At 61.1% G+C, this 106,239-nt stretch carries 94 protein-coding genes and 4 pseudogenes (1 of these 98 running past the window's edge); 35 read left to right on the plus strand and 63 right to left on the minus strand.

Annotated features, from left to right (window positions below; genetic code table 11):
• On the minus strand, positions 1–338 hold the beginning of the coding sequence (locus tag U5A58_RS07055) for a helix-turn-helix transcriptional regulator (protein ID WP_321960864.1). Its footprint begins 478 nt before the window's first position; only the first 338 of its 816 coding nucleotides appear in the window; its start codon is at positions 336–338; its stop codon lies off the left edge, out of view.
• A gap of 255 nt (positions 339–593) precedes the next feature.
• Here U5A58_RS07055 and U5A58_RS07060 point away from each other — a divergent pair, with 255 nt between their 5' ends.
• From U5A58_RS07060 to U5A58_RS07080, 5 genes are read left to right on the plus strand one after another with little or no spacing between them, the layout of a single operon-like run.
• Positions 594–2,786 carry a TonB-dependent siderophore receptor gene (locus tag U5A58_RS07060; protein WP_321960865.1) on the plus strand — a complete coding sequence of 731 codons (2,193 nt, stop codon included), beginning with the start codon at positions 594–596 and terminating at the stop codon, positions 2,784–2,786.
• A gap of 8 nt (positions 2,787–2,794) precedes the next feature.
• Positions 2,795–3,640, plus strand: coding sequence for an ABC transporter ATP-binding protein (locus U5A58_RS07065; RefSeq protein WP_321960866.1), 846 nt, complete (start codon positions 2,795–2,797; stop codon positions 3,638–3,640).
• A 2-nt stretch (positions 3,641–3,642) separates the two neighbouring features.
• The gene (locus tag U5A58_RS07070; RefSeq protein WP_321960867.1) at positions 3,643–4,572 is read left to right on the plus strand and encodes an ABC transporter substrate-binding protein; all 930 of its coding nucleotides are present in this window, start codon (positions 3,643–3,645) and stop codon (positions 4,570–4,572) included.
• The gene (gene fhuB / locus U5A58_RS07075) at positions 4,569–6,638 is read left to right on the plus strand and encodes a Fe(3+)-hydroxamate ABC transporter permease FhuB (RefSeq protein WP_321960868.1); all 2,070 of its coding nucleotides are present in this window, start codon (positions 4,569–4,571) and stop codon (positions 6,636–6,638) included. The genes U5A58_RS07070 and fhuB overlap by 4 nt, the downstream gene beginning before the upstream one ends.
• A gap of 41 nt (positions 6,639–6,679) precedes the next feature.
• On the plus strand, positions 6,680–8,380 hold the full coding sequence (locus U5A58_RS07080; RefSeq protein WP_321960869.1) for a cyclic peptide export ABC transporter: 1,701 nt from the start codon (positions 6,680–6,682) through the stop codon (positions 8,378–8,380).
• A gap of 100 nt (positions 8,381–8,480) precedes the next feature.
• On the opposite strand, the gene katG is transcribed toward U5A58_RS07080, so the two are convergent.
• Positions 8,481–10,655: a catalase/peroxidase HPI gene (gene katG, locus U5A58_RS07085; RefSeq protein WP_321910380.1), complete on the minus strand. Its 2,175-nt coding sequence runs from the start codon at positions 10,653–10,655 to the stop codon at positions 8,481–8,483.
• Between the two features lie 715 nt (positions 10,656–11,370).
• Between katG and U5A58_RS07090 the strand changes: the two genes are divergently transcribed.
• From U5A58_RS07090 to U5A58_RS07115, 6 genes are all read left to right on the plus strand, one after another.
• Positions 11,371–12,987, plus strand: a complete 1,617-nt coding sequence (locus U5A58_RS07090) for a peptide ABC transporter substrate-binding protein (RefSeq protein ID WP_415774184.1) — start codon at positions 11,371–11,373, stop codon at positions 12,985–12,987.
• 15 nt (positions 12,988–13,002) lie between these two features.
• A complete protein-coding gene (locus tag U5A58_RS07095; RefSeq protein WP_321960870.1) occupies positions 13,003–13,941 on the plus strand; it encodes an ABC transporter permease subunit in 939 nt (312 codons plus the stop codon).
• A 27-nt stretch (positions 13,942–13,968) separates the two neighbouring features.
• A complete protein-coding gene (locus tag U5A58_RS07100; protein ID WP_321960871.1) occupies positions 13,969–14,853 on the plus strand; it encodes an ABC transporter permease in 885 nt (294 codons plus the stop codon).
• Between the two features lies 1 nt (position 14,854).
• Complete coding sequence (locus U5A58_RS07105) at positions 14,855–15,856, plus strand: ABC transporter ATP-binding protein (RefSeq protein ID WP_321960872.1); 1,002 nt, start codon at positions 14,855–14,857, stop codon at positions 15,854–15,856.
• Positions 15,853–16,887: an oligopeptide/dipeptide ABC transporter ATP-binding protein gene (locus U5A58_RS07110; protein WP_321960873.1), complete on the plus strand. Its 1,035-nt coding sequence runs from the start codon at positions 15,853–15,855 to the stop codon at positions 16,885–16,887. Before U5A58_RS07105 ends, U5A58_RS07110 begins: the two co-directional genes overlap by 4 nt.
• 92 nt (positions 16,888–16,979) lie before the next feature.
• Positions 16,980–18,620: an OprD family outer membrane porin gene (locus tag U5A58_RS07115; protein WP_415774187.1), complete on the plus strand. Its 1,641-nt coding sequence runs from the start codon at positions 16,980–16,982 to the stop codon at positions 18,618–18,620.
• A 54-nt stretch (positions 18,621–18,674) separates the two neighbouring features.
• Here the strand turns inward: U5A58_RS07115 and U5A58_RS07120 are convergent, their stop codons facing one another.
• The 5 genes and pseudogenes from U5A58_RS07120 to mdeB all read right to left on the minus strand — a co-directional run bounded on the left by U5A58_RS07120 (position 18,675) and on the right by mdeB (position 24,534).
• A complete protein-coding gene (locus U5A58_RS07120) occupies positions 18,675–19,016 on the minus strand; it encodes a carboxymuconolactone decarboxylase family protein (protein ID WP_233888066.1) in 342 nt (113 codons plus the stop codon).
• On the minus strand, positions 19,000–19,443 hold the full coding sequence (locus tag U5A58_RS07125) for a MerR family transcriptional regulator (protein WP_321918070.1): 444 nt from the start codon (positions 19,441–19,443) through the stop codon (positions 19,000–19,002). The genes U5A58_RS07120 and U5A58_RS07125 overlap by 17 nt, the downstream gene beginning before the upstream one ends.
• Before the next feature lie 129 nt (positions 19,444–19,572).
• Positions 19,573–21,072, minus strand: a complete 1,500-nt coding sequence (locus U5A58_RS07130; RefSeq protein WP_321960874.1) for a SulP family inorganic anion transporter — start codon at positions 21,070–21,072, stop codon at positions 19,573–19,575.
• Positions 21,073–21,382: 310 nt separating this feature from the next.
• Positions 21,383–21,577, minus strand: a pseudogene (locus U5A58_RS07135) (helix-turn-helix domain-containing protein); the annotation flags it as partial.
• A 221-nt stretch (positions 21,578–21,798) separates the two neighbouring features.
• Positions 21,799–24,534 (minus strand): alpha-ketoglutarate dehydrogenase, encoded by a 2,736-nt coding sequence (mdeB, locus tag U5A58_RS07140; RefSeq protein WP_321960875.1) that lies wholly within the window; start codon positions 24,532–24,534, stop codon positions 21,799–21,801.
• 153 nt (positions 24,535–24,687) lie between these two features.
• Here mdeB and U5A58_RS07145 point away from each other — a divergent pair, with 153 nt between their 5' ends.
• Positions 24,688–25,215 carry an Lrp/AsnC family transcriptional regulator gene (locus U5A58_RS07145; RefSeq protein ID WP_321960876.1) on the plus strand — a complete coding sequence of 176 codons (528 nt, stop codon included), beginning with the start codon at positions 24,688–24,690 and terminating at the stop codon, positions 25,213–25,215.
• Between the two features lie 56 nt (positions 25,216–25,271).
• On the opposite strand, the gene U5A58_RS07150 is transcribed toward U5A58_RS07145, so the two are convergent.
• Entirely contained in the window at positions 25,272–25,781 is a 510-nt protein-coding gene (locus U5A58_RS07150) for an Lrp/AsnC family transcriptional regulator (protein ID WP_321960877.1), read from the minus strand.
• Positions 25,782–25,992: 211 nt separating this feature from the next.
• Between U5A58_RS07150 and U5A58_RS07155 the strand changes: the two genes are divergently transcribed.
• Both U5A58_RS07155 and U5A58_RS07160 read left to right on the plus strand, forming a co-directional pair.
• Positions 25,993–27,009, plus strand: coding sequence for a 1-aminocyclopropane-1-carboxylate deaminase (locus U5A58_RS07155; protein WP_321960878.1), 1,017 nt, complete (start codon positions 25,993–25,995; stop codon positions 27,007–27,009).
• A 54-nt stretch (positions 27,010–27,063) separates the two neighbouring features.
• Positions 27,064–27,525: a 1-aminocyclopropane-1-carboxylate deaminase gene (locus U5A58_RS07160; protein ID WP_321960879.1), complete on the plus strand. Its 462-nt coding sequence runs from the start codon at positions 27,064–27,066 to the stop codon at positions 27,523–27,525.
• Between the two features lie 51 nt (positions 27,526–27,576).
• Here the strand turns inward: U5A58_RS07160 and U5A58_RS07165 are convergent, their stop codons facing one another.
• Entirely contained in the window at positions 27,577–28,473 is an 897-nt protein-coding gene (locus U5A58_RS07165) for a LysR family transcriptional regulator (protein WP_321960880.1), read from the minus strand.
• Between the two features lie 233 nt (positions 28,474–28,706).
• Here U5A58_RS07165 and U5A58_RS07170 point away from each other — a divergent pair.
• Both U5A58_RS07170 and U5A58_RS07175 read left to right on the plus strand, forming a co-directional pair.
• Positions 28,707–28,901, plus strand: a pseudogene (locus tag U5A58_RS07170) (M20 peptidase family dipeptidase); the annotation flags it as partial.
• A gap of 45 nt (positions 28,902–28,946) precedes the next feature.
• Positions 28,947–30,236 (plus strand): MFS transporter, encoded by a 1,290-nt coding sequence (locus U5A58_RS07175; RefSeq protein WP_321960881.1) that lies wholly within the window; start codon positions 28,947–28,949, stop codon positions 30,234–30,236.
• 625 nt (positions 30,237–30,861) lie between these two features.
• Here U5A58_RS07175 and U5A58_RS07180 read toward each other — a convergent pair.
• The 27 genes from U5A58_RS07180 to U5A58_RS07310 all read right to left on the minus strand — a co-directional run bounded on the left by U5A58_RS07180 (position 30,862) and on the right by U5A58_RS07310 (position 59,311).
• A complete protein-coding gene (locus tag U5A58_RS07180; RefSeq protein WP_321960882.1) occupies positions 30,862–31,026 on the minus strand; it encodes a hypothetical protein in 165 nt (54 codons plus the stop codon).
• Between the two features lie 121 nt (positions 31,027–31,147).
• A complete protein-coding gene (locus U5A58_RS07185; protein WP_321960883.1) occupies positions 31,148–32,014 on the minus strand; it encodes an alpha/beta fold hydrolase in 867 nt (288 codons plus the stop codon).
• An 8-nt stretch (positions 32,015–32,022) separates the two neighbouring features.
• Entirely contained in the window at positions 32,023–33,558 is a 1,536-nt protein-coding gene (locus U5A58_RS07190; RefSeq protein WP_321960884.1) for a methyl-accepting chemotaxis protein, read from the minus strand.
• A 77-nt stretch (positions 33,559–33,635) separates the two neighbouring features.
• Positions 33,636–34,379, minus strand: a complete 744-nt coding sequence (locus U5A58_RS07195) for an SDR family NAD(P)-dependent oxidoreductase (RefSeq protein WP_321960885.1) — start codon at positions 34,377–34,379, stop codon at positions 33,636–33,638.
• A gap of 28 nt (positions 34,380–34,407) precedes the next feature.
• Positions 34,408–34,953, minus strand: a complete 546-nt coding sequence (locus tag U5A58_RS07200; RefSeq protein ID WP_321960886.1) for a hemerythrin domain-containing protein — start codon at positions 34,951–34,953, stop codon at positions 34,408–34,410.
• 26 nt (positions 34,954–34,979) lie between these two features.
• The gene (locus tag U5A58_RS07205; RefSeq protein ID WP_321960887.1) at positions 34,980–35,513 is read right to left on the minus strand and encodes a cupin domain-containing protein; all 534 of its coding nucleotides are present in this window, start codon (positions 35,511–35,513) and stop codon (positions 34,980–34,982) included.
• A 12-nt stretch (positions 35,514–35,525) separates the two neighbouring features.
• On the minus strand, positions 35,526–36,659 hold the full coding sequence (locus tag U5A58_RS07210) for an alcohol dehydrogenase catalytic domain-containing protein (protein WP_321960888.1): 1,134 nt from the start codon (positions 36,657–36,659) through the stop codon (positions 35,526–35,528).
• 69 nt (positions 36,660–36,728) lie between these two features.
• Positions 36,729–37,802, minus strand: a complete 1,074-nt coding sequence (locus U5A58_RS07215) for a porin (RefSeq protein ID WP_321960889.1) — start codon at positions 37,800–37,802, stop codon at positions 36,729–36,731.
• Positions 37,803–37,938: 136 nt separating this feature from the next.
• On the minus strand, positions 37,939–38,964 hold the full coding sequence (gene dmpG, locus U5A58_RS07220; RefSeq protein ID WP_321960890.1) for a 4-hydroxy-2-oxovalerate aldolase: 1,026 nt from the start codon (positions 38,962–38,964) through the stop codon (positions 37,939–37,941).
• A gap of 11 nt (positions 38,965–38,975) precedes the next feature.
• Entirely contained in the window at positions 38,976–39,905 is a 930-nt protein-coding gene (locus U5A58_RS07225; protein WP_321960891.1) for an acetaldehyde dehydrogenase (acetylating), read from the minus strand.
• Between the two features lie 5 nt (positions 39,906–39,910).
• Complete coding sequence (locus tag U5A58_RS07230) at positions 39,911–40,714, minus strand: 2-keto-4-pentenoate hydratase (protein WP_321960892.1); 804 nt, start codon at positions 40,712–40,714, stop codon at positions 39,911–39,913.
• A complete protein-coding gene (locus U5A58_RS07235; RefSeq protein ID WP_321960893.1) occupies positions 40,711–41,670 on the minus strand; it encodes a 3-carboxyethylcatechol 2,3-dioxygenase in 960 nt (319 codons plus the stop codon). The genes U5A58_RS07230 and U5A58_RS07235 overlap by 4 nt, the downstream gene beginning before the upstream one ends.
• Positions 41,671–41,679: 9 nt before the next feature.
• Positions 41,680–42,105 carry a lipocalin-like domain-containing protein gene (locus tag U5A58_RS07240; RefSeq protein WP_321960894.1) on the minus strand — a complete coding sequence of 142 codons (426 nt, stop codon included), beginning with the start codon at positions 42,103–42,105 and terminating at the stop codon, positions 41,680–41,682.
• Between the two features lie 14 nt (positions 42,106–42,119).
• Positions 42,120–42,950 (minus strand): alpha/beta fold hydrolase, encoded by an 831-nt coding sequence (locus U5A58_RS07245; protein WP_321960895.1) that lies wholly within the window; start codon positions 42,948–42,950, stop codon positions 42,120–42,122.
• Positions 42,950–43,903: a VOC family protein gene (locus U5A58_RS07250; protein ID WP_321960896.1), complete on the minus strand. Its 954-nt coding sequence runs from the start codon at positions 43,901–43,903 to the stop codon at positions 42,950–42,952. The genes U5A58_RS07245 and U5A58_RS07250 overlap by 1 nt, the downstream gene beginning before the upstream one ends.
• Positions 43,900–45,390 (minus strand): indoleacetamide hydrolase, encoded by a 1,491-nt coding sequence (gene iaaH / locus U5A58_RS07255; RefSeq protein WP_321960897.1) that lies wholly within the window; start codon positions 45,388–45,390, stop codon positions 43,900–43,902. Before iaaH ends, U5A58_RS07250 begins: the two co-directional genes overlap by 4 nt.
• A gap of 34 nt (positions 45,391–45,424) precedes the next feature.
• The gene (locus U5A58_RS07260; RefSeq protein WP_321960898.1) at positions 45,425–46,165 is read right to left on the minus strand and encodes an aspartate/glutamate racemase family protein; all 741 of its coding nucleotides are present in this window, start codon (positions 46,163–46,165) and stop codon (positions 45,425–45,427) included.
• Positions 46,166–46,214: 49 nt separating this feature from the next.
• On the minus strand, positions 46,215–47,543 hold the full coding sequence (locus tag U5A58_RS07265; RefSeq protein WP_321960899.1) for a peptidase dimerization domain-containing protein: 1,329 nt from the start codon (positions 47,541–47,543) through the stop codon (positions 46,215–46,217).
• Positions 47,544–47,552: 9 nt separating this feature from the next.
• Positions 47,553–48,578 carry an FAD-binding oxidoreductase gene (locus U5A58_RS07270; RefSeq protein ID WP_321960900.1) on the minus strand — a complete coding sequence of 342 codons (1,026 nt, stop codon included), beginning with the start codon at positions 48,576–48,578 and terminating at the stop codon, positions 47,553–47,555.
• 36 nt (positions 48,579–48,614) lie between these two features.
• The gene (locus U5A58_RS07275) at positions 48,615–50,021 is read right to left on the minus strand and encodes an amidase (protein WP_321960901.1); all 1,407 of its coding nucleotides are present in this window, start codon (positions 50,019–50,021) and stop codon (positions 48,615–48,617) included.
• A 147-nt stretch (positions 50,022–50,168) separates the two neighbouring features.
• The gene (locus tag U5A58_RS07280) at positions 50,169–51,533 is read right to left on the minus strand and encodes a Rieske 2Fe-2S domain-containing protein (RefSeq protein WP_321960902.1); all 1,365 of its coding nucleotides are present in this window, start codon (positions 51,531–51,533) and stop codon (positions 50,169–50,171) included.
• A gap of 479 nt (positions 51,534–52,012) precedes the next feature.
• Positions 52,013–53,077 carry an AraC family transcriptional regulator gene (locus tag U5A58_RS07285; RefSeq protein ID WP_321960903.1) on the minus strand — a complete coding sequence of 355 codons (1,065 nt, stop codon included), beginning with the start codon at positions 53,075–53,077 and terminating at the stop codon, positions 52,013–52,015.
• A 1,713-nt stretch (positions 53,078–54,790) separates the two neighbouring features.
• Positions 54,791–55,282: a MaoC/PaaZ C-terminal domain-containing protein gene (locus U5A58_RS07290; RefSeq protein ID WP_321960904.1), complete on the minus strand. Its 492-nt coding sequence runs from the start codon at positions 55,280–55,282 to the stop codon at positions 54,791–54,793.
• A gap of 17 nt (positions 55,283–55,299) precedes the next feature.
• Positions 55,300–56,151, minus strand: coding sequence for a fumarylacetoacetate hydrolase family protein (locus U5A58_RS07295; protein WP_321960966.1), 852 nt, complete (start codon positions 56,149–56,151; stop codon positions 55,300–55,302).
• Positions 56,152–56,185: 34 nt separating this feature from the next.
• Complete coding sequence (locus tag U5A58_RS07300) at positions 56,186–56,866, minus strand: DUF4286 family protein (RefSeq protein WP_321960905.1); 681 nt, start codon at positions 56,864–56,866, stop codon at positions 56,186–56,188.
• 22 nt (positions 56,867–56,888) lie between these two features.
• Entirely contained in the window at positions 56,889–57,707 is an 819-nt protein-coding gene (locus U5A58_RS07305) for a shikimate dehydrogenase (RefSeq protein ID WP_321960906.1), read from the minus strand.
• Positions 57,704–59,311: an acyl CoA:acetate/3-ketoacid CoA transferase gene (locus tag U5A58_RS07310; RefSeq protein ID WP_321960907.1), complete on the minus strand. Its 1,608-nt coding sequence runs from the start codon at positions 59,309–59,311 to the stop codon at positions 57,704–57,706. Before U5A58_RS07310 ends, U5A58_RS07305 begins: the two co-directional genes overlap by 4 nt.
• 326 nt (positions 59,312–59,637) lie before the next feature.
• Between U5A58_RS07310 and U5A58_RS07315 the strand changes: the two genes are divergently transcribed.
• The 3 genes from U5A58_RS07315 to U5A58_RS07325 all read left to right on the plus strand — a co-directional run bounded on the left by U5A58_RS07315 (position 59,638) and on the right by U5A58_RS07325 (position 63,634).
• Positions 59,638–60,714, plus strand: a complete 1,077-nt coding sequence (locus tag U5A58_RS07315; RefSeq protein WP_321960908.1) for a LacI family DNA-binding transcriptional regulator — start codon at positions 59,638–59,640, stop codon at positions 60,712–60,714.
• A gap of 344 nt (positions 60,715–61,058) precedes the next feature.
• Positions 61,059–62,342: an MFS transporter gene (locus U5A58_RS07320; protein ID WP_321960909.1), complete on the plus strand. Its 1,284-nt coding sequence runs from the start codon at positions 61,059–61,061 to the stop codon at positions 62,340–62,342.
• Between the two features lie 92 nt (positions 62,343–62,434).
• Positions 62,435–63,634, plus strand: coding sequence for a porin (locus U5A58_RS07325; protein WP_321960910.1), 1,200 nt, complete (start codon positions 62,435–62,437; stop codon positions 63,632–63,634).
• A 1,116-nt stretch (positions 63,635–64,750) separates the two neighbouring features.
• On the opposite strand, the gene U5A58_RS07330 is transcribed toward U5A58_RS07325, so the two are convergent.
• From U5A58_RS07330 to U5A58_RS07360, 7 genes are all read right to left on the minus strand, one after another.
• Positions 64,751–65,185 (minus strand): hypothetical protein, encoded by a 435-nt coding sequence (locus U5A58_RS07330; RefSeq protein WP_321960911.1) that lies wholly within the window; start codon positions 65,183–65,185, stop codon positions 64,751–64,753.
• Positions 65,186–65,212: 27 nt separating this feature from the next.
• Entirely contained in the window at positions 65,213–65,908 is a 696-nt protein-coding gene (locus tag U5A58_RS07335) for an RNA polymerase sigma factor (RefSeq protein WP_321960912.1), read from the minus strand.
• A 17-nt stretch (positions 65,909–65,925) separates the two neighbouring features.
• Entirely contained in the window at positions 65,926–66,258 is a 333-nt protein-coding gene (locus U5A58_RS07340) for a cupredoxin family copper-binding protein (RefSeq protein ID WP_321960913.1), read from the minus strand.
• Positions 66,255–66,785, minus strand: coding sequence for a DUF4142 domain-containing protein (locus U5A58_RS07345; protein ID WP_321960967.1), 531 nt, complete (start codon positions 66,783–66,785; stop codon positions 66,255–66,257). The genes U5A58_RS07340 and U5A58_RS07345 overlap by 4 nt, the downstream gene beginning before the upstream one ends.
• A gap of 286 nt (positions 66,786–67,071) precedes the next feature.
• Positions 67,072–67,800 carry an amino acid ABC transporter ATP-binding protein gene (locus U5A58_RS07350; protein WP_321916620.1) on the minus strand — a complete coding sequence of 243 codons (729 nt, stop codon included), beginning with the start codon at positions 67,798–67,800 and terminating at the stop codon, positions 67,072–67,074.
• Positions 67,801–67,837: 37 nt separating this feature from the next.
• Positions 67,838–68,497, minus strand: a complete 660-nt coding sequence (locus tag U5A58_RS07355) for an amino acid ABC transporter permease (protein WP_321960914.1) — start codon at positions 68,495–68,497, stop codon at positions 67,838–67,840.
• Between the two features lie 69 nt (positions 68,498–68,566).
• Positions 68,567–69,379: a transporter substrate-binding domain-containing protein gene (locus U5A58_RS07360; protein WP_321960915.1), complete on the minus strand. Its 813-nt coding sequence runs from the start codon at positions 69,377–69,379 to the stop codon at positions 68,567–68,569.
• 752 nt (positions 69,380–70,131) lie between these two features.
• Between U5A58_RS07360 and U5A58_RS07365 the strand changes: the two genes are divergently transcribed.
• The 3 genes from U5A58_RS07365 (at position 70,132) to lysA (ending at position 72,853) form a co-directional block, all read left to right on the plus strand.
• On the plus strand, positions 70,132–70,362 hold the full coding sequence (locus U5A58_RS07365; protein WP_321960916.1) for a DUF6356 family protein: 231 nt from the start codon (positions 70,132–70,134) through the stop codon (positions 70,360–70,362).
• A gap of 153 nt (positions 70,363–70,515) precedes the next feature.
• Positions 70,516–71,700, plus strand: coding sequence for a cystathionine beta-lyase (gene metC, locus U5A58_RS07370; RefSeq protein ID WP_321960917.1), 1,185 nt, complete (start codon positions 70,516–70,518; stop codon positions 71,698–71,700).
• Entirely contained in the window at positions 71,666–72,853 is a 1,188-nt protein-coding gene (gene lysA / locus U5A58_RS07375) for a diaminopimelate decarboxylase (RefSeq protein WP_321960918.1), read from the plus strand. Before metC ends, lysA begins: the two co-directional genes overlap by 35 nt.
• Positions 72,854–72,887: 34 nt before the next feature.
• On the opposite strand, the gene U5A58_RS07380 is transcribed toward lysA, so the two are convergent.
• The 4 genes from U5A58_RS07380 to U5A58_RS07395 all read right to left on the minus strand — a co-directional run bounded on the left by U5A58_RS07380 (position 72,888) and on the right by U5A58_RS07395 (position 77,803).
• Positions 72,888–73,241: a hypothetical protein gene (locus tag U5A58_RS07380; protein ID WP_321960919.1), complete on the minus strand. Its 354-nt coding sequence runs from the start codon at positions 73,239–73,241 to the stop codon at positions 72,888–72,890.
• Positions 73,242–73,951: 710 nt separating this feature from the next.
• Positions 73,952–74,500: a hypothetical protein gene (locus U5A58_RS07385; protein WP_321960920.1), complete on the minus strand. Its 549-nt coding sequence runs from the start codon at positions 74,498–74,500 to the stop codon at positions 73,952–73,954.
• Between the two features lie 605 nt (positions 74,501–75,105).
• Positions 75,106–76,251, minus strand: coding sequence for a helix-turn-helix transcriptional regulator (locus U5A58_RS07390; protein ID WP_321960921.1), 1,146 nt, complete (start codon positions 76,249–76,251; stop codon positions 75,106–75,108).
• Positions 76,252–76,717: 466 nt separating this feature from the next.
• Positions 76,718–77,803: an alcohol dehydrogenase catalytic domain-containing protein gene (locus tag U5A58_RS07395; protein WP_321960922.1), complete on the minus strand. Its 1,086-nt coding sequence runs from the start codon at positions 77,801–77,803 to the stop codon at positions 76,718–76,720.
• Between the two features lie 122 nt (positions 77,804–77,925).
• Between U5A58_RS07395 and U5A58_RS07400 the strand changes: the two genes are divergently transcribed.
• Positions 77,926–78,714: a helix-turn-helix transcriptional regulator gene (locus U5A58_RS07400; RefSeq protein WP_321960923.1), complete on the plus strand. Its 789-nt coding sequence runs from the start codon at positions 77,926–77,928 to the stop codon at positions 78,712–78,714.
• Between the two features lie 171 nt (positions 78,715–78,885).
• Here the strand turns inward: U5A58_RS07400 and U5A58_RS07405 are convergent, their stop codons facing one another.
• The 5 genes from U5A58_RS07405 to U5A58_RS07425 form a co-directional block, all read right to left on the minus strand.
• Positions 78,886–79,782, minus strand: coding sequence for an MBL fold metallo-hydrolase (locus U5A58_RS07405; RefSeq protein ID WP_321960924.1), 897 nt, complete (start codon positions 79,780–79,782; stop codon positions 78,886–78,888).
• Between the two features lie 22 nt (positions 79,783–79,804).
• The gene (locus U5A58_RS07410) at positions 79,805–81,181 is read right to left on the minus strand and encodes an MFS transporter (protein WP_321917516.1); all 1,377 of its coding nucleotides are present in this window, start codon (positions 81,179–81,181) and stop codon (positions 79,805–79,807) included.
• Positions 81,182–81,243: 62 nt separating this feature from the next.
• Positions 81,244–82,260: a succinylglutamate desuccinylase/aspartoacylase family protein gene (locus U5A58_RS07415; RefSeq protein ID WP_321960925.1), complete on the minus strand. Its 1,017-nt coding sequence runs from the start codon at positions 82,258–82,260 to the stop codon at positions 81,244–81,246.
• Positions 82,261–82,413: 153 nt separating this feature from the next.
• Entirely contained in the window at positions 82,414–83,289 is an 876-nt protein-coding gene (locus U5A58_RS07420; RefSeq protein ID WP_321960926.1) for a LysR family transcriptional regulator, read from the minus strand.
• Positions 83,290–83,391: 102 nt separating this feature from the next.
• Positions 83,392–84,381 carry an NADPH:quinone reductase gene (locus U5A58_RS07425; protein WP_321960927.1) on the minus strand — a complete coding sequence of 330 codons (990 nt, stop codon included), beginning with the start codon at positions 84,379–84,381 and terminating at the stop codon, positions 83,392–83,394.
• A gap of 143 nt (positions 84,382–84,524) precedes the next feature.
• Here U5A58_RS07425 and U5A58_RS07430 point away from each other — a divergent pair, with 143 nt between their 5' ends.
• Positions 84,525–84,866, plus strand: a complete 342-nt coding sequence (locus tag U5A58_RS07430; RefSeq protein WP_321917522.1) for a helix-turn-helix domain-containing protein — start codon at positions 84,525–84,527, stop codon at positions 84,864–84,866.
• A gap of 232 nt (positions 84,867–85,098) precedes the next feature.
• Here U5A58_RS07430 and U5A58_RS07435 read toward each other — a convergent pair whose 3' ends face one another.
• Positions 85,099–86,064 (minus strand): NmrA/HSCARG family protein, encoded by a 966-nt coding sequence (locus U5A58_RS07435; protein WP_321960928.1) that lies wholly within the window; start codon positions 86,062–86,064, stop codon positions 85,099–85,101.
• A 100-nt stretch (positions 86,065–86,164) separates the two neighbouring features.
• Between U5A58_RS07435 and U5A58_RS07440 the strand changes: the two genes are divergently transcribed.
• Positions 86,165–86,563 (plus strand): helix-turn-helix domain-containing protein, encoded by a 399-nt coding sequence (locus tag U5A58_RS07440; RefSeq protein WP_321960929.1) that lies wholly within the window; start codon positions 86,165–86,167, stop codon positions 86,561–86,563.
• 259 nt (positions 86,564–86,822) lie between these two features.
• Here U5A58_RS07440 and U5A58_RS07445 read toward each other — a convergent pair whose 3' ends face one another.
• From U5A58_RS07445 to U5A58_RS07455, 3 genes and pseudogenes are all read right to left on the minus strand, one after another.
• Positions 86,823–87,470: an amidase family protein gene (locus U5A58_RS07445; RefSeq protein WP_321960930.1), complete on the minus strand. Its 648-nt coding sequence runs from the start codon at positions 87,468–87,470 to the stop codon at positions 86,823–86,825.
• Positions 87,471–87,539: 69 nt separating this feature from the next.
• Positions 87,540–88,571, minus strand: a pseudogene (nirK, locus tag U5A58_RS07450) (copper-containing nitrite reductase); the annotation flags it as partial.
• Positions 88,572–89,097: 526 nt separating this feature from the next.
• On the minus strand, positions 89,098–89,805 hold the full coding sequence (locus tag U5A58_RS07455) for a Crp/Fnr family transcriptional regulator (protein WP_321960931.1): 708 nt from the start codon (positions 89,803–89,805) through the stop codon (positions 89,098–89,100).
• A gap of 281 nt (positions 89,806–90,086) precedes the next feature.
• Here U5A58_RS07455 and U5A58_RS07460 point away from each other — a divergent pair, with 281 nt between their 5' ends.
• The 5 genes and pseudogenes from U5A58_RS07460 to U5A58_RS07480 all read left to right on the plus strand — a co-directional run bounded on the left by U5A58_RS07460 (position 90,087) and on the right by U5A58_RS07480 (position 95,802).
• Positions 90,087–92,381, plus strand: a complete 2,295-nt coding sequence (locus tag U5A58_RS07460) for a nitric-oxide reductase large subunit (RefSeq protein ID WP_321960932.1) — start codon at positions 90,087–90,089, stop codon at positions 92,379–92,381.
• A gap of 89 nt (positions 92,382–92,470) precedes the next feature.
• A pseudogene (locus U5A58_RS07465) lies at positions 92,471–92,710 on the plus strand (DUF2249 domain-containing protein); the annotation flags it as partial.
• A gap of 430 nt (positions 92,711–93,140) precedes the next feature.
• Entirely contained in the window at positions 93,141–94,865 is a 1,725-nt protein-coding gene (locus tag U5A58_RS07470; protein ID WP_321960933.1) for a ribonucleoside triphosphate reductase, read from the plus strand.
• Between the two features lie 3 nt (positions 94,866–94,868).
• The gene (gene nrdD / locus U5A58_RS07475) at positions 94,869–95,066 is read left to right on the plus strand and encodes an anaerobic ribonucleoside-triphosphate reductase (protein ID WP_321960934.1); all 198 of its coding nucleotides are present in this window, start codon (positions 94,869–94,871) and stop codon (positions 95,064–95,066) included.
• A 1-nt stretch (position 95,067) separates the two neighbouring features.
• Positions 95,068–95,802: an anaerobic ribonucleoside-triphosphate reductase activating protein gene (locus tag U5A58_RS07480; RefSeq protein WP_321960969.1), complete on the plus strand. Its 735-nt coding sequence runs from the start codon at positions 95,068–95,070 to the stop codon at positions 95,800–95,802.
• Between the two features lie 62 nt (positions 95,803–95,864).
• Here the strand turns inward: U5A58_RS07480 and U5A58_RS07485 are convergent, their stop codons facing one another.
• From U5A58_RS07485 to ubiU, 4 genes are read right to left on the minus strand one after another with little or no spacing between them, the layout of a single operon-like run.
• On the minus strand, positions 95,865–96,257 hold the full coding sequence (locus tag U5A58_RS07485) for a putative zinc-binding protein (protein WP_321960935.1): 393 nt from the start codon (positions 96,255–96,257) through the stop codon (positions 95,865–95,867).
• A 23-nt stretch (positions 96,258–96,280) separates the two neighbouring features.
• Positions 96,281–96,772, minus strand: coding sequence for a ubiquinone anaerobic biosynthesis accessory factor UbiT (gene ubiT / locus U5A58_RS07490; protein ID WP_321960970.1), 492 nt, complete (start codon positions 96,770–96,772; stop codon positions 96,281–96,283).
• Between the two features lie 31 nt (positions 96,773–96,803).
• Positions 96,804–97,691 (minus strand): ubiquinone anaerobic biosynthesis protein UbiV, encoded by an 888-nt coding sequence (gene ubiV, locus U5A58_RS07495; protein ID WP_321960936.1) that lies wholly within the window; start codon positions 97,689–97,691, stop codon positions 96,804–96,806.
• A gap of 40 nt (positions 97,692–97,731) precedes the next feature.
• On the minus strand, positions 97,732–98,766 hold the full coding sequence (ubiU, locus tag U5A58_RS07500) for a ubiquinone anaerobic biosynthesis protein UbiU (protein ID WP_415774185.1): 1,035 nt from the start codon (positions 98,764–98,766) through the stop codon (positions 97,732–97,734).
• A gap of 466 nt (positions 98,767–99,232) precedes the next feature.
• Here ubiU and U5A58_RS07505 point away from each other — a divergent pair, with 466 nt between their 5' ends.
• The gene (locus U5A58_RS07505; protein ID WP_321960937.1) at positions 99,233–99,466 is read left to right on the plus strand and encodes a DUF2249 domain-containing protein; all 234 of its coding nucleotides are present in this window, start codon (positions 99,233–99,235) and stop codon (positions 99,464–99,466) included.
• Positions 99,466–100,764 (plus strand): hypothetical protein, encoded by a 1,299-nt coding sequence (locus U5A58_RS07510; RefSeq protein WP_321960938.1) that lies wholly within the window; start codon positions 99,466–99,468, stop codon positions 100,762–100,764. The genes U5A58_RS07505 and U5A58_RS07510 overlap by 1 nt, the downstream gene beginning before the upstream one ends.
• Before the next feature lie 35 nt (positions 100,765–100,799).
• Here U5A58_RS07510 and U5A58_RS07515 read toward each other — a convergent pair whose 3' ends face one another.
• Entirely contained in the window at positions 100,800–101,996 is a 1,197-nt protein-coding gene (locus U5A58_RS07515) for an NnrS family protein (RefSeq protein WP_321960939.1), read from the minus strand.
• Positions 101,997–102,332: 336 nt separating this feature from the next.
• On the opposite strand from U5A58_RS07515, the gene U5A58_RS07520 reads away from it, so the two are divergent.
• Together U5A58_RS07520 and U5A58_RS07525 are read left to right on the plus strand one after the other, a co-directional pair.
• Positions 102,333–103,163 carry a formylglycine-generating enzyme family protein gene (locus tag U5A58_RS07520; RefSeq protein WP_321960940.1) on the plus strand — a complete coding sequence of 277 codons (831 nt, stop codon included), beginning with the start codon at positions 102,333–102,335 and terminating at the stop codon, positions 103,161–103,163.
• A complete protein-coding gene (locus tag U5A58_RS07525; protein WP_321960941.1) occupies positions 103,160–103,738 on the plus strand; it encodes an SCO family protein in 579 nt (192 codons plus the stop codon). The genes U5A58_RS07520 and U5A58_RS07525 overlap by 4 nt, the downstream gene beginning before the upstream one ends.
• Before the next feature lie 35 nt (positions 103,739–103,773).
• Here the strand turns inward: U5A58_RS07525 and U5A58_RS07530 are convergent, their stop codons facing one another.
• Positions 103,774–104,412 (minus strand): Crp/Fnr family transcriptional regulator, encoded by a 639-nt coding sequence (locus U5A58_RS07530; protein WP_233271698.1) that lies wholly within the window; start codon positions 104,410–104,412, stop codon positions 103,774–103,776.
• Between the two features lie 470 nt (positions 104,413–104,882).
• Here U5A58_RS07530 and U5A58_RS07535 point away from each other — a divergent pair, with 470 nt between their 5' ends.
• On the plus strand, positions 104,883–105,353 hold the full coding sequence (locus U5A58_RS07535) for an Rrf2 family transcriptional regulator (RefSeq protein WP_321960942.1): 471 nt from the start codon (positions 104,883–104,885) through the stop codon (positions 105,351–105,353).
• 69 nt (positions 105,354–105,422) lie between these two features.
• On the opposite strand, the gene U5A58_RS07540 is transcribed toward U5A58_RS07535, so the two are convergent.
• On the minus strand, positions 105,423–106,199 hold the full coding sequence (locus tag U5A58_RS07540) for a cytochrome c1 (RefSeq protein ID WP_415774188.1): 777 nt from the start codon (positions 106,197–106,199) through the stop codon (positions 105,423–105,425).
• Between the last annotated feature and the right edge of the window lie 40 nt (positions 106,200–106,239).

The following is a 106,239-nucleotide window of genomic DNA, read 5'->3' on the forward strand; positions in this document are numbered from 1 at the left end:
GACGCGCGCAGCAGGGCATCGACCGTTAGCATCCGGCATTCAGCACCGCCTGCCGGCAGCGCGTCGGGGTCGATATAGAGCGTGCGCATCGACACCTTGCCAACCATGTACAGCTCGTGCTCGACCTGCGAGCCGATCAGCAACGCGTGGCCGGGCGTGAGCATCCAGAGGCCGCCCGGCGTCACCACGCGCACGATGCCGGTCGTCGCGTAGACGAGTTGCGAACGATGGTGAATGTGAGCGATCTCGTGGGTGTCGTCAGCGTAGTCGATGGATTGTGCGATCACTTTTTGTGCCGCAGGCAGCGCGCCGAAGGTCTGTAGCTTTGGCTGGATCATGACTGCATTGATTACTTTTTAGGTGAATTACCTTCCAACCTGCCATCTTTGGCCATTTCGATGCCAAAGTTGTCCGGACTATGCCGGAACACCGCAGTTATAGTAGCGCCTGAGCGGCCCAGCCGTCTTCTGTTTGATCGTCCCCATCCCGTTGTTCATGCATCAGGGACCAAAAAGAGTCCCCTGCACGGCATTTTATTAGTTAACGCGAATCATTTCGACTTGCATTATTATTCACGCGATGGAGAAGTCCACATGAAGACCGGGGTAGGCAGCACGACTGCCATTGCATTGCTGCTTTATCTCCTTGGAGGGGGCGGCGCAGTGCACGCACAATCGACCGACGGCAGCGCACAGGACGCCACCGGCGGCGCGACAACCCAGCTTCCGGCCGTCAAGGTAAGCGGCCGGCGCGAGCAGACGGCCACCGGCGTGGCTGACGGCTATGTCCCGGTTACGGCGGTCACGGCCACCAAAACGGACACACCTCTGATCGAAACACCGCAGTCGGTTTCCGTCGTTACGCGCGACCAGATGACCGATCAGAACGCCCAGAGCGTGACCGAGGCGCTGCGCTACACCGCGAGCGTCACGTCGGAAATCCGTGGCGCTTCGGCTGCCGGCGCGCCGTATCTGATGAGCCGTGGTTTCTACCTCGAGCAGTTTCTCGACGGCTCCCGCCTGCCGAGCGATTCGAATTTCGGTTACGCGATTCCCGCTTTCGATCCCTATGGGCTCGAGCGCATCGACGTGCTCCATGGACCGGCCTCGGTGCTCTACGGTCAGGCGAACCCAGGCGGCATCGCGAATCTGGTCAGCAAGCAGCCGACCACCACGCCGGTGCACGAGGTGTTCTTCACCACGGGCAGCCACAACCGCGTGGAAGGCGGCTTCGACCTTGGCGGCGCGATTACGCCCGACGGCACCCTCTCCTATCGCCTCACCGGCACCGCCAACCAGAACGACGCGCAGGTCGATGGCGTGAAGCAGAAACACGTCTACATCGCGCCCGCCATCACCTGGAAACCGGACGCGAATACGACATTGACGCTGCTCGCGAAGTACCAGCGCGACCCCGACGTCGGCTACTACAACTTCGTGCCGGCCATCGGCAGCGTCTTCGACACGCCGAACGGCAGGATTTCGACGCACACGAATCTCGGCGACCCGAACTTCGATTCGCACTCGAGAACCCAGGCTTCGGTCGGCTACCAGTTCGAGCACCGCTTCAACGATGTCTGGACCTTCCGGCAAAACCTGCACTACACCTACGTGCGCGACGAGTTCTCGAACGTGTTCACGAACGGCTTCGCGGACAACTCCGATACGACGCTGAACCGCTACGCGTTCTTCAACGACGAAAGCGCGAAGTTCTTCACCGTCGACAACCAGGCGCAGGCGAAATTCTCCACGGGACCGGTCAGCCATACGGCACTCTTCGGATTCGATTTTCAGCGCGTGCTCTATCGCGAACGCGTGGGTCTCGGCGCCGCGCCGCAGCTCGATCCGTTTGCACCGGTTTATCAGAGCGTGGCGATGCCGGACGCTTTCTCGGACGACAACATTCGCATGAAGCAGTTCGGCCTGTACGCCCAGGACCAGCTTGCCTGGATCAAGTGGCGCTTCCTGATCGGCGTGCGCCAGGACTGGGCCTCCGCGGACGACAACAACCCGCTCACGGCGTCGTACACGTCGCAGTCTGAGCGCGCGTTCACATGGCGCACCGGTCTCGTCTATCTGTTCGACAACGGCTTCGCGCCGTATGCGAGCTTCGCGAAGTCGTTCGATCCGCAGGCGGGTGTGCTCGCGGACGGCTCGGCCGCGAAGCCGACCACCGCTGAGCAGTACGAAGTAGGCGTGAAGTACCAACCGCCCGGGTACAACAGTTTCATCACAGCTTCTGTCTTCGATCTGCGCGAGCGCAACGTGCTCACCGCCGATCTCGACAATCCCGGCTTCAGCACGCAGGCGGGGCAAGTGCGGGCGCGCGGCTTCGAACTCCAAGGCCAGGCAAGCCTTTCCGACAGCCTCAATGTCACCGCGTCCTACACCTACCTGAGCAGCGTGACCACCGAATCGAACGACTCGGCGACGACCCTCGACGGCGGCTCGACCCCGCTCCAGGGCAAGCAAACCTGGGGCATTCCGCGCAACGTCGCGGCCGCGTGGCTCGACTACACGCTGCACGGCGGCTCGCTGCGCGGCCTCGGCTTCAGCGGCGGCGTGCGCTATCTGGGCTCGAGCTACGACGAGTCGAACACGATCCGCGTGCCGTCCGTCACGCTCGTCGACGCGGCAGTGCACTACGACACGGGCCGTCACTGGCTGCTCTCCCTGAATGGCACCAACCTGTTCAATCGACAGTACGTGGCGTCATGCTTCAGCGCGACCACCTGCACCTACGGCGACGGCGTCGAAGTGCTCGCGACCGCGCGCTATCGCTGGTAAGGCGGCGGATGAGTTCGATACAGGCAACGCACTCGCCCGATGTCAACGATCCGGGGCCGCTGCGCGAACGCGCAAGCGGCGGGGTACTCTACGAGATCGAAGGCGCGTCGTTCGAGGCGGGTGGCCGCGTGCTGCTGCAGCCGCTCACGCTCGCGCTCACGGCGGGCCGCATGATCGCGCTGATCGGCCACAACGGGTCGGGCAAGAGCACGCTGCTCAAGCTGCTGGCGCGCCAGCAAACGCCCTCGCGCGGCACGCTGCGCTTCTCGGGCCGCGAGATTGGCGCGTGGTCCGCGCGGGAATTCGCGAGGCGTGTGGCCTACCTGCCGCAGCATCCGCCGCTCGCTACGGGCATGACCGTGCGGGAACTCGTCGCGCTGGGCCGTTATCCGTGGCATGGCGCGCTGGGCCGCCTGCGCAGCGAAGACGCCGCGATTATCGACGAGGCACTGCGCGTGACGGACACGGCGCGCTTCGCCTCGCAGCTCGCCGACCACCTGTCGGGCGGCGAGCGTCAGCGCGCCTGGCTCGCCATGCTCGTTGCGCAAGGCGCTTCGTGCCTGCTGCTCGACGAGCCAACTTCGGCGCTCGATATCGCGCACCAGTTGGACGTGCTGCGCTTACTGCGCAGCCTCGCCGACGATCACGCGATGACCATCGTCATCGTGCTGCACGACATCAACCTCGCCGCGCGCTTTTGCGACGAACTCGTCGCGCTGCACAGCGGCCGGTTGCTGACCTCAGGTACGCCGGCCGACCTGATGCAGGGCCAGGTGCTCGAAGCGATATACGGCGTTCCGATGGATGTCGTGCCGCACCCGCACGGCGGTGGCGCAATTGCGGTGGCGCGCTGACCATGCACAGGCGAACCTTTTTAGTTTCGTTGGCCACCCGCGCGGCCGCTTTTTCCGGCATCGCGCCGCTCGCCGTCGCGGCGCGCGCTTCGACGCGAAGCGCCCCGCCGCGTGTGGTCGTGCTCGACTGGGGGCTCGCCGAAACGCTGCTCGCGCTCGGGGTCGTCCCCGCTGGCGTCGCGGAGATCAGCGACTACAACGCGAACGTGGTCGCGCCTCCCGTCCCGCCCGGCGTGCCGGACGTCGGGCTGCGGCTCGCACCGAGCCTCGAATGGCTCGCCCAGCTCGCCCCCGATCTCATCCTCATCAACTCGAGCCAGGAGTCGCAGCGCGACATCCTGGAGCGGATTGCACCGGTTCGCGCATTCGCGATCTACACCGACGCGGGCGCGCCCTACCGCCGCGCCGAAGCGGTCACGCGCGAGCTGGGCGCGCTATGCCGATGCGAAAGCGCTGCCGAAGCGCTCATCGCGCGAACCGCACAGGCACTTGCTGCAAGCCGCGCGCGTCTCATGGCCGCGCCCGCGCGATCACGGCCGCTCTACCTGGTCCGGTTCTTCGACGCCCGGCATATCGGCGTATATGGCGCGCGCAGCCTGTTCCAGGACGTGCTCGACACGCTCGGCCTCGTCAACGCATGGCGTGGCCCAACCGACTACTGGGGAATTGGCGTCGCGCCGCTCGAAGCGCTCGCCGCCGCGCCCGATGCCAAGGTGCTCTACTTCGACCCGCTGCCCCAAGGCGTTGCAAGCACGCTCGCGTCGAACCGCCTCTGGCACGCGTTGCCACCCGTCGCCCGTGGCCGCGTGGCCGCGCTGCCCCCCTTCTGGGGCTTCGGCATGCTGCCCTCGGCGCAGCGCTTCGGCGAGGCACTCGCGCAAACGTTGCTCGCAAACCCAACGCTCAGTGTTAGCGGAGTTGCCCATCCATGAGCGGACTCGATCGCCTCCCTCCATCCACTGCGTGTACCCGCCTCGTATGGCGGCGCGTCTCGCTCGGGCGCTTGCCTCGCGTGCTCGTCGCCGTGGCGCTTGTGCTCGCGTTTGTCGCTGCGCTCGGCCTGTCGGCGGCCAATCTTGCTGCGATCGCACCGCGTGCGCTGTGGTGGCAGGCCGTGCTCTCGCCCGATACGCACGACGTCCGGCAGATCATCGCGCACGACAGCTGGCTGCCGCGCATCGTCACCGCGTGGCTTGCGGGTGCGACGCTCGGCCTGGCCGGCACGATCTTCCAGCAGGTGCTGCGCAATCCGCTCGCCGAACCGATGACGCTTGGCATTTCCGCCGGCGCCCAGCTTGCGCTCACGCTCGCCGCGCTCTGGGCGCCCGCGCTGGCCGCGCACGGTTTCGCGCGCGAGCCCATCGCGCTCGCGGGCGCGCTGGCCGCCGCAGCGGCCGTGTTCGGCCTGGCGTGGCGAAGCGGCCTCGCGCCGGTGACCGTCGCCATTGCGGGCCTCGTCGTGACGCTCTGGTGCGGCTCGGTCAGCGTTGCGCTGCAGCTCTTTCATACGCCCTATATGCGCGGCCTGTTCATCTGGGGCGGCGGCTCGCTCGTCCAGCAGGACTGGAGCGAAGTCGCGGCGCTCGCCCCGCGGCTCGCCGCGGGCGGCATACTCGCGTGGCTGCTGTTGCGCCCGCTGCAACTCTTCAGTCTCGATGACGCCAATGCCCGCAGCCTCGGCCTCGCGCTGCGCCGGCTGCGGCTTGCCGCGCTCGCGCTCGCCGTCATGCTGAGCGCCGCCGTGGTGAGCACGGTTGGGGTAATCGGCTTCGTCGGGCTGGCTGCGCCTGCCATCGCGCAACTCGCGGGCGCGCGCCGACTTGGGCAGCGTCTCCTGCTCGCGCCGTTGTGCGGCGCGCTGTTGCTATGGCTGACGGACCAGGCTGTGCAGCCGCTCGCAAATGCGCTCGGCGAACTGGTGCCCGCCGGGGCCGCCTGCGCGCTCTTCGGCGCGCCGCTCATGCTGCTCATCCTTGCGCGCATGCGCCGCACGCAGCGCCTCGACACCACCGCCGCACCAGCGCACACGGTCCCCGATGGCATCTCGATCAAGCGCCGCTTCACGCTGATCCTGTTCGCGACTGTCATCATGCTAGTCATCGGGCTCGACTTCGGCCGCGGCGTGCACGGCTGGCAGTTCAGCAGTCTCGCCGAACTTGCGCGTGTCGCGATCTGGCGCGCACCGCGTGAGATCGCCGCGTTTGCAGCCGGCATCATGCTCGCGTTGGCGGGGACACTGTTGCAGCGTCTGTCCGGCAATCCGCTCGCGAGCCCGGAGGTACTCGGCGTGTCCGCGGGCGCCTCGCTTGGCCTCATCGCGCTCGTGTTCGGCGCGGCCGATGCGGGACACGTCGCGCGGTTTGCGGCAACGGCCGGCGGCGCGTTCGCGACCTTGCTCGCGCTATTGTGGTTCGCGCGCCGCTCCGGCTTCGCGCCGCAACGCGTGCTGCTCGCCGGCGTCGCAATCGGCGCGCTATTCCAGGCCGTGGTCGCCGTCGTGATCGCCGGGGGCGGCGAACGCGCAGCCACCCTGCTCGCCTGGCTCGCGGGCTCGACCTACACGGTCACGCCCGGCGACGCGGCGCTCGCGCTCACGCTGTGCGTGCTGCTCAGCGCGTTCATGCCACTGACCGGACGATGGCTGGCGATCCTGCCACTCGGAGACGCAAGCGCACGTGCGCTCGGCATGCGCACACCGCTTGCGCGCGGCGCGCTGCTTGGACTCACCGCCTTGCTGACTGCCGCTGCGACCTTGATCGTCGGGCCGCTGTCGTTCATCGGGCTCACTGCGCCGCATTTCGCCCGGCTCGCGGGCGCGCGGCGTCCGCTCGACCAGATGCTGCTCGCCGCGCCGATCGGCGGATTCACGATTGTTCTGGCCGACTGGCTCGGACGCACGCTGCTGTTACCGCGCGAACTGCCAGCCGGCCTTGTCGCGACGATTTTCGGCGCGCCGTGGCTCATGTGGCTGCTCGCGCGCCGTGCGGCCGCCTCATGATCGCGCCCGCTGCACATCCCACAATAACGAAGGAGAAAACGATGCTTGCCGACCTGTTCCGCCTGCTGCGCCGCTTGTGGCCCATCTCGGCGCTCGCGACGCTCATGGGCGCGGCGAGCGGCATTGCCACGGCGGCGCTGCTCGCCCTCACGAATCGCGCGTTGCACGGCGCCGCCGCTTCGCTGCCCACGTTCGTCGCGAGTTTCGCCGCCCTCTGCGCGCTCGCGCTCGCGGGCGAGGTGATCTCGGACATCGGCAACAACATCGTCGGACAGCGCGTGATTGCGGCCTTGCGCAAGAACCTGACTGCGAAAATCATTGCGGCGCCGATCAGCGAAATCGAACAGTTTCGCAGCCACCGGCTGATCGCCGCGCTCAATCAGGACATCGATACGATCAGCGCGTTCTCGTTCCTGTTCTCGAGCCTCGCCATCGCAACCGCCACCATCGTCGGCTGTCTTGGCTATCTGTTCGTGCTCTCGCCGACACTGCTGCTGATCGCGCTCGCAGCCATTGCGCTCGGCTCGGTCGCGCAGTCGCTCGCGAGGCGCGTCGGGATCCGCCGCTTCGGCGCGGCGCGCGAAGCCGAAGATCGACTGCAGAAGCACTATCGTGCGCTCGTGGATGGCGCAAAGGAGCTGCGCATCAACCGCGAGCGCCGCGTATTCGTCTACGGCCATGAGCTGTCCGGCACGATCGACGCGATTTTCCGGCTGCGCGTGCGCGCCGCGAATGTGTTCGTGAGCGCGAATGCGTTCGGCTCGCTGCTGTTCTTCGTCGTGGTCGGTCTCATGCTCGTGCTGCAGAGTGGCTCCGCAAATGCGGATCGCAGCGTGCTAACCGGCTTCGTGCTGGTTCTGCTTTACATGAAGGGACCGATTCAGGAGATCGTCAGCGCGCTGCCGTCCATCGGGCGTGCGCAAGTTGCGTTCAGACGTATCGCCGAACTATCCGCACGCTTCTCCAGCAGCGAGCCGGCTTTGCTCGACGCGCGCGCATTCACTCGCAGCCACGACCGACCTTTCTCGACGCTCACGCTGCGCGACGTCACTTACCGCTTTCCCGCACCGCTCGACGACGGCCTCGCGGGCGAGCAACCCGATGCCGCCGGGTTCGCGCTCGGGCCGCTGTCGCTCACCGTTCACCGCGGCGAAACGCTTTTCATCGTCGGCGAGAACGGCTGCGGCAAGACCACGCTAATCAAGCTGTTGCTCGGCCTCTATACACCTGATAGCGGCGCGATGCTTGTCGACGGCGAACCACTGCGTGCGGACGAGATCGATGCCTACCGTCAGCTATTCTCGGCGGTGTTCTCCGACTACTATCTTTTCGACACCTTGCTGCCGGGCGAGGACAAGCCTGCAACGCAAGCGCAGCGCTATCTGGAGCGGCTTGCACTGACTCACAAGGTATCGGTTCGGGAAGACGGCACGTTCAGTACAACGGATCTCTCCACCGGACAGCGCAAGCGGCTGGCGCTCGTGCACGCTTATCTGGAAGGCAGACCCGTGATGGTGCTCGACGAGTGGGCAGCCGATCAGGACCCGACGTTCCGCCGCATTTTCTATACCGAGATTTTGCCGGACCTGAAACGCCAGGGCACGACGCTGATCGTGATTTCGCATGACGACCGTTACTTCAGCGCCGCCGACCGGTATATCCGGCTCGAAGACGGACGCATTGTCGAAGAGGTGCGGACGGCACACGGCACACCTGCCGCAAGTGTGACGCGCGCATCCTGAACGGCGCGCCGGGGGGGGTGGCGCGCAGACGCGGAGGGAGCCCCGGCGAGCAGCATAAGCCGCTTGCCGGGGCAGGTTTCAGACCATCATCAGGACGCCGTCAGGCCAGGTCGAAGCGATCCAGGTTCATGACCTTCGTCCACGCCGCGACGAAGTCCTTGACGAACCGCTGCTGGGCATCGCTGCTCGCATACACTTCGGCCAGCGCGCGCAGCACGGCGTTGGAGCCGAACAGCAGATCGACGCGCGTGCCGGTGTACTTCACTTCGCCGCTCTTGCGCTCGCGCCCTTCGAACAACTCAGCCGTCGCGTCGGTGGGCTTCCATTCGGTGCGCATATCCAGCAGGTTGACGAAGAAGTCGTTGCTGAGCACGCCCACGCGGTCGGTCAGCACACCGTGGCCGCTGCCGTCGAAATTGGCGCCCAATACGCGCAGGCCGCCGATCAGCACGGTCAGTTCCGGCGGCGTCAGCGTGAGTTGCTGGGCCTTGTCGATCAACCGGGCCTCGGTCGTGGCGCCGCCTTGCTCGCCGCGATAGTTGCGGAATCCGTCGGCGAGCGGCTCGAGAAGTCCGACCACTTCGATATCGGTCTGGTCCTGGCGGGCATCGACGCGGCCCGCCGCAAACGGCACGTCGACCTTGACGCCGGCCGCCGCAGCAGCCTGCTCGATGCCGACCACACCGGCCAGCACGATCACGTCGGCGAGCGACGCCTTGCCGGAGGCCTGCTGGATGGCCTGCAGCTTCGGCAGCGCCCCGGCGGCGATCTTGTTGACTTCCCAGTCCTTCTGCGGCGCCAGCGCGAGGCGCGCCCCGTTGGCTCCGCCGCGCTTGTCGCCGCCGCGGAACGTCGAGGCCGACGCCCACGCCGCCGAAACCAGTTCGCTGACCGACAACCCAGACCCGGCGATCTTCGCTTTCAGATCGGCAATGTCAGCGGCGCCCGGATTGTGAGTGGGTGCCGGCAGCGGATCTTGCCAGAGCAAATCTTCCTTCGGCACTTCCGGGCCGAGGTAGCGCGCTTTCGGTCCCATGTCGCGGTGCGTCAACTTGAACCACGCACGCGCGAACGCTTCATTGAAGGCCTGCGGATCCGCGTGGAAGCGGCGTGAGATCTTCTCGAAAGCGGGGTCGAAGCGCAGCGTGAGGTCGGTGACCAGCATCGTCGGCTTGCGCTTTTTCGACGGGTCGAAGGGGTCGGGGATGATGTCCGGCGCATCCTTCGCTTCGAACTGAATGGCGCCGGCCGGGCTGCGTGTCTGCACCCATTCATATTTGAAGAGATTCTCGAAGAAGTAGTTGCTCCACTGCGTCGGCGTTTGCGTCCAGATCACTTCGATGCCGGACGTGATCGCATCCTCGCCCGCGCCCGAGCCGTAGCTGCTGGACCAGCCAAGACCTTGCGCTTCGAGCGGCGCGGCTTCCGGGTCGACGCCCACATTCGTGGCCGGGCCCGCGCCATGGGTCTTGCCGAGCGTGTGGCCACCGGCAATCAGCGCGACGATCTCCTCGTCGTCCATCGCCATGTTTCCAAACGTCGCGCGTATGGCCGGGGCGGCCGATACCGGGTCGCCGCTGGCGTTCGGCCCTTCCGGGTTCACGTAGATCAGGCCCATCTCGGTGGCGGAAAGCGGGTTCTTCGCCAGCGTCTCCGGATTGCGGTGCGTGAGCCACTTCTTCTCATCGCCCCAGTCCACGTCGAGATCCGGTTCCCACACGTCTTCGCGGCCGGCGGCGAAACCGAAAGTGCGAAAGCCCGCGTTCTCGAGAGCCACGTTGCCGGCCAGCACGATCAGGTCGGCCCACGAGATCTTCTGGCCGTACTTCTGCTTGACGGGCCACAGCAGCCGGCGCGCCTTGTCGAGGCTGACGTTGTCCGGCCATGAATTGATCGGCGCGAAGCGCTGCTGGCCGCGACCGGCACCGCCACGGCCATCCACCATGCGGTACGTACCCGCGCTATGCCAGGCCATGCGGATGAAGAGGCCCGCGTAGCTGCCCCAGTCGGCCGGCCACCATTCCTGAGAGTCGGTCAGTACGGCTTTGAGGTCAGCCTTCAGCGCGCTGTAGTCTAGCTTCTTGAACTCTTCGCGATAGTCAAAGCTTTCGCCCAGCGGATTGGAGCGGTTGGAATGCTGGTTCAGCAGGTCGACGCGTAGCTGGTTAGGCCACCAGTCGAGGTTTCCCGTGCCAGTACCGGCTACGGGCTTGGGTTCGGCGTGAACAGGACATTTTGCAGAATCGGGGGTGGGCGTGTCGATTGGCGAGCTCATGTTTCCTCCATTCGCGTGCGGGGGGCCTTTAATATATACGTAACTCATGACGCGCCCCAATTGAGTGCCCCTATGCGGCCGATAGCCGGCTTCTGGCTGACGAAGCAAGACACCGGTCGAGCCCGGCTATGCGCCTGGCTCGTGCACCCGATGACAGCGGCAGGCAAGCAGCGGCGGTGACAAAGCACAAACGCTTCCGTCGCGCATAACGGCCAGGCACGGTCCAGACTTCTGCCGCAGCCACGCCGAGACTGACGAAACGGTCATCGTGCTCGAAGGGCCGCATCGTCGTGCTCTGAATCTGCGTGGCGCATTCTTCGCGATGCATTCGCTAAAGGCAGCGTGCAGTCCATATAGTTGATTGACCGCAAAGCTCTTGCACGGAAGCCCAGGCGCCGCGCCGCGTATCTCATGCGCGTACGTTGTTCGTCCGAACACGCTTTCTCTTCCGCGCCAAAAATATTAATTGCAATTTCAACGGCTTATTTTTGCGCTGGAAAAGCGCCTCGCGCGCAAGGCTCTTCGCCATAGGAGAAATCCGAATCTCCGCGCGCATCCTCACCGATTGACAAGCCCTGCGCCACTTCCAATAATCGCCCCCGACTCGCCCATCAGGCTAGTAATCGCCACGCCAGGCTCAGGCCGAATCGTCACGGCGTAGCTGCCTGTGCCGCGCGATTCGGCGTCGCAAAACGATCATTAATCAGGAGACCCAATGACACGATCATCTCTCTTCACAGCGACGCTCATGGCGTTCGCGCTCGTTCAATCCGCCCAGGTTCGAGCCGTCACGATTGCGCCCGGCACCGCGCTCGCGGCGAAGCAGGAGATGACGCGGCAAAATCAGGCCGAAGTCGAATCGCTCGATCCCGCCTACATCGAATCGTATTCGGCCAATCTCATCGGCCTTGATCTCTACGAAGGTCTGACACGTCTGGACGCGGCGGGCAATGTCGTGCCAGGCGTGGCAGAGTCCTGGACGCGCCCAGCCCCCGATACGTGGGTATTCAAGCTACGTCGAGACGCCAGATGGAGCGACGGCCATCCCGTGACGGCCGCCGATTTCGTCTATGCCTGGCAGCGCATGGCGGACCCGAAGACCGCATCGCCTTATACCATCGCCGTCGAGTTTCTGAAGAACGCAAAGGTTGTGATCGCAGGCAAGCAGCCGGCCTCCGCACTGGGCGTGCGCGCCGTCGATGCCTACACGCTAGAGGTGAAAACAGAAGGGCCCACGCCATTTCTCACCGAACTCTTCGCCAATTCATCAATGGCGCCTGTCGACCGTGCGACGGTCGCGAAGTTCGGCGCCTCGTGGACGCGTCCCGGCAACCTCGTAGGCAACGGCCCTTACGTCCTCGCCGACTGGCAACCGAACAACCGCATCGTCCTCACGAAGAACCCGCGCTACTGGAACGCGGCCCATGTTGCCATCACCAAGGTTACGTGGCTGCCGATCGAAAGCGACGAGACCGCCATGCGAATGTACCAGGCGGGCCAGATCGACATGACGTTCACGATTCCTTCCGGACAATACGCGCAGATCTCCAGGACCATGAGTGCCGATATCAAGGCCGGCTTGCGTATCGCGACTTACTATTACTCACTGAACAACGCCGATCCAGCACTGCGCGACCCACGTGTACGTCAAGCGCTCTCGATGGTGATCGATCGCGACCTTCTTACCTCGAAGATCACGCAAAGCGGGGAGTCGCCCGCCTACGGACTCATCGTCAAGGGCACCAAAGGCGCAGATCAATACACGCCAGACTGGGCTTCGTGGCCAATGGCCAAGCGTATAGACACCGCGCGCACGCTGCTCAAGGCGTCGGGTGTTTCCGATGCGAAGCCGCTCACGATCACGCTCACCTACAACACCAACGATCTCCACAAGAAGGTCGCACTCTTCGCTGCGAGCGAATGGCGCACCAAGCTGGGGGTCGACACGAAGCTCGACAACCTGGAATTCAAGGTGCTGCTCAAGCAGCGCCACGATGGCACGTACCAGGTCGCACGCAACGGCTGGTTCGCAGACTATAACGACGCGATGACGTATTACAGCCTCGTGCAGTGCAACAGCCCGCAAAACGATCAGCGCAACTGCAACACGAAAGCGGACGCCACCGCCGTCGAAGCCAACCTCCAGAGCGACGAGACCCGGCGCCAGGCAATGCTCACGCAGGCGTTCGCGCTTGCGATGAACGACTACCCGCTGCTGCCCATGTTCCAGTACTCGGCCGCCAGGCTCGTCAAACCATTCGTTGGTGGCTATTCGCTCACGAACTACATCGACGCGCGCGCCACCCAGGACATGTACATCCTGAAGCACTAACGCAGGCCCCCACCCATGTTCGCCTACACCCTGCGCCGCGTGCTGTGGTCGGTGCCGACCGTACTCGCGGTCATCACCGCCTGCTTTTTGCTGCTGCATCTCACGCCCGGTGGTCCGTTCGACACCGACAAGCGCCTCTCCGCCGCGGTCATGGCCAACCTCAACGCGCGCTATCACCTCGACGAGCCGCTATGGCAACAGTATCTGCGCTATCTAGGCGCGCTGCTGCATGGCGACCTCGGCAGTTCGTTCCGCTACGCCGACTGGTCGGTCAACGAGCTCGTGAGGAAGGCCGCGCCGGTGAGCCTCGGCATCGGTGGCATCTCCATACCGCTCGCGGTACTGCTGGGCGTGGCGCTTGGCACGCTCGCCGCCGTGCGCCGCAACAGCGTGGTGGACCACGCCGTGATGTTGCTCGGCAATCTCGGCAACGTCGTACCGCCATTCGTGCTAGGTCCGGCGCTCGTACTTTGTTTCGCTATCCTGCTCAAATCGGCCGACGGCAATGGCCTCTTGCCCGCAGGCGGCTGGGGCGACGGCGACTGGCGTCACCGGGTGCTGCCCGTCGCGTTGCTCGTCATCATCAACATGGCCGCGATCGCGCGCGTCATGCGCGGCAGCCTGATCGAGGTGCTCTCCGGCAACTTCATCCGCACGGCGCGCGCCAAGGGCTTGCCGGGGCACACCATCGTGTTGCGCCACGCCCTGCGCCCCGCGCTCATGCCCGTTGTCTCGTTGCTCGGCCCCGTCTGCATTTCGTCGATCACGGCGGCCGTCGTCACCGAATCGGTCTTTGCGCTTCCGGGGCTCGGTCAACTGGTGGTGAACGGTGCGGTCAACCGCGACTACACGCTCGTGCTCGGCCTGGTCGTCCTCACCACGGTCTGCGCCGTGCTCTTCAATCTGCTTGTCGACCTCGCCTATGCGTGGCTCGACCCGCGCATCCGCTACTAGTCCGTTATTAACGGAGGTTCCGCCACCATGAACGCACCTGGTCTCATTGCGCCAGCCGCCACCGCACGGAAGCGGCGCACGCCGCCCGCGTTGGCGCGCTTCGTTCGACACCGTGCGGCGCTCGCAAGCGTCGTCATGCTCGCCCTCATCGCGCTCGCCTGCTTCGCCGGCCCCCTCTTCCTGGCGCATTCGCCTATCGACAACGACTGGAGCGCGATTAGCCTCGCCCCCACGCTCAACGGCGGTCACTGGTTCGGCACCGACGAACTGGGCCGCGACTTGCTGGCGCGCACGCTGGTTGGCGGGCGCGTTTCTCTCGAGGTGGGGTTGCTCGGCACCTTCGTTTCCGCGCTGGCCGGCGTGATCTACGGCGCAACGGCCGGCTATCTGGGCGGCCGCGTGGACGCCGTGATGATGCGCATCGTCGACATGATGTACGCGATCCCCTACATGTTGATCGCCATTCTCATGGTCACACTGTTCGGGCGCGCGTTCTCGCTCGTCGTGCTCACCATCAGCGCGTTTTCGTGGCTCGACATGGCGCGTGTGGTTCGCGGGCAAACGCTCTCGCTGCGCTCGCGCGAATTCGTCGACGCCGCGCGCGCCATCGGCGTGCGGCCCGCGGCAATCATCGCGCGCCATATCGTGCCGAATCTCGCGGGCATCGTCGCCGTCTACGCCACGGTCACGGTACCGGCAATCATTCTTACGGAATCCGTATTATCGTTTCTCGGCCTTGGCGTCCAGGAACCCATGACGAGCTGGGGCGTGCTGATCCAGGACGGCGCGCAGAAGCTCGATGCCATGCCGTGGCTGCTCCTCTGCCCCGCTGTGCTGCTCTGTGCCACGCTCTACTGCGTGAACTTCGTCGGCGACGGTCTGCGCGACGCACTCGACCCACGGGAGCGCTGACATGGCCCTGCTCGAAGTCCAGGACCTGAGCGTGCGCTTCGAGCGCCGCGACGGGCCGCCCGTGAAGGTCGTGCACGACATGTCGTTTTCGCTCGATGCCGGCGGCACGCTCGGTATCGTCGGCGAATCGGGGTCCGGCAAAAGTCAAACCGTCATGGGGCTGCTGGGGCTGCTCGCCTCGAATGGCCGCGCCACCGGCCACGCACGCCTGCGCGGCGAGAACCTGCTCGCCATGACGCCCCGCGCGCTCAACCGCATTCGCGGCGACCGCGTCGCCATGGTCTTCCAGGACCCGATGACCTCGCTGAACCCGTTTCTCACGGTCGAACGGCAAATGACCGAAGCGTTGCAGTTGCATCGCAAGGTCACACGGCGCGCGGCCCGCCAGCGCGCAATCGAAGCGCTCGAACGCGTGCGCATTCCCGACGCGCCGCGGCGTATCGGCATGTATCCGCACGAGTTCTCGGGCGGCATGCGCCAGCGCGTGTTGATCGCGGCGGCGCTGATGATGGAGCCCGATGTGCTGATCGCCGACGAGCCGACCACGGCGCTCGACGTGACCGTTCAGGCGCAGATCATGGCACTGCTGCGCGAGATGAATCGCGAGCGCGGCACGGCCATTCTCCTCATCACGCACGACATGGGCGTGGTGGCAGAGCTTTGCGACGACGTCATGGTGATGTACGCGGGCCGCACAGTGGAGAAGGCAAGCGCGCGCGATCTGTTCGCGCATCCGCTGCATCCGTACACCGCAGGCCTGCTGGGCGCGCGGCCGCGCCTCGATGCGGCAGGCGGCGCGCCGTTGAGCACGATCCCGGGTAATCCGCCCATGCCGGGCAGCGGCGGCGCCGGCTGCGCGTTCGCGCCTCGCTGCGCGGCGGCGCTGGAGCGATGCCACACGCAGACGCCGCCGCTCGAATCCATCGGTGCGCCGCCCAATTCGCGTTCCCGGGCGTGCCATCTACCTATTGGCGATAGCGCCGAACTGGGAGCACGCGCATGACACATGACGCAAAGGCGCATGACGTGCCTGACGACGCGCTACTGCGCGTACGCGACCTTGCCGTGAATTTTCGCGTCGCACGCGGTCCGTGGCCGTGGCAGAAAGCGCAGTTGCGCGCCGTGAACGGCATCTCGTTCGATCTGCGCCGCGGCGAAACGCTCGGGCTCGTGGGCGAGTCGGGCTGCGGCAAGTCCACGCTCGCGCGCGCCGTGATCGGCCTCTCGCCGGTCGCTTCGGGCAGCGTGACCTGGCGAGGCGAAGAAACTGTTTTCGGGGCACAACGGCGCCTCGGGGCGCTGCGCCGCGGTGTACAGATGATCTTCCAGGACCCGCTCGCTTCGCTCGATCCGCGCATGTCGATCGGCGAGATCGTGGCCGAACCCTTGCGCACGCACGCGCCGCACGTGGGCCGCAAGGAGATCGCGCGCCGGGTGCTCACGATGCTAGAACGCGTGGGCCTGAACGCGCATCACCTCGAACGCCGTGCGCACGAATTCTCGGGCGGTCAGTGCCAGCGCGTGGGCATCGCACGCGCGTTGATCGGCGAGCCTGCGCTCGTGATCTGCGATGAACCGGTCTCCGCGCTAGACGTCTCCATTCAGGCGCAGATCGTCAACCTGCTGCGCGACCTGCAACGCGACCTCTCGCTCTCGCTGCTTTTCGTCGGCCACGATCTCGCCGTGGTCAAGGCGCTCAGCCATCGCGTCATGGTCATGTACCTCGGCCGCGTCATGGAACTCGGCACGCGCAAGGCGGTGTACGACGAGCCCGCGCACCCCTACACACACGCACTGCTCGACGCCGTACCGGTGGCCGACCCGGCGCGTGCCCGCGAGCGTCACGCGCCGCTGCTACGCGGCGAGATCCCCTCGCCACTCAATCCGCCTTCGGGCTGCGCATTCCGCACGCGTTGCCCGAAGGCCTCGGCCCAGTGCGCTGCTGCGGCGCCTGAACCGGCCGCCACCGGCCCCGGCGGCTCGATCGTCGCCTGCTGGCACCCGCGCACAGCCGGCCACTCCACCGCCGACTGAAATACCCGCTTCACGCATGCCGGCGGGCGTCACAAGCGATTCGCATTCCTTATCGATTGCGAATCAACGACAACCACACGAAGGGAGACATGATGAAAAGAGAACACAGAGACAAGAGCCGCGGCGCGCGACTTGCGCTACTCGCGCTCGGCCTGCCGCTCAGCCTTGCAGCGGTTGCACAAACCACAAGCGTTCAGCAGAGCACACCGGGCGGGCAGCCCGCTGCGCAAGTGCAAGCTCAGCAAGCCGTGCCAGTCAAACCGAAAAAGCCCCGCCACAAAGCGCGCCGCAAATCGGCCAACAGCGCCGCGCCAGCGAACGCGCAAGCTGCGACCCAGGCGGAACCCTCCTCAGCCGCGGTACAAATGCACGCGCCGCGCGTCGACCCGCTCGTGGAGCCCAACGCGGTCGATCGCCTCGCATCCGGCGCGCCGGATCAGCACGCCGACCAGGCAGTGCGAGCCGACAACCCGAAGCAGCCGCAATCGAGCCAGTCGCAAAGCAAGGGCTTCATCGCGGATAGCAGCCTCACCCTCAACCTGCGCAACTACCTGGACCACTTCGACAACGAAGGCGGCCCGCATCGCCATGCGTGGGTGCAGGGCGCGATGCTCGACTACACCTCGGGCTATACGCAGGGCCTCGTTGGTCTCGGTCTCGACGCGTCGCTCTACGGCGCGCTGAAGCTCGACGGCGGCCAGGGCGCGGGGAACATGGTGCACGTGGGCAAGGATGGCGGCGGCTCGAACCAGCTGGCGTGGGCCTACCCCGGCATCTGGGACGTCAAGGCCCGCATTTCCGATACGGTCGCGAAGTACGGTCTGCAAATGGTCTCGGACAACCCGTTCTTCGAGCCGCACGACAACCGCGCGCTGCCGCCCACCTTCCTCGGCGCCTCGCTCGTAAGCAAGGACGTGTCCAACGCGGTGCTTCAGGCAGGCAGCTTCACAAAGGTCAATCCGCGCGGCCACACCAATCTCGTCGATCTCTCGACCTCGTACGGCGGCGTGAAATTCAAACGCTTCAGCTACCTGGGCGGCAGCTGGGACTACAGCAAGGACGGGAGCCTTTCGCTTTTCGCCAATCAGGCCGACGACGTCTGGCGCCAGTACTACGCCTCCTTGCAGCAGAGCTACGGCGACCCTTCGACGATCAAGTGGACCGGCTTCTTCAACATCTACTCGACACACGATCAGGGCAGTGCGATGCAGGGTCCCATCGACAGCAACGCGTACAGTCTTTCGCTCGCCGCACAGCACGGTCCGCATTCGCTCCTGCTCGGCTACCAGCAGATTCTCGGCGACCAGTTCTACGACTACGTGAACGAAACGGCGGGCGACTATCTCGTCAACTCGATGGACGTGGACTACAACGCGCCGCACGAGCAGTCGTTCCAGGTGCGCTATGGTTTCGATGGCGCCTATGCGGGCCTGCCGGGCGCGAAGGCGATGCTCTGGTACGCACTCGGCTGGGGCGCCAACGCGTCGGCGGGTGCAGCCGCCAATCCCACGCCCGCGAGCCCGTTCTACAACCTGTACTGGCGGAACGGGCAGCCCGTGCACGGGTCGCACCACGAATTCGGCTTCATTCCGAGCTATACGCTGCAAAGCGGGCGCTTCAAGAACACGAAAATCACCTTCATCGCCATGTGGCATCACGCGTCGAAGTACTACTCCGACCCGAGCAACCAGGAATTCCGCCTCGTCATCAACATGCCGTTGAAGCTGTTCTGAAGCGCCGCGGTCGTCACGCGGCGATGCGGGCCGCCGCCGCGTGCGTCGTGCGCTTCAAGCCTCGCGTGCAAACACCTCGCGCGCGGCGAAGAGGCCGTTGAGCGCCGCGGGAAAGCCCGCGTACACGGCCATCTGCATGATCGTCTCGACGATCTCCTCGCGCGTGAGGCCCACGTTCAGGCCCGCGGCGATATGGACCTTGAGTTGCGGCTGCGCGTGGCCAATGGCCGTGAGCGCCGCGATGGTGGCGATCTCGCGCGAGCGAAGGTCCAGACCCGGCCGCGCGTAGATGTCGCCAAATGGAAATTCCAGCAGATACTGCGCGAAATCCGGCGCGATATCGGCGAGCGAGTCGATCACGTGCTCGCCGCCGCTGCCGTCAATCGCCGAGAGCATGCGCTTGCCTCTTGCGAGGCGGCTTTCCTGCCGGGCGGCGCTGGTCTGATTTGTCGTTTCGTGCATTCTCGTTCCTTTGCATGGCGTGGGAATAACCTTCGATCTTGTTGTCGAGGACGAGAAGACACGCCTGGAGTTCGGCCACCTGCGCACGCACCGCTTCGCGATGCGCCGCCAGCAATTCGCCGCGCTCGCGCTCGGTTGCCTTGCCGGCCGCGCGCAGCTGCGCGTAGCGCAACATGCCCTGGATCGGCATGCCCGTGGTCTTCAGACGGCCCAGAAAACCGATCCATTCAAGCACCGAGCGGTCGTAAGCGCGCTGGCCCGTTTCGTCGCGCACCGCATAGGGAATCAGCCCGATGCGCTCGTAGTAGCGGATCGTATGAGCCGAAAGGCCCGTGAGCGCGGCCAGTTCGCCAATCTTCATGCGCTTCTCCTCATCGACGTTCTGAATGGTGGGACTTCGAGTGCACTCCAGGTCAAGCATTTTTTTGGCGCGGTTATCGCATCGCGCAAGCATAAACAAAAAAGGCGGGGTATCCCCGCCTCCGGCACATCAAACGGAAACCCGCACCTCCACCTCCGCGCGCGCCAGCAAGCCGCTGCAACGCGGCGAAAGATGCGCGAATACGACCCGCTTGCCCGCACGCTCGTAGCGCCCCTGCACCGCTTCGAGCGCAGCGATGGCCGAATGGTCCGCCACTTGCAGATGCGCGCAGTCGATCGTGACGTGCGCGGGATCGCTCTGCGGATCGAACAGCATCTGGAAGTGCGTGGCCGAGGCGAAGAACAGCGTACCGCGCGGCACGTACACGCGCTCGCCCGCAGCGATGTCGCGTGTCTCGCAGCGGAACTCGCGCGCATGCTGCCACGCAAAATTGAGCGAGGCGATCACGATGCCGCAAAGCACCGCCGTCGCGAGATCCGTACACACGGTGATGATTGTGACCGCAACGATCACCACGGCGTCGTTGCGCGGCACCTTGTGCAGCACCCGCAGCGAGCCCCAAGCGAAGGTTTGCGCAGCCACCACGAACATCACGCCTACGAGCGCCGCGAGCGGAATGCGCTCGATCAGCGGCGAAAGGAAAAGAATGTAGAGCAGGATCATCACGCCGCTCGTCACGCCCGAGATGCGTGCGCGACCGCCCGAGCCGAGATTGATGACGGTCTGGCCGATCATCGCGCAGCCACCCATCGCGCCGAACAAGCCCGAAGCGACGTTGGCCGCGCCGAGCGCCACACACTCGCGGTTGGGGCGGCCGCGCGTGGCCGTCACGTCGTCGGTGAGGTTGAGCGTGAGGAGCGTCTCCAGCAGCCCCACCATCGCCATCAGTACCGCGTAGGGCAGCACGATCTTGAGCGTGGCGAGGTCGAACGGCACGGCGGGCAGCGCAAACGTCGGCAGGCCGCCTGCAATGTGCGCCATGTCACCGAGCGTGCGCACCGGCAGGTGCAGCCACTGCGCGGCAAGCCCCACACCGACGATCGCCACGAGCGCGGGCGGCGCGGCCTTCGTCACGCGCGGCAGCACGTACACGATCGCCATGGTGAGCGCAACGAGCCCCGCCATCAGCCCGAGCGCCGGGCCGTGCATCCACTGCGGCCCCTGCGGGCCGGGCACCTTGAAGTGCTCGAACTGTGCGCGCGCAATGATGATCGCGAGGCCATTGACGAAGCCGAGCATCACCGGATGCGGCACCATGCGAATCAGCTTGCCCAGGCGCAACGCCCCGAACAGCATCATGACCATGCCGCTCAGCACGACCGTGGCAAACAGATACTGCGGGCCATGCTGAACCACGAGCGCGACGATCACCACGGCCATCGACCCCGCCGCGCCCGAAATCATCCCGGGCCGGCCGCCGAACAGCGCCGTGATCGTACAGATGAAAAATGCGCCGTACAGGCCCGCGAGCGGATTGACGCGCGCGACGAGCGCGAAGGCGATGCACTCGGGCACGAGCGCAAACGACGACGTGATGCCCGCGAGCAGTTCGCTACGCAGCGACGAAAAGCGGGAAGAGCGGCGCGAGCCGGAACGGTCGGATTCCATGAAGCGTTAGGGATTTGCGGCAGATTGGCTGGATGTCGTTACCACGCCCCACGCGGCGCGTGGGCTCGAAAGGGGCGGGGAAAGCACGGCGCGCGAAGCGGCGGTGTGGCGCCGCTTTCAGGAGGCCCGCGCAGGCGCACGCGCGCCATGGCACGGTCCAGACGGACGAAAGGGCGCATCCTAGCATGATTGCCGTACGGTCGCCGGCGAGCGTGCGGGTTGCGGGTAGCAAACACGGGCCGTCATGAAGCGCCGCTCGCAGACGAAATCGACGAATACGCGCAAGCGCGACGGTCACGCCCGCAATGCCTCACGCAGTCCCGTTAGCTGTGCGCGCACCAAATTTCGCCCGGTACGCGCTCGGACTCGTCAGCGCGATGCGCCTGAAGTGCCGCCGCATCGATTCTTCGGAACCGAATCCCGCAAGCTCGGCAATACGTGCGATGGCGAGGCGTGGCCGGGACTCGAGCAGATCGCGCGCAACCGCCACGCGCTCACGCAAGACCACAAAAAGCCCGCGACTCAGGCGGGCTTCGGGGTTCGACGCTGAAATCCGTCTCAGTGGATCTTTTCCACGATAAACCGTTGTGGCCCGCGTGGTCACAGGCCCGTCAACTGGAGGCGGCTGTCTCGTCGTTCCGGCTTGTCCAGCAACAATGATCTGGGTGCGCCGGCGGGCGAGATAGCGGGTTCGTGACGCGGCATGGTTGACGCCGCTCACAGCGCCTACCGCTCCCAAGGCGCCGCCGCCGGCGCGCCCTTGCCATAACGCCGCCGCGCCTCGCCGACCGCATCGGTCTGGATCTCCCCCTCATCAGCGAGTGCCTTCAGCGCGGCGAGCACGATCGACGCGCGGTCGACCTCGAAGAATTCGCGCAGCGCCGCACGCGTATCGCTGCGCCCGAAGCCATCGGTTCCGAGCGTCACATAGCGGCGCGGCACATACGCGCGGATCAGCTCCGGAATCGCACGCACATAGTCGGTCGCCGCGATCACGGGTCCATGTGACGCCGCAAGCGCGGACGTGACATACGGCACATGCGCGACCTCGCCCAGTCGCTCGAGCCGCTCGGCCTCCATACCGTCGCGCTGCAACTCGGTAAAGCTGGTCACGCTCCACACGGCAGCAGCGATGCCCCACTCGTCCCTCAGCATCTGCCGTGCAGCGAGCACCTCGCCGAGAATCGCACCGGAGCCGAGAAGCTGCACACGCGCTGTTTTGCCCGGTTCGGCTTCGCACGACCCATCAGGCAGGGGATAAATCCCCTTCAGGATGCCCTCGCGCACTGCCTGTACACCGCCTTCAGGGACCGACGGCTGCGCGTAGTTCTCGTTCATCACCGTTACGTAATAGAACACGTCACGCTGCTGCTCGACCATCTCGCGCATACCGGCATCGATGACCACTGCTACCTCATAAGCGAATGCCGGATCGTAAGCGCGGCAGTTCGGGATCGTCGAGGCGGCCAGATGGCTGGTGCCGTCCTGATGCTGCAGCCCTTCTCCGCCCAACGTGGTCTTGCCGGAGGTGGCCCCGATCAGGAAGCCGCGTGCGCGTTGATCGGCAGCGGCCCAGACGATGTCGCCGATGCGCTGGAACCCGAACATCGAGTAATAGATGTAGAACGGCAGCATCGGCAGATCGTGCACGCTATACGAGGTCGCCGCCGCAATCCACGACGACACCGCGCCCGCCTCCGAAATGCCCTCTTCGAGAATCTGCCCGCTGGCGTCCTCGCGGTAATAGAGCATCGAGCCGAGGTCTTCAGGTTCGTACAGCTGCCCCAGCGGCGAATAGATGCCGACCTGGCGGAACATGTTGGCCATGCCGAACGTGCGTGCCTCGTCGGCGACGATCGGCACTACCCGCGGGCCGATCTCTGCCTCCTTGAGCAGCGCGGTCAGCATGCGCACCAGCACCATCGTCGTGGACATTTCACGGCCATTCGCCTCCAGCGCGAATTGCCCCCAGGTTTGCAGCGAAGGCACGATCAGCCCCTTCGTTGCGACTCTCCGCCTTCTGGGCAGATAGCCCCCGAGTGCTGCCCGGCGTGCATGCAGGTACTGCATTTCCGGGCTGTCTGCTGCTGGCTTGTAAAACTTCACCTGTTCGACATCCTCATCTGAGAGCGGCAAGCGGAAGCGGTCACGGAATGCTTTCAGGTCGTCAAAATCGAGCTTTTTCTGCTGGTGCGTCGTCATTCGACCCTGGCCGGAGGCGCCCATGCCGAAGCCCTTCATGGTCTTCGCGAGGATCACCGTGGGTTGACCGCGATGCGCAAGCGCGCGGGCGTAGGCCGCGTGCAGCTTGCGCACATCGTGCCCACCGCGGCGCAGACGGTCGATCTCGTCATCGCTCAGTTGCGCGGCAAGCGCGGCGAGTTCCGGATTCTGGCCGAAGAAACGGGCCCGGTTATACGCGCCGTCATTCGCCGAGAAGGTCTGGAACTGGCCGTCGACCGTATGGGCGAAGGCACGCATCAGGGTCCCCGTGCGATCGCGCGCAAACAGCGCGTCCCAGTCCGAGCCCCACACCACCTTGATCACGTTCCAGCCCGCACCGCTGAAGTGCGCTTCCAGTTCGTCGATGATGCGTCCATTGCTGCGCACCGGACCATCGAGCCGCTGCAGGTTGCAGTTGATCACGAACACCAGGTTGTCCAGCCCTTCGCGCGCCGCGAGCGAAAGCGCACCGATCGACTCCGGCTCGTCCATTTCACCGTCGCCGAAGAAGCCCCATACCTTGCGGCCTTCAGTGTGTGCGAGCCCCCGGTTCTGGAGATAGCGCATGAAGCGCGCCTGGTAGATCGAATTGATCGGGCCGATGCCCATCGAGCCGGTCGGGAACTGCCAGAAGTCCGGCATCAGCCATGGGTGCGGATACGAACACAAGCCCGGCCCGGAGATTTCCCGCCGGTAATGCTGAAGGTGTTCCTCGTCGAGGAAGCCTTCGAGGTAGGCACGCGCATAGACGCCCGGCGACGAGTGCGGCTGAAAATACACGAGATCGCCGCCTGAGCCCTCGCCTGCTGCGGAACCGCTCGCGCGAAAGAAATGGTTGAAGCCGACTTCGAACAGATCCGCCGCTGACGCGTAGCTCGCAATGTGCCCGCCAAGTTCGCCATACGCCTTGTTGGCACGTACCACCATTGCCAGGGCATTCCAGCGCAGCGCCGCAGCGAGCCGCTCTTCGAGTTCGATATTGCCTGGATAACGTGGCTGCTGGTCGAACGCAATCGTGTTGACGTAGGGCGTGACACGCGTGCGGGACGACTCGACACCCAGCGACAGCGCATAGGCGGCGAGCCGGTCGAACAGATACTGTGCGCGCTCACGCCCGGCGTGCGCGACGACGCCTTCGAGCGCCTCCAGCCACTCCGCCGTTTCCGTGGGATCGCTGTCTTTCTGAACCTGCTCCTCAGAAGGCTGCAACTGCACCGCACCGCTCGACAAATCCGTCATGACATCACTCCCGCATGGAGGCATTCGGTTCACAGATAGATGTGATAGATGTTAACCACCAAGCCGCAAAATATGCCTCTCATTTACTTGCCCTGCGGGCTCGCCGTAGTGTATTTATTCTGCGTATGACCTCATTTCCGGAATATGTCATCTATGACGACGCCACCCAAACGGCTCGACCGCATCGACATCGGGATACTCAGCCAGTTGCAGCAAAATGCCCGCATCACCAATTCCGAGTTGGCGCGTGCGGTCAACCTGTCGCCGACGCCCTGCTTCAACCGGGTGCGGGCGCTCGAGAAACTCGGGCTGTTCAAGCAGCAGGTGACGCTGCTCAATCCGGAGCCGCTGGGACTGCGGATCAACGTGTTTATTCAGGTGAGTCTGGAAAAACAGGTTGAGGAGGCGTTGCAGCGCTTCGAGCGGGCCATTTCGGAGCGCCCTGAGGTCATGGAGTGTTATCTGATGACCGGCGACGCCGACTACCTCCTGCGCGTGGTGATGCCCGACATGCAGACCCTCGAGCGCTTTATCCTCGAACATCTGACGAAAATACCCGGGGTGTCGAACATCCGTTCCAGCTTCGCGCTCAAGCAGGTTCGCTACAAGACGGCATTGCCCCTGCCCGCGTCGGGACTCACGCTGGTCGATCCCGATGACGTGGCGACCGAGTGGCGCTAACCGTGATTGCGCGTGACGCGTCGCGTATTGGAGAGATCACGCGGCGCGCCTGATGCCTAGAGAGGAATGCTCGTGGTCGAAAGAATCTCCTTGAGCACCACGAAGGTCCTGATCTGCCGTACCCCCGGCAAGTAAAGCAACTGCTCCGCGTGGAGCCGGCTGAAGCTGTCGCTATCCTTGGTGCGCACCAGCATGAAGTAGTCGAACTCGCCGGTCACGACATGACACTCCAAACAGCCCGACACTTTCTGCGCGGCTTTTTCGAAGTCGGCGAACGACTCCGGCGTCGAGCGATCGAGCACCACGCCGATCATCACCAGCATGCCGGCGTCGAGCGCCTTCGCGTCGAGTAGCGCCACCACGCCGCGAATCAGACCCATTTCCTTGAGCCGCTCGACGCGTCGCAGACACGCCGGCGCGCTCAGATTCACCTTGGCCGCGAGCGCCACGTTCGAGATCGATGCGTCGCGTTGCAGTTGACGCAGGATGGCGCGATCGACCCGATCGATCTCAAGGCTTGACTGGCGGGCCTCGGCCGCAGGCCCACGAAATTTTCTTGCTGGCATGGCGGTTCCGGAGAAGTAAAAGTAGGTCAAAAATATCACTAACCTACTTCAAACCACAATTCGCCAATATCTTCGCAACCAAGTTTCTTCCAAACTTTTCTACCATAGACTTCATCGCAGCATTGGCTGCCACGGCATCGGCAGAAGGCCGCGGGCTTCGAGCGCTCGGAGCGAGTCGGTGCCGAGACTCTTTTTCTCAACGGAGCCTCGCATGAACCTGAAGAAATTCCCTCGCCATTCGCTCACCTTCGGCCCGACGCCGATTCAGCCCTTGACGCGCCTGAGCCAACACCTGGGTGGCAAAGTCGAGCTGTACGCGAAACGCGAGGATTGCAACAGCGGTCTCGCGTTTGGCGGCAACAAGACCCGCAAGCTCGAATACCTGATTCCAGAAGCGCTCGCGCAGGGCTGCGACACGCTGGTTTCGATCGGCGGCATCCAGTCGAACCAGACCCGTCAGGTCGCCGCAGTCGCCGCGCATCTGGGCATGAAATGCGTGCTCGTCCAGGAAAACTGGGTCAATTACTCCGATGCCGTATATGACCGCGTCGGCAACATTCAGATGTCGCGCATCATGGGCGCGGACGTGCGTCTCGTCTCGGACGGTTTCGATATCGGCTTTCGCAGGAGCTGGGAAGACGCACTGGAAAGCGTGCGTCGGGCAGGCGGCAAACCTTACGCGATTCCGGCCGGCTGCTCGGATCATCCGTTGGGCGGGCTGGGGTTTGTGGGCTTCGCAGAGGAAGTACGGCAGCAGGAGACCGAACTGGGCTTCAAGTTCGACTATATCGTCGTGTGCTCGGTGACGGGCAGCACGCAGGCGGGCATGGTGGTCGGCTTTGCGGCCGACGGCCGCTCCGAGCGCGTGATCGGTATCGACGCCTCGGCCAAACCCGAGAAGACGCGCGACCAGATCTTCCGGATCGCCAGGCAAACTGCCGAGAAGGTCGAACTGGGCCGCGACATCGTCGCCAGGGATATCGTGCTCGACGAACGCTACGGCGGCCCTGAATACGGGTTGCCGAATGAAGGGACCATGGAAGCGATTCGCTTGTGTGCGAGACTCGAAGGGATGCTGACCGATCCGGTATACGAAGGCAAGTCGATGCAAGGCATGATCGACAAGGTGCGGCTCGGCGAATTCCCCCCCGGTTCGAAGGTGCTTTACGCTCACCTGGGCGGCGTGCCGGCGTTGAACGGTTACAGCTTCCTGTTCCGCAACGGTTGATACGGCCGCAGGTAAAACGCGTACGGGTGTCTGAAACGGGAAACGGAGAACGTCATGCAATCACGTGGTGAAACACACGCCTGGCGTTGGAGTCGCGAGCCTTCAAGCCTTACGCAAGTCTGCATCGTCATGGATGGCAGCGTCGCGGACAGCTTCGCGCAGGCCCTGCTGGCGCGTACTGGTGACTCGCCACAAGTAGCTTTGCTGCGCCTGACCGATCCCGCAGCGGCACATGCCGAGTGGCTTGCCTCGCGCGAGTCCAGTCAAGGCAGAGCACGCAGAGCGGAAAATGCGCTCGAACAGACCATCGATCGTCTCCCCCGCGACAGCCGCCTGTTGCTGTGTTGCCAGGATGTAGCTGCACTGGAGTGGTTGGGCGGCGTAATCGGGCAGCGGGTTTTCTTCGCCCAGTATCGTCCCGGTGTAGACGAGGAACTGCATCTCACCGCCATGACCCGCAGTGTTGAAGATGCGTTACGCGCATCATTGACGGAAAAGTGGGGCGACAGCTATTGACTGTAGCGTGCATCGCGTGAGGCCGCTGAAGCGCCTCGCGTGTTGCACGGCTCACGACTCGTCCTGCAGTTGTTCGATCAACTGCAGGACGAACTCTTTCAACGGGGCCGACAGCATGCGACCAGACAAGGTCTGAATCTGCACGCTGCGCAGCGCCATGCCTGGATGATCGATCGGGATCGCTACGAGGCCATCCGCCTCTAGCCGCGCCTGCACTGTGAACCGGCTTGTGAGGGACACGGCGCCTGAAAGCTGCGTAAAAACACACAGCGTACTCGAGTTATTGCAGGTAAAAACCGGATCGAACAACAGACCTTCAAGACTCGATACCACATCGAACATTTGCCGGATCGTTGTGCCCCGATCGAGCAGCGCAATCGGAAAGCGTTGCAGGTCGGCGAGCGACACGCCGGTGCGCGTGGCCAGTTCATGGGTACGTCGCATCAGCGCATAGATTGGCACGCCACGCGCGTATTCGACCCGGATCTCAGGGTCTCGCGCAACACTGAAGGTCAAGCCGATATCCGCCTCGCCGTTGCGCACGCGCAGCGTCACGTCCTGAGGCGCGGTCACCGTCAGCTCGAAGCGCGTGCCCGGCGACTTCTCCAGAAAGCGTGCGATCGCACGAGGCAACATGTCCCGCGCAAAAGCCTCCGTGGAGGCGACACGAATCGTGCTTCGGTCGAAGGAAGCAAGGGCCTTGATTTCCTCGAGCACCTGCTCACCTTCGAGCAGGGCTCTTCGCACATGCGCGGCCAGCAGCTCGCCAGCCTTGGAAAGCGCCATGCCGCGCGGTTGCCGCTCGAATAGCGGATACCCTACTTCGTCTTCCAGTTTCGCAATCTGCCGGCTGATTGCCGAGATCGTCACGTGCAATTGCTCGGATGCTTCGCCCAGCGAGCCCGTATTGGCAACGGCCAGAAAGTAACGAAGAGAGGCGCTGTGCATGCGGGAGGCGCTGATTTGCGCTTTTGGAAAAGGGAGGCCGCGAATAAGTCAATTGTGGTGCGGCTTTTGGCCTCGTACGCTTGGTTCATCGAAGCAATCCCAGGCAACGCACCAGCCTGCCGGCGAGGATCATGATGACACGCGCTAAAGCGATAGACAACGCCATTTCATATTTCGATTCGGGCGAATTTCTGCGCGATCTGGAGCGCAGGGTCGGCGTGGCGACCGAGAACATCCTGGACATGCCGACGATCGGGATTCCCCATTCGTATGCCGCCTGCTCCCAGCATGCGCCGAATGAACATCTGCTCGCAAACGTGGCACGCGAAGCGCTGCAGATCGTGGCCGGTCTCTTCTGGGATCTTGGTGCATCGGGCTTCATGGTCCGGAAGCGCCGCCAGCAGGACATCCTCAGTGAACCGACGTAATCCCTTTACCCTAGCGAATACTCCCCCTATCTAAAGGAGAGTCAAATGCATACCGCCGCAACTTTGACCGATACCGCGTCGATCGAGACCAGGCGTTCCAGCTTCTGCTGGATCATCATGGCCGCCTCGATCGGCAACGCACTCGAATGGTTCGATATCCTGATCTATGGATTTTTCGCCACGACCATCGCCAAGACGTTCTTTCCTGCTTCGAATGCGACAGTTTCGCTCCTCGTGACGCTCGGCACATTTGGCATTTCCTATCTCGCCAGACCGGTCGGCGCACTTGTGCTAGGGGCCTACGCAGACCGGCGCGGCCGCAAGACATCGATGCTGGTGTCGATCGTCATGATGATGTTCGGCACTGCCATGATCGCCCTCATGCCGGGCTACTCAACGATAGGCGTCGCGGCACCGATAGCGGTCGTGTGTGCACGTCTGATCCAGGGGTTTTCGGCGGGAGGCGAGTTCGGCAGCACGACGGCCTTCATGGTCGAGCAGGCTCCCGAGCGCAAAGGCTTCATCGCCAGCTTCCAGTTCGCGAGCCAGGGCTTGAGCTACCTGCTTGCAGCCGGGCTCGGGGCAATCCTGACGAATACCCTCGATGCGGCGTCACTGCAATCCTGGGGTTGGCGATTGCCCTTTCTCTTCGGCATCCTGATCGGCCCCGTGGGTCTTTATCTACGCAAGCACGTTCACGAAGGACACAGCTTCCAGGAAGCGAAAACACAAGAGTCGCCGATCAGCACCGTGTTCGCGCACCAGAAGGGCCGGATGCTGCTCGCGATCGGGGCACTGGTCCTGTCGACCGGAACCAGCTACGTCATTCTTTACATTCCGACCTACGCGGTCCACGAGCTTCACTTGCCCGAGAGCTTCGGTTTCACCGCAACGGTGCTTACGGGCGCAATTCTCACGTTCGTCACGCCGTTCATCGGCCACCTCTCCGACCGGATCGGACGAATTCGGGTGATGAGCTGGGCTGGCATCGTCTTCACGCTGACCATATACCCAGTTTTCCGGAGTCTCGGCGACCATGCCAGCCTTGCGGGCCTCATGGCGATGATGGCATGGGTGGGCCTGCTCAAAGCGGTTTATTTCGGGGCGTTGCCCGCATTGATGGCGGAGACGTTCCCGGTCGATACGCGGGCAACTGGCATGGCGATCAGCTACAACATCGGTGTGACCATTTTCGGCGGCTTTGCGCCGCTCATCGTGGCCTCGCTGATTCAGGCCACCGGCAACAAACTGGCGCCGGCCTTTTACCTGACACTGCTCGGCGTCATCAGCCTGTTTGCGCTATGGCGGTGCCGCAAGACGCTGAATCTGCGCTGAGAGAGGCTAACGCAGCCGGGACATCAGCCATGAGCCCTTTATCCATGGTGACCGAAGGACAGCGAATACATGCGATGTAGACACTGGGGCTGATCGAGTCCGCCCGCTGCGGGCTTGACCTGTCGCCCTGCTCCTCCACATTTGAGCCCACCGCCTCGGCCACACCGTCGATCACGGTGCAGTTGCAGCGTCTGGTCGACGCGGGCAATACGGTTAGCAGCGCAACGTCGCGGACCGTGTTTTGCCCCGTAACCGCCGCGACCTTAAGCGCATGTCGAATCTCGTGTGGTTCGATGACCGGCGGTTTTGCCATCCCGTAATGCCCTCGATATTGAACGCATTACGAGGAAGTATGGTCCCGCCTGCTTGCAAACACAACCAGCAGGCGCGGCAAATCGGACCTCCTCGGAAAAATCCGCCCGCCGCCTCCGCCAGCCCGCCCCCTCGCCTGGCGCAAGCCGCGCGACACTGGCCCGTCGCCTGCACACCATGACGTTTGCGCCGGGAACCGGCGGACGCGGGACAGGGCTTGCCCGGATGGTTAGTTGCACACGAAACTGGTACGGCCCGCCGTTCTGGACGACGCACGAAGCACTCGCCACATTGCCCCGCGCGACAACTCCCGTCACGCTTCCTGGGTCATCGGCCCGTGCTGGACCAGATACGGCTGGCGAGACAATTTACCCCGTCCAAACCTCACAACCAGGCGGATCTCCTTCGGGCGCCGCATCAGGCAGTAGTCGGCCAGGAAGAGCCTTTGATCCGTACCCTCGCCGAGACGTTCGGACATCGGCTCCGCCCGGCAAACGGTCATTGGACTCAGGCAAAGGCACACACCCTCAACGACCGCAGGAACGAGACTCCGACTAGCCCATTCGCAGGGGGCAGATCACAAGTCATGCCAAGTAATCTTAATTGGACAGGAAGTCCAACACCATGCGATTGAAATTGTCCGCGTGTTCCCACTGCACCCAATGACCACAGCGATTGAACATGTGAAATTCGGCATTAGGGAGGCCCGCCACAAGACGGAGGCCGATGTCGTAGGGAAGAAAGCGATCCTCCCTCCCCCATACGACCAGTGCAGGTGCCTTGATCTCGTGGAGTTGCGTTTGATAGTCCGAGAATTGCTTCGGATTGACGGCCATGCTCTTTACCCAGTTGTCGAGGTGGTGCTTGCTGGCCAGCATATTGGCCACTCTCTGTTGCAGCAGATCGTCGGTCAGGGTCGAGGCATCGTAGACAAACACATTCATCATGCGCTTGACGTTCTCAAGCGTCGGCTCCCTGTACACAAAGTTCAGGAGCTTGATCCCTTCGGCCGGCTGCGGAACGAACATCGAGGGTCCGGCGGTGCCGCCGCCCATATAAACCAAGCGGTTGACCCGCTCGGGGTTCTTCAAAGCAAACGCCGTAGCCGAGTGGGCACCCATCGAATTGCCCACCACGCTTACTTTATCGACCTGGATTTGGTCCAAAACAGCGCGAACGACCTGACCATTGAATTCGGAACGGGAGCCTCGGTCGATGACGACCGGATCGCTCTTTCCGAAGCCAGGCATATTGATCAGCAGAAGGCGGTATCCAGCACCAGCAAACGCGTCAATGTTCCGATAGTAGTTGGCCCAGCCAGTGGCACCGGGGCCCGAGCCGTGGAGCATGACCACTACGGGATCCTTGCTGTCCCCAATGTCGTTGTAGTGCACCTTGTACCTGGTGCCCTCGACCTCGACTGCCACCTCACGGCTCGCCTGCACTGCATTAAACCGCAAACTCATATTTGCTCTCAAACGTTGAAAATGGCGACTGTCCGCGACAGTTGGGCCGATTCGGCGCGCAGTTGTTGCGCCGCGGCCGATGCCTGTTCAACCATTGCTGCGTTGCTCTGCACCTGCTGATCCATCTGGGTAACGGCCTGGCTGATCTGCTCGATGCCCTGAGCCTGCTCCTGACTCGCAGAACTGATTTCCCCCATGATGTCCGCTACCCGGGTGATGCTTTGCACCATCTCCTTCATGGTTGTCCCCGCTTCATCAACCAGACGTGTCCCGGCACCGACTTTGGTAACCGAATCATCGATCAGGTCTTTGATCTCCTTTGCCGCACCAGCCGAACGTTGAGCCAGCGAACGAACCTCACCGGCAACCACAGCAAAACCACGACCCTCTTCCCCAGCCCGTGCAGCCTCAACCGCGGCGTTCAGCGCGAGGATATTGGTCTGGAAGGCGATACCTTCAATCGTACCGATGATGTCCGAGATCGAATTCGCGCTGCGATTGATGTCCTGCATGGTTTCGACAACACGGGTCACGGCCTGGCCGCCACGGGCCGCCACTTCAGAAGCGCTACGAGCCAGCGTATCCGCCTGGATCGCGTTTTCAGCATTGAGACGCACAGTCGAACTCAGTTGCTCAACCGATGCAGCCGTTTCTTCCAGCGATGCTGCCTGCGACTCCGTGCGGGAACTCAACTCCTGATTGCCCTGCGCAATTTGCGCCGATGCGTTCTTGATGGACTCCGAAGAGTTACGCACGTCGCTCACGATACGACTCAGACTCTGGCTCATGTCGGCCAAAGCGCCCAGAACTCGTCCCGTCTCATCCGTAGAATGCGTGTCGATTCGTTGGGTCAGATTCCCATTCTTCACGTTCTGCGCAACCTGCACCGCCGTATTGAGCGGAGTGGCAATCGCACGAATCAACCAGGCGGAAAATCCGAATGCCATCAGCCCACCGGTAAACACGCCGACAACACAAAGCACTCGAACGATTTGATAGTTTTCCTGCGAGCGCTCGTACTCGCGTTTAGCCAGCTCGCCCTCCAGCTTCACCATCCGGTCCAGTCCGTCTTGTACTGGGATATAAAGCGTTTCGAGCGGCCCTCGTGAGATACCGTCAATGGCTGAGATATCGTGGGCTGACATCGCCCGCATAGCCGGCTGCACCACGCCGGCAACGAACTTTCCGAATACCGGCACGAAGGCATCGGTCTCTGCCTTTTCTTCAGGAGTCAGGTTCTTCGTGTAATCCACCCACGCTTGATCCCCGATTTGCATATCGCTCTTAAAACTCTGAAGCTTCGCATCGATAGACTCTTGCTTAGTATCCAGCGCCGAGGATGCAATGGTGAATCGCAGACGATTCAGCGCGGTGTTCATTAAATCGATACGCTGAATGGAAACCAGTCTCGCCTCGTAGACTTCGTGTAGTGAATCGTTGACTCGACTTAGGCTCCAGAGCCCCATCAGGCCGCCGGCTAACAGCAGCACACTCAATGCAGTCATGACGGCGATCAGGCGCGCCTTGATGGTGAGGCTTTTCAAAGTTCAATTCCCCGATTAATACAATAGACACAGGCGCATTTCGCCGCCCCACGTCCGCGCAACGCGGTCCTGCAAGGTCAGATCGTCATGCCGCCGTCAACGCTTAGGGTCGTTCCCGTCACGTACTGCGATTGATCCGACAGTAGCCATAGCACAGCATTCGCAACCTCGGCGGGCTGGCCGATTCGACGCATCGGGATCATTCCATCCAACAGATGGACATCGCCGCCCGTGCTGCGCATGTAATTCGGCGTCTCGGTGGCACCCGGACACACGGCATTCACGCGAATGTTCTGAACCGCGTACTCCTTGGCGACTGCGCGGGTCAGCCCCACCACCGCGTGTTTGGCCGCCACGTAATGGGCAATGCCGTTCATACCACGCAATCCGAAGATCGAGGCGTTATTGACGATGGCGCCCGCGCCAGTACGCAGCATCGCTTCGACCTGATACTTGACACCGTAATACACGCCCTTGAAGTTCAAGTCGATCACCCATTCCGCTTCTTCGACTGGCGTTTCGTGAATGGGTTTGAAATCGCCGTGCCCGCCAGCGTTGTTGAATGCGAAATCGAATCGACCGAACGTTTTCTCCACGAATTCAACCAGCGCTTGATTGTCTTCTCGCTTCGAAACGTCGGCCTGGAAAATTGTCGCCTCACCACCCAAGGCTTCGATTTCTTTCTGGACTGAAACCAGCTTGTCTTCGTCACGACCAGCCAGAGCAACCGCAGCGCCTTCCCTGGCGAGTTGCAGCGCAGCCGCCCTACCCATTCCAGAGCCGCCACCCGTCACCAGTCCAACCTTCCCTTTCATCAACATCTTCGTATCCTTTTCTTGTCGCAGCGAGTTACGCGGCCTCTGCCTGTGATTCGGCAGGCACCCGATTCTCGTGTACCAGATTGCGCCGCAATACCACAGCCTGACCACCATGAGTTTTACCGTTGATCCACGCGGACAAGGACGAGTCCATATAGTCCGCGTGGCCCGGAAACCAATCCATCAGCGATTGCGCGAGTCTATGCACAGCGCCCAGACCAATCTGACCGATAGCCGCAAGTTGATGCACCTGAAAGACCGAACCAAGAACTTCATCGTGCTGATCTCGATGGCACCTGGAATAGACTTCCGGAAAGCCCGTTTTGTCCATCCACGCGTGTTCAAGATCGAAGTGGGAGATCAAATGTTTTTCCACTGCATCGAGGGCGGCCAATGCGGTGTGTGCCGTACTGTTGCGCAATGCGGTGACAACCTGAACGAACTCACGATGTTCTTCGTCCATCGGACCGTGCCCGAGTAGCAGAGCATCACCCCATTCGAGCTTTTCGACGTGCCCGGTCGTTCGCTGTGCATGGTGTGCGTGATGGTCACTATGATTAATCAGTTGAGCGTTCATTTTCGATTCCCCACTTCGGTTGCTGGTCAGGCCTTCCGTTGGACTCCAATCAGAATTGAAGCCATCACGGCAGGTGCATTGCTCTTGTTACGCCATGCGTGACGCGTACCGTTCTGAACCACGATATCGCCGGTTTTCAGAACACGCGTTTGCCCGTCATCGAGTTCCAGACAGAGTTCGCCGCCCAGGACAATGTCGTAGTCAACGGAGTCGGTGGTATGAAAGCCCGAGCCATCAGGTTCAAAGCATTCGGCCAGCCCCGGCAGGATGGTCGCATACTCGGCGCCAGCAGCTGCGCCGTCGAATGCAGGATCAGCCATCACGGCATCCGGTGGGAACTGCACGATCATCAGACTCGTGCCATTCAGCGACGGCATCACCGTGGCTGCGGCGGCAACCGGGTCCCCTGCCGAATGCGGGAGCACGGTCTCGGGACTCGTTGCCCAAAGCTGCGTGGTCTTGAAACCGGGAACAGCTGCGAAAGCATGGCCCGCTTCTTCTGAATCGCTCAGGATAACGGACTTTCCATTGATTTGGCCAGTTACGACGCGACGTACCATTTCGTATACCTCCTATTCCTGAACAACCACGACGTTGACGAATCCCGTGACGCGCTTTGCTGCGTCTTCGAGCGCTTCGTTTGCTTGATCGAGCGTGTAGGTGTGGTTCCTGAACGACGACACATCGAGCGTACCTGCTTCGATCATCGCGACCAGATCCTGGCCTTCGCCAACCGTGAACCAGAGCGAGCCGATCACCGAAAGCGCCGAGCACATCATTTCGTGCATATTGACCGGCACTTCGTTGATCTGGGCACCGATTTCCACGAGCTTGCCGCCGCGACGCAGTGCACCGAATGCGTCTTTGGTAACTTGCATGTTCGGGCCCGGAGCGATAGCGTCCACCACCGAATCGACGCCCACGCCGTCCGTTTGCTCTTTGGCCCATGCGGCCATGCCCGCAGAACCGTTGGCGACCGAGTACGTCACGATACGAGCCGGGTCGATTGCCTTGACCTGGGCCAGCGTTTCCTCGTTGCGAGCCACCACCAGGATCTTCGTCGCGCCCATTGCACGTGCGATCAGCGTGGCGCACAGACCTAGCGTTCCCGTGCCGCCGATGATCATCACCGATTTACCGGCCGCAACTTGTGCCTTGCGCAAACCCGAATAGGCCGTGCCGAGATAGCCCATACGCGCGCCGACTTCGAACGAAACCTTGTCGCCGAGCTTGACCAGGCCGTCTGCGGGTGCCGTAGCGTATTCGCTGAGGCCCCCGTACGGGTATTCTTCATACAGGAACTGCGACTTCGGTCCGAAGCCGAAATAGCCCTGGAATGCGTAGGCTTCGCAGTTGATGGACTCGCCCACACGGCAGGCGTGGCACGAACCGCACGAACGGCCCGGATTGATGTACACGCGGTCGCCGACCTTGAGGCCCGTCACTGCGGGACCGACTTCAGCCACGACGCCTGCTGCGTCCAGACCGTAGATGGCGGGCAGTGCCGCATGCGCCAGATACGGCTTTTCCGAGCGGTAGTTGGTGATCACATTGCCCAGATTCGGAACGATGCCAGAAGCTTTGAGTTTGATCACGACGTCAGTCGGGCGCTTGAGCGTCGGATACGCAATCGTATCGATGCTGAACTTGCCCGAGGTGTTGTCGTGGAGGCGCGCAGCGCGCATGTATCGGCCTTCGTTGCTCATTCGTACGTCTCCTTTAAATGTTCCTGGCGCAAAGCGCGTCAGGAACTGTCACTACGTGCGCGCTCCAGATCAGAAGGAATGAATCAGACCGAGGCTGAAAGCAGTTTGACGCCCACCCGAAGCCGGACCCGCAGCCATCAGGATCCATGCCGGGCCACCCGACGATTGCTGGAACGCCACCGTGGAATACAGGCTCGTGCGCTTCGACAGCAGATAGATCAGCGAAAGCGTTTCCTGATTCACGTGCTGCTCGTTCAGCACATCGTTGCCCTTTTGGTACTGATACGAGAGGTGAGCGTGCAACGGAACGGACAGTTCATACGTCACGTCTGCCTCGTAGACATCGACGCGTGCACTGTTTTCCGTGTTCGCCGTATTCGTATACAGCGCGGCGAATTCAGCAGCGCCCAATATGTACGAAGCGCCAACGCCGAAATTGCGAATGCCGTCGTTACCGTTGTTCAGCGACGGATACTTGATATACGTGTACGCGCCATTCAGCGAGAAGCCACCATTGCGGTAGTTCGCGCCAAAGCTCTGCGCCGAGTTCGACCCGAAGTTGCCTGCAACGCCGCCGAAGCTGTACAGACCACCGAAGGAGAAGCCGTTGTACGTCGGGCTCGTGTACTTGACGGCGTTAGGGATTGCCGAACCCAGGAGACGGTCGAAGTCGAACGAGCCGTTGCCGGGCCCCCCGCGCGGGCTATTGAGGCCCTGGAACGAGCTTTGGCGCAAGTTCATTGCGTTGACAATGGGGAATGCGGGGCCCCAGCGCTCCGCAACCAGAGAATCGAACATAAAGTCGATTTGATTACCCGCCGTCAGCGTACCCCACTTTTCGTCCTTGAGACCAACGTATGCCGTATGGCCGAACAGGCCGTTGATCATGGCGCCGTTGTTCATGTTGAACTGGCCTTCCAGCTTGAAGATCGCCTTCGTGCCGCCCCCAAGATCTTCGCTGCCTACCAGGCCGAACAGATCAGGCGCCTGACTATCCGGGTCGATGGACACCAGTTTCTTGCCACCGACGTTCGACGTGTACATGACACCCGAGTCTATAAGGCCATAGATCTGAACGGATTGTGCGCTGGCGTTGACTGTCACCAGCGACCCGATTAGTAGTGCAAATTGTCTGACATTCACTACCGACTTCTCCTCACCTGTCAGCGCCCACCTGCTTTGTGGGTGCTGTGTTTTGCGCTACGTCCTTGGGGACCGCGTTATATGACTCCCTCTGCAATGGAGGGAGTCGCCTCCGTGCGCGACGGCTAGCCGCCACTCATTTTATTTTTTTGGATTCGAGAAGATCCAAAGCCACGTCGACGATCATGTCTTCCTGGCCACCGACCATACGGCGTTTGCCCAGTTCGACCAGAATGTCCACGGTGTTCAGGCCGTACTTCCTGGCCGCGATTTCCGAGTGGCGCAGGAACGACGAATACACGCCTGCGTAGCCGAGTGCCAGCGTTTCGCGGTCCACGCGAACCGGACGATCCTGGAGCGGGCGCACGATGTCATCAGCCGCATCCATTAACGTCATCAGATCCGTGCCGTGATTCCAGCCCATGCGTTCTGCCGCGGCGATGAATACTTCCAACGGTGCATTGCCGGCCCCGGCGCCCATACCGGCGAGCGACGCGTCGACACGGTCGCAGCCTTCCTCCACTGCAACGATCGAGTTTGCGACGCCCAGCGACAGGTTGTGGTGGGCATGCATGCCCGTCTGCGTTGCGGGATCGAGGACCGCCTTCACGGCACGGAAGCGATCACGGACGTCTTGCATCGACAGCGCGCCGCCAGAGTCCACCACGTAGATCGTGGTGGCGCCGTAACTCTCCATGAGCTTCGCCTGCCCGGCCAGTGCTGCCGGCGTCGTCATATGGCTCATCATCAGGAAGCCCACGGTATCCATGCCGAGTTCACGGGCGTATTCGATGTGCTGCTTCGAAACGTCGGCTTCCGTGCAGTGGGTGGCAACGCGAACCACACTCGCCCCCGCTTTGTAGGCGGCCTTCAGATCGTGAATGGTGCCGATGCCGGGCAGCAGCAGGGTCGCGATCTTCGAATGCGTCACCACATCAGCAACGGCCTCGATCCACTCCAGGTCCGAGTGCGCACCAAAGCCGTAGTTGAAGCTCGAACCTTGCAGGCCGTCGCCGTGTGCGACTTCGATGGAATCGACTTTCGCCTTATCCAGTGCGCGTGCGATGTCCTGTACGTTCTGGATCGAATACTGATGGCGGATCGCGTGCGAACCGTCGCGCAGCGTAACGTCCGAGATATAGAGTTTCTTGTCCTGAGTCATTTGCGGTCCCCTTATGCGCCGATCATGGATTGAGCCATGCGCTCTGCGGTACGCATACCGGCGCTGGTCATGATGTCGAGGTTGCCAGCATAGGCGGGCAGGTAGTGTGCGGCGCCTTCCACTTCGAGGAAGATCGAGGTCTTCAGACCGCTCAGCTTGCCGAGTCCGGGGATGTTCAGGTTCTGAACTTCATCGAACTGCACCTTCTGCTTCAGACGATAGCCCGGAACGTAGGCGTTCACGGCCTTCGCCATCTCTACGATCGAGGCCTCGACTGCATCGCGATCGGCGAGTTCCGAGAGGGTGTACACCGTGTCACGCATGATGACCGGAGGCTTAGCGGGATTCAGAACAATGATTGCCTTGCCCTTCGACGCACCGCCCACCGCTTCGATGGCCTTTGAGGTGGTTTCCGTGAACTCGTCAATATTGGCTCGGGTACCCGGACCTGCCGACTTGCTGGAGATCGAGGCGATGATTTCGCCGTAGTGGACCTTGGCCACGCGCGAGACCGCCGCAACCATCGGAATGGTAGCCTGACCACCGCACGTCACCATGTTGACGTTTAACGCATCAACGTTCGCCTCACCGTTCACGACAGGAATGCTGTACGGTCCGATTGCGGCGGGTGTCAGATCGATCATGCGAATGCCGGGCTTCAGCGTGCGAAGGAATGCGTCGTTCTTCACGTGAGCGCCAGCCGAGGTGGCATCGAATACGAAATCGATGTCCTTGAACACTGGCAAACGGGTCAGGCCTTCAACGCCTTCATGGGTGACCGCAACACCCAGGCGATCCGCGCGAGCCAGTCCATCCGATTTCGGATCGATGCCGACCATTGCGCCCATTTCCAGCACCCGGCTGTTCCGCATGATCTTGATCATCAGATCGGTACCGATGTTGCCCGACCCGATAATTGCTACCTTGAGTTTCTTTGCCATATTCGTTACTCGATGAAAGTTGCGCGGACCGAGCCCAGTCCTTCGATTACCGCCGTGTAGGTGCCGGGCCTCGTCACCGCAACCATCGGCCCCAGCGCACCGGTGAGAACCACATCGCCTCCACGCAGCGGCGTACCCAGCGCAGCCATACGATCTGCGAGCCATACCGCCGCATTCAGCGGATTACCCAGGCACGCAGCGCCGTTGCCTGTGGAAAGCGCTTGCCCATCTGATTCGAGCCGCATCGCGCACCCGGCGAGATCGATTTGCGAGAGTGGGACCGGACGCGAACCCAAAATGAACGCGGCACTCGACGCGTTGTCGGCGACCGTATCCACGAACTTGATGTCCCAATTTCGGATTCGGCTGTCCACGACTTCGATGGCGGCCACCGCGTAGTCCGTCGCACCGATCAGATCGGCAAACGTATGACGCTCGTGCGTCAGATCGCGATTGAGCACCAATGCGATTTCGGCCTCCACCTTCGGCTGGATCAGTTTCGAAAGCGATATCGGTTGGCTATCGCCATACGCCATGGACGCGAACAGCGCACCGAAGTCCGGTTGATCGACGCCTAACTGTTTCTGTACCGCCAGCGAGGTCAGACCAATCTTCCGGCCGACAATGCGCTCGCCGCGAGCGACACGCGCCTCGACATTGATCTGCTGCACCGCATACGCGGTTGCGATATCGTCAAGCGCGATTTCCGGATGGATCGCCGGGACCGTCACTCCCGCGCGAACCGGGGCGATCGTTTGGCAGGTCGTTTCCGCAATCCGCAGACGTTCCGCGATAGCTTGCTTGCTCATGTGTTTTCTCCTTGCGCCCTGGGTGCCGCATGCATGCAGGCGAAGCCGGCGATCCATTCAGGAATGGCCTGATAGAAGTCGATTTCAGCCGTGTACTCGCCAAACGCGGAAAGTGCGCCAAACGCTGCGACCCATGTCCGGATCTCGTGCGCGCTCTTGCCTGCGTCACGCGAAACATCCTCATTGCTCAGACGATCCACGGCAGGCAAATCGCTTTGCATCATCTTCAGGAATGCCATATCCCATTCAGGATTCAGCGCACGCATGCCCGGCGCCTCACCTGCAGTGAACGCCCTCGCCGCATTGATCACGCGCTCCTGACGCGCACTCCGGTCTACCGGGCCGAGATTGCGACCCGTGTGGATCAGACGCTCCGAGATCTCGTAGGTCGCATTCTTCAGTTCAGGAATCGGCGGCTCATGGGAGATCCCGCCTGATCCGAGAATCAACACACGCTTGCCCGTCGATTTCAGGTATTCGCCAATCACCTGGCCCATCATGCGCGAGCGACGAAGCGGCGACATCGGAGGCGCAACCGAATTGATGAAAACAGGAATGACCGGGTAATTGCCGAGGCCGCCCGTCACTTCTTCGAGCGCTTGTGCCGCACCGTGGTCCACGGACATGCGATACGAAATCGCCATGTCGATATCACGATTGAGCACATATTCGACCAACGCCCTCGCATCGTCAGCCGGAACCGGCAGATCCCCGGCCAGGCTCTTATAGTCGCCAATGGCATGGGCTTTGGCCCCGACGCAGAAGCTGGGCATCAATTCATAGAAGAAGCCGTTGTAATGATCGGGAGCGAACACGACCACAAGTTCAGGATTGAACTGGCGAACGCGTTCCCTTGCGGCGGCACTCATTTTGGCCACTTCGGCAACGACTTCGGGCTTCGGATCGAAATACCCATGCAGCGGGGTATGGGAGAGGCATTCAAGAATAACCGGCATGCACAGACCTTAACCGCGTTTGAAGGTGAGACGAGCGACCCGGGCTTCGGCCGTACCCGCTTCCAGCTTATGCGTGGTCAGCGACAACAGATCGCCCTTCAGTTCCACATAGCGCTTCTGTTCGCCGCCTACCCAGTTCGGGAACAGGCAGTGCTTGACCGCGTGCGTTACCACGTTGCCTTCGATGCTCCAGTCGCCGGCGTAGGTCAGGTACGTGTTGTACGCCTGGGCCTTCTCTGCATCCGTTGCATTCCACTGACCACCCGTCGTGAACGGTGCGCGATCCTTTTTGGTGATGGCGCAGAACATGCCATGCGGCCCGTATTCCATGAACCCTTCGGGTTCCGTACCCATCGGGTAGGTGACTCGACCATCATCGAAAACTTGTTCCCAGGCCTGAATTTTCCATCGGCCTTTAATATCGAGGTTTTCCATCTTTGTCCCGTGATTTAGTTGAGCAGGAACTCCGAGACCGCGAGCGTGAACAGCGCAGCCTTTTCGATCTGCACCCAGTGTCCGCACTGATCGAACTCCTGCAGCGTCGCGTTCGGGAGCAGGGTCTTCATCCGTCGCGACCACTCAACCGGAATCACCTGATCGTTCAGGCCATGGATAAGCAGCGTCTCGTGCGTGATCGCCGCCAGATCCGATTCGGCGAGGGCCAGCATTTCCACGCCCTGCTGACGCGGCGCCGGGAACAGGCGGGCAAATCGTTCTTGCACGTCTGCGCGGATCGATGCCTCGTAACGCATACGAACCAGATCGTCGGTGATGATCGAGTGATCGTAGGCGAACACTTCCATGAGTCCCTTCATGGCCGCGAGGCCAGGGGTGTATCCCCATACCTTTTCGAGCCCCTCGCTGATCGGGGCGTTGATGCCTGCCGCACCCATTAGCACCAAACGATTCACACGCTCCGGATGCGCCCTGGCCAGTGCCAGTGCGATAGCACCGCCAAAGGAGTTGCCGACTACCGACACCTTCCCGATCTTCAGCGCATCGAGCAACACGATCAACGATTCCACCCAGACGGCGGGAGTCAGCTTGAAGTGATCGGGGCACTGGGTATATCCAAATCCCAGCATATCCGGTGCGATGACTCGCGCCTGCCGGCTCAGTACCGGGATAATGCCGCGCCAGTTAGCCCATGCCGTCACACCGGGGCCTGAGCCATGAATCAGCAGTATCGGATCGCCGGCGCCCTCGCCAACATCGTGATAGTTCAGCGTGAGCTCACCCAGCTTGATTGAATTTGCGATTTCGGGACTTGCGTTGCTCATCACTTTGCCTTCTGTGTGCCGGGGATAACAACCGGTGCGCGCATGCCTTCGGCCGCCAGTTGCTTAAGAATTTGTCGCGCTTCCTCGCGCTTGTGGTCCGGGAGCCATGTGCGGTCATGACCCCAGAGACTCATACCTTTCAGCTCCTCGACTTCCCAGTCAGGTCCGACCGTGCGTGTCGCCCAACCCAGCTCGAACATCCATCCGTCCGGGTTCTTCAGGTAGAACGACGTGGCGTGGTCGTTGATGTGACGACCCAGGGTCACGCCAATCGAATCGGGATTCAACAGCGCGGTATCGTACGCACGACCAACGTCATCGAAATCGTTGTACTCGAGCATCAGGTGATAGATACCGGCCTTGCCGCCGGTATGCGCGATGCCAATCGTGTGGTGACGTGGATTGCAGTGCAGGAATTCGACCTTGAACGGCTTATAGGTGTAGTCCGTGAGGTGCATGCCCAGCACGTTGCGATACAGGTTCGAGAGCTTTTCGAAGTGCCCGGTAATCAGCGCCACGTGGCCCAGGCCCATGTTGCCGGTACGGAAACCGCCAATCGGACGGCCAGGCACGAATTCCGAATCCGCATCGGCCAGACCAAAAGCGATTTCCAGACGCACGCCATCATCGTCATGGAAATGCACCATGCCCTCAACGCCCCGGAATTCGATTTCCTCGGCCGTACCAGGCGTCGTTTTATAACCAGCGGCCTCCAATGCCGCTGTGCATGCCGCCAGGGTCGGGGCGTCGGCAACTTCGAAGCCCATACCCATCGTGGACTCGCCACCGGTAGCGGTGACGACAAACCGCTGAATCTTTTCATCTGCGCGAATGCGCATGGTCTTTCCGGCTTCGATCACTTCGACCTGCATACCGACGTGGTTCGTCACCTGATCGATCCATTCCTGCATACGTGGGGTTTCGACCACGATGTAGCTCAGCGCATTAATCATCTCTGTTCAATCCTTGCAGAAGCAACGTATAGGCCCTTCCCGGGCGCTGCAATGCAGCCCAAAACGCTTTCCAGCGAAATGCCGATGGCGAGCAGCCGTCGATCCGAACCTCGCGGACCGTCCAACTCCATGCCGACCGGGAGCCCCGTTTGTGAACCAAGTCCTGCCGGAAGATTCAGGCCCGGGAGCCCGGCACTCGCCATCGGCTCAGTGTTCTGGATCAGGCGCCGGAAGTTCTCTTCCTCATAAATGCTGTCACCCGCATCGGGCGCCACGCATGCAGTAGTAGGGAACATCAGCGCATCCAGCTGATGCCCGGAAAACAGTTCGGCATACCTGGCCCGCAACCGGTCACGTCCGCCACCGGCCTTTTGTGCCTGTTCGTACATGGGTGCCACATCCACGAGCTCACCTGCGGCATTCGGGAACTTGTTGGGCAGCACCCAGTTTTCATAAATCCATTTCACATCGGGACTGTCGATCTTCCTGGCCAGTTTCTCGACCGTCATCCGATGATCGTTGTCCTTCAGGTACTGCTCCATACTGGATCGGGACTCGCCAACCACCGCCTGGAAGCCAACCGCATCATTCAGTTCCATCAAGCCGGTTTTGCCCAGATCAATGAAAGTCACGCCCAACTGGGTGAGACGCGTAACGACAGCGTTCGCGACTTCGCGTGTGTCGAGATCGAGGTTCGCCCAAAACTCAGTGGGAACGCCTAGACGTAGCTTTTTGAGTTCCACGTGGGGCAACGCGTACTCGTCCGAAATGACACCGTCAAGAAGCGCCACATCGTGCATGTTCAATGCCATGGGGCCCACGGTATCGCGACTCCTGGCGATGGGGATCACACCCAAACCCGAGTAGCGCCCCCACGTCGGACGCAGCGAAGCCACGCCATTGAGTGCCGGGGGAATGCGCATCGAGCCGCCTGTATCGGTTCCCAATGCCCCGAGTGCCATACGCGCCCCTAAAGCCGCGGCCGAGCCCGACGACGAACCGCCCGCAATCCTGGTTTGGTCGTAGGCGTTACGAACGCCACGGCCTGCACCGGTATTGAATGCACCGTTGTAGCCCGTCGCCCCATAGGCCAGTTCGTGCATGTTGGTCTTGCCAAGCACGATGGCTCCCGCATCCCGGAGTTTGCGCAAAGTCGGTGCATCCGCGACGGGCACGAAGTCTGCGAATGCGGGACTCCCTGCGGTGCAGCGGATGCCTGCGCTATGGATGTTGTCCTTGACCACGATGGGGATGCCTGCCAAAGGCCCCAACGGAAACCCTGTCTGCCGTGCCTTATCAATCGCCGCTGCGGCCTTCAAAGCGCCCTCTGCATCAACGGTAACGAACGCATTCAGGGCTTTGCCTGCGTTGATACGTTCCAGACAGGCCAATACCAACTGGGTACTCGTCGCCGATCCATCGCGAAAAGCTTGAGCGGCATCGGCCATCGTGAAGTCGATGAACGGTTGGTCTTTATCGTGGGTCATATCCAATCCTTAACGGCGAGCATCCTTGACAGCCTCAGAGGCCGAACGCTGTGTCCTTACTCGTTTCCGGGCTCGGGAATGCGGTTTTGCTGTGGCACAGACCGAGATCGAGCAGCATTTCGCAATATTTGTATGCGATCACACCAGGATTCAGAACCGGTACGTTCAGCTGCCTGGCCAGGTAGTCGTGCGACTGATGCATCGTGGTAGAACCCAGTACCAGCACGTCCGCACCATCTTCTTCAATCGCCTTCTTGCCTGCCTCGACCAAGGCCGCGAATACGATGTCTTCCTTGCCCTGAAGCAGTTCCTGGGTATCGGGGCGAACGCCGATATCACGGATCGACGCCAGGCGATGCTCCAAGCCGTATTCCTTCGTCGTCTTCCTGTACAGCGCGTGCCACTGTGGCCACATCGTCAGGACACTGAACTTGTGACCAAGCGAACACGCGAGATGGAACGACGTGATAGCCGGGGCCATCACCGGAATCGACAGACGTGAGCGGAGCGCGTAGAGGCCCGAATCCGAGACTGTGTTGATACACACAGCATCGAAGCCGTTCTCTTCGGCCTTGATGCCCGCCTCAATAACCGCCATTTCCATGACCGCCATGTCGAGGTACGAATCTGCGAGTGTCATCACCTGACCGGCGCCCACGAATTCGACTTCGATGTCCGGGCGCTGCAACGAAAGCGGCAGTTGCGATTCCACCAGAGGACGCGTTGCTTCGCTCATCGGAACCGGGAAAATCATCTTGATGCGCTTCTTGCTCATGTCTGTCCCCTTCTTTGACTTCTGGTTATGGAACTGCCGCTTCAGAAACTTACAGGCCCAACTCGCTCCGGTCACGGGTAAGCGTGTCGATCACCGCATACAGGATTTTTTCAGCGCAGGGCATCAGGTCGGGGACGTAGGTGGCCCCCATGCCGCCCAGACCCTCCGCAACAGGTACCGGGGCGCCCTGAGCCGGCCACGGCCAACCGATACGAGCGGTCGGCACGCCGTAACGACGGAGGGCGGCTCCGTCTGTTTGACCGGCCAGCATGTCGGGAATGCCATGCGGACGTCCCTCGATGTGCTCCCAACCACGCCTGGCGGACTGAATAATCCAGTTTTCTGGATCAGTGGTACCGCCCGGGACTGAGCCGTACATCTCCCAGTCCATCGCGATTTCCGGATGACGCGTCTTCACGTCCTGGATGAAGTTCGCGAACTGTGCCTTGACATCGGCGGGGCTCGTCCGAGGATTCACGCGAATGTCGAAGAAGATCTCTGTCACTGCGGACGGGAATGCAGGTCTTTCGATCTGACCGCCACGAACGCCGGCAATCCAGCCATGAGGCTCGATCACGCCCGACGTATTGCGTTTCGTGTATTCAGGAAGCCATGCTTGCAGCGCTTGAATCACCGTGGCAGCGGGAACCACCGACGAACGGAAACCCGGAACGTCGTGCGGAATACCCGCATAGCCCATCGTGCCCTTGACCGTGATCTTGAACCAGGCCATACCCGGCTCTTCGTGATAAACCCAGTTCCACGGCTTCATGATGATTGCGAAATCGGGGTACATGCCGCGATTCAGCAGATTGATCACGCCGTTCGACATGCCCGAATGACGCTCCTTGATGTCAACGGGCATACCACCGTCGGCCATACCGACAAGCAGGTTGCCCTGCAGCGGAATACCCGTTTCCAGCACTGCCGTTGACACTTCAACGTGCGTGGCGATCATGCCCTTCGGATTCGAAGCGCCAAGGCCGAATACCCAGTCGTCAATCTGCCTGGCGCGCGGCTGCAAATCCGCTTCCTGACCGGGACCCGAAAGAATCTCCTCTTCCTTGGTGCGATCCAGGTGAGTGTCAATAGGAGCATAGAGCAGCAGCGACGCGCCGCCACCGGTGCCCCGGTATTCACCCATCACCGAACGACTGATGGCCGAGTTGTCATGCGTTTTCGTTCGCAGCCCGATCATCTCCATGTGACGCTGCATATAGTCTGCAGCTTCACGCGTCGAACCCGTGGGGCTGTGGATGTCCGTCAGTTCGAACAGCAGTTTTTGGAGACGCTTCGAACTCAGGTTGGCCTTGGCCTTTTCGTACCATTCGGTTTGCTGAGCCGAAAACGGTATTTGTTTCGTAGATTTGAATTCCATGCCCATTCCTTAGTTCGATGCAACGAACTGCTCTGCGAAAATCAATTCCGACTTCATGCCCAACTCGATCAGACGCTTTGTTGCCGCATCGATCATTGGCTGCGGGCCGCACAGATAAGCCACCGTGTTCGGATCCGTCACATCAGTGTCCCTGAGGGCCGAGACCGGCGAACCTTCGTGCAGGCTTTCCGTAGCATTGCGATCCACGCAGACCCGGGTCTTCAGGGTCGGCAACCAGTGCTGACGCAGCTCGATGTCATCCAGAGCAAATAGCGCTTCAGGCACCGCGCAACCGAACGAGAGTAGCATCGGCGGCTTCTTGCCCGAGGCCTGCCTGAGGCTATCAATCATCGACAGGATCGGAGCCAGGCCGGTCCCGCCGGCAACGAAGATGTGCGGCGCACGACGATGCTCTTCACGCAGGAAGAACGCACCATAGGGGCCCTTCATCGTCAGAACCTGGTCCACTTGCGCCTCACTTTCGAGGAAAGTGGACATCGCGCCATCGGGCAGCAGCCGGACCAGGAATTCCATCTTGGGCAGGGTCAGCGACGTAGACGACGGGCTGTAGCTACGGAGAACACCCAAACCCGGTACCGTGATCTGCATGAACTGCCCGGGCCTGAATTCGAGCCAGTTGCCTTCGGCCAATTCGACCGTCAGACGCATCACGTTGGGCGCGATGCGCTCCACAGAGTCGATGAAGACCTTCACCTCCTGGGCAACCGACGAGCCGACTTCCGAACCGTATGCGACGTTGAACGCACAATCCGATTCAGCCTTCGTAATGCAGAGCAGCCGATTTCCTTCTGCGTATTCCGAAGCCAGGAGCGTCGAACTGGCACCAGGAATAGACACCGCCTCACCTTGCGCGAGCTTGCACGTGCAGGAAGCGCAGGCCCCGGCCTTGCACTGGTACAGAACTGGCACTTCGGCCTTAATTGCGGCTTCGAGAATGTTTTCGCCCGACTCGGCGGCAAATGTATGACTCACGCCGTCCGCGAAGTGAATGGTTACCTGATGAGCTTGGGTCATGACTTAATCCACAAAACAAAACATTTTCAATATCAATCAAGCCAACCCAGGCGGGACCTGACGATGCCAATCACTGTGGCTCTGCAATACCATGCCGACCATACACAGCAGGTCGTCTTGATACTTGCGACCAATGAGTTGCCCACCGATGGGCAATCCCTGCTCTGTAAATCCGATGGGTACTGACAATGCGGGGTGCCCCGAGGCGTTGAACGGCGACGTGAACTGAATCAGGCGCCGGTTAGCCTCAGGATCCGAAGCCAAGCCTGCCAGCTGTTCGTACGTCGGAGCGGCATAAGGCTGCACCGGAGCCAATACAACATCGACCTCCGTGAACACCGCGTCCATCTCGCGCGTGAACTGCTTAGCATCACGAATGATTCGCTCGTAGTCCACCGCCTTGAGTTCCCGCCCCTGATCAATCAGACGGGCCAGCGCAGGACCGTATTCGGCAGCCTTGCCGGGATACGTCGCTTCGTGAGCGACAGCCGTTTGAACGCCGCAGTGATGCTCCCAATTGGAACTGGTGGCCCGCGTATCCGGAACCTTGATGCGCTTGATTTCGCCGCCGGCTTCGGCAAGGATGACTTTGACCTGTTGAATCGCGCGCTGAATCACCGGATCGACGCCATCGGAGATCCACGATTCGTCCATGCCGATTCGCAATCCCTTGAAGCCATTCAGGAGGTTCTCGATTCGTTGCTCGTCAATGGTGGCGAGCAGTCGTTGCGTATCGTGACCGCCAACAATTGCGAGAAGGAGCAGCACATCCCGGGCTGAACGCGCCATGGGGCCAACGTGGTCCAACGAGGCAGCCAGTTCCATCGTGCCCTTACGGCTGATCGTGCCGTAAGTGGTTTTCAATCCAGTCAGATTGTTGGCTGCACTGGGGAAACGCACCGAGCCCCCCGTATCCGAGCCGAGTGTGCCATAGCACAGACGAGCCGCAGTTGCGACACCGCAACCCGAGGAACTAGCACCACACCAGTGGGCGGCACCCCATGGATTAACAGGATCAGCGATCGTCGGATGGTGAATGGCAAATGCTCCCTCCGTCATTTGAAGCTTGCCTAGTATCACCGACCCTGCATCTTGCAGGCGTTGCACGACCGTCGCGTTTTCCGTCGGTACGCGCTGCGCATGAATTGGCATACCACCAGCAGTCACGATGCCCTTCGTGTCGAACAAATCTTTCACTGCGAGCGGAATACCGTGCACGGGACTCCTTACGTCCCCGGCTTGAATCTCTTTTTCTGCTTGCTCTGCCTGCTTCAATGCCAGTTCAGAGGTCACACGAGCATAGCTATGCAAATTCGCGTCCAGTGCTTCCACGCGAGCCAGCATCGCCTCGGTGACTTCTACCGGACTGATCATGCCACTGCGAATCTGCAAGGAGAGGTCGTAGATTTCGAGATTTTGCAGGTCGCGCGGAAGGCTGCTCATAACGGATACGGGTAATCAATTTAGTGAGGTCCAGGCCTGATGCACACAGAAACGGGGCGTGGCGATCCCTCCTCATCACTGGGCATCAGGGTTACTACGAGGCGCTACCGTTTATTATTAGGATTACCTAATAGTGTCGGACAAGCTTCAGAACCAGACTTGGTCCACAAAGTACGCCGGGCGCTTGCCATCGGCGAGTTCCTTGAGACGCGTGCTATGGGTCTTCACTGCACCGTAGACGCCCTTGCCCGGCTTCGCGACACCACGGTTGTGGCGCGAAGCGAGCTTACGCCACGTGACCGGGGAAATGTCGGTCGAGACCAGTTGCTCGTCATCCCAGCCCGTGCCGTCCGCATAGAAGTGCTGCATACCTTCGCGAGCGTACAGGTCGCAGTCGTTGAAGCCGTGCAGGCACAGTTCCTTGTAGACGCGGTCAAAGCGGTACTTGAACTTCTTGCGATCTTCTTCGGTCGGGCAGACGCGGACCAGGACTTCCCAGTACTCGTGCAGATCGTCCGTGATCGGTACATACCATTCGTACTGAACGACGTGCTCTTCCGGCCAGTTTTCGACCATGAGGACGCCCGGGAGGACCACCGACGTGCGATAGAAGCGGCCGTTCAGGTTGTCGATCTTGAGGCCCAGCTCCTTGTTTTCCATCACCGGCTGCCACTTGTCCGTGAACAGCCATTGCATCATGCCCTTCGGACCATTTTCGTCCTCAACGACCTGAATGCAGTCGTCCGAAACCGGCAGAATGCCCAGTGGGAGCACCCAGTCGTTCACATGAACAATGGAGTTGTCCTTGTGGACCAGGATGTGTGCGTTGTCGAAGCCGTTCTCGCACGCGATACGCCAGTTGCCGAAGCCCGTGCGGTGCATGCCATGAGCGACTGCGTTTTCGTCCAGGATCGATGGCGTATCCGGCCACAGCGGGTGCGGAAAGCGCTCGTTGTTTTCAGGGAAACGGAACGGAAGGTCATCCGACAGCGGGGGAACATCCTCGAGCGGGAAGTCATCTTCACGAACGAACACGAAGATCATGCCCGCGACTTCTTCAACCGGGTACGTCGTGATACCGGTCGTGCCGATCAACTTGTCGTCCGGATTGGCGACGATGGTTGCGAGCTTGCCGTTGTCCAGATTGAACGTGAAGCCGTGGTACCAGCACGTGATCGTTTCCTTGTTGAAGCACATCGGCTTCTCGGAGAGACGAATGCCACGGTGAACGCACTGGTCCTTGACTGCATAGACTTTCCCGTCGACGCGACGCAGCACGATGGGTACGCCGGCGATCATGATGCCCTTAATGCCCGTCTGAAGTTCCTCTTCGTTCTCGGTCGTGGTCTCCACCAGTTCCTTGCTGAACATCGCCGGATACCAGTGGTTGATGAAGCCCCAGGCTGCGTCCTTATAAGGCTGGTATTGCGATTGCGACTTTGCGTCGTTGTAACGCGCGTCGCTGATCGAATGCTGCGCTGCGCGACGACGAACAACAGTTTGGTCCGACATTGATGCGTCTCCTCAGAGGGGGTTAGCCCTTGTAAAGGGGTAATTTTTTGCACACGAAGTAAGGCAGTGACCGCAAGACAAATCGTATTACCCGACCACGTTGTCAACACTCCAATGACTACGAGACCTATCCCAACTGTGCATTCAATATGCGTTTTGAGGGTTTATCCCTAGCAACGAAAACGGGGCTCCTGGGAGCCCCGTCTGGGTTAGCACTTCGCCAAATCAGCTATTACTTTCGGAGTGCTTCGTGTTTCTCGCGTAGCGTAATTCCCACGGTGAAAGACCAGCGGAGGGACGCTATGGAGGTGGCTGCGCAAATTCGGACAGGCGGAAGTGAAGCGCTCGGGGGCTGCGCCAGCGAGAATGCTGTCAAGAATGAAGCAGCATCAAGTACGAGGAGATCCACCTGAAAGTGCACGAGCCGGTGAGCGCCCGAACGAGCAGAGCCGCCTCCGCCCCCACCAATGTTAACCGGCTTAATGGGCTAGTGTTTCGCTAGGAGTCTCGCCAAACCAACGTTTGTAGTCGGTGGTAAAGTGCCCTAGATGGGCAAACCCCCACTGATACGCCACTGCCGTCACCGTTGTATTTTTTGGATCTGACTTCAATAGCTGCTCACGCACCCGATTAAGTCTGATGCCCTTCAGCAGGTGCATGGGTGACGTATTCCGGTACTTTCTGAATCCCGTGTATAACGAGCTTGTGCTGACCCCTACGTGCTCCGCAATGGTCCCGACCGTTATAGGCTCGTGCGCCCGTTCCTCGATGAAAAGCTCTGCTTTTCTGATAAATGCCGGAGTCACGGAACGAGAGCGATCTTCATTGAGTGCCTGGCTACGATTGCTCGCTTGACTGATAAGCAGCAGCGAGCCAATCATGTGCTCGACTTGCGCTGCTAACAGTGGCGATGATGAATGCGTACCGTCAAGGTAATCGAACAGCCATTGCATGGTGGAAGCCCACCGTCTGCCGGCTGCGGAATCGAGCGGCATCGCGGTTTCGAATTCCACTCGGGTTTGCGCACCGTTGCCGAGATGCTGCCCGCACAGACGCTCGACCAAGGCGCGATCAATACGAAGAATCAGCTTTTCCGTGCCCGTCGTATGAACGATTTCATGTTGTTGGCCGGCATTAAGAATCGAACCCACCGCAGGCGATGAACTGATGGACTGGTTTCCATTGGTGATGTACTCACCGCCACTGAGTGGCACTTGTACCAGATAGAAGTCGTCAAATGTAGTCGGTCGGATCCTGACTTCGCCGCCGTAACTCATTCGCCCAATGCCCATTGAGCCATACCCTCGATACATCAGGCGCGCATCGAGTTCACCACGCACATCAATATTTCGAAGTTCGTTTTCGCAGAATGTACGCGTCCCCCAATCTCGGGCCTGCTCTATATCGCGGGTCCGAAATAGCTCGTCATCAGTATAGGGACCGGAGTCGTCACTACCCTCATGATGCAACTCCTCTATATGTTTCATTGATCTATAAGCTAGAAGTTTTGAGCTATTAAGGGTCGAGACTGGATTGTCGGTCAAATTATACATTCGTCAAAAAAGACCACCATACGTACCTCCCCTATCGACTACGCGGACTAGCCCTGATCAACTGCGGAGGTCGGATTCAGCTGATTACGCATCGCGAGTTATTGTATTTTGCCGGTCGAGGTCGTGGACAGTTCACGGAAGTGCACCTCCCTTTGGAACCTTGAACGAGGGACAGTATGCAACGATTTCCTCGGGCGTCCATTCCATGCAGGGGCGGAGCCAGATTGGCGCCACGATAGAAGTAGACCACGCCTTTGTGGTTGCCGGTCGTGCCCGCGAAGTTCAATGCAATTGCATCCCACTCTTCGTTGGGGAACGGATACCGGAAGTTCGGAGGTGCGCTTCGCCTGACCGGACAGAACCGCAGTCTGATCTCCATAGACTTCGGATGTGGGACCGACGAAGTCCACCGGAGTCGGCGGGGTGTGGTTGGCATTGGGGCGCTGCAAACCATCTTCATCCATGCGCATTCGCACCGCCTCCGTCTATTTTGACTGCTCTCGTGAGTGCCTTGATCGCGCTCAAGATTGTTGCACGCAGACTATTCCAACCCCACCTGGTGAACTATCCAAATCGTGCACGGAATATCCCGATACTGCAAGAACCATAGCCCCCGTCGTCCGCAGGCATGGGCCACGAGTCGATCTGCAAACGGATTCACAGCCGGTCTGCTGTTCGTTCAGAGGGAAGAATCAGGGTCACTGTCATCGAGTTCCAACGATGAAAGCCTCCCGAGCGGCAGAGTGCTGCGGCCTGGATATTTGTCGTTTCCGGCGTCAGTTTCATGCCGCTTGTCAAGACCGGTGGTTTTCAGATCCCAGGCGGGTGATCTCGCCCCCAAAAGCAAATCCCTCGGTGAGCACTTACACTCAAACAAGTTGCGTCCACAACGTACGTCGTTAGAGGTTTCCGGTGGACCGGTGAGTATGCCAGGCGCGGCCGCACCGGAGTTTGATTTTCCGTGAGTCGAATGTCTACAATGCCAGATTCACAAGCGAGAACGAAAGAGACGTGCCGGTCGGCGTGTGATTTTGAACGACCGTAGCGGTCATCGCCTGGATATGGGGTTTCCCGCCGTTAGGCATCGAGCTGCCTCGGCTCGACGAGGCGCCCGCGGTAAGACAGTGCCGTCAAGTCACAAGGATGAGTATCCCCACATCACATTGCCTCGACACCTGGTTCGGAAAGCGGCAGGCTGCTCGCCGCCGTGAAGGGGAGCCGTCGAAAAGGTTTCCGGCGTCCGCCTGCCACCTTGAAGCGGACGGTTCAACGGTCGATACCAGGCGGCCGCTCAGGGTCGATATGACCCATTCGCTCTCGGCGGAAGCACATTGGCTTTGCTGCCTGCGGGGTTGGAGATCGACGCACTCACCTGGAAGCGCGCGATTCCGCGGGCACACCTGTTCGCCTGCCAAATGGTGACATTACAGCCGTAATGTCGTGTACGGTTGCTCAGTTGGATTTGTTGCGGTTTACGTTGGAATTATTATCAGGCGCGGTTGCGACACATCGTCATCGCACAGGAAGCCGGCATCGCAGCAGTTCGGGAATGAAACTTCACCGACTCAAGGGAATTCAGGCGGAGGCCGAAGCGCGGATCGGCCCGGGCGCAAGATACTCAAAACCGGCTGTGTCGCATCAAGGCATCGCGGCGTGGAGGCAATTCTCCTTCGCGGCCGCGATCGATTCAACGAAGCGAACGAGTTACACCGACTTCTCGACCGCAGCTAGTGGCACCTTCGAGCACAGAAGCGCCTTGACGCCCTGCTGGACGACGTGGCCGTCCTGATTCACAACCTGCACGTCGAAAAGTGCGATGGCCTGCGTGGGCTTGGACTTGCTGTCGCGCAACTCGTTGATCGTGTAGTTGACGAACATCGTGTCGCCGACGAACAGCGGCGCGACGAACTTCCACTCGTTGATGCCGAGAAAGGCAATGGCGGTCTCGCGTAGCTCGCCCGTACGCGCCCACATCAAACCATGGGCATAGGCAAGCCCCAGCATCCCGTGTGCGACACGCCGCCCAAACTGACTGTTCTTCGCATACACGTCGCTGGTATGCAATTCGGAAAAATCGCCGGTCAGCCCTGCGAAGCCGACAAGGTCGGCATCGGTGATGGTTCGACCGGGACTGCGAAACTGCATGCCCACGTAGAGATCGGGGTAGCTATACCCAGTGCGTCTTGCATCGCTCATGATTCGGTATCCGTAGTTTATCTGTCGCCCCAGCGACCAACCGTCTGTTCCTGTACGCCCAGTCCCTCGACGCTCAGCTTCATGATATCGCCCGGCTTCAGATACTTTTCGGGCTTCATGCCGAGTCCGACGCCCGGAGGCGTGCCCGTCGTGATCACGTCGCCCGGTTCCAACATCACGAATTCGCTGATATAGGAAACGAGTTTTCGGATCGGAAAGATCATGTCGGAGGTCGACGAGTTCTGGATGCGCTCGCCGTTCAGTTCGAGCCAAAGCGGTAGATTCTGAACGTCCGCAATCTCATCGCCCGTCACGAGCCACGGACCAAGCGGCCCGAACGTCGGCGCCATCTTCCCCTTCACCCACTGGCCGCCTTGTTCCAGCTGGAACGCCCGCTCGGAAACGTCATTGCACACGCAATAGCCGGCGACGTAGTCGAGTGCGTCCTCCTCGCTGACGTCGTGCGCGCGCTTGCCGATCACCAGCGCGATTTCGACTTCCCAGTCGGCTTTCGTCGACTTCCGCGGCAACAGCACGCGATCGTTCGGACCGGTGATGCACGACGGCGCCTTGTTGAAGAGAATTGGTTCAGCCGGAATCGGGGCGTTCGTTTCGATGGCGTGCTGCACGTAGTTCAGCCCGACCGCGATGAAATTGCCTGGGCGCGCCACGCACGCGCCATAACGCGGCGTGCCCTCGACGATGGGCAGCGTATTCACGTCGAGGCGGCGAATCTTCGCGATACCGTCATTCGCGAAGAACGTCGGATCGAAATCATCGACATGCGCCGACAGATCGCGGATCTTGCCGTTCGCATCGAGCAAGCCGGGGTTCTCCTCGCCTGCGTTACCGAAACGTACCAGTTTCATAATGTGTATCCGTTGAATAGAACAGGTTTTCGACTCAGCGAAGCTTGCCGAGCCGGCTAATTTCAAGCGTATAGATTTGAGGCTCGCCATGCGAAGCGCCGACGCGACTCCATTGCGCGTCAGCCAACTGCGCCGCGGCCGCGTTCGCGCCCTCTTCGGTCGTGCATTCGACCAGCACGATGCGCGCAGGCACATCGAACACGCCGCCGCGATGCTGGGCCTCGTTGGTCTTGACGTTGCTCGCATCGAGATCCGCGGAGAAGAGATGCGCGGCGACGACTTCCGGACTCGCGAGCAGCGCCGGAAAGACGTCCGATGCGACGAATTCCCTCGCCTCCGCCGGTGCGTTCCGCTCGCTCTTCAACTGCATGGTCACCACGTAGGCGCCGTTACTGTCGCCAGCCGTATGCTCGATCCGGCACAACGAGCGCGCAGTGTTCCTGAAATGTCTGACGCACGCCTGCGTGGCGGGCGTTGGATTGTTCAGGCGCTCCAGGTAGGCCGCGCCCGTCAGCACATCGAGATCGGCCGCCTCGTAAATCGTCAGCCACTCCGGAGTCGCCCGTGCGCCGCGATACCGGCGGCCACGCAAAAATCCGTCAAGCGACAGGCGCTCGGGAATATGCTCCTTGTTGTGCCACGCGTAGAAGTCTTCGCGTGCACCTTGCGCGATGTCGTTCCAGATCAGGACGACGGCAGATCCTAAAATTGACATGATTAGGTATCCATAACAATCATCAGGCCTGGCGCTGCACGCCGAAGAACTCGAGGATGGCGTCGATCTGCCCCGAGTGCATATCGACGCCCGTCACGACGGGACAACCGCAGCGCATGGCGTGAGCGACCAACGCAGTGGGACGGTCCGCGGGCCGCAGCACCACATCGCCAACGAGAACACTCGCATCGAGCGGTCCGAACCCTGCGGGCATGCCGTCCGTTTCGCGCATGCCGACAACGGACGCGTTGACGATCAGATCCATGTCAGCGGCCTCTGCAGCGCCTGCGCCAACGCGACATGCGCCCGCAGTTTGCGAAATCGCATTCGCGACGTGGCGCGCCCGCGCTTTGTCCGGATCGAATAGCGTGATGGCTGCGACGCCCGCATCGATCAATGCCCCCGCAATGGCGCTGCCCGCTCCACCGCATCCCAGAACGAGTGCGCGCCGCCCCCGAACGGTATGGCCTTTCGCTAGCACACCGCGCACGAAGCCTTCGCCGTCGAACATGTCGCCGAACCAGCCGCCGCCTGCATTGCGACGCAATGCATTCACGGCGCCGACGCGTAATGCACGCGGATGCAGTTCGTCGGCAATGGCTAGCGCATAGGCCTTGAACGGGGACGTCACGAGCACGCCATCCAGATTGCGCAGTTTGAGCAGCGCGGGCAGCACGTCCCGAATCTCGTCGCTGGCGATATGCATCGGCACGAGCACCGAGTCGCGGCCAGCCCTCGCGAACTCCGCGCAATACACCTGCGGCGAGCGCACCTGCTCGATCGGGTCGCCCACGATCGCATACAGGCGCGTCTTTCCCGTGATCGACGGCGCGACGCTCATGCGTGACTCCGTGCCCATTGCGCAACCCGCTCGGAGCGATAACGGCGTTCACGGCGCGACGTCTCGCCGGCGAGGCCCATGAGGTCCGTCGAAAAGATGCGTGCGTCCATCTCGCGCAGATCCGGCGCAATGGGCGTGCGGAAATCCATCTGGCCGAACACATCGCGCTCGATATCGATACCCGGCGCGACTTCCACCAGTTCGAGGCCGTCCACTCCGACCCGGAACACCGCGCGCTCGGTTACGAAAAGCGCGGAGTTGCCCTTACCGTGCGCGAGCGCCGCGTTGTAGCAGATCTGCTCCAGCGAGCCGACGAACTTGCGGTGCCGCCCTTCCTCCACAATCTTCGCGCGACCGCCTTCCCATTGGACGTCGAGGCCACCTGCCGTCAGTGTGCCGCTAAAAATGACCCGCTTCGCGTTCTGGCTGATGTTGATGAAGCCGCCTACGCCGACGATCTTGTCGCCGAAGCGGCTGATGTTGACGTTGCCACGCGCATCGACTTCGGCGAACGAGAGGAACGCGAGATCGAGGCCGCCGCCGTCGTAGAAGTCGAACTGCGAAGGCTGCTCGATCATCGCCGCGAAATTCTGTGCGCCACCCGAATCGCGGCCGGTGATCGGCGCACCGCCAATCAAGCCCTGCTCGTTGGTCAGCACGACCGAGTCGAGCAGCCCTTCTTCCGCCGCAACTGTCGACAACCCCGTGGAAATACCCGCACCAAGATTGCACACCGCGTGGGGGTACAGTTCCATCGCCGCGCGGCGCACGATGACCTTGCGCGGCCCGAACGGCAGCGCCTTGATCTCGCTGAGCGGCACGCGCAGTTCGCCGGCGTAGCTCGGATCGTAGTCGGTGGCGTAGGTCTGGCGTTGGTCCGCCTCTACCACGACGAAGTCGACAAGAATGCCAGGGATCTTTACCTGCTTAGGCGGCAGCGTCCCGCTGCGCGCCATTCTCTTCACCTGAACGATGACGATGCCACCGGCACGGCGCGTCGCCTGCGCCATGGCGATCATCTCGCCGAGCACGGCTTCCTGCTCCATGGTTACGTTGCCGTCCTCGTCGGCGGTGGTACCGCGCAGGAAAGCGACATCGATGGGAAATGGCTTGAAGCGCAACCATTCTTCACCGTCCAGATGGAGCACTTCGACCAGTTGCTCTTCCGTTCGCGGGCTTTGCCGCGCGCCCTGCTGACGTGGGTCCACGAACGTGTTCAGGCCGGTCTTGGTGATGAGCCCCGGCCTGCCGCCGGCCATCTCGCGCATCAGTTGCGAGAGCACGCCCTGCGGCAGCGTATAGGCCTCGATGCGATCCTCCGCGGCCATTTTGAGCAAGCCGGGCGAATCGATCAGCGCGCTGGTGATCGCGCGCTTGAGCAAACCTTCGTGAGCAAGGTGGCACGCACCCAGCGAGATTCTGTCGCCAATGCCGACCACGCTGATCGAGGTGAGATCGCGCGGTTGGTCCTCGCGCTTAAAGCGCCGCTCGACCGCGGCCAGCAAGGCTTCGGGCACGGCGTGGCCGCCGCCGGATCCGCTGATGAGAACTGAGTCGCCTGTGCGCAGCAAAGCTGCGGCTTCATCGGAAGTAATTCGTTGCATGGCGCGATTGACTGTCTGGTTGACCGGGGCCGCTAGCACGGCTGGATTACCCCAATGTAACCGGTCTCATTGTCGAGCTCAAGCGCATCATCGAATTTTCACCAAAACCGAGGGATAACCACTACACACCTGCTTTACCGGGGGCCGGACAAGGAAAAATAGCGGCCAACGCTTGTAATTACATTCATGTAACCGGTATTTTTGAATGATCGTGCGGGCATTTCGCTCAGACCGAACCTTTCCACAAGCCTGCATTCGACACGCGCCCAATTCAGGGGGCCGGCCTCGCTATAATTGGGCCGACTGCGCTATCGACCGAGCCATGCATGATCAAAGCAAAATCGACAACTGAAGATGCAACGGGGTTAAAGAAGACCCGATCCGCGAGCGTCACCCTGCGCGACGTCGCAAGGTTCGCCGGCGTATCGTCCGCAACGGTCTCGCGCATGATGAATCGTCCGGAGGCCGTCTCCGATGAACTGAGGGAGCGCATCACGGCGGCGATCAACCATTTGGGCTGGGTGCCGCACGCCGCCGCGCGAGCACTCGCGACCCAGCGCACGGCCACCATCGGCGCGGTCTTTCCCACGGTGTCGAACGAGCACTTCGCCACGGCAATCCAGGAACTACAGGAAGCGCTCGAATCCGCTGGCTATACGCTGCTGCTCGGCTGCTCGCAGTACGATACCCAGCGCGAGTACAACCAGATCCGCAATATGCTCGAGCGTGGCGTCGATGCCGTCGTGCTCGTCGGGGAATCGCACCACCCGGACCTTTATCCGCTGCTTGCCCAGCGGGGCGTACCGTTCGTCAACACGTTCACCTTTCGAAAGGACAGCGAGCACCTGTGTGTTGGCATCGACAACCACAAGGCGTTCTTCGACTTCACGACTTACCTGCTCGGCCTCGGCCACCGCCGCTTTGCCATGCTGTCGCAAACCGCGGATTCGAACGATCGCGCATGGGCGCGGCGCGAAGGCGTGCGCGATGCGCTCGCCGAGCATGGGCTCGGCATATCCGCGGCGCACATGGTCGAGGGGTTCTGGGGCGTCGGCGTGGGCCGCAAGTTGTTTTCGCAGGTCATGAGCACGCCTCAACCGCCCACTGCGATCATCTGCGGCAACGGGTCGTTTGCGATCGGTGCGATGCTCGAAGCGCTCAAGCGCGGCTACGACGTCCCGAAGGATTTGACGCTCGCCAGCTTTGACGACTTTGAGATCATGTCCGAACTCCCGATTCCCATTACCACCGTCAGTGTGCCGAGCGCGGAAATCGGCCGTGCGGCCGCGCAGATGATCCTCGCGGAACTGTCGGGGAAGGGGCGGCCCGATAGCGTTGAATGCGAAGCGCAAATCATCATTCGGGCCTCCTCGGCTCCTCCGCCACCCGAAAGCCGCCCTTGAATCCGTAGCGCCCGCATGGTCGGCGGCTCCGCCCGACTGCCCCCCCTCTCACGCACGAAGAAGTTGCACGCGTCACCGCGGCGCGCTTGCGCGCCTGATCGACGTAGCCAAGCGAACAACCCGCCGCCCCGAACCCTCGCCCCAGACGCCACGTCTACGCTTTTCTTGTAAGCGGTATCAACGCGATGAAAATCGCCACACAGCGGGCAGTCATCCGATTTTTGCCGAAAATTCAGCTAATTAAGTATATTCCCTAGGTTTATCACAATCCACTCGGAAGATGTTGATTCCACATTTGAGACCGGTTACATTGCCCTACACATAACACCCCAAATGGAGACACAATGCCTTCAGATATCGCCCTCGATCGACAAGTCGCCGCCGGGCCGTGGTATCGAGAGATCAGCGGCACCCAGTGGCGCGTACTCATCGCTGCATGGGGAGTTTGGGTCAACGACGCACTCGATTTCCTCGCCATCACGTTCGTCCTGCGCGATATTGCGAGCACTTTCCACGTCGCACTCGAAACAGCGTCCCTGCTCCTTCTCGCGACGTATGGCGTCCGCTGGATAGGCGGTCTCGCATTCGGCGGATTGAGCGACAGAATCGGGCGCAAGATCCCCCTGCTCATCACGCTGGCCTGGTTTACCGCCGGTGCGGTCGCGACCGGTCTCTCGTGGAGTTTCGCGGCACTCGCGGTGTTCCGCCTGCTGCTCGGCTTCGGCATGGCGCCTGGATTCTCGCTGGGCGCAGCCATGGTCGCGGAGTCGTGGCCGGAGCGATATCGCGCCATCGGCATCGGCATTCTCGACACCGGTTGGGGCCTGGGAACGATCGGCGCCGCACTCGCCTACCAGTTCATCTACCCGACGTTCGGATGGCGCGGCATGTTCTTCGTCGGCTTGCCGCCCGCCATCATTCTTGCTCTCTTTATTATCTTCTTCGTGCCTGAATCGGAGGCGTGGAAGCGTGCCCGCACGGCGAACGCAAACAAGCCGAAGAAGAATCCTGTTGTCCAGCTATTCAGCGAATACCCCGGGCGTGTCGCTTATCTCGCAGTCCTGATGTTCGTTCTGTGCTTCGGGAACTGGCCGTTCCAGGCGCTCTTGCCCACGTACCTGCGCAACCTGAATCTGCCCGCTTCGTTTGTGAGCGCCGTGGCAATGTCGTCGGCAGTCGGACAGATCCTCGGGTTCGTCGCAAGCGGCTTCATTGCCGAAAAGCTCGGCCGACGCATGGCCATCTCCATGATGATCGGAATCGGCGCAGTGTGCGTCGCCGCCCTCGTGCTGACGACCGGCAATACTCCCCTGGCACTCGTGTTCGCGCTTCTGAGCGGGTTCTTTCTGGTTGGCGCTTCCGGGATCTGGGGCACGATACTCACGGAAAACCTCCCCCTGGACGTTCGCGCATCGGGCGTTGGCTTCCTTTACAACTTCGGCGTCATTGGCGGTGGCCTCGCGCCGTTCATTACGTTGTCGACCATGAATCACCTGTCGCTTTCGATGGCCACCGCCATCATCGCCTTCTCGATCGGCGCAGCGCTACTCGGTGCGATCCTGCTTTATTTCACGCGCGAAACCCGTGGCTTGAATCTGAGCGAGATAGATAGCGAAAACGATAAATAAGCCGTCTGGAGCACGCTGACTGCCGTATAGCAAACAACGCGGCGATCAGGGTTTTTACCCATGAACCACAAAAAATAACGATAGGAGTACCGATGAAAAAGACATTCCTCGCATCCACGCTTGGGCTCGCCGCGCTGGGCGCACACGCGCAAAGCAGCGTCACGCTGTACGGTATTGTCGATACGGGCATTGGTTACCAGAGCAGTTCAGCGGCACTAGGCAGCAACGCGGGCGGCCGTTCGCTCGTCAAGATGGCGCAGGGCGTGTGGGCTGGCTCGCGCTTTGGCCTGAAGGGCGCCGAAGACCTGGGTGGCGCCACACGTGCGATCTTCCAGCTCGAAGAAGGCTTCAATTCGGCCACGGGCGCAGAACAGACGACGGGCCTGATGTTCAGCCGCACGGCCTTCGTCGGTGTTGCGAACGCGAATTACGGCACGCTGACGGCTGGCCGCCAGTACGCGCCCTACTACACGCTGCTCTCGCCATATAGCCCGACCACGTGGCTGACGGGCGCTTATGGCGCGCATCCGGGTGACCTGGACTCGATGGACACGATCTATCGCATCAACAACGCGTTGATCTATACGTCGCCAAATTTCTCCGGCCTGACCGTGAGCGGCATGTACGCACTGGGCGGCGTGGCGGGCAGCACGGGGGCCGGCCAGTCCTGGAGCGTGGCGGCACAGTACCTGCACGGCCCGGCGGGCATTGCGGTGGGCTTCGAGCGGCTGGACAACTCGACGAGCGGCGGCGGCGCGTGGGGCGCGAACTCGACGGCCAGCAGCAACGGTGAGCCAGGACTTTCGGCGATCACCAACGGCTTCCGGGAAGCGGCGGCACAGCAGCGCTTTGCGGTAACCGCGGGCTGGCAATTCAGCCCGCGGTGGGACATCTCGGTGGCGTACTCGAATGTGCAATACATCGCTGGCACGGGCTCGAACTTCGCCGACACGCAGATCTGGAACACAGGCGGCGTGGTACTCCACTACAAGCCGTTCACCACGCTTGATCTGGCCGCGGGCTTCAGCTACACGCGTGCGACCCGCGCCAACGGCATCGAGAGCGCCGCGACATACGCGCAGTACAACCTGTCGCAGTACTACACGCTGTCCAAGCGCACGGGGCTGTACTTCGTCGAGGCCTACCAGCGTGCCGGCGGCCAGACGCTTGGCAACAACGGGCTGGGCAACATCATCAACGCGACAGCGGACATCGGCGACGGCCAGAACAGCGCGCCGTCCTCGTCGCGCAGCCAGGTGGCCGGCGCGATCGGGATCGTTCACCGTTTCTGATCATACTTTTCGCGCTTCGGGCGCAGTATCTGACCCCGGCGCCTCTCGGCGCCGCCTTTTCCGGGAATATACATCTGGAATGGGCGGCCTAATCACACAAATTCCGATGATGCTGAGCATGCTTTCCCGTCACCCGAGAGCGCGCCATTTCAGGACGATTTCGCACCGCGAGCGCAAGGGTCACGATGATTAATCCTCGTCCACAATGTCAATATAGGATCCACATATCAACTAGACTCAAAGAGCGCACTCGACCATAAGTTGCCTGTGCGAAGCATGTAGTCGTGGACAACCGCTGAGCGAGCGCTCTGTCATGGCGGGACTTCAGTGACTCCCGCAATGGAGGCAGTCATGGTTCGGACAATTTGCACAGTCCTATCACTTGCTGGCCTGTTGGGAGCATGGACTAACGCGTTGGCTGACCCGATTCGAATCGAGTCTGGCTCCTATGGCGAAAATTGCGGCGCGCGCCAGGGCAACTCGACGCGTGAACTGGCTCAGCGCTGCAACTCCGTCTATACCTGCCGTATCCCAGTCGCGTTGCCGGCGGCCTATCGTGCCCAAAATGCTTGCCGAGCCGATTTCGTCGCCGAATGGTCGTGCGGATCAACGGAATTCCACCGAGCCGAAGTTAAGGCCATCGGAAAAAATGGAGGCAGTCTCGTGCTGACTTGTGTCCCCTCCACTGGTGCTGGCAAATAACCGCCCGCCGAACGATATTCCCTGGTCACCTCTGGTCGACACCCGTTCAACGCTCGGGCGACCTATCGTCTCGAGCGTTCTGCACCACGCGCGGAACTCGTACTCGCGCAGAGTTGCCGTCGGCCCGTGGCTCGCGTGAATCTCAATTGACTACGACACCATTCGAAAGACAGTCCCCTTGCGCACTGCATCAATGACCCAATTGCGATTCAAACAGGGGGTCCTGGGTTTGGGTTGCGCTGCACGTTACCAATCGGCAACGTTGCCGTGCCGATCCGGGTGAACGGAGCCTAGGTACGGTCAGTGTTGCAGGCCCGAGCGTGCGGAGTACGATGGGGCAAATCGAGCAAATCGCTCCGAAGCTACAAAGTACGACCGCCGAACTCTCCGAGCTATGGCCGTTGAGGCGAAGTGTCACTGCGCTACACAATCGGAGAGCGATGGTGGCGTGAGTTTCCAGAGCGCAAGCTCAGGAAGGCGGGAGAAGTCGAGAATATCGCCCGGCAAAAGCAAGCAGGCTGTGCCTTTGGTCACTTGCAGTGCGTTATCCGCGGCGTTTTTGGCGTTGATCTTGACGCGGCCGGTCTCGCGACACTCATGCGGTGCGATGTGCAAGCGATGCACATGACAAGGTGAGAAAATGCGGTTTGCGTGAAACGGATGCGGCGCTGTCGAATGAGAATAAACCGATAAATAATAAGGTTGAGGCGTACGTCGTTCAAACTCACGCCGGGCCACTACGAGCTGATCTGCAATAAGCCAGGGCACTACGCGGCAGGCATGCACACGACGCTCGTCGCGACGCAGTGAATCGCGCGCGCGATTCTCTTCCCGGTCAGCGCATGCCAATGCACAGCACTCCAGAGCATTACTCCTCTACCCCGATCGCCGCAGCCGGGCGAGTACGGCTGCGACGATCCGGTCGCAATGCCTGCCGCCGAACTCGAACAGGTCAGGGCCCAGCCGGTCCAGCTCCTGCACCAGCGATTCACGCAACATCTGCCTCGCCCTGAAGTGCCGGCTGCGTACCGTAGCCTCGGCAATGCCCAGGCTCTGTGCCGTTTCCTCGATGCTTAGCTCCTCAACGGACCTGAGCACGAACACCGTTCGAAACCCCATAGGCAGTGCGTCGAGCTTGCGCTCCAGCAGCGCACGGATCTCCGCGCGCGAGGCCGACTGGTCGGGGGCGCAGTCGTCATGCGTGTTCAGCGGATTCATGTCGGCTGTCATCTGCTCGTCCTCGGGACAATCCGGCAGCATGGGCACGACGTTCTGGCGGCGAGCCGCACGGCGCATCCTGCCGAGGCATTCGTTGAGCACGAGGCGCGACAACCACGTATAAAGCGCGGCGTCGCCCCGAAATCCTGCGAGCGCCCTGAAGGCCTTCAGATACGCGTCCTGCAACGCGTCTTCCGCTTCGGCGTCGTTGCGCAGCGTGGCGCGGGCAAGCCGGTAGAGGCGCCGATTGTGGCGGCGCATCAATAGCTCGAAAGCCGCGAGATCGCCCGCCAGTATGCGGCGCACGATATCCGCATCCGGATCCGTCGATCCGCTCGAATGCAGGTCGGCCATTGCAGCGCCTCGCTCTGTCATGGTGTGGGCTCGACGATCAGTGTGCCACGCATCGCCGGATGAAAGCGGCACCCGTAGCCGTGACGGCCGGGCTCGCTCATCACATCTCGCCAGGACGCTTCAGGTGCGATGCTGCCTGAGTCGAATGCTTTTGCATCGGTGCTCGCCGTATGCGCCACGAGGTCCCTGTTCACCCACACGACACTGTCCCCGCGGTGCACGGTCAGCGTCGACGGGACGAAGCGCATCTGCTCGATCGTCACGACCCAGGTCTTCGCAACCGCGGGCCCGGCGTCAATCATGCACAGGATAGCCCAGACCCCCGGCAAGATAAGTCGTAGGCCGCTCATTGCGCAGTCACCAGCGATGTCTGCACGCGCTTTGCGTGATCCAGATGCGCGACGAACGCAGGCCGGACTTTCACGAGCAGTGCCTTCAGTTCGGCGTTCTTCGCGGTCGGGATCAGGGTCTTGTCGAGTGCGTCGATGACCTGTTCGTGATAGGCAACTTCATGATCGATATACGCACGATCGAACTGTGCGCCTTGCAGTGGCTTGAGGGCCGCAATATTGGCTTCACCGCCCTGCTTCAGACTGTCGCTGGTCGGATTGGACTCGGGTGTAACGTGGAGTTTCTGTACGAGGTTGACGGCCGCCTGGTTGACGCTGGTATGGTCGGCGACCATGCGTTCGGCGAACGCCCTGACGTCTTTCGACTGCGTTTTCGATCCGGCGAGCCTGCCGGCATCAATATCGGCCTGGTTCGCCGCGACGACGATAGCGGCAATCTGCGGATCGGTCGGGCCAGAACCCTGCGCCAAACCGGTAGCGCATGCGAGCGCAAGCGCGGCGAGCAACGGCCAGCGGAAGCTTTTCATCTGAGTCTCCTCAACGGGCGGACGGCTCGTCGGGCGCACTGAGCGTTCGACGACCATCCTGCACTCGCGGAAATAGATGTCGCGAGCCGCAAGGCTGTTCCCGAATCCGGCACGATCGAGCTATGCGGTTCGACCGGCTGAAATAGAGCGCAGCGCGAATCGCTTATTGGGTTCCGTATTCGGGGACAGGCTCGTCGGTGCGATCGCCCTCAACTTCGCCCCCCTTCGAAACCCTTGTGGCCTTCGCGTGGCGCTTCGCAAACGAATGGACGCGCCAGGAACACGATCAATGGGGTAGCACGCGCATGAGAAATTCCTTCGCTCGCTCCGATTGCGGATCCTCGAAAAAGGCGTCCTTGTGAGCGTCCTCGACGATAATTCCCTTGTCCATGAACAGGACACGGTGCGCCACCTTCTTCGCGAAACCCATTTCGTGCGTGACGCACATCATCGTCATGCCTTCGCGCGCAAGTTCGATCATCACGTCGAGCACCTCGTTGATCATCTCGGGGTCCAGCGCGGACGTCGGCTCGTCAAACAGCATCGCAATCGGATCCATCGACAGTGCCCGAGCAATCGCAACACGTTGTTGCTGGCCACCGGACAACTGCCCAGGATACTTGTCGGCGTGTGCCCGAAGCCCAACCCGGTCAAGGAGCGCCAGGCCCTTCGCGGTCGCGGTCTCGCGATCCCGGCCGAGAACCTTGATCTGCGCGAGCGTCAGGTTTTGCGTGATAGACAGGTGTGGAAACAGCTCGAAATGCTGGAACACCATGCCGACCTTCGCGCGCAGCTTCGACAGGTTTGCACGCTTGTCCCCAACTGACTGACCGCCAACGACGATCTCCCCTTGCTGGAACGGCTCGAGGCCGTTCACTGTCTTGATCAGCGTCGACTTGCCGGAGCCAGACGGACCGCATACGACAACCACTTCGCCCTTGTTGACTTCGGTCGTGCAGCCAGTCAGAACCTGAAACGATCCGTACCACTTCGACACATCTTTCAGTGCAATCATCAAAATATCCTCGTGATCCGCGGGCAGCCTGGTTTCCTCAACGCACATGCGCCTGCGCAAGCCGTGCTTCTACGTGACGCTGGCCCCACGACATAGCGGTACTGAGCAGCCAGTAAATCGCCGCCGCTGCCAGATAGAGTGGTAACGGCTGAAACGTGGACGCAATGACTTCCTGTGCCGCGCGCAGCATCTCAGTCACGGTGATCACTGAAACCAGCGACGTGTCCTTGATCAGGCTGATCAGTGTATTGCCAAGACTTGGCACAGCGATCCTCAAGGCCTGAGGGCAAATGACGTACCGCAGTGCCTGCAGGTGACTCAGGCCAAGGCTGTGTGCCGCACTCCACTGACCTCGACCGATACCGAGAATCGCACCGCGCATACTTTCGGAAAGATAGGCGCCAGCGTTGGCCGTCAACGCAAGAATGCCTGCGCTCGTCGGATCCAGAGAGATGCCTAGACCGGGCAACCCGTAGTACACGAGGAAAATCTGTACGAGTAGCGGCGTGCCGCGCATGAGGCTGACATATCCACGGGCGACGCCGGCGACCAGCGGCTGCCCACTGATTCCCATGATAGCGACGACGACACCGACGCACAGGCCAAGGACAGCGGCGGCCAGCGCGAACTTCAAGGTGATCATCGCGCCCATCAAGAGAACGGGCAGAGCGTGAATGACAAGATCAATTGGTGTCATGCGATAAATAGCCTAACGTGCGCGCCACTCCGGCAGGAAGCGGAGCGGCGCGGCAAATTGAAGGGGCGCTTACTGCGAGACGGGTTGCGTTACATCAGTGCCAAACCAGTGCATGGAGATCTTCTTCAGCGTGCCGTCCTCCTTCATCGCGCTGAGTGCACCGTTGATTGCCTTTTCGAATTCCGGATTTCCCTTGCGGAACGGAATGCCCATTTCCTGGTCGGCTCCCTTGAGCACTGCACCAGCACGCAGCGGCAGATGCGACGTCTTGATGATGTACGGCAGCATCAACCGGTCATCGAGCGTCGCATCGATTCGATTCGACGCGAGATCACTCAGCTTTTCCGCCGCACCGGGGTACGTCTGCGCATTAATACCTGTCACGGCCCTCGCCATCTGGTCATAGTTCGTGCCAAGGGTCACTCCCAACTTCTTGTCCCCCTTGAATTCATCAAGGGACGTGAAGTCGCGTTTGTCATTGGCCCGCTGGATCAACTGGGCGGCGGAGAACGTATAGGGCTGGCTGAAATCGAGCGCCTGTTTACGCTGCGGGGTGATGGTGACCTGATTGACGATCACGTCGAATTTTCCAGCCTGCAGGCCCGCGAGGATGCCGCTCCACTCGGTGGGTATGAATTGCACCTTGACACCTAGTCTGTTTGCGAGCGCCTTTGCGACATCCACATCGAAGCCTTCGAGTTCGCCGGTCGCGTTGCGGTAATCGAACGGCGGATAGGTACCCTCCAGGCCAACGCGCAGCATGCCGTTCGATTTGACTGTTTCGAGCAGGTCCTGGGCGTGGGCGCTTGCGCCTACGAAGCTGAACGCAGTCGCGACGACCGCACCGCGCAAAAGCTGATTGATAAGGCTTTTGAAGTTCATAGTCTCCTCATTGAGTGTTGGTTACTCGTTCTACCTGGTATGCCGAACGCGGAATACCCTCTCCAGCTCATTGACAGAACCACATTTCGGCTTGAATGCAACGACAGGCCGAGAAGCCAGGCATTGACACGAAAGCTGTACGGGTACTCGCGGCGCGCTCGATGCAGCCACTGGGGCGCTGAACCTTTAGAGGATTTGTCAACCATATTTCAACTCAGGCTAAACCCTCAGTCAGGGGCACTCTCACACCTGCGCAGCGAACGAATTGCGTAGCGCTCCTGGCATCAACTCGTGTCTTCGCGCTGGCCTTGTGTGGAAGCAATCCTAAGGGGGCCGAGAGAGAATTTTTTTTTAAATACCGTCCTGTTTATCCCCTAAGAGGAAGAACGAAATTCTCCCTGTCGCAGATGATGGGAATCTGGAAACTGCAACGGGAACGACGCACGGCGAGGCCGATTTCGGCCAGGCAGGTGCTCGCGCGGCTGCGTCGTCGTCACATGATGTCCGGGCGCGGACTGAAGCAAGGCATCAGTTTCGGTGTCAACCATCACCATTCAATGGGCCCAGCACGCGCGACCCTGATCCAATAGAGAACTATTTCCTTCAATTTAGGGGGAAGATGGTAGGAAGAACAAAAAAATATTCTCCTTTTGCTTTCGTACGATAACGGACTTCGAAGGCTGGATGCGATGCAGCGAAGCGGGAATCGCATCCGCCGACATTGCCTGACGACAAGCGAAGAGGCCTCATCCATGATCACCCTGCTCCGACTTTTTCGCGAGCATCCCAACTCGGTCGACGAGACGTACTTCCAGCACATGAGGATGTCGTTCTCGTTCAGCGTTCCCATGTTTCTCGCATCGCTTGCCCTGTTCGTCCACGCGCTGTTTCCTTTCCTGTTCGTGCGTACAGGCAGCAAGGTGGTGACCTCGCTGCATGACCGCATGGTGGCGTCAAGGAAAAGACGCGGTTCAACAGACTGAGCGATAGCTGTCGCTCCTGCCGCGCATGCGCAATACGGTTGTGACAAGGCACGACTGCATGGGAGCCTTCGCTGGGTTGCCTCGCGAACTTTAATATTTTGCAGATCCAACGAATAACAGTCGGCCGCCAAAATGGTTCGACAAGGAACAAACATGCATTCTGAAACCGTTTTACTCCATGGTGCCTATGATCCGGAGACGTTCGGCGGTGTGGTGAATCCGCCTGTTTTCCGCGCATCGACTATCGTCTTCCGCGACATGGAAGACATGGAGACGAGAGCCAGAGCCATGTCCAGCCCGGACGGGCAGGAACTGTGGTACGGGCGAAAAGGCACACCGACCACGTTCGCACTCCAGGAGATGCTGGCGCAACTCGAAGGCGGATACCGTTCGTTGCTGGTTTCATCGGGCCTTGCTGCCTGTACTAGCGCGATCATGGCATTCGTCAAGTCCGGTGATCACGTACTGATCTGCAACAGCGTGTATGGGCCGACACGGCATTTTGCCGATACTGTCCTGCGACGCTGTGGCGTCACGGTGACCTACTATGACTCGACGGCAGGATCCGACATTGGCGCGCTGTTCAGACCCAATACGACTCTCGTTTTTCTCGAGTCACCGGGCTCCCAGACCTTTGAGGTGCAGGACGTCCCGGCGATCTGCGCTCAGGCTCGTAAGAGAGGCGCAAAGGTTGTGATGGACAACACGTGGGCGACGCCACTGTTCTTCAAACCTTTCGAGCACGGCGTTGACGTATCTGTGCACGCGGCAACGAAATACATAGTGGGCCACTCAGATGCGACGATGGGCGTAATTACCGCCAACCGTGAGGCGTGGGCGACCATACGCGAGTATGTGTATGCCGCGGGACTTCACGCCGGACCCGATGACGCCTACCTCGCCCTGCGGGGTCTACGCACGATGGCAATTCGCCTGGAGCGGCATTTTCGCCATGGCGTGGATATCGCTAACTGGCTGGCCAACCGGCCGGAAGTCGAGCGCGTACTGCACCCCGCGCTGCCAGATACGCCGGGACACCTGATCTGGGCGCGTGACTACAAGGGCGCTTCGGGGCTGTTCAGTGTAGTGCTAAAGCCGACGTTTTCCCGCGACACATTCCGCTCGTTTATCGACAATCTTCACCTGTTCGGGCTGGGCTTCTCCTGGGGCGGATTCGAGAGCCTCGTAATGCCGTTCGATCCCCGCCATGAGCGACCAGACGGCAACTGGCCGTACGATGGATTTGCGTTCCGCCGGCATATCGGCCTCGAAGCAAAGGAGGATCTGATCGCCGACCTGGAGAATGCGCTGCGCTTTCTGCACGCGCAGTATTCGTGACCGCATCTCTCGCCTGCGGCAATTCGACGTGATCCGTTATGCGCAGAAGGCATGCTCGAACATTCACATCCTGAAACTCATGCGTGACGAGGGAGTAGTCGTCGACGCAGTATCACTGGGTGAGATAGAGCGTAGTCTCGCTGCAGGATTCCGGCCGGACGGTGACCCCGAAGGCGTTGTTTTCACAGCTGATCTGATCGACATGCCAACGCTCGGGAAAGTGCTGGCTTGCGGTATTACGGTCAATGCAGGCTCTCTCGACATGCTCGCGCGCATCGGCCAGCATTCGGCTGGCCACCGCGTCTGGCTGCGCATCAACCCAGGCTTCGGGCACGGGCACAGTCGCAAGACCAACACCGGCGGCCCGCGGAGCAAACATGGTATCTGGTTTGACGATGTCACGCGCGCCATCGAAATGGTGCGTCAGTATCAGTTAAAGCTGGTCGGCATTCATATGCACATCGGCTCGGGCGTAGACTATGAACATCTGTCGAAGGTGTGCGATGCAATGGTCGACATCGTCGAAACGCTCGATCACGACATCGAGGCGATTTCGGCGGGTGGTGGTCTTTCGGTACCGTACCGCGAGAGTGAGCCAAACGTTGATGTTGATCACTATTTCCGCCAGTGGGACGCCGCGCGCAAGCGGATCGAGCGGCATCTTGCACACGCAGTGCGAATCGAGATCGAGCCGGGTCGTTTTCTGGTCGCCGAGGCTGGCACGCTCGTGACGCAGGTACAATCAATAAATCGACGGCCAGATTGCGCATTTGTTCTGATTGACGCAGGTTTCAACGACCTTTTGCGCCCGGCAATGTATGGCAGCCAGCACCCCGTGACCGTTCACGCTCTCGACAGCACGCCTCCCGAAAACCGGCAACTAGCGAGTGTCGCGATTGCGGGCCCGCTCTGCGAATCGGGTGACGTGTTCACGCAGGACAGTACTGGAGTCGTTACGCACCAGCAATTGCCGCACCCCCAGCCAGGCGATCTGCTGCTCTTCGGTTGCGCCGGCGCGTATGGTGCTTCGATGTCGTCGAACTACAATAGCCGGCCACTCGCAGCCGAAGTACTCGTGGACCGGGGCGTGCCTCGGCTCATCCGACGTCGCCAGACTATTGACGAGTTGCTTGCTCTCGAATTGCAGGTGTGACGCTACGCTAACGCGATGCAGCCCTGGCGTTACATCACCCGTTGTGGGTTTGCTGTGATTCGTGTGCAAACGCCACGGCCTCCTCGAATAATTGGTCAAGCGCCTCGAAGGCCGGGCTTGTCACCGTGAAGGCGAGCCAATGTGGTGATGCCATTTGTCCGAACGGCTGGAGCGATCGGCAACCGGGCGTCTGCAGCAACGCAGCGACCGAGAGTTCGGGGAGCTTGAGGGCGATCAGATTTCCACAAGCGCAGGCCGTTATGCCCCCAAGCAGACTGAACGCAGTGCAGCCTGCCATTCTGTGTTCGCTGATACCGCTATATCTTTCCGCTTCAGCCCTCAACGCGACCAGCAACCGGATTTCTTCCTGTTCGTTGTACTCCTTCATGGCACGCCCCTTTTCGTCCACTTGCTAACCGCATCCGACACTCGAGCACAGCGTGTTCGCGAAGTGCGTCAGCTATACGAACCATCGGGCAGCGTTATTCCAGCCATGTGTTGGCGTGACCACATTCGGCCTAACAGGACGCGGCGTAAGCGGGTTGATGAGCCTGACAAAAGTGCGCCCATGGTCGTCCGGCAGTCCGTGGCGCCAGCGCGACGCGCGGCCACGATATCTTTCCTTAAGACGGCGAACAAGCCGTCGCAGTGCTTTGGCTTCTCATTGGATGAGGTGGAAGCGTTGCTGTCTCTGCACCACGGTCAGACGTCAGGCCAGCGCGCAGGGTTTGCAGTGGCCCGTCGATGCAGCATTGATGAAGCGCGGTCTCTTCAGACGTTTGTCGTATTGGGGTCGCTACAGGTCGGGCAAGCAGTCTGGGCGTTCGGCGACCGGTGCTGGCCAGTGGCGGCGTGGCGCTGAAGTGAGGTGGCGGCTCGAAGCTACCCGCCTTACGGCGACTTCCGGTCTCGGCCACATCCGGACGTTCGGCGAGCGGGAAACTCGCCGTTGGAATGGCCGCATTACATCTGGGACCTGACGGACGAGGTACGCGAACAATTCGGCCATAAGAGATTTTTGCGCCATCCAGCTCTGCGACTGAAGTGTGACGAGAACTGGACATTCCCTCCAACCGCGCCATTCGATCTCGGTCAGTATCACGCGGACTGGGTGTCGCCACTTTGACTGTCAGTGCTCGGTAACTTGTAGATTTTGGCCGCGTGGTGACTTCGGCCCGAAGTGAGGTATTCGAAGTCGGCTTGCACGCGAATAAAAGATATGTCCGCAGGAATCGCAGCCACGAAGTTATATTCGGTCCTTACGCCCGGATAAATGAACGAATAGGCCCATGTAGCAGGGATGAACTTGCCCTCAGCGATAAGGCGAGGAAAGTTAACCTGACGACGGATCGACTCATCTCCTATTTCGACGCGGTCATGAGAGTGAATGCCTCTCAACTTGAAATCAAGATTTTTTATGGTAAGCGGAACGACGCCTTTGTTCTCGAGGGCCGCGACAACCTCGACGATCATTTGGCCGTCCTGCAATCCCAAGAAATTAGCGGTAACCTCGAAATACATTCGCGGAAAGTGTTCGTCCCTCTTTCGCCATTTTTCGAATGCCCACCATGCGCCCACTGCAGCAACGATCGCTGTAAAACCTTTTCCGATGAATTCAAAAAACGCTGACCATGTGAAGGTGGGCATCTGCCGACTCCTGTCGCCTCGCTAGCTTGCTTGTGCTGCCGCCACCTAAAAAATATTGCTATCGGGTAAGGCGGCTGCGAGTTGCTTTCCGACCATTCTCAGTCCGACAACTGCGAATGGTAGCTCTCAACGCAAGCGGACTGACTAAGGGCAGCGGAAGCGGCCGGCCAATCACGCGCGGTTTGTCGTTGCTCGGAACTTCGTTATGGTGTGACGGTGCGCACCAAAACGCGACCGCCATTGGTTGCAGACAACAATCCGACGTGACATTGTTGAGTCCGTCAGCGAGCGCACGGGCCAGACAGCTTTCACGGGCCAACGTGTCCGTTAGTCCGCATTCAACGGTCGTCTGTGGGTCGATTCCTAACGTCTGCTCCGGGTCGCTTTATGCCCTTTGCATGAAGTGCGCGCCCGATACAATCGTCGCACTCGGTAGTCGGACGCCAGCCGGCCAGCTACAGACGTCCAACCGGGGCTCCGCGCGGACGTTCGAACGTCAGATCCAATCAGTTAGCTGCCCGTCAAGAGCCATCCAAGACCGTCCCGTCGTCGGCCGTTCTAGACAATATCGAGCGATCGTCGGGAGTACGGGTTCGCCTGCCTGCTCATCGCACGATTTGCATACCTGCGCGTAGAAGTAGCGATACCAGTTCCGCCTGCCGGTGCGTGTCGGTCTTAGCCAGGATCCGTTTCAGGTATCCCCTTGCCGTTCCAATCCCAATGCCCAGTTGCGACGCTGCGTCTTCGAGGTCAGTACCGCGGACAAGCAAGCTGGCGAGCGCGACCTCGCGCCGAGTTAGCTGAAAAGTAGTGCCGAGGACGCCTAGATCGGGACTCAACGGACTGTCCGGTTCCAGAACGAACAGAACGCCACGCGCGAGATTCCATTCACTAACAACGTCAATCACACAGAGTGGCATGACGCTGACGACAAGCGGGAGATGCGGCGATTCGCGGAGCAAGTAACAACGCGTCGGCGCGACACGTCTTATTGCCGCCTCTCGACTATCTCGGCTGATGTCATGCCAGACCACGGCCGCCGCCATCGCTCGACGCAGATCCTGCGTATCGGAATGCCGCGCGGCTGCCACAGTTCTTGAATTCAACAGCAATCCGTCGCCGCGTGCGGCGAGTACCTCGGCGTACGGATTCACGAATACCGGACACAAAGCCGCATCGAAAAGGATCACACCAACGTTCAATCGTGCTATGACGTCAAACGCTGTCTGTGCCCGAAGGTCCGCTGCAGCAAGATGGCTTTGAACCTCCAACGCAGTCATTAGGTGCGGGACGATCAGATTTGCCGCATCGAGATCGGCGTCACTGAAATCCGCCGCACCTAGCTCCCGGCCCACCAAAAAATGAACCTGCCGTCGAGGCGACCGGGCAAGCGGCGCGACGATTGAATAGAACCCGCCCTCTGGGCGAACGACCTCGTTATAGATATCTAAACGTCTGAAGTCGGCATCTGAAATTGCTGACGATTGTCGCAGCGATGTGCCAACCGGTATGGCTTTGATCCAGTCAGGCAGACGGTTTGCGAATTCGCGCCGAAGTCGCACCGCATTGACGGGGTCTACGCCTATGGAAACCGCCAAACCGGCAGCATCGGCACCCGCTTCATTCAGCACCACCTTATGCGCACCGATTGCCTCCGAGATCAATGCGAGGGCAGCAGACCAGTCATCGGGCGAGAGCACTGCCCCGTATATGTCCCGAATCGCTCGATGGATGGCTTCGACGCGCGTCATGGTCGCCTCCAGTCCGAGGCGGATGTACCTCCCAAATGGGAGTATCGGACGCCCAGATTTTTCGAAATTATAGGAGCTAACGTAAGGAGAATGTGTTTGGAAAAGACTGGGCCGTTAAGTGCTAGTTGGTTAGATGTGTGTTCGAATGGCTGCAGTTCAGCGCATTACCGCCTGTCCAAAGCGTTCATAGCGGCGCGCAGTATCGGCTGCGAGGTTTCGTTGCGAGCAGTCCTATCCCAAGGGTACCTGGACCGGTCGACTGCTTCGCGCCCCTGCGATACAAGGATGACGAATCTCGGGCGTAGATGGCCGCAACATGACGCCGGGAACGAATTCCTTTTGTCGTCAGCGGACATTTCCTGAATGAACTTGAGGACGAGGTCGTGGACTTGAGCACAGGACAAGCCTTTGTCAGGCACAAAGGCAGGTCGCCCATTGTGTGATCGTCTGCGAAGAACCACACTCGTCAACGCGCCGTGCTGATCACCGTCATCCGGAATGGGCCGCCGTTCGCCGCTGCATGAGCGACTGCCTCGTTCGCATCGTCGAGCGCGAACGTTGTCACATCGAAATGGCCCAGATGCAGCAGCCCACCTCGAATCAAACCTGTCATCAACGTCACGGCTTGCGTTGGATACATCCACTTGCCGCGCAACGTAATGTCGTTGCGCATGATCCACGGATAGGGAAGCTCGAGGCCCGCGCCGCCCAGCATGCCAACACCGCCCATCAGGACCACGCGCCCATACGGGCGGACCGCCATCACCGCGGCACGCACCGTCGTCGCCGGAACAGACGGCGGCATCAGGTCCATCACGCAGTCGATCGGTCCCGGCGCCGCCCGTTGCATGCGTTCGCGATCCGTTGCTTCGTCGCCGGACAGTAAAATGGTTCGCACGCGATCGCCGAATCTGCGCTCCAGGTCTTCGAGTGCCTGCGCGTTGCGGCCGGGTGCGACGACGCAGCGCGCGCCCATTGCGAGCGCGACCGCGACGCACGCGCTGCCGAAGTTGCCAGTCGCTCCGCTGACGAGCAGGATCTCACCGGCCCGCAGATCAGACGCGAGCAGCCCGCCGTATGGTACGAGCAACGTATTGAGCGCGCACCAACGCGCGGCGTCAGCCGGATCGATCTCGCCGATGCGCACAGCGTTTTCTGTCGGCAACCGTAGCTGCTCGGCAAACGGGCCGTCGTGAAAATACCGCTGCAACCGCCTGCCGCCCTCGCCTCGCGCGCTCCAGCCCTGCAGCACGATATCAGGCATGAGCGCATCGTCGCGAGAGCGCACGGTCGGATCGCAGAACACCCAGTCGCCCGGTTTCAGATGCGTCGCATCTGGACCGATTGTGCGGACCCGACCGATCGCGCCGCAGCCCGGCACGATAGGCAACTCGATTGGATAGCGGCGTTCGCCGCTGAACACTTCCTGCGCATAGGACAACACCGGCGCCGCAACGACGTCTACGATAACTTCGCCGGTGCCTGCAGAAGGATCCGGTATCTGTTCGATCGTGAGCGGCGCGTTGAGCGTCTTCAGGACGGCAGCTTTCATGACTCTTCCAGAAAGGGGAGATGGGCCGATTCTGGCAGGCTTAGAATAGGCAACAAGGCCCGCTGCGATCCCAGGATTGCGCAGTCCCACCCTGCCGTCCTACCCGATATGAAGCGAACACGATGACCGCCACGACGCGAACCCCATTCGGCGACTTTCTGCGCTCCCGGCGCAAGAAGCTGAGACCCGGCGACGTCGGCCTCAACGACGGCCGGCGCCGCCGCACGCCCGGCCTCCGGCGTGAGGAAGTCGCGGAACTCGCGGGCATCGGCGTGGACTGGTATATCCGCCTCGAGCAAGGGCGCGCGGTCAGCCCTTCGGATGCGACGCTGGATGCGCTTGCGCGGGCATTGCAGCTCGACAATGCCGAAGTGGCCCATTTGCGCACGCTCGCGCAGCGCAGTGAACCGCGCGCCTTCGCCCGCGAGAATGTGCCGCCCGCCGTCGCGCGGGTGGTAGCCAATCTCGCTCTTCCGGCTTACGTGACTGGTCGGCGCTGGGACATCCTTGCGTGCAACCAGGCCGCCACCGAACTGCTCGGCTTCGATCGTCTCGCTGCGCAAGACCGCAACATCATGATTTACATGTTCCTCGAACCCGAAGCACGGCGGCTCTTCGGCGCGAGCTGGTCGAATGAAGCCCGGCGCATGATCGCGCTGTTTCGTACGAGCCACGACCTTCATGCGGGCGATCCTGCGTTCGTCGAACTGGTAGGACGCCTTGGTTCGAGCAGCGAGGAGTTCGCGAAATGGTGGAGTGCACACGACGTGCGCAGCGGCGCGTCGGGTCAGAAGGTCTTTGCGCACGCGAGGCACGGTGTGCAGCGCTACGAGTACGCAACGTTTCAGGCGAACGACGATCCGGCGCTTAAGCTCGCAATCTACACGCCGGTCGACGCGGACGTCGTTTAGCTCAGGCGGCAACAGGCGGTGGTGTTCCCGCTTGCCGGCGTGATGCCCGTTCGAGCGACGCGCCGGCCGGGAAGCGGGACCCCGAGTGCTTGAGTCGATCGATGTCGTCGCTGTCGACGCTCCCCGTGTCTCTCAACGACTGCGCGCTGTCGAGCACGACCATCGCCGACATCAGCCTGGTGAGCGAGGCGCCCTCAAGTAGCGCCATTCGAATCCGTGCGGACCTTCATGCACCGTACCGGCTGATGTTTCCGGAAAGTGCGCGGGGAATACGATTGCCCCCGTTTTCGCCGCGCGTTCGAGCAACGATTGTCTCGATGCTCGCGCCTGTGGCTGATCGAGGCAGAACGTCGAATTCCACTGAGGACGATAGACTTGCAACGGACTGTGCATCACGTCCCCGGAGAACAATGCTGTCTGTCCCTGTGAGCGAATTTCGATAGCCATATGCCCGATGCTGTGGCCCGGCGTCGGCAGAAAGCAAATGCCGTCGACAATCTCCGCCCCTTCATCCGGCACGATGCGGGCCTGTTGGGCCTCGATGACCGGCAGTACGCTGTCCTCGAATACCATGCGCCGCGGCTCTCCTTCCGGCTTTGCGAAATAGTCGCACTCGCGCTGGCCGAATACATAGGTGGCGTTCGGAAAGACGGGCATCCAGCGGTCGTTTTGCCAATGCGTGTTCCATCCGACATGATCGACGTGCAAATGTGTGAGCAGCACATAGTCGACGCGCTCGCGCAGGAAGCCTGCCGCCTCGAAGCGCTCGAGCACGGGGTTGTCGAGTTGGTCGAACAGTGCACTGAACGGCCGCGTTTTCCCATTGCCGATTCCCGTGTCGACGACAATAGTCAGTCCGCGGAATTCAACGACCCACAAATGCGTTCTCATCGATACGCGTCGATTCGTCAGGTCGAGGCTGGAGGTCGAACAGTGTTCTTCCAGAACACGACCGCTAGCGGGATCCCAGTCCGGGAACAAGACATCGGGAGCGAGTGCGAAGGCCGTTTCATCCACCCGAGTGATGGTTGCATCGCCCACGAGATGGGTATTGGAAGCGTTTTTCATAGCAACGTTGGTTCGTAGTAAGTCATGGAGTTCCTCGCTCTACGGCAGGCGCATGCGCGACCGGCACGCGCCGCATGGCCAGTATGTAGAGCGCGGCGCCAATCAGTGAGGACAACCCACCGGTCAAGGCCAGCGCGACGCCCAGACTGTTGCCCATGTGCCCGAGGTGCTCGTTCAGGTAACCGACGGCCAGCGGCCCAACGCCTCCGCTGATCGCGTTGGTCATGAAGACGAGCAAAGCGAGCGAACGACCACGCATGCGGTTCGGCACCGCGATTTGCAGCGGTACGGGCGCGAGGCCCATCGCGATGCTCGCGGTGAACGCACAGCTGCCATACAGCAGAACCGCGACGGTGCTGTCGGCGACGAGCGGCATCGCAATCGCGGCTGGCACCAGTGTAGCAACCGCGCCGGCGGAGAAGCCCAGCACCCTGCGCAACGTGTTTTCGTCAGTGATTCGCGTCGCAAGCATGCCCGCGCACGCGATACCAAGTGTCCCGCCGATCACGTAAGCGGGTGCGGCCATCTGGCCCACCGCCTTCGGCGCGAGATGAAAATGGCGCATCAGCAAAGTCGGGAACCACGCGGCGTGCGAGTAGAACAGCGTGATCAACGCGACGTAGGCCGCGAAGTACGGCAGGCAGAAGCGATTGCGCACGAACAGTTCGACCACGACTTCGCGCAGCGATGGCATGGCGTCTCCTGCTTGCGTAGCACGAGCGAAGGTCTCCTGGCGGACCGGTTCGCGAACCGTGAATGCCACCAGCGCGGCCAACACGAGCCCGGGCAGCCCGACCGCGACGAACACCATTTGCCACGGTTCGAAGCCATGCGCCGCAAGTAGCGCGCTGCTGTCGCCATGCGCGACAGACAACAACATGCCGCCGCCGAACAACGCAACGCCGCCCCCCACGTATGGCCCAAGCATGAAGACACTGCTCGCGCGCGCCACGCGACGCGGCGTGAAGATGTCGCTGAAGATCGACAATGCAGCGGGGCTCAGCGCGGCCTCTGCGATCGCGGTCCCTGCACGAGCGATGAGCAGCTCGGAAAAGTTCGATGCGAATCCGCAAGCCATCGTCGAGATTGCCCAGATCGCAATGCAAGCGGCGATCAGCTTCACCCGGTTCGCTCGATCGACGAGCCGCGCGACGAAAACGCCCGCCGTTGCGTAGCACATCGTGAACGATAGACCCTGCAGCAGGCCGATTTGAGTATCGGTGAGCGCGAGCGACTGCTTGATCGGCTGCACGAGTACGCTGACGATCTGCCGATCCAGATACGAGAACGCGAAGCAGATGAAGAACAGCAGCACGATGTAGACCGGGTGTCGAACATCGCTGGATGACGGCCGGCCGACGTGCTCAGTCGCCTGAATCGAAGGGGGATAAGCGCTCATGCACGATCTCCGGAGGATGAGTAGGTGAGTCGTCCGTCACACTCGTTCTTGTTGTTCCGTATTCAGTCCACAACGGTATCCGCGGCCAGCAATGCAATGCAGTCGCCGGGTTCCACGCGCGCGAAAGTACGGATGCACATCACCGTGGCGGCGGCGCGGAAGCGAACCTCCAGCGGCGCTTGCCAGGGCCGGTGCGGATCGAAGAGACGTCCCGCGATCTGACCTTCGCGAACGCGATCGCCGAGTGCGAAAGCGGGCTCGAACACGCCCGCAATCGGCGAATACACATAGTGGCGTGCGCCTTCCACACGAAGAAATTGCGTCTCACCCGCCGGCGCGGGATCAGCCTCCGGCGTCATGCCGAGTCGGTGCAGGACGCGAAGCAGGCCGTTCTCGACGATCGCGAGGTTGGCCGCGTCACACCCTGCGTGGCCGCCGAATTCGCCGCACAGGAATAGCTTCCCGTGGCGTTCGGCGGCCGCCGCGAAAGTGCGATCTTCGCCGAGCAGATCCATGATCATCGTGTTTGGTGCTCCAAACGCGCGAACGAGGTCCAGATAGAGCGCACGCCGCTCGCCTTCGGCGGGTGGCGACGCGAGAAGCGTGGGAGCATGTTCGAAAGATGCACCGCCGGCGTGAAGATCGATGACGACGTCGGCGCGTGAAAGCAATACCGTTTCGACGTAGTGCGCGATCATCTCCGTCGGCTGCCCGTTGCGTGCGCCCGGAAAAAGCCGGTTCAGATTGCCGTGGTCAATCGGGGAAGTGCGGGAGCCGTTGATGAAGGCCGGGAAGTTCAGCGCTGGAATCACGATGATGCGGCCACGGATCACCATCGACGGCAGCCGCTGGAGCAGCTTGAACAGTGCGACTGGGCCTTCGTATTCGTCGCCGTGGTTGCCGCCTGTGAGTAGAACGGTCGGGCCTGTCCCCGCTCCGGCGTTGAGCACGGCGAGCGGGATGGGAATGTGCCCGTAAGCCGAGCGATCGTGCGACCAGGGCAGCCTGAGCGTGCCGGTCTGGAAACCGGTGCGCTCGAAGTCCACGTCAGTGGCGATAAGCGAAGGAAGATGGGACATGGTGCGATCCGTAAGCAGCGAGGCGACGCCCCGGTTGTCTTACTATCGCCGAAGACAAAGTGCCTGACCAATGCCGTTTTCTGCAGCCGGTGATGCTTTGAAGGCATCACCGGCTACGCGTTCCTCCACCGTCGCGCCGCAGCCACGCGCCGCCTACTTCAGCTGGTCGACGAATCGAGCCAATGCCATGTTTGCGCCGTTTTTTACGTAGCAGAATTCGAGTGGCAACGGCACCGACAAATCCTGAAGATCGACGAAACGCACGCGTGCCGGTGGACGATCGCGATTCGCCGCGTTCACGATCGCGGCCCCCATGCCCGCGGACACGAGCGAAAGGATGGCCGTTTCGGTGCTGGCCTCCTGTCGGATGTCGAGCGTCAGGCCGCGCTCGGCGCACGCGGACAGGAGGCGGTCGTAGTACGCCGGGTAGACGCGTCGAGGAAAGGCGATAAATGGGGTTTCCCGAAGGTCTGCCGTCGAAACGGCCCCCGCTTTGCCGAGCAGCCACGCTTCAGGCACGGCCAACAGGACGTTCTGTTCGAGCACCGGCACGCTCGCGATGCCTTCGGGGAGCACACCGACTCGATAGCAGAAACCGCCGTCGAGCCGTCCCGCTGCAATCGCTTCAAGTTGCTCCGGAGTGTTCATCGGCTGCAGTTCGAGCGCGACTTCCGGCACTGCCTGTTCGAATTCGCGCAACGCGCTGGAGACAATGCCACTCCATGCCGCGTTTTCGACAAACCCGACGCGCAAATGACCGCGCAAACCGGAGGCGATCTGGCGGGCGAGGCGATTGGCGGCGTCTACGCGGGCCAGAATCTCTCGCGCCTCGGACAAGTAGGCCTCGCCCGCAGCCGTGAGCAGCAGACCTCGTGGCGTACGTTCGAACAAAGCCGCGCCGATGGCCTGTTCGAGATCCTGGATTTGCCGGGATATCGCCGGCTGCGTCACGTGCAGTTGTTCGGAAGCCGAGCGCACACTGCGCAATTCTGCGACAGCGATGAAATAGCGAAGATGCCGGAGTTCCATGGCGGTATGGGAACAGGACGTTGGAGCGTCATCGTAAACCACTGCACGCGTTGAATGGCAGCCTTGAGGAAATCGTATAAGTCAGGCGTGCGGGGCTCGTGCTTATGAATTCGGCTTCACGATGATCTTGCCGATAACCCGGCCCGTTTCTTGAGCTTCGTGTGCTTCGACGATAGCGTCGAGTGATACTTGCATCCCTATCGTGGGGGCATACGCTCCGTGCACGAGGCATTGGCTGATCGCTGAGACCGCTGCGGACTTTGCGGCCGCCGGGACAGTGTAGATGTAGATGAACCGGAACGTGCAGCCTGCGATCATCGCCTTTAGCAGCGGAAGGGCCAGGTGGTCGGCAGCGGACTCCACAGCATAGGCGCTGATGATGCCGCCGTCGGCCAGACAGCTCATATCGGTTTCGAGGTTGTCTTGCAGACTGACATCCACGATCCGGCCGACCCCTCGCTGCCCAGTAGCCGAATTCACGATCGCCGACACATCTTGCGACAGTCGATTGATGACAAGGTCTGCACCCGCACGTCGCGCAGCGTCCGCCTGTTCAGGCGTTGAGACGGTCGTCGCGACCCACGCGCCCGCCCATTTTGCAAGCAGGATTGCTGCGGTTCCGACTGCCCCCGCGCCCCCATGGACGAGTACGCTATGCCCGTTGATAACGCCATCTGCGAAGAGGCAGCGATGAGCCGTGAGCGCTGGAATGCCCAAACAGGCTCCGACCTCAAACGAAACGTTGTCGGGTAAAAAAACGGCTTGTGATGCCGGCACGACTGCGCAGTCCGCAGCCGTGCCGAATGGGCGACGATATTGCGCTTCGAACAGCCATACCCGTTCGCCGATGCGTGTCGGCGCAACGCCGACCCCGACCGCGTCGATCACTCCGGCGCCATCTTGATGCGGAATGACCATGGGGAAAGCGGCAGGACCGGAGAAACCGGTGCGCGCCTTGATATCGCTCGGATTCAGACCGGACGCATGGATTCGCACGCGAACTTCGCCGGGGCCTGGTTGCGGAACCGGAAAATCACCAAGCCTCAGTACTTCCGAAGCTCTGCCCTGCCTTTCGTAGTATGCGGCCTTCATCAATCTCCCTCCTTGAATAACACGGTCGTCCGCTGAGCGTTGGTCAGCGCAATAGAGCGGAGACTATCGGCGGTCGACTGTTTTTGCACAAGAAGGCACATCTTTGATATATAGGGATAGAAAGTATCCTATTGGGAGTCTGCATGGCCTCTTCGGTTACTACGTATCAGTGCTCCGTTGCCGCAACGGTCGACGTCGCCGGCGGAAAATGGAAACCGCTGATCGTCCACTATCTGATGAACGGCACGAAACGGTTTGGCGAATTGCGACGCTTGATCGGAACAGTCACGCAGCGCTCTTTGACGCTGCAGCTTCGTGAACTTGAATTGAATGGGATCGTGACACGTAAGGTTTTCGCGGAGGTTCCGCCGCGTGTCGAATACTCGTTGACCGAGTTCGGAAAAACGCTCGCGCCCGTGCTTGAGGCAATGAAGCAATGGGGCGACGCTTACATCGAACGACTGGAGCAATTGGAGTCCTGCTAACCGCGCTCGTCGACGTCCGCTTATAGGCCCTGAGAACGGCGCTTGTGGGTCGACGACTATGGGCCACTGCATCGGGCTATAGTCCGCCAGCAAGCGCCGTGTACTTTCGCTGTTACGGAGTCGTTGGAACGACCGCTTCGCTTTGATACCGGCCCTTTGCACGCGGAGGGTGGTCTATGGCAACAACTCGGGCGGCGGCAGTGGCGGCGCCCTGATGTCCAGTCGACGGTCATTAGCGTAGCGCGATCGTCGTGTCCTTCGCGTTGAGCGCTGCTTCGAACAGAGACTTGCCCGGGCCCGCCAACCACGCGTCGAAGCTCAGCAGTGGCCCGAACGTGCTCGTCAATGACGCGATATCCGCATTACCGGCCAGCCGGCCATCGTCAAACAGATCGGCGAGGCGTCCGAGGAGAGCGTTTTCTCGCAGCAGACTGTCGGGGAAGCGTTGATAGGTAATGGACTTGCCTGCGGCGCGACTTAGACTGTCCTGAAGACTCGCGCCAGTTACGGCATCGCCGGCAATCTCGATTGTCTGGTTTGCGAACCGGTTGGGAGCGCCGAAAATGGTGGCCACAATCTTCCCGATATCTTGCGTCGCGATCACCTGACCCTTCTGGTCAGGCCTCACGAATGACGTGAAGATGCCTTTATCAAGACCCATACCAGGCAACATCAGCAATTCCATGAATCCCGCTGGGCGCACGATTGTGTTGAATATGCCAATGGATTGGATATATGCCTCGATCTCGGACTTGCTGTCGAAGTGTCCCATGCCGGTCTTCGTGGAGCCGGCAGCGTTAGCAGACGTATAAACGAGATGCTGGACTCCGGCGTCCATGGCAAGGTCGGCAACGGTCTTACCGTAGCGAACTTCGTCTGCGTCGGAGACACCGTAAACGGCGCCTTGCCCGGAACTCGGCTGGACGCTGAAGACGCCATAGACGCCGGTCATGGCTATTTTCAGCGAGGCGACATCGGAGAAGTCGCCCTGCCTCAACTCCACTCCCGAAGCTGCAAGTGTTTGCGCCCTGACACTATCAGGGTTCCGAACGAGCGCGCGAACGTGCCATCCTTTCCCCACAAGTGAAGACGCAACGGCGCCGCCTTGTTGACCTGTTGCGCCGAAGACAAGGATGCGCTTGTCCCCAGAAGCGTTTCGCGTACGGCTACCAGTTGTATATTGGTTGTGATGTGTCATGACTGCGCTCCGCTGAGTTCAGGGTCTCATGGTATAGAAGTTATACTTGAACGCAATTAGGCACTTATAACCAACCAGGTATCACGGAGTATCCTCGACCATGCCCGCGTTATCCCAGGAAGCGCTTGAACTGAACCGCCTCGTGCTCGAGGAGATAACGAGCAAGTGGACACTGCTCGTGCTAGGACATTTGTGCGGAGGCCCGATGCGCTTCAACGCCTTACGGCGCGCCAACGACGGCATCACACAACGGGCCTTGACACAATGCCTGCGTCGTCTCGAAGCCAGTGGATTCGTCAAGCGATCGGTGGTCTGCACCGCGCCCGTCGCGGTGATGTACGAGATTTCGCCGCTGGGTCGTTCCTTGGAACCGCATTTGCGGGCGCTGTTGCAATGGGTGGACGAGAATCGTGATGCGATCAAGGCGTCGCAGTGCGCGTTCGCCACACAAGGCCCGGGAGACGCGCTCAATCAGACACCGGGAGCTGTGTCGCGATAACGATGAGGGAACGAGCGGACAATCACATTGCACAGGACTGCTTGTCACGCCGGGCACGGCGCAGAAGATCGACTTTGCTGCCAGCCTTCAGAGGCACGGCCCAAGTCTTTCCATCGGCCAAACGAGCGTCGACGCGTGGAACCGCGTCGACGCAGCTGTAGCTGCTCGCGACGGCCCTGCCGCAGCAGCACCAACTTTTGCGTGATACGCGCGGCCCTCTGTCATCTAGATGGCCACGCTCGCGCGCCCAGAGTCGTTGTCACTTCGACTGGCATCCCGCCCACAATATCGGGCGGCGATCGACCCACGGCCGGGCCCGCTCGAGTTGCCCGGCAAGTTGCAGCAACGTGTCTTCCCGGCCGAATCCTGCCGCGAACTGCGTGCCGATCGGCAAGGCGGTTTCCGGGTGCGTTTCAAGCGGTACGGACATGGCAGGGAGCCCGGAGACGTTGAAAGGTGGCGTGAATGGGGAATGTCGAAAGACCCGCTGAGTCCATTCGAGACCGCTCATCGATTCGGCGTCTGCGCCATAGGCGCCGATCGCGAGCGGCATGTGTGGCAACGTTGGCGTGAGCAACAGGTCGATCTCTTCAAACCAGGCCCCGACCGACCGCGTGACCAGGTTGCGCGTCGCTAGCGCCGCGACAAACGTGGATGCTTTCTCCTCCTTGCCGTATTCGAAACAGGCCAAGGTGGCTGGCTCGAGCGTCGTGTTGTCGATCGGACGGCCCGTCGCGGCTGCGAGGCCCTCGATCCAGCCGACGAGCGTTGCTGTCCATATGGTCGCGTTCATCTGCACGAAGGCATCCCGCGAAACGCCAAGCGTCGGCTGGAGTTCGATGACCGTATGGCCGAGCGCCTCGAGAACACGCACGCTCGCGTGAGGCTTCGACCAGGGGTGAACCATGAACGAACGTGAGTTGATCACGGATGCGCGAACTGGACCGCCTGAAGGTCATCGCGCGGTTGCAGAAGACGAATAGATTTCCGGAGCGGCTGGACCATCGACCTTGAGCATGCCCAGCGCCCCCTGATTGAAGGTGCGGAAAATCGAATGATCGACGAGCAGGAACGAGCCGGGCACTTCCGTGCGGAACTGAACGACCTTCGCACCACCGGCCGGAATGAGCGTCGTCTGCACGCTTTCTTCATAGTGTTTATATGACCCGTCCCAAACCCGATCGAAAATCGCGCCGATTACGTGGAAACTCGATACCAGATTTGGACCGCCATTACCCACAAACAGCCTGACCGTTTCTCCCACTTTCGCTTTCAATGCATTGTCGCCAGTCAGTGCGCCTTCTCTTCCGTTGAACAGTACATAAGTTGGCCGCTCGTCAATTGCCTTATCCATATCGAAAGTTTGCAGGCCTTGATCGTGATATTTGCCATTCGTGTAGAAGTCGCCCTGCATCACGTAGTATTCGCGATCGACTTTCGGCAGCCCTTCGGGCGGATCGACTTCAATCATGCCGTACATGCCGTTGGCAATATGCATACCTACCGGCGCCGCAGCGCAATGATAGACAAAAAGACCCGCGTTCAGCGCTTTGAAGGTGAACGTGGCATCGTGGCCCGGCGACGCGAGCGTCATTGCTGCGCCCCCGCCCGGCCCGGTCACCGCGTGCAGGTCGATGTTGTGCGGCATGTGCGAATCCGGTGGATTCCGGAGACGAAGCTGCACCGTATCACCCTGACGCACGCGGATGAAACTGCCCGGTACGGTACCGCCAAAGGTCCAGAAGTCATAGCTGGCGCCGTCTGCGATTTCCCGCTTCACTTCCTTGACTTCGAGATCGACAATCACCAGCGCTGGGTAGTTTCGCTCGATCGGCGGCGGCACATTTGGCGGACTGGTCAGCACGGCGTGAATCGGCTGCCCTTGTGGCGGACCAAAGTCCCCAGGCGCGGCGCCGGACTGGACGGTCACGGACAACGCCGCGACCGGATACGCAACACTCGCCAGCAGGCCGAGAGCGACAACTGCAGTACACAACCTTCCTGTCATGATTGTTCTCCTTACGGGTTCCCGCCACCCGGCTACAAAGGCCATACACAACGCGCCGGGCTGATAAAACTGAATATTCGCCAGATAAAAACATCGCCTTACATCCCAGTTCCACCACCTGCAATGCACCGGATAAAAATTTATTCTGCGCGTCTCATTGACACACTCACACAATCAAAATAGATGAGTTGAAGTGATAACGCGTCTCGCACGGTCATATATAGCGACTAAAACGCGAAGCAGGTTAGCGCTTAAACTCGCCGCACCCCTTAACCTGAATTAATTATTAGATCTCTCTTTTCGACACAATGTCGCATGCGATTCAAGCAATCGCATTACGCGCGATTTCGCGCCATCGAATTTCGGAAATTGATTGGCAGGGGCTTGCGTGGACCTGTAGCGAGGAAATGACGACTGCACGCGTTCGGGGGGCGAGCGCGCAATTTCACCGTCCGGCCGAAGCCTCGATCCGGACGCGCGAATGAATTCGCCTGGTTACGTACGGCAGTCTGTCGCCGCGACCGTTTCAATCCACACCATCTTCAGCAATCCGGATGATTCGCGTGAAGTCGCAGAGCGTCACTCGCTGATTGCTCGTGACAATCCAGCCGGACTTTTCCCAGCGCGTCAGAATGCGGCTCACCGTATAGAGCGTCGTCCCCGACATTTCGGCGACGTGCTTGCGTGTCAACGGAAAGTCAATCTCCGTTCCCTGCCCGGTGTTCTCGCCTGCCTTTTCGGCAAGCCGCAGCAAGGCATGCGCAATGCGGCGCTCGACGCTTTGAGTGGCAATCTCGCGAAAGCGCTCCTGCACTTCCTGCAAACGCCTGCCGAGAATGCCGACCAGGTTGACCGCGATGCGCGGGTATCGGGTCATCAGTTCGAGCATGTCGGCCTCGCTCCAGCTTAGCGCCACCGACTGGGTAAGCGTGACCGCTTCCGCCGGATAGCGGCGGTCGGTGAACAATGCGACGGTGCCGAACATTTCGCCCGGCGCGACAAAACGGATCACCACCTGCTCGCCGTCGCTTCCCGACTGGGAGATGCGAACGCCCCCGACTATCAGCGCGTAGGCCCTGGCAGCCCCGTCGCCCTGATAGAAAATGCGTGTCTCCGCGCGCAACTCGTGCGTGCGTGCGCAGATCATCGTATCCGCCAATGCAATGGGCGAGAGCCCCTGAAAAAGCTCCATGGAAGCGAGCAGGTCAGATCCGACCAGCGATTGAGCGTTCATTTCGTTTCGTCACCAAAAGCGCGCAGCCCCTTCTCGATCTCCTTTATCGGCGTCCTCTATCGACGCCCCTTAGCCAGGTAGGGCTTTGTTCAAGCGCAAACGTAGTTCTCCTGTGAGCAGCTTAGCCTAGCGACAGGCTACAGAAGCCGGCAACCCCGTGACTAATTGGCACAACTCTTGAACATGAACCGATCCTGATTCTTAAACCGCTCACGCCGACGAGCGGTGATCGCCGGCATTTTTTCCCGTGCATTACACCTCCGGAAAAAAGGAGAGAGGATATGCAGTCAACAAGTCGTCTATGGAAATGGCTCGGGCTGGTGTGCCTGCTGTCATTTGCCGCTCTACTCTACATGGGGCGCGAGATCTATCTCGCGGCGCCCCCTATTCCCGCCGCGGTCGTCACCGAAAACGGCGCCACGGTATTGACGGGCGACCAGATCAAGCGCGGTCAGCAGGTCTGGCTGTCGGCCGGCGGTCAGCAGTTGGGGACGGTCTGGGGCCACGGCAGCTACGTCGCCCCGGACTGGTCGGCCGACTGGCTGCACCGTGAAGCGCTGCGACTGCGCGACATTTGGGCGCAGCGGGACTTCGGCAAGGCGTACAAGGATCTTCCCGCCGAACAGCAGGGCGAACTCGACGCGCGTCTGAAGCGCGAGATGCGCGCCAACCGTTACGATCCGCACACAGACCGCGTCACGGTCACGGAGCAGCGCGCCGAGGCGGTACGCGACGTGGCGACGCACTATGAGGCGCTCTTCGGCACCGACCCGGCGCTCAACACGCTGCGCGACCAATACGCCATGACGGCGGGCAGCGTTCCCAGCGCGGATGACCGCACGGCGCTGGCTGCGTTCTTCTTCTGGTCGGCGTGGTCGGCCACCACGGACCGCCCGGGCCAGACCGGCATCACCTACACGAACAACTGGCCGCATGAGCCGCTCGTCGACAACACGCCGACGGTCGCCAACGGCATGTGGTCGGTTGCCAGCGTGATTCTGCTGCTTGGCGGCATTGCCGCGATGCTGTGGTATCGCACCGCGCACAGCAACGAAGACGAGTCGGTGGCAGCGCCTGCCGCTGATCCGCTCTTCAACGTCAAGGCCACGCCGTCCATGCGCGCCACCAAGAAGTACTTCTACGTGGTGATCGGCCTGCTGCTGGCGCAGGTGGTCATGGGCTCCCTCACCGCGCACTATGCGGTCGAAGGACACAGCTTCTTTGGTATTCCGATTGCCGAAGTGCTCCCGTGGGTGGTGAGCCGCACGATCCACACTCAATTCGGTGTCCTTTGGATTGCCACAGCATGGCTCGCGACCGGCCTCTATATCTCGCCGCTGCTCTCGGGGCACGAGCCACCGCTGCAGAAGCTGGGGGTCGATGTGCTCTTCTGGGCACTGCTCTTCATCGTCGTGGGATCGACCGTGACCGGCTGGCTGGGCTCGCTGAAGCACCTCGGTACCGGCTTCAGCTTCTGGATCGGCAACCAGGGCCTGGCGTACACCAGCATGGGCCGCGTCTGGCAAATCCTGCTGTTCGTCGGCTTGATGATCTGGCTGTTCCTGATGGGGCGCGCCTTGATGCCGGCGCTGAAGAATCGCAAGACCGAAGGCCGCGGGTTGATCGGCATGGTGTTCCTCTCGGCGACCTGCATTGGGCTCTTCTACGCATCGTCGCTCGCCTGGGGTCAGCACACCCACTACTCGATGATCGAGTACTGGAGATGGTGGCTCGTGCATCTGTGGGTCGAAGGCTTCTTCGAAGTGTTCGCCACCGCCGTGATCGCACTGATTTTCTCGCGCCTCGGGCTGATCCGCATGTCGACGGCCAATCGCGCCATCGTGTTCGAAACGATCGTGTTCATGTTCGGCGGGATTCTCGGCACGCTGCACCACCTGTACTTCACGGGGGCTTCCACTGCCGTCATCGCGGTCGGCGCCGTGTTCTCCGCGTTCGAAGTGGTGCCGCTCGCGCTGATCGGGCTGGAGGGCTGGCAAACGTATCGCAGAACGAAGGCCGCACCGTGGGTGCAAACGTATAAGTGGGTCATCCTGTGCTTCGTCGCCGTGGGCGTGTGGAACACCGTTGGCGCGGGCCTGCTGGGCTTTTCGATCAACCCGCCCATCTCGCTCTACTACGTGCAAGGCCTCAACATGACGCCGGCACACGGTCACGCAGCGCTGTTCGGTGTGTACGGCATGCTCGGCATCGGCCTGATGCTGTTCTGCCTGCGCGGCATGTCGTCGCGCGAAGCCTGGGACGACTCGCTGCTCAAGATGGCGTTCTGGATGCTCAACATTGGCCTCTTCATGATGGTGTTCATCTCGATCCTGCCTTCCGGCATCTACCAGGCATGGGCCAGCGTGAGCAAGGGGCTCTGGTACGCGCGTTCGCCGGAAGTCATTCATTCGTCGCTGATGCAAACGCTGGTGTGGCTGCGTGTGCCGGGTGACGTGGTGTTCGCGGCAGGCGTGCTGTACCTCTGCTGGTTCGCCGCGCGACTGCTGTTGCGCCGTCCCGAAACGGCTGTGCCCGTCGAAGCCAAAACGACTCACAAGGCGGCTCAGCGCGTTTGAACGCCGCATTGACGAGCCGGCCACGACAATGGCCGGCTTCTTTGACGACACGCTTTTCATACTTCCAACATTTTTTCCAGGAGCCTGACATGGCCGATATTCTCGACAGCCGGACTTATGTTTTCGACGCGCGCGGCATTGCCAAACGATTCCGCCATGCGGCGATTTTCGGCGCGCTGGAAGCGCTCGACGACGGTGAGACGATGCGCTTCGTGAACGATCACGATCCTGTTCCGCTTCTCCAGCAAATCGCCCAGTATTATCCGCGCCCGGTTCATATTGAATACGTGGCGCGCCAGCCGGACCAGGTCGTGATCGACTTCGTGCTCGCAAGCCCTGATTCGAACGCCGTCGCCGCCCAGCAGCGGGCTGCGGGTGGCTGCGGCAGTTCCGGCGGCACCTGTGGATGCAGCGGCGGCTAACGCGCGCCTCGCACTGCATCCTCCCGCCAACAGCATCCCTCCCTCCTGAAAGGCCGGCACGGGCAAGCCGTGTTCGCCCGTTGTGCCGGCCCCTTTCCCCCCGATCATCGCGACCCCCTGTCGACGCGTGCGTGCAATCGCACACATCGCGTTCGGTGTGGCGCGCACAAAACGTTACCCCCGCAGCGAAAATCGGCCGGCCGTCGAGCACGCACCCACGGGAATTAGCACGGATCAAGTAGCGCCCAACTCACCTTCGAACGATGTTGACTCGCACTATATCTAGTTAATAAGATCGCCACACCAACAATATCTAGTATCAAAGGGAGGGTTCACCGTGCCTCTAGACAAGCCCTTGATCGAAGTCCGCTCGTCGATCGACGAGTATCTCGAGCAACAGGACTGGCGGGTCAACGCCAACGCCAATCAGGGCTATTCGCTCGGTGGCCTGATCCTGAACGTCTCGGGCAAGGTCATTGCCAATTACTGGCTCAGCCACGTGTACCCGGCGGCAGTTGGCGAGGCTCACCGCAACGCGGACCTGCATATTCACGACCTCGACATGCTCTCGGGCTATTGCGCAGGCTGGTCGCTGCGCACGCTGTTGAACGAAGGGCTGAACGGCGTACCGGGAAAAGTCGAAGCGTCGCCGCCAAAGCACATGTCGAGCGCCATTGGCCAGATCGTCAATTTCCTCGGCACGCTACAAAACGAATGGGCGGGCGCGCAGGCGTTCAGTTCGTTCGACACGTACATAGCCCCCTTCGTGCGCCACGACAACCTGTCGTATGCAGAGGTACGCCAATACATTCAGGAATTGATTTACAACCTCAACGTGCCTTCGCGCTGGGGTACGCAAACCCCCTTCACGAATCTCACGTTCGACTGGGTCTGTCCTGAAGATCTACGCGAGCAGGTGCCGCTGATCGGCGGGCGCGAGATGTCCTTCACATACGGCGAACTGCAGGCCGAGATGGACATGATCAATCAGGCGTACATCGAAGTCATGATGGCCGGCGACGCGAAAGGCCGCGCCTTTACCTTTCCGATTCCAACCTACAACATCACGCCCGATTTCGACTGGCACAGCCCGAACGCCGACCGCCTGTTCGAAATGACCGCCCGTTACGGACTGCCCTATTTCCAGAATTTCATCAATTCCGAACTCAAGCCGAACATGATCCGCTCCATGTGCTGCCGGCTGCAGCTGGATCTGCGCGAGCTGCTCAAACGCGGCAACGGCTTGTTCGGTTCCGCCGAGCAGACCGGATCCCTCGGCGTCGTCACGATCAACTGCGCGCGTTTGGGCCACCGCCACGCCGGCGACGAGGCGGGGCTGCTCCGGCGCCTCGATGAACTGCTCGAACTCGGCCGGACGAGCCTCGAGATCAAGCGCGAAGTCATCCAGCACCACATGGACAACGGGCTGTTCCCGTACACGCGGCGTTACCTCGGCACATTGCGCAATCACTTCTCCACGCTGGGCGTGAACGGCATCAACGAAATGATCCGCAACTTTACGTCCGACGAGCACGACATCACGAGCGAATGGGGACACACCATGGCGATCCGCGTGCTCGACCACGTGCGCGCGAGAATGCTCGAGTATCAGGAGGAAACCGGCCACATGTACAACCTCGAAGCCACGCCGGCCGAAGGGACGACGTACCGGTTCGCCAAGGAAGATCGCAAGCGCTTTCCGGGCATCTTGCAGGCCGGCACGCCGGATATGCCTTACTACACGAATTCGTCGCAGTTGCCCGTAGGTTTCACCGACGATCCGTTCGAAGCGCTGGAGCGCCAGGACGACCTCCAGCGTAAATACACAGGCGGTACGGTATTGCACCTTTACATGACCGAACCGCTTTCGTCGGCGAACGCGTGCCGCACGTTGCTTCGACGCGCGCTGAATCGATTCTCGCTGCCCTATATCACCGTCACGCCGACTTTCTCGATTTGCCCGAAGCACGGCTACCTGGGAGGCAGCCACAAGTTTTGCCCACGTTGCGACGAAGACATCCTTCAACGCAAGCTTTCTCAACTCGAAACCGCAGAGGTCTAAACCATGAGCACCGTACTCTCTCAATCCGTGAAGGCTAACAACCCTTGCGTCACGCTCTCTGACGCAGAACGCCAGCCCTGCGAGATCTGGACCCGCGTCATGGGTTATCACCGTCCGGTCTCTTCGTTCAACACCGGCAAGAAGGGGGAATTCCACGAGCGCAAATATTTCAGCGAACGCGAGGCATGGCTTGCTCACTGAGATGAAACCACGCGGGCCGGACCTCGGCCCGATAGCACCCCGCTCACTCAAAGTGGGCGGAGTGGTCCCTTTCACTGCAACCGATTATCCAGGCCAGATTGCCGCGGTCGTATTCGTGCAGGGATGCCCGTGGCGCTGCGCGTATTGCCATAATCCGCATTTGCAGCCACGCACCCGCAAGGGTGCCTTCGCGTGGCAAACCGTTCTGGACCTGCTTGCGCGCCGGGTGGGCCTGCTCGACGCCGTGGTCTTCAGCGGGGGCGAGCCTACTGGCGATCCAGCGCTCAGGCAAGCCATTCGTGATGTGAAAGCGCTGGGTTTCAAGGTTGGCTTGCACACTGCCGGCACGCATCCGCGTCGTCTCAGGGAGCTCTTGCCGCTGGTGGATTGGGTTGGACTGGACGTCAAGGCAGCGTTTTGCGACTATGCCGACGTCACCCGCGTTGCCTCGAGCGGCAAGCATGCGCTGGCCAGTCTCGAGGCCGTGCAGGCCAGCGGTGTGCAGTACGAGTGCCGCACGACGTTGCATCCCGATCTGCTGCCAGAGAGCGAAATCCTGAAGCTCGCGCAAACGCTCTCGGCAATGAACATAACGAACTACGCGTTGCAGGTCTTTCGCACCGAGGGTTGTGCCGACGATCAATTGAACGCCGTATCGATGGCGGGCTATCCCGATCCCTCACTCATCGGCAGGATAGCCGCACTGTTTCCCGCATTCACGCTGCGACGCGCTTAAAAGGAACTCGCGCACGGCAAAACGGCCAGGCTCGTGCGGCCTGGTTGCGGGACTCCCTTCGCTCAGCGCGCCGTCGCGTGGAGCGTGCCGAGCGCCGCTATCGATTCAAGCACGCGGCTCACAACCTGCTCCGCCTCCTCGCGATCGAAGTCTTCGTGGAAGCGCTTTTTCACGCCACAGTCGGCCAGCTGAACGTGCTGGTCGGGAGCGATGCCGTGCCGCTCCAGACACTTCTGCGCGCACACCAACGGGCAGCCATCGATCACGACGATGGGCCGCCCCGATCCGGCAATCTTCAGCAGCGAAGGGACGTCGCCGCCCACGCCCGCGATGCAGGACATTTCCGCTGCGCCGCGCCGATCGAGCTGCAAGGCGACATGGTTGGCCATCTGCGCCGCGCTTGAACAACCCGAGCAGGAGTACACGAGCGGAAACGCTTTTCTGTCAACAGTCATGAAAGACCTCGTTCAATTCGGGTTCACATCCACGGGCCGGCCCCTTTTTCTTTCACTTCGCGAACGCGTCGAAGCCAGCGTTCCGGCACAAAGCGGCCAGGAGAGAAGTACGTCGCCAGATCCGTCGCGTCCAGCGCGTTCTTCACCAGCAGGCCCAATTCGGTATCGCCTTCCATCGTCAGGCGCCGGCTGAAGAACAGCGTATCGGGATCTTCCTTGCGTTGCGCGAGCAACATGAAATCGTGTGTGCTCGCACTGATCGTCAATGCGACTTCACTCTGAGGCCGGACCGCGGAAAAACGCCCCCCGCGACACACGAAATCGAAACCGATGCCCGCGTCTCTCGCCTCGATGCGCAGCGCGCGGCCGTCGAGTTGCGCCAGCGTGTCGGCAGGCAAGTGCCGCGCCAGCAAGGCATTGAGCGCGCCCGCGAACAACACTGAACCGGGATAGGCAGGCAACAGGGACAGTGCTCTCTTCAATACGGAAGGCAGTTGATAGGTAGAGGAACTCATGGAGAATTTATATTCAGCGCGAAGAACGAATTCAAACGGCTTTGCGTTCCAGCCCAGGCAAACCATACCAGTAGCCGTCGCAAGGTTGCCCCGCCATCAGGGGAAGCATGCGGGCGAGCGCGTCGTCTTTGTTCAGGCGGCCGTTTATCGCGTCATGAAAGCGCCCCGCGATTTCGACCATGTTTTGCGACTGCGGGCTCAAACGCAATACGTCGACATGCAACGCGCGCAGCACATCCACTTCCTGAATCAGGTTGTACACGAGCGCCGATTGCGTCGATATGCCATTCAAAACCAGGAAGGGCTTGCCTTCCTGGGTTTCCATCATCTGGCCATCCGGATGATCCATGCAGACATACTGGCAATTGTCTTTGGGGAAGTTGCGATTCCGTGCCGAAAAGCAGCGCGCCGAAAACGCCAGCGGCATGCGGCCATAGGCGAACACCTCCGTTTGCATCGAGGGCGGCCGCTCCGCCTGCATCCGCGCGAGGCCGTCCTTCGCCATTTCCAGCGGCATCACCCAGCGCCGCGCTCCTAGACCAGCCAGCACGTCGAGCGTTGGCGGGTTGTACGCGTTCAACCAGGGCCCCGCCACGAACGGCGTATTTTCGAGGCAATGAACCGCGCCCATGTCGTTGGCCTCGACCGTGTAGCGGCCGTTATGGGCAATCTCGCGCAGCGTCGTCATGTCTTTGCCCGACTCGAGAAGAATCTGCGTGGACAACACGACCTCCTTGCCGGCATTGGCCAGCATGTCGGCAATATCGAGCCAGTCGTTGAATCGAAGTTCATGGCGCCTCGAACAGACCACTTCGCCCAGGTACACCACGTCGACCGGCGCGTCCATGACTGATTCGTAAAATTGCATCATCGCTGTGCGCGACCAGTAGTACTGGACCGGCCCCAAGGCAATCTTCACAGTGCCCACTCCCGAATGCTAAAAAAAAGCGTCATTGCCATCATTTCCACGGGCGGTGATACGCGCCCAGCGTGTGCTGCTGCCCTTCGGCGACCTTGTTGAGCTCCGCCATCCACGTGGGCCTCACGCTATAGCGCTGCCCATTGGCCAGACACTGGTCGATGGCGTCGCGCCATACGCGGGTGACCTGCGCCACATAGGCGGGACTGCGTTGACGGCCTTCGATCTTGATCGCGCGTACGCCAATCTGCGCGAGCCTCGGCAATATTTCGAGCGTATTCAAACTGGTTGGCTCTTCGATCGTGTAGTAACGCTCGCCTGCCACCTCGAAACGCCCTTTGCACAACGTGGGATAGCCCGCGTTTTCATCGTCGGCATAGCGGTCGATCAGCACGCCGTTCAGTCTGGATTCAAGACCGTCCGGCGTTTGCTGCCATCTCACCGACCTGGCCGGCGAGCACACCCCTTGCGTATTGGGCGATTCGCCAGTGGCATACGACGAAAGCGCGCAGCGCCCTTCCACCATCACGCACAGGCTCCCAAACCCGAACACCTCGATTTCCACCGGTGTTTTCTCGATGACCTGCTCGACCTGCGTTAAGGAAAGAACCCGCGGCAAAACCGCGCGCACGACGCCGAAATGCTCGCGGTAGAAGTTGATGGCTTCGTAGTTGGTCGCCGACCCTTGCACGGACAGATGCAGGCGCAATTGCGGATGCCGCACGGCCGCGTAACGCATCAAACCCGCGTCGGCGACGATGATTGCGTCGATGGCGCAGCGGGCGGCTTCGTCCACGGCTTCTCGCCATGCGGCCCAGCCGGTGGGCTGCGGATAGGTATTCAGAGCAAGGAAGACTTTTCGCCGCTTTGCGTGCGCGTAGGCAATGCCCGCGCGAATCGCGTCCTTGTCGAAGTTCAGGCCAGCGAAATTCCTGGCGTTGGTCGCATCGCGAAAGCCGAGGTAGACGCAATCGGCGCCGTTGTCGACCGCCGCCTTGAGCGCCGGCAGACTGCCCGCCGGGCAGACCAGTTCCAGCGGCGGCGCCGCATCGTGATTTGTGTTGGCCAGGCTCATGGGAGATAACCGATCGAGGTTGTGAAAGGACTGTGGTCGAGATTCAATCCGCAGAACACCAGCACGAGCAACACGAGGCCTATCCTCAAGGGCACGCGCAATGACGACTGCATGCAGTCCAGCGCTGTGAGCATCAGGCAGAGTTGCAGCAGCAGACCGTCGGGCCGAAACAGGAATGGATACATAAGATGTGCGCTGCGCAGCCGCTGAAACCGGCGCCTGTATAAGACGAGTCAGCAGGTCGCCGGACCGCCCGCGCGGAAAGCGAAATAGCGGAAATCGACAGTCTGGAACCGCGGTGCCTTGATCGCCTTAATGTCCATCAAGAATATCGCCCCGCATCGATCCGGGAACATGCGCCGTGAACGGGGCTATTGCCAAAACGTGCCTGCTTTCAGGTAGTGTTATGGCATGCACATGCCTGCGGCGGTACTTCTCATCAAATTCAACTTAGAAAGGATTACTCATGAACTTCTCCGAATACGAAGTCAACCTCGACGTGCGCGGCCTTCAGCCGCCCGAACCCCTTGAGCGCGTGATGCACGCATTGGGCATGCTGGAACCGGATCATCAGTTGCTGATCGTGATCGATCGGGAACCGTTTCCCCTGTATGGAATGCTCATCGATAAGGGCTTCGAATTCGTCGGCGAGAAGATCGCACCCAGGCATCATGAAGTGCGCGTCTGGCGCAAGCACTAATGCGACGCGCACTTTCGCCAGAGCGCTCGCCCGCGCTTTCGGTCCCGTTCCGTTTCTTCCTCAACGCCCCCCTCTTCGCGTTGCTGGCCGCCGGTCTGCTTGTGTGGGAGGGACCCGGCGCGTTGGCATCGCGTTGGTCCCCGGTCTCACTCGCGCTCACGCATCTGTTCACACTGGGCATTCTCACGAGCGCGATGGCGGGCGCGCTAATGCAGATTCTCCCAGTCGCTACCGGCGTTCGCGTTGCGGCGGCCCACGCGAGCGCGGTCGTCGTCCATACGCTGCTCACTGCAGGCACGCTGGCGCTCTCAGCGGCCTTCATGGTTGGCGCGCCAGCGCTCTATGCCATTGCGCTGCTGTTGCTCGCAGCCGCGCTGACCTGGTTCCTTGCCGCCTGTGCGCTCGGGTTCTGGCGATATCGCCATGCGGCGCGTACGGGTATGGCGGATGTATTGGGGGCCAGCCGGCTCGCGCTCGTCGCCTTGCTCGTAACCATCGCGATCGGCTTGTTGCTGGCGTGCGCACAAGCCTTTGGCATACCGCTGCCGATCGTCGCACTCACCAATCTTCATGCCGTGTGGGGCCTGTCGGGCTGGGTGGGTCTGCTCACCATCGGGATGGCGTACCAGCTGATTCCGATGTTCGTCGTGACGCAGCCGTATCCGCGCGTGTTCGCGGTGGGCCTCGCACCTTCTGTGTTCGCGTTGCTCGCGCTGATTTCGTTCGCCACGGCACGGGTTCCCCGCGTCGAACTACCACTCGGTGCGCTTTTGCTCGTTGCTTATACCGCGTTCGCCGTTGTCACGCTCCGTCTGCTGTGGACGCGCAAACGACCCTCCGCCGACGCCACCACGTTGTTCTGGCGCACCGCCATGCTTTGCCTTACCGGATGCGGCCCGCTGTGGGCCATCCACATCGAAACGGGCAATCCCGCCTGCGCCGTCACGCTCGGCGTCGTGCTGCTGTTCGGCGTAGCGTGGTCGCTCGTCAACGGCATGCTCTACAAGATCGTCCCGTTTCTGCTCTGGTATCACGCTCAGCGTTCGCTCACTGGCGCCGCAATGCGGTTCGCACCGAAAGTCAAAGACATGATCCCGGAGCGCGCGGCCTCGATGCAATTCTGGGCACACCTGGCCGCTCTGGCATTGCTACTCACCGCCAGTTTGCGACCCATGCCGTTTGCGCGCGCAGGCGGGCTCGCCGCTGGCGTTTCAGCGGCATGGCTAGGGCTGAACATACTCGGCGCGTTCCGGATCTATCTGAGCGTATCGCGCAAGGCTTGCATCCGTGCTTCCTGAGCGCACGGCGCCGGTCTGGCCACGGAGGCCGCGATTCAACCGGGACGTCCGTCGATGCGCGGGCGCGTCAATGCGGGCCAATAGGCGATCGCGTACAGGGCGAATCCAGCAGACCATAGCAACCCGGCGCACAGCACCGCATGAACCGTCAGCGCCGGCGCCACCATCGGCAACACCACCCGCGCCAGAGCAGCGAGCGCAAGCATGACGTAGCACGCAATGTCGGCGCGGCCCGCGCGTAACGGGCGGCCAGTGTGCCCGCGCGCGGTGCGTGTCATCATGCCGATGACGAGTCCGCCTATGGTGCCCGCCGTCAATGCGTGCGTGGCCACTGAAGGCGCGATCATGCCCAACGCCGCGAAGCTGCGTAGCAGCAGATGCACGGCGATCCACAGGTATGCGAGGTGCAGCACCCAAACCAAGGGCACGCGCCACGTCTTGAGCGGCTGCCAAAGCCACCAGCGCGCCAGTTGCGCAACCGCACAAAATGCGCACAGCAGCGCGAGCGCGATGCCGCCGAGCTGGAACACGTCCGCCGCCAATAGCGCCAGCACCGCGCCGAGCACGGTCTTTTCGAGCCAGGGCTTGCGCGTTGCCCGTGCGCCTGGCACGCCGTTATTGGTGAACATCGGAATGACGCGGCCCCCCATCACCGACATGATGAAGAGCACCCCATCCAGCCCAAGCTGAACGCCGGCCCAGCCCGGCAATCGCAGCACGCCCAGTTCGCCAAGATGCACGCCCAATTGCGCCAGTGCCAGAAGCACGAGCAGACCAACGAAGAAATAGTTGCGGCGGTTGCGCGCCGCGATGAACGGGACGCCCAACGCAACTGCGGCAGCGAGCGGAAAAGCCACGTTGACGATTGCCGCCGCCCAGCCCCAGGGCGTCAGCACGAGCACCCTGCCGGCAAGCCACAGCGCGGCCAGGGCCGCAAGCGGCGCACCGGATAGGGTTGGCCGGTTGCTCCAGTTGCGCCCGGCGGTCAGCAGGAAGCCCACGACCACGGCGAGCGTGAAGCCGAAGAGCATTTCATGCGCATGCCAGATCGGCCCGCGTAAATAGGCGCCCTTGAGCAAACCTGCAAACTGCAGCGCCCATAGTGCAATCGACACTGCGGCAAAACTGCTCGCGAGCAGATAGAAAGGACGAAAGCCCAGTCGCCAGAGTGCGAAGCCTTGCACCGCCGCGGGCGTGCGCGGCGGCTCTTCGATCTTGAGAAATTGAACCACGGAGGACTCTCCCACATGAAGTCCGAGTTGATGCGTTGCTTTAACGGCCGCGCTACATAATGTGCCCGCGCGCCTAACCTGCATTTGCTGCCGCGCAACCCCCGGCGCCCGCGCGTCGTGCGACCTTCTGCGGCATCCGTCAAACACACGACGTGCCATCCTGAAGAGGTGTTAAGAATTTCCTTCATCCCACTTGACGCGGCGTATGCGTCCTCCGAAAGTCGTGTTCGATTCCGCTCCGTGATGGATGCCGTTCGCTGCCACCGCCAGGCGCAGCCGCATTCAGGCGGCTGACGACACGGCGACACTTCGGCGCCACCACGCGATCCGTTGTCCTTGAGCGATTTGTTCGGAGGAAACCTGTTCATGCGGCCCCGGTTGCTGCTTCTCGCGACGGCACTCTCTCTCGCCGCTTCCTGCGCACTGGCCGATACGCGTTATGTCGAAGTACCGGGCGGATCGTTCCGGAGTGCTATCAAATCTTCCGGCGACAGCAATGACACACTCGTCGTCGCACCATTTCGCATGCGGGAACGACTCGTGACCAACGCGGAATTCCTCGCCTTTGTCGGCGGCGCATCGCGTTGGCGTCGCGACCGTGTCGCCGCCCTGTTTGCCACCCCCGGATATCTGTCGCGCTGGGCCGGGCCGTTGGATCCCGGCCCCGACGCTCCCCCCGACGAACCCGTCACCGATGTTAGCTGGTTTGCGGCGCGCGCCTACTGTGCATCGGAGCAGGCGCGGCTTCCACAATGGATCGAATGGGAATACGCGGCGGCGGCAGACGAGCAACATCGCGACGTGCGTGCGGACAGCGCGCGGCAAGCGCGCCTGCTCACGAACCTGATGATGACTTTCGGCGCGCCGCACATGACACCCGTTCGCCAGCGGCCAAATGTCTATGGTCTCTACGGCATGCATACGTTGACCGGCGAATGGGTGGACGACTACGCCGCGCTGTTCGCGGACACCGACACGCGCAACCCTGGCAACAACAACGAACTGCGACTTTGTGGCGGCGCGGCACTCGCGTTCATCGACCGCACCGATTACACGCTGATGATGCGCGTCGCTGCGCTGTCGGCATTGAAACCAGCCGATAGCAGTCACAGCGTGGGTTTCCGCTGCATCAAGGATAGGGACACCGACAACAAGGGCGCGTCATGAAACGCTTCACTCTTTGGCTTTGCGCATGGCTTTTTAGCATCCCGGCCGGCTTCGCCGCACCGCCATCGCTCTCGCTGCCCGGCGATTCGCTGTACCAGACGTCGCTCGCGCTGCAGGATCAGCAAGGGCGCCAGTTCGATCTCGCCTCGATGCGCGGGCGGCCGGTCATTGTCAGCCTGTTCTACACGGCCTGCTCGTCGGTTTGCCCGTTGACGATCGACACCATCGAGCAGATTCGCCATGCAGCAAGTGCTCAAAGTCGCGGCGTACCTGCCGTGCTCCTGGTCAGCATCGATCCGCTACACGACGACGTCGTGAATCTCGCGGCGATGGCGAAGGCACATGGACTCGATGCGGCGTCCTGGCACCTGACGCGCTCGACGGCGGGAGACCTGATGGCGTTTGCGGCAACGCTCGGTGTCGCTTACCGGCAGCGCACGAACAACGATTTCAGCCACAACGCCGTGATCGCGCTTCTGGACGAGAATGGCCGCATCGTTGCGCGTACATCGGTCATCGGCAGGGTCGATCCGGCATTTGCCGCCGCAGTGCGTGCGCGCTCAACGGGTCACTAGCGCCACTGCGCAAGAAACGGCGCCCATCCGCTCGATCAACCCTTCCTCAAGCGCGCAACATCGGGAATCGTGATTTCCCGGCCCTTTATTTCGATCAGTTGCCTCACGCTCAGGTCGCGCAATATGCGTGAAAAGTGCTCGGGCGTGATGTTGAGCCGCGAAGCGATCGTTCTCTTGCCGGTTTCGAGCCGCACGTGCTGCGCGCTCTCGCAGTTGTCGCCTACGAGATTCAGGAGATAACCGACGACGCGCTGCGTTCCTGACTGGAGCGAGTATGCCTCTACGTCGCGCATCAGATTGTGCAAACGCATACTGAGACCGGCCAGCATCTTGCGGGCAAACGCAGGATCGTGCTCGAGCTCCGATACGACCACCGACTTTTTCACGTAGAGAAGCAAGGTGTCGGCCAACGCCTGCGCGGACACGATATAGGGCTTGTCCATGAACATCAGCGCCTCGCCGAAGCCGTCGCCGGGCCCCACGAGACGCACGATCTTCTCCTCACCGACGGGAGAGCTGAAACTCAGCTTGATCAGCCCATAAACGACGGTATGAAAACCCAGACACGGATCGCCGCGACGGAAGATCGTCGCGCCGCGCGGCACTCTTAGCTCTGTTGTTCCGAGTGCCAGAACGTCGAGTTCTTCTGCCGACATTTCGTTGAAGAGCGGCATCTTCGAGAGGAAATCCTGTATTCGAATCTTGCCCGCCCTCGTTGGGCTACTCCGTCCAGTCGCGGCTTTCGGTTGCGATTGGCTATCTGTTTGAAACGCTGCTTTCGCCAACTGGGCGCACGTAGGGGAATCGGTAATCAGAGACATGGCAGTCGATCAATGCTTTGAGGTAACTTTTGTATTGTCACGCGCGCCTGCGTGGCTATATTTGTCCGCAATCAAACAGCTATCCGTCGCTTCGAACGGTATGCCGCACCCGCATTCGCTCGCATCTGATCCCTCCCGCCAGGGCGACTCCGACAACCAACGCTCAATTGAATCAACTCGCGGAAACATTGAGCCGCAACATTTTCTCCGCGGTGAATGCAGCCATACTATCTATACACCTGCCTTTCATCCGAAAGCGATTCACAGCAACGCGGCTGAAAGATAACTGCGCCTTTATCGCCAATCAACGTTAGCAAATCACTATGCGGCTCACAGGCTTCACCAAATATGGTCTGTTGGTGCTGGTCTACGCCACAGTTCACCGTGACGAACTCCTCACGGTCAACCAGATCTCCGCGGCGTTCGGCATCTCACGCAACCATCTGACGAAGATCGTTCATACGCTCGGCAGAGCCGGCTATCTCAGCACGTCGCGTGGCCGTGCCGGCGGCTTGCGGCTTGGCCGCCCTGCGGTGCTGATTACGGTTGGCGAAGTCGTTCGCACGATGGAGCAGGATTTCGATAAGGCCGAGCGCTTCGACACCGAGCACAGCACGAGCGCGACCACTGCCGCCTGCGGACTTCGCTCGACATTCTGGGCCGCTACGCGCGCGTATTTCGATGTGCTCGACCGGTGCACACTCGCCGACCTCGCTTCCGACCACGGCGAGTTGACGCACCTTCTCATCGGCTGCTCAGACGATCGCCCGCCAATGCGTCAATCGTCGTCGTGACACGCGCGTATCAGGCGATCGTACAGAGCCTGATACGCGCGGTTTGATGGGAAGAAAACCGCCTTAGCGTTATTCGATGTTCTTCCAGTACGCGGCATTCAGCCGCCACGCCACGAAAGTCATGCCGCCAAGGAAGAGCAAGACCCACACGCCGAGTTGCTTGCGTGTCTGCCGCTGCGGTTCGGACATCCAGCCGAGGTAGGCCACCAGATCGGCTACGTCGGCATCGTAGTCAGCCGGCGAGCGCTGGCCCGGCGTCACCTGCTGATAACCCGTGAAGCGGTGGACGCTTTCTCCGGTCTCCTTGTCAACCGTATCCTCGAACTTCGCCATACGAACGCCCTGCAGCTGCCACAGCGGATGCGGCATGCTCACGTTCTCGTACACCCGGTTGTTCCAGCCCGTGGGCCGCGTGTCGTCGCGGTAGAAACTTCGAAGGTAGGTATAGAGCCAATCGCTTCCACGCGAGCGCGCTTCCACCGAAAGATCCGGCGGCACGGCGCCGAACCAGTTTTTGGCGTCGTCCGGGCGCATGGCGACGCTCATCGTGCTGCCAACCTTGTCGGCGGAAAACAGCAGGTTCGCCTCGATTTGCTTCTGCGAAATGCCGAGATCCTGTAGCCGGCTGTAGCGCATCAGGTTCGCACTGTGGCAATTCAGACAATAATTCACGAACAGCTGCGCGCCATGCTGGAGCGACGCAAGATCATTCGCCTTTTCGGGGGCGTGATCGAGCGCAATCGTCTCCTGTGCCCTCGCTGGTGCACCCGCAGCACCTAAAACGAGTGCAAGCATGGCCGAGGCCGCTGCGCCACGTGCGAGTTTTGAAAGCCGCTTCTTTTTCATCTTCATGTTCGCCTCGCTCGTTGGTCAATGGGGCTTGAAA

The sequence above is a fragment of the Paraburkholderia sp. J7 genome (assembly GCF_905220155.1).
Lineage (GTDB): Bacteria > Pseudomonadota > Gammaproteobacteria > Burkholderiales > Burkholderiaceae > Paraburkholderia.

Bases quoted from the DNA above. Each gene is read 5' to 3' on its own strand.
- U5A58_RS07060 (WP_321960865.1), top strand. From the start codon at position 594: ATGAAGACCGGGGTAGGCAGCACGACTGCCATTGCATTGCTGCTTTAT.
- U5A58_RS07065 (WP_321960866.1), top strand. From the start codon at position 2,795: ATGAGTTCGATACAGGCAACGCACTCGCCCGATGTCAACGATCCGGGG.
- U5A58_RS07070 (WP_321960867.1), top strand. From the start codon at position 3,643: ATGCACAGGCGAACCTTTTTAGTTTCGTTGGCCACCCGCGCGGCCGCT.
- fhuB (WP_321960868.1), top strand. From the start codon at position 4,569: ATGAGCGGACTCGATCGCCTCCCTCCATCCACTGCGTGTACCCGCCTC.
- U5A58_RS07080 (WP_321960869.1), top strand. From the start codon at position 6,680: ATGCTTGCCGACCTGTTCCGCCTGCTGCGCCGCTTGTGGCCCATCTCG.
- katG (WP_321910380.1), bottom strand. From the start codon at position 10,655: ATGAGCTCGCCAATCGACACGCCCACCCCCGATTCTGCAAAATGTCCT.
- U5A58_RS07090 (WP_415774184.1), top strand. From the start codon at position 11,371: ATGACACGATCATCTCTCTTCACAGCGACGCTCATGGCGTTCGCGCTC.
- U5A58_RS07095 (WP_321960870.1), top strand. From the start codon at position 13,003: ATGTTCGCCTACACCCTGCGCCGCGTGCTGTGGTCGGTGCCGACCGTA.
- U5A58_RS07100 (WP_321960871.1), top strand. From the start codon at position 13,969: ATGAACGCACCTGGTCTCATTGCGCCAGCCGCCACCGCACGGAAGCGG.
- U5A58_RS07105 (WP_321960872.1), top strand. From the start codon at position 14,855: ATGGCCCTGCTCGAAGTCCAGGACCTGAGCGTGCGCTTCGAGCGCCGC.
- U5A58_RS07110 (WP_321960873.1), top strand. From the start codon at position 15,853: ATGACACATGACGCAAAGGCGCATGACGTGCCTGACGACGCGCTACTG.
- U5A58_RS07115 (WP_415774187.1), top strand. From the start codon at position 16,980: ATGAAAAGAGAACACAGAGACAAGAGCCGCGGCGCGCGACTTGCGCTA.
- U5A58_RS07120 (WP_233888066.1), bottom strand. From the start codon at position 19,016: ATGCTCTCGGCGATTGACGGCAGCGGCGGCGAGCACGTGATCGACTCG.
- U5A58_RS07125 (WP_321918070.1), bottom strand. From the start codon at position 19,443: ATGAAGATTGGCGAACTGGCCGCGCTCACGGGCCTTTCGGCTCATACG.
- U5A58_RS07130 (WP_321960874.1), bottom strand. From the start codon at position 21,072: ATGGAATCCGACCGTTCCGGCTCGCGCCGCTCTTCCCGCTTTTCGTCG.
- mdeB (WP_321960875.1), bottom strand. From the start codon at position 24,534: ATGACGGATTTGTCGAGCGGTGCGGTGCAGTTGCAGCCTTCTGAGGAG.
- U5A58_RS07145 (WP_321960876.1), top strand. From the start codon at position 24,688: ATGACGACGCCACCCAAACGGCTCGACCGCATCGACATCGGGATACTC.
- U5A58_RS07150 (WP_321960877.1), bottom strand. From the start codon at position 25,781: ATGCCAGCAAGAAAATTTCGTGGGCCTGCGGCCGAGGCCCGCCAGTCA.
- U5A58_RS07155 (WP_321960878.1), top strand. From the start codon at position 25,993: ATGAACCTGAAGAAATTCCCTCGCCATTCGCTCACCTTCGGCCCGACG.
- U5A58_RS07160 (WP_321960879.1), top strand. From the start codon at position 27,064: ATGCAATCACGTGGTGAAACACACGCCTGGCGTTGGAGTCGCGAGCCT.
- U5A58_RS07165 (WP_321960880.1), bottom strand. From the start codon at position 28,473: ATGCACAGCGCCTCTCTTCGTTACTTTCTGGCCGTTGCCAATACGGGC.
- U5A58_RS07175 (WP_321960881.1), top strand. From the start codon at position 28,947: ATGCATACCGCCGCAACTTTGACCGATACCGCGTCGATCGAGACCAGG.
- U5A58_RS07180 (WP_321960882.1), bottom strand. From the start codon at position 31,026: ATGTCCGAACGTCTCGGCGAGGGTACGGATCAAAGGCTCTTCCTGGCC.
- U5A58_RS07185 (WP_321960883.1), bottom strand. From the start codon at position 32,014: ATGAGTTTGCGGTTTAATGCAGTGCAGGCGAGCCGTGAGGTGGCAGTC.
- U5A58_RS07195 (WP_321960885.1), bottom strand. From the start codon at position 34,379: ATGTTGATGAAAGGGAAGGTTGGACTGGTGACGGGTGGCGGCTCTGGA.
- U5A58_RS07200 (WP_321960886.1), bottom strand. From the start codon at position 34,953: ATGAACGCTCAACTGATTAATCATAGTGACCATCACGCACACCATGCA.
- U5A58_RS07205 (WP_321960887.1), bottom strand. From the start codon at position 35,513: ATGGTACGTCGCGTCGTAACTGGCCAAATCAATGGAAAGTCCGTTATC.
- U5A58_RS07210 (WP_321960888.1), bottom strand. From the start codon at position 36,659: ATGAGCAACGAAGGCCGATACATGCGCGCTGCGCGCCTCCACGACAAC.
- dmpG (WP_321960890.1), bottom strand. From the start codon at position 38,964: ATGACTCAGGACAAGAAACTCTATATCTCGGACGTTACGCTGCGCGAC.
- U5A58_RS07225 (WP_321960891.1), bottom strand. From the start codon at position 39,905: ATGGCAAAGAAACTCAAGGTAGCAATTATCGGGTCGGGCAACATCGGT.
- U5A58_RS07230 (WP_321960892.1), bottom strand. From the start codon at position 40,714: ATGAGCAAGCAAGCTATCGCGGAACGTCTGCGGATTGCGGAAACGACC.
- U5A58_RS07235 (WP_321960893.1), bottom strand. From the start codon at position 41,670: ATGCCGGTTATTCTTGAATGCCTCTCCCATACCCCGCTGCATGGGTAT.
- U5A58_RS07240 (WP_321960894.1), bottom strand. From the start codon at position 42,105: ATGGAAAACCTCGATATTAAAGGCCGATGGAAAATTCAGGCCTGGGAA.
- U5A58_RS07245 (WP_321960895.1), bottom strand. From the start codon at position 42,950: ATGAGCAACGCAAGTCCCGAAATCGCAAATTCAATCAAGCTGGGTGAG.
- U5A58_RS07250 (WP_321960896.1), bottom strand. From the start codon at position 43,903: ATGATTAATGCGCTGAGCTACATCGTGGTCGAAACCCCACGTATGCAG.
- iaaH (WP_321960897.1), bottom strand. From the start codon at position 45,390: ATGACCCACGATAAAGACCAACCGTTCATCGACTTCACGATGGCCGAT.
- U5A58_RS07260 (WP_321960898.1), bottom strand. From the start codon at position 46,165: ATGAGCAAGAAGCGCATCAAGATGATTTTCCCGGTTCCGATGAGCGAA.
- U5A58_RS07265 (WP_321960899.1), bottom strand. From the start codon at position 47,543: ATGGAATTCAAATCTACGAAACAAATACCGTTTTCGGCTCAGCAAACC.
- U5A58_RS07270 (WP_321960900.1), bottom strand. From the start codon at position 48,578: ATGACCCAAGCTCATCAGGTAACCATTCACTTCGCGGACGGCGTGAGT.
- U5A58_RS07275 (WP_321960901.1), bottom strand. From the start codon at position 50,021: ATGAGCAGCCTTCCGCGCGACCTGCAAAATCTCGAAATCTACGACCTC.
- U5A58_RS07280 (WP_321960902.1), bottom strand. From the start codon at position 51,533: ATGTCGGACCAAACTGTTGTTCGTCGTCGCGCAGCGCAGCATTCGATC.
- U5A58_RS07290 (WP_321960904.1), bottom strand. From the start codon at position 55,282: ATGAGCGATGCAAGACGCACTGGGTATAGCTACCCCGATCTCTACGTG.
- U5A58_RS07295 (WP_321960966.1), bottom strand. From the start codon at position 56,151: ATGAAACTGGTACGTTTCGGTAACGCAGGCGAGGAGAACCCCGGCTTG.
- U5A58_RS07300 (WP_321960905.1), bottom strand. From the start codon at position 56,866: ATGTCAATTTTAGGATCTGCCGTCGTCCTGATCTGGAACGACATCGCG.
- U5A58_RS07305 (WP_321960906.1), bottom strand. From the start codon at position 57,707: ATGAGCGTCGCGCCGTCGATCACGGGAAAGACGCGCCTGTATGCGATC.
- U5A58_RS07310 (WP_321960907.1), bottom strand. From the start codon at position 59,311: ATGCAACGAATTACTTCCGATGAAGCCGCAGCTTTGCTGCGCACAGGC.
- U5A58_RS07315 (WP_321960908.1), top strand. From the start codon at position 59,638: ATGATCAAAGCAAAATCGACAACTGAAGATGCAACGGGGTTAAAGAAG.
- U5A58_RS07320 (WP_321960909.1), top strand. From the start codon at position 61,059: ATGCCTTCAGATATCGCCCTCGATCGACAAGTCGCCGCCGGGCCGTGG.
- U5A58_RS07325 (WP_321960910.1), top strand. From the start codon at position 62,435: ATGAAAAAGACATTCCTCGCATCCACGCTTGGGCTCGCCGCGCTGGGC.
- U5A58_RS07335 (WP_321960912.1), bottom strand. From the start codon at position 65,908: ATGGCCGACCTGCATTCGAGCGGATCGACGGATCCGGATGCGGATATC.
- U5A58_RS07340 (WP_321960913.1), bottom strand. From the start codon at position 66,258: ATGAGCGGCCTACGACTTATCTTGCCGGGGGTCTGGGCTATCCTGTGC.
- U5A58_RS07345 (WP_321960967.1), bottom strand. From the start codon at position 66,785: ATGAAAAGCTTCCGCTGGCCGTTGCTCGCCGCGCTTGCGCTCGCATGC.
- U5A58_RS07350 (WP_321916620.1), bottom strand. From the start codon at position 67,800: ATGATTGCACTGAAAGATGTGTCGAAGTGGTACGGATCGTTTCAGGTT.
- U5A58_RS07355 (WP_321960914.1), bottom strand. From the start codon at position 68,497: ATGACACCAATTGATCTTGTCATTCACGCTCTGCCCGTTCTCTTGATG.
- U5A58_RS07360 (WP_321960915.1), bottom strand. From the start codon at position 69,379: ATGAACTTCAAAAGCCTTATCAATCAGCTTTTGCGCGGTGCGGTCGTC.
- U5A58_RS07365 (WP_321960916.1), top strand. From the start codon at position 70,132: ATGATCACCCTGCTCCGACTTTTTCGCGAGCATCCCAACTCGGTCGAC.
- metC (WP_321960917.1), top strand. From the start codon at position 70,516: ATGCATTCTGAAACCGTTTTACTCCATGGTGCCTATGATCCGGAGACG.
- lysA (WP_321960918.1), top strand. From the start codon at position 71,666: ATGCGCTGCGCTTTCTGCACGCGCAGTATTCGTGACCGCATCTCTCGC.
- U5A58_RS07380 (WP_321960919.1), bottom strand. From the start codon at position 73,241: ATGAAGGAGTACAACGAACAGGAAGAAATCCGGTTGCTGGTCGCGTTG.
- U5A58_RS07385 (WP_321960920.1), bottom strand. From the start codon at position 74,500: ATGCCCACCTTCACATGGTCAGCGTTTTTTGAATTCATCGGAAAAGGT.
- U5A58_RS07390 (WP_321960921.1), bottom strand. From the start codon at position 76,251: ATGACGCGCGTCGAAGCCATCCATCGAGCGATTCGGGACATATACGGG.
- U5A58_RS07395 (WP_321960922.1), bottom strand. From the start codon at position 77,803: ATGAAAGCTGCCGTCCTGAAGACGCTCAACGCGCCGCTCACGATCGAA.
- U5A58_RS07400 (WP_321960923.1), top strand. From the start codon at position 77,926: ATGACCGCCACGACGCGAACCCCATTCGGCGACTTTCTGCGCTCCCGG.
- U5A58_RS07405 (WP_321960924.1), bottom strand. From the start codon at position 79,782: ATGAAAAACGCTTCCAATACCCATCTCGTGGGCGATGCAACCATCACT.
- U5A58_RS07410 (WP_321917516.1), bottom strand. From the start codon at position 81,181: ATGAGCGCTTATCCCCCTTCGATTCAGGCGACTGAGCACGTCGGCCGG.
- U5A58_RS07415 (WP_321960925.1), bottom strand. From the start codon at position 82,260: ATGTCCCATCTTCCTTCGCTTATCGCCACTGACGTGGACTTCGAGCGC.
- U5A58_RS07420 (WP_321960926.1), bottom strand. From the start codon at position 83,289: ATGGAACTCCGGCATCTTCGCTATTTCATCGCTGTCGCAGAATTGCGC.
- U5A58_RS07425 (WP_321960927.1), bottom strand. From the start codon at position 84,381: ATGAAGGCCGCATACTACGAAAGGCAGGGCAGAGCTTCGGAAGTACTG.
- U5A58_RS07430 (WP_321917522.1), top strand. From the start codon at position 84,525: ATGGCCTCTTCGGTTACTACGTATCAGTGCTCCGTTGCCGCAACGGTC.
- U5A58_RS07435 (WP_321960928.1), bottom strand. From the start codon at position 86,064: ATGACACATCACAACCAATATACAACTGGTAGCCGTACGCGAAACGCT.
- U5A58_RS07440 (WP_321960929.1), top strand. From the start codon at position 86,165: ATGCCCGCGTTATCCCAGGAAGCGCTTGAACTGAACCGCCTCGTGCTC.
- U5A58_RS07445 (WP_321960930.1), bottom strand. From the start codon at position 87,470: ATGGTTCACCCCTGGTCGAAGCCTCACGCGAGCGTGCGTGTTCTCGAG.
- U5A58_RS07455 (WP_321960931.1), bottom strand. From the start codon at position 89,805: ATGAACGCTCAATCGCTGGTCGGATCTGACCTGCTCGCTTCCATGGAG.
- U5A58_RS07460 (WP_321960932.1), top strand. From the start codon at position 90,087: ATGCAGTCAACAAGTCGTCTATGGAAATGGCTCGGGCTGGTGTGCCTG.
- nrdD (WP_321960934.1), top strand. From the start codon at position 94,869: ATGAGCACCGTACTCTCTCAATCCGTGAAGGCTAACAACCCTTGCGTC.
- U5A58_RS07480 (WP_321960969.1), top strand. From the start codon at position 95,068: ATGAAACCACGCGGGCCGGACCTCGGCCCGATAGCACCCCGCTCACTC.
- U5A58_RS07485 (WP_321960935.1), bottom strand. From the start codon at position 96,257: ATGACTGTTGACAGAAAAGCGTTTCCGCTCGTGTACTCCTGCTCGGGT.
- ubiT (WP_321960970.1), bottom strand. From the start codon at position 96,772: ATGAGTTCCTCTACCTATCAACTGCCTTCCGTATTGAAGAGAGCACTG.
- ubiU (WP_415774185.1), bottom strand. From the start codon at position 98,766: ATGAGCCTGGCCAACACAAATCACGATGCGGCGCCGCCGCTGGAACTG.
- U5A58_RS07505 (WP_321960937.1), top strand. From the start codon at position 99,233: ATGAACTTCTCCGAATACGAAGTCAACCTCGACGTGCGCGGCCTTCAG.
- U5A58_RS07510 (WP_321960938.1), top strand. From the start codon at position 99,466: ATGCGACGCGCACTTTCGCCAGAGCGCTCGCCCGCGCTTTCGGTCCCG.
- U5A58_RS07525 (WP_321960941.1), top strand. From the start codon at position 103,160: ATGAAACGCTTCACTCTTTGGCTTTGCGCATGGCTTTTTAGCATCCCG.
- U5A58_RS07530 (WP_233271698.1), bottom strand. From the start codon at position 104,412: ATGCCGCTCTTCAACGAAATGTCGGCAGAAGAACTCGACGTTCTGGCA.
- U5A58_RS07535 (WP_321960942.1), top strand. From the start codon at position 104,883: ATGCGGCTCACAGGCTTCACCAAATATGGTCTGTTGGTGCTGGTCTAC.
- U5A58_RS07540 (WP_415774188.1), bottom strand. From the start codon at position 106,199: ATGAAAAAGAAGCGGCTTTCAAAACTCGCACGTGGCGCAGCGGCCTCG.